The 115,343-nt window shown below is 34.7% G+C and carries 93 protein-coding genes and 1 pseudogene (1 of these 94 running past the window's edge); 48 read left to right on the top strand and 46 right to left on the bottom strand.

Annotated elements, in window-relative coordinates:
• The 5 genes from ES676_RS04780 to ES676_RS04760 form a co-directional block, all read right to left on the bottom strand.
• Nucleotides 1-5,957 carry the start of a T9SS type B sorting domain-containing protein gene (locus ES676_RS04780; protein ID WP_148368905.1) on the bottom strand. 7,906 nt of this gene lie to the left of the window's left edge, so 5,957 of the gene's 13,863 nt are visible here — the first part of the coding sequence; the start codon lies at nt 5,955-5,957; its stop codon lies off the left edge, out of view.
• Between the two features lie 73 nt (nt 5,958-6,030).
• A complete protein-coding gene (locus tag ES676_RS04775; RefSeq protein ID WP_148368904.1) occupies nt 6,031-8,826 on the bottom strand; it encodes a PorP/SprF family type IX secretion system membrane protein in 2,796 nt (931 codons plus the stop codon).
• A gap of 1 nt (nt 8,827) precedes the next feature.
• Nucleotides 8,828-10,291, bottom strand: coding sequence for a T9SS type B sorting domain-containing protein (locus tag ES676_RS04770; protein WP_148368903.1), 1,464 nt, complete (start codon nt 10,289-10,291; stop codon nt 8,828-8,830).
• Nucleotides 10,292-10,375: 84 nt separating this feature from the next.
• Nucleotides 10,376-11,680: a hypothetical protein gene (locus ES676_RS04765; RefSeq protein WP_148368901.1), complete on the bottom strand. Its 1,305-nt coding sequence runs from the start codon at nt 11,678-11,680 to the stop codon at nt 10,376-10,378.
• 228 nt (nt 11,681-11,908) lie between these two features.
• On the bottom strand, nt 11,909-12,361 hold the full coding sequence (locus ES676_RS04760; RefSeq protein WP_148368900.1) for a hypothetical protein: 453 nt from the start codon (nt 12,359-12,361) through the stop codon (nt 11,909-11,911).
• A 517-nt stretch (nt 12,362-12,878) separates the two neighbouring features.
• Between ES676_RS04760 and ES676_RS04755 the strand changes: the two genes are divergently transcribed.
• The 7 genes from ES676_RS04755 to ES676_RS04725 all read left to right on the top strand — a co-directional run bounded on the left by ES676_RS04755 (nt 12,879) and on the right by ES676_RS04725 (nt 20,011).
• Complete coding sequence (locus tag ES676_RS04755) at nt 12,879-13,505, top strand: hypothetical protein (protein WP_148368898.1); 627 nt, start codon at nt 12,879-12,881, stop codon at nt 13,503-13,505.
• Between the two features lie 354 nt (nt 13,506-13,859).
• Nucleotides 13,860-15,644, top strand: a complete 1,785-nt coding sequence (locus ES676_RS04750; RefSeq protein ID WP_148368896.1) for an aminopeptidase P family protein — start codon at nt 13,860-13,862, stop codon at nt 15,642-15,644.
• A 261-nt stretch (nt 15,645-15,905) separates the two neighbouring features.
• Complete coding sequence (locus ES676_RS04745; RefSeq protein WP_148368894.1) at nt 15,906-17,105, top strand: acyl-CoA dehydrogenase family protein; 1,200 nt, start codon at nt 15,906-15,908, stop codon at nt 17,103-17,105.
• A 219-nt stretch (nt 17,106-17,324) separates the two neighbouring features.
• On the top strand, nt 17,325-17,900 hold the full coding sequence (locus ES676_RS04740) for a Crp/Fnr family transcriptional regulator (RefSeq protein WP_148368892.1): 576 nt from the start codon (nt 17,325-17,327) through the stop codon (nt 17,898-17,900).
• Between the two features lie 126 nt (nt 17,901-18,026).
• Nucleotides 18,027-19,121, top strand: coding sequence for an alkene reductase (locus ES676_RS04735; RefSeq protein WP_148368891.1), 1,095 nt, complete (start codon nt 18,027-18,029; stop codon nt 19,119-19,121).
• A 180-nt stretch (nt 19,122-19,301) separates the two neighbouring features.
• The gene (locus ES676_RS04730) at nt 19,302-19,577 is read left to right on the top strand and encodes an OsmC family peroxiredoxin (RefSeq protein ID WP_394348787.1); all 276 of its coding nucleotides are present in this window, start codon (nt 19,302-19,304) and stop codon (nt 19,575-19,577) included.
• Nucleotides 19,578-19,819: 242 nt separating this feature from the next.
• Complete coding sequence (locus ES676_RS04725) at nt 19,820-20,011, top strand: cold-shock protein (RefSeq protein WP_148368890.1); 192 nt, start codon at nt 19,820-19,822, stop codon at nt 20,009-20,011.
• Between the two features lie 714 nt (nt 20,012-20,725).
• Here ES676_RS04725 and ES676_RS04720 read toward each other — a convergent pair.
• Nucleotides 20,726-21,700 carry a sterol desaturase family protein gene (locus tag ES676_RS04720; RefSeq protein ID WP_148368889.1) on the bottom strand — a complete coding sequence of 325 codons (975 nt, stop codon included), beginning with the start codon at nt 21,698-21,700 and terminating at the stop codon, nt 20,726-20,728.
• Between the two features lie 463 nt (nt 21,701-22,163).
• On the opposite strand from ES676_RS04720, the gene ES676_RS04715 reads away from it, so the two are divergent.
• The 3 genes from ES676_RS04715 (at nt 22,164) to hpf (ending at nt 24,646) form a co-directional block, all read left to right on the top strand.
• Nucleotides 22,164-23,099 (top strand): hypothetical protein, encoded by a 936-nt coding sequence (locus ES676_RS04715; protein ID WP_148368888.1) that lies wholly within the window; start codon nt 22,164-22,166, stop codon nt 23,097-23,099.
• 886 nt (nt 23,100-23,985) lie between these two features.
• Entirely contained in the window at nt 23,986-24,171 is a 186-nt protein-coding gene (locus ES676_RS04710; protein WP_148368887.1) for a CsbD family protein, read from the top strand.
• 175 nt (nt 24,172-24,346) lie between these two features.
• Nucleotides 24,347-24,646 carry a ribosome hibernation-promoting factor, HPF/YfiA family gene (gene hpf / locus ES676_RS04705; RefSeq protein ID WP_148368886.1) on the top strand — a complete coding sequence of 100 codons (300 nt, stop codon included), beginning with the start codon at nt 24,347-24,349 and terminating at the stop codon, nt 24,644-24,646.
• A 161-nt stretch (nt 24,647-24,807) separates the two neighbouring features.
• On the opposite strand, the gene ES676_RS04700 is transcribed toward hpf, so the two are convergent.
• From ES676_RS04700 to ES676_RS04685, 4 genes are all read right to left on the bottom strand, one after another.
• On the bottom strand, nt 24,808-26,199 hold the full coding sequence (locus ES676_RS04700; protein WP_148368885.1) for a T9SS type A sorting domain-containing protein: 1,392 nt from the start codon (nt 26,197-26,199) through the stop codon (nt 24,808-24,810).
• Entirely contained in the window at nt 26,196-26,699 is a 504-nt protein-coding gene (locus ES676_RS04695) for a hypothetical protein (protein WP_148368884.1), read from the bottom strand. The genes ES676_RS04700 and ES676_RS04695 overlap by 4 nt, the downstream gene beginning before the upstream one ends.
• A gap of 33 nt (nt 26,700-26,732) precedes the next feature.
• On the bottom strand, nt 26,733-27,851 hold the full coding sequence (locus tag ES676_RS04690; RefSeq protein ID WP_148368883.1) for a DEAD/DEAH box helicase: 1,119 nt from the start codon (nt 27,849-27,851) through the stop codon (nt 26,733-26,735).
• A 72-nt stretch (nt 27,852-27,923) separates the two neighbouring features.
• Nucleotides 27,924-29,477: a DEAD/DEAH box helicase gene (locus ES676_RS04685; RefSeq protein WP_148368882.1), complete on the bottom strand. Its 1,554-nt coding sequence runs from the start codon at nt 29,475-29,477 to the stop codon at nt 27,924-27,926.
• A gap of 103 nt (nt 29,478-29,580) precedes the next feature.
• Between ES676_RS04685 and ES676_RS04680 the strand changes: the two genes are divergently transcribed.
• The 6 genes from ES676_RS04680 (at nt 29,581) to ES676_RS04655 (ending at nt 38,490) form a co-directional block, all read left to right on the top strand.
• Nucleotides 29,581-30,390, top strand: coding sequence for a DUF1853 family protein (locus tag ES676_RS04680; protein WP_170234426.1), 810 nt, complete (start codon nt 29,581-29,583; stop codon nt 30,388-30,390).
• A 142-nt stretch (nt 30,391-30,532) separates the two neighbouring features.
• Nucleotides 30,533-32,650, top strand: a complete 2,118-nt coding sequence (gene recQ, locus ES676_RS04675) for a DNA helicase RecQ (protein WP_148368880.1) — start codon at nt 30,533-30,535, stop codon at nt 32,648-32,650.
• A gap of 5 nt (nt 32,651-32,655) precedes the next feature.
• Nucleotides 32,656-33,963, top strand: a complete 1,308-nt coding sequence (locus ES676_RS04670; RefSeq protein WP_148368879.1) for an APC family permease — start codon at nt 32,656-32,658, stop codon at nt 33,961-33,963.
• Nucleotides 33,964-34,035: 72 nt separating this feature from the next.
• Nucleotides 34,036-36,360 carry a DNA topoisomerase 3 gene (locus ES676_RS04665; RefSeq protein ID WP_148368878.1) on the top strand — a complete coding sequence of 775 codons (2,325 nt, stop codon included), beginning with the start codon at nt 34,036-34,038 and terminating at the stop codon, nt 36,358-36,360.
• Nucleotides 36,350-36,937 carry a pseudouridine synthase gene (locus ES676_RS04660; RefSeq protein WP_148368877.1) on the top strand — a complete coding sequence of 196 codons (588 nt, stop codon included), beginning with the start codon at nt 36,350-36,352 and terminating at the stop codon, nt 36,935-36,937. The genes ES676_RS04665 and ES676_RS04660 overlap by 11 nt, the downstream gene beginning before the upstream one ends.
• Before the next feature lie 146 nt (nt 36,938-37,083).
• On the top strand, nt 37,084-38,490 hold the full coding sequence (locus ES676_RS04655) for a mechanosensitive ion channel family protein (RefSeq protein WP_148368876.1): 1,407 nt from the start codon (nt 37,084-37,086) through the stop codon (nt 38,488-38,490).
• Between the two features lie 71 nt (nt 38,491-38,561).
• On the opposite strand, the gene ES676_RS04650 is transcribed toward ES676_RS04655, so the two are convergent.
• The 3 genes from ES676_RS04650 to ES676_RS04640 all read right to left on the bottom strand — a co-directional run bounded on the left by ES676_RS04650 (nt 38,562) and on the right by ES676_RS04640 (nt 41,990).
• The gene (locus ES676_RS04650) at nt 38,562-39,020 is read right to left on the bottom strand and encodes a cold-shock protein (RefSeq protein ID WP_148368875.1); all 459 of its coding nucleotides are present in this window, start codon (nt 39,018-39,020) and stop codon (nt 38,562-38,564) included.
• Between the two features lie 95 nt (nt 39,021-39,115).
• The gene (locus ES676_RS04645) at nt 39,116-39,817 is read right to left on the bottom strand and encodes a hypothetical protein (RefSeq protein ID WP_148368874.1); all 702 of its coding nucleotides are present in this window, start codon (nt 39,815-39,817) and stop codon (nt 39,116-39,118) included.
• A 166-nt stretch (nt 39,818-39,983) separates the two neighbouring features.
• Nucleotides 39,984-41,990 (bottom strand): alpha-ketoacid dehydrogenase subunit alpha/beta, encoded by a 2,007-nt coding sequence (locus ES676_RS04640; RefSeq protein WP_148368873.1) that lies wholly within the window; start codon nt 41,988-41,990, stop codon nt 39,984-39,986.
• 128 nt (nt 41,991-42,118) lie between these two features.
• Between ES676_RS04640 and ES676_RS04635 the strand changes: the two genes are divergently transcribed.
• From ES676_RS04635 to ES676_RS04610, 6 genes are read left to right on the top strand one after another with little or no spacing between them, the layout of a single operon-like run.
• The gene (locus ES676_RS04635) at nt 42,119-43,069 is read left to right on the top strand and encodes an isopenicillin N synthase family dioxygenase (RefSeq protein ID WP_148368872.1); all 951 of its coding nucleotides are present in this window, start codon (nt 42,119-42,121) and stop codon (nt 43,067-43,069) included.
• 54 nt (nt 43,070-43,123) lie between these two features.
• Nucleotides 43,124-43,456 carry a translation initiation factor gene (locus tag ES676_RS04630; protein WP_148368871.1) on the top strand — a complete coding sequence of 111 codons (333 nt, stop codon included), beginning with the start codon at nt 43,124-43,126 and terminating at the stop codon, nt 43,454-43,456.
• A gap of 3 nt (nt 43,457-43,459) precedes the next feature.
• Nucleotides 43,460-44,401 (top strand): DUF1835 domain-containing protein, encoded by a 942-nt coding sequence (locus ES676_RS04625; protein WP_148368870.1) that lies wholly within the window; start codon nt 43,460-43,462, stop codon nt 44,399-44,401.
• Complete coding sequence (locus ES676_RS04620; protein WP_148368869.1) at nt 44,391-45,260, top strand: nucleoside phosphorylase; 870 nt, start codon at nt 44,391-44,393, stop codon at nt 45,258-45,260. The genes ES676_RS04625 and ES676_RS04620 overlap by 11 nt, the downstream gene beginning before the upstream one ends.
• Before the next feature lie 43 nt (nt 45,261-45,303).
• Nucleotides 45,304-46,158, top strand: a complete 855-nt coding sequence (locus ES676_RS04615) for a substrate-binding domain-containing protein (protein ID WP_148368868.1) — start codon at nt 45,304-45,306, stop codon at nt 46,156-46,158.
• A 56-nt stretch (nt 46,159-46,214) separates the two neighbouring features.
• The gene (locus ES676_RS04610) at nt 46,215-46,805 is read left to right on the top strand and encodes a hypothetical protein (RefSeq protein ID WP_148368867.1); all 591 of its coding nucleotides are present in this window, start codon (nt 46,215-46,217) and stop codon (nt 46,803-46,805) included.
• A 19-nt stretch (nt 46,806-46,824) separates the two neighbouring features.
• On the opposite strand, the gene ung is transcribed toward ES676_RS04610, so the two are convergent.
• Nucleotides 46,825-47,490, bottom strand: coding sequence for a uracil-DNA glycosylase (gene ung / locus ES676_RS04605; RefSeq protein ID WP_148368866.1), 666 nt, complete (start codon nt 47,488-47,490; stop codon nt 46,825-46,827).
• A 147-nt stretch (nt 47,491-47,637) separates the two neighbouring features.
• Here ung and ES676_RS04600 point away from each other — a divergent pair, with 147 nt between their 5' ends.
• The 3 genes from ES676_RS04600 (at nt 47,638) to ES676_RS04590 (ending at nt 51,894) form a co-directional block, all read left to right on the top strand.
• The gene (locus tag ES676_RS04600) at nt 47,638-49,131 is read left to right on the top strand and encodes a YfcC family protein (RefSeq protein WP_148368865.1); all 1,494 of its coding nucleotides are present in this window, start codon (nt 47,638-47,640) and stop codon (nt 49,129-49,131) included.
• Between the two features lie 163 nt (nt 49,132-49,294).
• Nucleotides 49,295-51,469: an endonuclease MutS2 gene (locus ES676_RS04595; protein ID WP_148368864.1), complete on the top strand. Its 2,175-nt coding sequence runs from the start codon at nt 49,295-49,297 to the stop codon at nt 51,467-51,469.
• On the top strand, nt 51,466-51,894 hold the full coding sequence (locus tag ES676_RS04590; RefSeq protein WP_148368863.1) for a thiol-disulfide oxidoreductase DCC family protein: 429 nt from the start codon (nt 51,466-51,468) through the stop codon (nt 51,892-51,894). Before ES676_RS04595 ends, ES676_RS04590 begins: the two co-directional genes overlap by 4 nt.
• A gap of 70 nt (nt 51,895-51,964) precedes the next feature.
• Here the strand turns inward: ES676_RS04590 and ES676_RS04585 are convergent, their stop codons facing one another.
• The 5 genes from ES676_RS04585 to aroC form a co-directional block, all read right to left on the bottom strand.
• On the bottom strand, nt 51,965-52,213 hold the full coding sequence (locus tag ES676_RS04585; protein ID WP_148368862.1) for a hypothetical protein: 249 nt from the start codon (nt 52,211-52,213) through the stop codon (nt 51,965-51,967).
• A 573-nt stretch (nt 52,214-52,786) separates the two neighbouring features.
• Nucleotides 52,787-53,125, bottom strand: a complete 339-nt coding sequence (locus ES676_RS04580) for a hypothetical protein (protein ID WP_148368861.1) — start codon at nt 53,123-53,125, stop codon at nt 52,787-52,789.
• A 5-nt stretch (nt 53,126-53,130) separates the two neighbouring features.
• The gene (locus tag ES676_RS04575) at nt 53,131-53,961 is read right to left on the bottom strand and encodes a sulfurtransferase (RefSeq protein WP_148368860.1); all 831 of its coding nucleotides are present in this window, start codon (nt 53,959-53,961) and stop codon (nt 53,131-53,133) included.
• Nucleotides 53,962-54,030: 69 nt separating this feature from the next.
• Nucleotides 54,031-55,356, bottom strand: coding sequence for a dicarboxylate/amino acid:cation symporter (locus tag ES676_RS04570; RefSeq protein WP_148368859.1), 1,326 nt, complete (start codon nt 55,354-55,356; stop codon nt 54,031-54,033).
• 38 nt (nt 55,357-55,394) lie between these two features.
• The gene (gene aroC / locus ES676_RS04565) at nt 55,395-56,456 is read right to left on the bottom strand and encodes a chorismate synthase (RefSeq protein ID WP_148368858.1); all 1,062 of its coding nucleotides are present in this window, start codon (nt 56,454-56,456) and stop codon (nt 55,395-55,397) included.
• 115 nt (nt 56,457-56,571) lie between these two features.
• Between aroC and ES676_RS04560 the strand changes: the two genes are divergently transcribed.
• A complete protein-coding gene (locus ES676_RS04560) occupies nt 56,572-57,420 on the top strand; it encodes a hypothetical protein (protein ID WP_148368857.1) in 849 nt (282 codons plus the stop codon).
• 30 nt (nt 57,421-57,450) lie between these two features.
• Here ES676_RS04560 and ES676_RS04555 read toward each other — a convergent pair whose 3' ends face one another.
• The gene (locus ES676_RS04555) at nt 57,451-60,378 is read right to left on the bottom strand and encodes an FAD-binding and (Fe-S)-binding domain-containing protein (RefSeq protein WP_148368856.1); all 2,928 of its coding nucleotides are present in this window, start codon (nt 60,376-60,378) and stop codon (nt 57,451-57,453) included.
• Between the two features lie 142 nt (nt 60,379-60,520).
• Here ES676_RS04555 and ES676_RS04550 point away from each other — a divergent pair, with 142 nt between their 5' ends.
• Nucleotides 60,521-61,027, top strand: coding sequence for a hypothetical protein (locus ES676_RS04550; RefSeq protein ID WP_148368855.1), 507 nt, complete (start codon nt 60,521-60,523; stop codon nt 61,025-61,027).
• Nucleotides 61,028-61,105: 78 nt separating this feature from the next.
• On the opposite strand, the gene bshA is transcribed toward ES676_RS04550, so the two are convergent.
• From bshA to ES676_RS04500, 10 genes are all read right to left on the bottom strand, one after another.
• The gene (gene bshA / locus ES676_RS04545; protein ID WP_148368854.1) at nt 61,106-62,239 is read right to left on the bottom strand and encodes an N-acetyl-alpha-D-glucosaminyl L-malate synthase BshA; all 1,134 of its coding nucleotides are present in this window, start codon (nt 62,237-62,239) and stop codon (nt 61,106-61,108) included.
• A gap of 28 nt (nt 62,240-62,267) precedes the next feature.
• A complete protein-coding gene (locus ES676_RS04540; protein WP_148368853.1) occupies nt 62,268-65,225 on the bottom strand; it encodes a glycoside hydrolase family 3 N-terminal domain-containing protein in 2,958 nt (985 codons plus the stop codon).
• Nucleotides 65,226-65,376: 151 nt separating this feature from the next.
• Nucleotides 65,377-65,862 (bottom strand): ABC transporter ATPase, encoded by a 486-nt coding sequence (locus ES676_RS04535; protein WP_148368852.1) that lies wholly within the window; start codon nt 65,860-65,862, stop codon nt 65,377-65,379.
• 32 nt (nt 65,863-65,894) lie between these two features.
• Nucleotides 65,895-66,098, bottom strand: coding sequence for a hypothetical protein (locus ES676_RS04530; protein ID WP_148368851.1), 204 nt, complete (start codon nt 66,096-66,098; stop codon nt 65,895-65,897).
• A gap of 1 nt (nt 66,099) precedes the next feature.
• Nucleotides 66,100-66,891 carry a (Fe-S)-binding protein gene (locus ES676_RS04525; RefSeq protein ID WP_148368850.1) on the bottom strand — a complete coding sequence of 264 codons (792 nt, stop codon included), beginning with the start codon at nt 66,889-66,891 and terminating at the stop codon, nt 66,100-66,102.
• Between the two features lie 58 nt (nt 66,892-66,949).
• Entirely contained in the window at nt 66,950-67,390 is a 441-nt protein-coding gene (locus ES676_RS04520; protein WP_148369193.1) for an LNS2 domain-containing protein, read from the bottom strand.
• Nucleotides 67,390-67,743, bottom strand: coding sequence for a hypothetical protein (locus ES676_RS04515; RefSeq protein WP_246130304.1), 354 nt, complete (start codon nt 67,741-67,743; stop codon nt 67,390-67,392). The genes ES676_RS04520 and ES676_RS04515 overlap by 1 nt, the downstream gene beginning before the upstream one ends.
• 91 nt (nt 67,744-67,834) lie before the next feature.
• Nucleotides 67,835-69,142, bottom strand: coding sequence for a (Fe-S)-binding protein (locus tag ES676_RS04510; protein WP_148368849.1), 1,308 nt, complete (start codon nt 69,140-69,142; stop codon nt 67,835-67,837).
• 34 nt (nt 69,143-69,176) lie between these two features.
• Nucleotides 69,177-70,121 carry an MlaD family protein gene (locus ES676_RS04505; protein WP_246130303.1) on the bottom strand — a complete coding sequence of 315 codons (945 nt, stop codon included), beginning with the start codon at nt 70,119-70,121 and terminating at the stop codon, nt 69,177-69,179.
• 58 nt (nt 70,122-70,179) lie between these two features.
• Nucleotides 70,180-71,295, bottom strand: a complete 1,116-nt coding sequence (locus ES676_RS04500; RefSeq protein ID WP_148368848.1) for an N-acetylmuramoyl-L-alanine amidase family protein — start codon at nt 71,293-71,295, stop codon at nt 70,180-70,182.
• A gap of 87 nt (nt 71,296-71,382) precedes the next feature.
• Here ES676_RS04500 and ES676_RS04495 point away from each other — a divergent pair, with 87 nt between their 5' ends.
• The gene (locus ES676_RS04495; protein WP_148368847.1) at nt 71,383-74,157 is read left to right on the top strand and encodes a putative LPS assembly protein LptD; all 2,775 of its coding nucleotides are present in this window, start codon (nt 71,383-71,385) and stop codon (nt 74,155-74,157) included.
• Between the two features lie 68 nt (nt 74,158-74,225).
• The gene (locus ES676_RS04490) at nt 74,226-74,606 is read left to right on the top strand and encodes a Rid family detoxifying hydrolase (RefSeq protein WP_148368846.1); all 381 of its coding nucleotides are present in this window, start codon (nt 74,226-74,228) and stop codon (nt 74,604-74,606) included.
• Nucleotides 74,607-74,613: 7 nt separating this feature from the next.
• On the opposite strand, the gene ES676_RS04485 is transcribed toward ES676_RS04490, so the two are convergent.
• The 4 genes from ES676_RS04485 to ES676_RS04470 all read right to left on the bottom strand — a co-directional run bounded on the left by ES676_RS04485 (nt 74,614) and on the right by ES676_RS04470 (nt 82,115).
• On the bottom strand, nt 74,614-75,471 hold the full coding sequence (locus tag ES676_RS04485) for an N-acetylglucosamine kinase (protein WP_148368845.1): 858 nt from the start codon (nt 75,469-75,471) through the stop codon (nt 74,614-74,616).
• An 87-nt stretch (nt 75,472-75,558) separates the two neighbouring features.
• Nucleotides 75,559-76,560: a type I glyceraldehyde-3-phosphate dehydrogenase gene (gene gap / locus ES676_RS04480; RefSeq protein ID WP_148368844.1), complete on the bottom strand. Its 1,002-nt coding sequence runs from the start codon at nt 76,558-76,560 to the stop codon at nt 75,559-75,561.
• A gap of 12 nt (nt 76,561-76,572) precedes the next feature.
• Nucleotides 76,573-77,559: a 6-phosphofructokinase gene (gene pfkA, locus ES676_RS04475; protein WP_148368843.1), complete on the bottom strand. Its 987-nt coding sequence runs from the start codon at nt 77,557-77,559 to the stop codon at nt 76,573-76,575.
• A 167-nt stretch (nt 77,560-77,726) separates the two neighbouring features.
• The gene (locus ES676_RS04470) at nt 77,727-82,115 is read right to left on the bottom strand and encodes a translocation/assembly module TamB domain-containing protein (RefSeq protein ID WP_246130302.1); all 4,389 of its coding nucleotides are present in this window, start codon (nt 82,113-82,115) and stop codon (nt 77,727-77,729) included.
• Nucleotides 82,116-82,275: 160 nt separating this feature from the next.
• Between ES676_RS04470 and tsaD the strand changes: the two genes are divergently transcribed.
• The 8 genes from tsaD to ES676_RS04430 all read left to right on the top strand — a co-directional run bounded on the left by tsaD (nt 82,276) and on the right by ES676_RS04430 (nt 89,851).
• On the top strand, nt 82,276-83,298 hold the full coding sequence (gene tsaD, locus ES676_RS04465) for a tRNA (adenosine(37)-N6)-threonylcarbamoyltransferase complex transferase subunit TsaD (protein ID WP_148368842.1): 1,023 nt from the start codon (nt 82,276-82,278) through the stop codon (nt 83,296-83,298).
• A 160-nt stretch (nt 83,299-83,458) separates the two neighbouring features.
• Entirely contained in the window at nt 83,459-84,088 is a 630-nt protein-coding gene (locus tag ES676_RS04460; RefSeq protein ID WP_148368841.1) for a peptidylprolyl isomerase, read from the top strand.
• On the top strand, nt 84,088-84,795 hold the full coding sequence (locus ES676_RS04455; protein ID WP_148368840.1) for a 16S rRNA (uracil(1498)-N(3))-methyltransferase: 708 nt from the start codon (nt 84,088-84,090) through the stop codon (nt 84,793-84,795). Before ES676_RS04460 ends, ES676_RS04455 begins: the two co-directional genes overlap by 1 nt.
• Nucleotides 84,792-85,460: a DUF4159 domain-containing protein gene (locus ES676_RS04450; protein ID WP_148368839.1), complete on the top strand. Its 669-nt coding sequence runs from the start codon at nt 84,792-84,794 to the stop codon at nt 85,458-85,460. Before ES676_RS04455 ends, ES676_RS04450 begins: the two co-directional genes overlap by 4 nt.
• A gap of 18 nt (nt 85,461-85,478) precedes the next feature.
• On the top strand, nt 85,479-85,988 hold the full coding sequence (locus tag ES676_RS04445) for a TrmH family RNA methyltransferase (RefSeq protein WP_317130821.1): 510 nt from the start codon (nt 85,479-85,481) through the stop codon (nt 85,986-85,988).
• A 54-nt stretch (nt 85,989-86,042) separates the two neighbouring features.
• Nucleotides 86,043-87,131, top strand: coding sequence for an AI-2E family transporter (locus ES676_RS04440; protein WP_148368838.1), 1,089 nt, complete (start codon nt 86,043-86,045; stop codon nt 87,129-87,131).
• A gap of 7 nt (nt 87,132-87,138) precedes the next feature.
• Entirely contained in the window at nt 87,139-88,326 is a 1,188-nt protein-coding gene (locus tag ES676_RS04435; protein ID WP_148368837.1) for a THUMP-like domain-containing protein, read from the top strand.
• 136 nt (nt 88,327-88,462) lie between these two features.
• Nucleotides 88,463-89,851 carry a T9SS type A sorting domain-containing protein gene (locus ES676_RS04430; RefSeq protein WP_148368836.1) on the top strand — a complete coding sequence of 463 codons (1,389 nt, stop codon included), beginning with the start codon at nt 88,463-88,465 and terminating at the stop codon, nt 89,849-89,851.
• 67 nt (nt 89,852-89,918) lie between these two features.
• Here ES676_RS04430 and ES676_RS04425 read toward each other — a convergent pair whose 3' ends face one another.
• The 9 genes from ES676_RS04425 to ES676_RS04390 all read right to left on the bottom strand — a co-directional run bounded on the left by ES676_RS04425 (nt 89,919) and on the right by ES676_RS04390 (nt 96,518).
• On the bottom strand, nt 89,919-90,587 hold the full coding sequence (locus ES676_RS04425; protein ID WP_148368835.1) for a hypothetical protein: 669 nt from the start codon (nt 90,585-90,587) through the stop codon (nt 89,919-89,921).
• Between the two features lie 757 nt (nt 90,588-91,344).
• The gene (locus tag ES676_RS04420) at nt 91,345-91,887 is read right to left on the bottom strand and encodes a ferritin (RefSeq protein WP_148368834.1); all 543 of its coding nucleotides are present in this window, start codon (nt 91,885-91,887) and stop codon (nt 91,345-91,347) included.
• A gap of 218 nt (nt 91,888-92,105) precedes the next feature.
• Nucleotides 92,106-93,116, bottom strand: a complete 1,011-nt coding sequence (locus tag ES676_RS04415) for an NAD-dependent epimerase/dehydratase family protein (RefSeq protein ID WP_215731638.1) — start codon at nt 93,114-93,116, stop codon at nt 92,106-92,108.
• Nucleotides 93,117-93,139: 23 nt separating this feature from the next.
• Complete coding sequence (locus tag ES676_RS04410) at nt 93,140-93,952, bottom strand: META domain-containing protein (protein ID WP_148368833.1); 813 nt, start codon at nt 93,950-93,952, stop codon at nt 93,140-93,142.
• Between the two features lie 333 nt (nt 93,953-94,285).
• Nucleotides 94,286-94,432 carry a hypothetical protein gene (locus ES676_RS14665; RefSeq protein WP_170234425.1) on the bottom strand — a complete coding sequence of 49 codons (147 nt, stop codon included), beginning with the start codon at nt 94,430-94,432 and terminating at the stop codon, nt 94,286-94,288.
• Between the two features lie 90 nt (nt 94,433-94,522).
• Complete coding sequence (locus ES676_RS04405; protein ID WP_148368832.1) at nt 94,523-95,143, bottom strand: TlpA family protein disulfide reductase; 621 nt, start codon at nt 95,141-95,143, stop codon at nt 94,523-94,525.
• Between the two features lie 59 nt (nt 95,144-95,202).
• A complete protein-coding gene (locus ES676_RS04400; protein WP_148368831.1) occupies nt 95,203-95,628 on the bottom strand; it encodes a sulfur reduction protein DsrE in 426 nt (141 codons plus the stop codon).
• Nucleotides 95,629-95,635: 7 nt separating this feature from the next.
• Nucleotides 95,636-96,034, bottom strand: a complete 399-nt coding sequence (locus ES676_RS04395) for a DoxX family protein (RefSeq protein ID WP_148368830.1) — start codon at nt 96,032-96,034, stop codon at nt 95,636-95,638.
• A 121-nt stretch (nt 96,035-96,155) separates the two neighbouring features.
• The gene (locus ES676_RS04390; protein ID WP_148368829.1) at nt 96,156-96,518 is read right to left on the bottom strand and encodes a hypothetical protein; all 363 of its coding nucleotides are present in this window, start codon (nt 96,516-96,518) and stop codon (nt 96,156-96,158) included.
• A gap of 280 nt (nt 96,519-96,798) precedes the next feature.
• Here ES676_RS04390 and ES676_RS04385 point away from each other — a divergent pair, with 280 nt between their 5' ends.
• From ES676_RS04385 to ES676_RS04365, 5 genes are all read left to right on the top strand, one after another.
• Nucleotides 96,799-97,875 carry a hypothetical protein gene (locus tag ES676_RS04385; protein ID WP_148368828.1) on the top strand — a complete coding sequence of 359 codons (1,077 nt, stop codon included), beginning with the start codon at nt 96,799-96,801 and terminating at the stop codon, nt 97,873-97,875.
• Nucleotides 97,876-97,883: 8 nt separating this feature from the next.
• Nucleotides 97,884-99,602: a hypothetical protein gene (locus ES676_RS04380; RefSeq protein WP_148368827.1), complete on the top strand. Its 1,719-nt coding sequence runs from the start codon at nt 97,884-97,886 to the stop codon at nt 99,600-99,602.
• Between the two features lie 177 nt (nt 99,603-99,779).
• Nucleotides 99,780-100,337 (top strand): hypothetical protein, encoded by a 558-nt coding sequence (locus ES676_RS04375; protein WP_148368826.1) that lies wholly within the window; start codon nt 99,780-99,782, stop codon nt 100,335-100,337.
• Between the two features lie 183 nt (nt 100,338-100,520).
• Entirely contained in the window at nt 100,521-101,177 is a 657-nt protein-coding gene (locus ES676_RS04370) for an FAD/NAD(P)-binding protein (protein ID WP_148368825.1), read from the top strand.
• 16 nt (nt 101,178-101,193) lie between these two features.
• Complete coding sequence (locus ES676_RS04365) at nt 101,194-102,552, top strand: RCC1 domain-containing protein (protein WP_148368824.1); 1,359 nt, start codon at nt 101,194-101,196, stop codon at nt 102,550-102,552.
• A 242-nt stretch (nt 102,553-102,794) separates the two neighbouring features.
• Here the strand turns inward: ES676_RS04365 and ES676_RS04360 are convergent, their stop codons facing one another.
• Together ES676_RS04360 and ES676_RS04355 are read right to left on the bottom strand one after the other, a co-directional pair.
• The gene (locus tag ES676_RS04360; protein ID WP_148368823.1) at nt 102,795-104,123 is read right to left on the bottom strand and encodes an exonuclease domain-containing protein; all 1,329 of its coding nucleotides are present in this window, start codon (nt 104,121-104,123) and stop codon (nt 102,795-102,797) included.
• The gene (locus ES676_RS04355) at nt 104,123-104,896 is read right to left on the bottom strand and encodes an XRE family transcriptional regulator (RefSeq protein WP_148368822.1); all 774 of its coding nucleotides are present in this window, start codon (nt 104,894-104,896) and stop codon (nt 104,123-104,125) included. Before ES676_RS04355 ends, ES676_RS04360 begins: the two co-directional genes overlap by 1 nt.
• Nucleotides 104,897-104,948: 52 nt before the next feature.
• On the opposite strand from ES676_RS04355, the gene ES676_RS04350 reads away from it, so the two are divergent.
• Together ES676_RS04350 and ES676_RS04345 are read left to right on the top strand one after the other, a co-directional pair.
• Nucleotides 104,949-106,163 carry a DNA polymerase Y family protein gene (locus tag ES676_RS04350; RefSeq protein ID WP_148368821.1) on the top strand — a complete coding sequence of 405 codons (1,215 nt, stop codon included), beginning with the start codon at nt 104,949-104,951 and terminating at the stop codon, nt 106,161-106,163.
• Nucleotides 106,164-106,169: 6 nt separating this feature from the next.
• Nucleotides 106,170-109,127, top strand: coding sequence for a DNA polymerase III subunit alpha (locus tag ES676_RS04345; protein WP_148368820.1), 2,958 nt, complete (start codon nt 106,170-106,172; stop codon nt 109,125-109,127).
• Nucleotides 109,128-109,608: 481 nt separating this feature from the next.
• Here the strand turns inward: ES676_RS04345 and ES676_RS04340 are convergent, their stop codons facing one another.
• Complete coding sequence (locus ES676_RS04340) at nt 109,609-110,268, bottom strand: peroxiredoxin (protein ID WP_148368819.1); 660 nt, start codon at nt 110,266-110,268, stop codon at nt 109,609-109,611.
• A gap of 610 nt (nt 110,269-110,878) precedes the next feature.
• Between ES676_RS04340 and ES676_RS04335 the strand changes: the two genes are divergently transcribed.
• From ES676_RS04335 to ES676_RS04320, 4 genes and pseudogenes are all read left to right on the top strand, one after another.
• Nucleotides 110,879-111,832, top strand: a complete 954-nt coding sequence (locus ES676_RS04335) for an NAD(P)H-quinone oxidoreductase (RefSeq protein WP_148368818.1) — start codon at nt 110,879-110,881, stop codon at nt 111,830-111,832.
• A 176-nt stretch (nt 111,833-112,008) separates the two neighbouring features.
• Nucleotides 112,009-113,049, top strand: coding sequence for an AI-2E family transporter (locus ES676_RS04330; protein ID WP_148368817.1), 1,041 nt, complete (start codon nt 112,009-112,011; stop codon nt 113,047-113,049).
• Between the two features lie 171 nt (nt 113,050-113,220).
• On the top strand, nt 113,221-114,552 hold the full coding sequence (locus tag ES676_RS04325; RefSeq protein ID WP_148368816.1) for an MBL fold metallo-hydrolase: 1,332 nt from the start codon (nt 113,221-113,223) through the stop codon (nt 114,550-114,552).
• 92 nt (nt 114,553-114,644) lie between these two features.
• Nucleotides 114,645-114,971: pseudogene (locus ES676_RS04320) on the top strand (ISAon1 family transposase N-terminal region protein); the annotation flags it as partial.
• Between the last annotated feature and the right edge of the window lie 372 nt (nt 114,972-115,343).

The following is a 115,343-nucleotide window of genomic DNA, read 5'->3' as shown; positions in this document are numbered from 1 at the left end:
ACTGCAATATTTATGGCTGGAGCAATAGTATGGGAAGCACTAGTTGTACACCCGTTAGTATCCGTAATTTCGAAGATGTAATTCCCAGGTGTTAACCCAGTGAAAACACCCGTGCTTACTCCGGATACATTTGTAGTTGCTGCTGCAGGAGCAGTAATTACAAACTCAAATGGGCCTACACCTCCTGTTGGTGTTATAGTTACATCTGTTGTGGCATCATTACAAGTAATTGCATTTGAATCTGCAAATGTCATTCCCGTTGGAGGATTGTAAGGTGAAATAACTATGGTTTCTGTATCTATACACCCATTAGTATCTTTTACAGAATAGGTTATAGTTTGTGTCGTTGCAGTATTAGTTACTGTATATGTATTCGTATTTGAATAAGCACCGCCTTCAAAACTATAGGTATAACTTCCTGTACCTCCTGTTGCAGCAACTGTAATCAAAGTTGTCGCACTACACATAGTATTATTTGGTACAGAAGCTATGGCTTCTATTTCTGAAGGGTTATTTAGTGTGATTGTATAAATAGGTGATAAACACGCATTGCTATCTTGTACTTGATAAGTATACGACGTATTCGCACTTAAATTCGTGTATAATGATGGTGTTGTAAAAGCACCGCCATCAAAACTAAACGTGTAACCTCCTAAACCTCCTGATCCAAATAATTGTACTTCGCCTGCAGCGCCATTAAAACACAATGGATCGACTGAGGTTGCTGTTGCCGTTGGATTTGATAACGGTGAAATCGTAGTTATACCGGATTCTGCAGTACAACCTTGAGCATCTGTAACTTGAAACTGATAAGTTCCCGATGTCCCTGTGGTATAGGTAAAAGGAGTTCCTGTTGTACCTAAAGTTGTATACGCACCACTATTTATTGAAATCGCATAAGTATAAGGTGCATATCCACCTGAAATAGTTCCTGTAATCTCTGCATCTGGTGTAGCAGTACAATCTAAATCTTCGGTTAAAACAGTAGTAAGCGTTAATTGTGGCTCTATAATTTGAGCTGGTAACGTTACCTCACATCCATAAGCATCTCTAACGATAATGGTATACGTTCCAGGTGTTAAATTATCAAATATATTACTCGTTTGAAACGCGCCACCATTACTACTAAACTGGTAAGGTGGTTGACCTGAAGATGCCGATACTTCAAGTGTTGTAGCGTCAGTAGTATCATAACAAAAATCAGATGTAACACTTATAATCGCCTCTGGAATATCTGGCGCATCTAAGGTAACCGTAGTAGATGCTGTACAGCCAAGAGAATCCGTCGCTTCAACAGTATACGTTCCGGGAGCAACATTAGTTAACGTATCATTTCCTTGAAAATCGGTTACTGTAAAAGGAGCGACTGTATCAATTAATTGATAAGAATAGGCAGGTGTTCCACCCGTTGTAGATGCTGTAATTGTCGCACCATCTAAGCACGTTACTTCGGTATTGGTAGTAGTAACAGCTAAAGGATCTGGAGCGCTTATTGTTTCTGTAAAAGTAAAAAGACAAGTGTCAGCTGTGTCATCATAACGTATTTGAATATCGTAATTACCATCAGACAATCCTGTTATGGTATAAGGAGAAGTCATTTGTGTAAACCACGTTGTTCCATTATCTGTAGAATATTGGAAACCTAAAGTCGGATCAAAATTTTGAGCTGCAATTGTAAACGTTCCGTCCGAAGCACCTGCACAACTAACCATTGAAGTTCCTGTTACATCAGCAGTAAAAGCATTTCCTGAAGGAACTACAAAAGGAAAATCTACAATTGTAGCACAAGCAGCAGGAAGTTGATATACTTTTAAATCATCTATCGCGACGTCGTTACCACTAACTTGTTGTACGTTAGAGCGTAATATAAAGGTTAAACTGGTATTAGCTCCGGGATCTAGAGTTATAGGTGTTGTAGGATATTCAACCCAATTTTCAGTTTTAGGGATATCTCCTGTATTGTAGAAAGAAATTTCTGTACCAGAACCATCCACTAAGGCAACTCTCAAATTAGGATCGAATTGATTATTTCCTGTTTGCAATAAATTCATAGCTGCAAACTCAACTTGTATTGGTTGATTCGGAATGATATCAATAATTTGTTTTTGATATAAAATTTCGGATGCCGGTATCGAAGCTCCAATATTTACAACCATAAACCTTCCATCTGGTGTTGGTGGAGTGGTTGCAGGTGTGTGGTCTAAAGGGTTTATCCACGAACCAAAAGGGTTTTCTATATTGGAAGTAACAGAATACTCACCATCGTTAATAGCCGGACTATTACCACATTGTGTTGCTGTAACCTGTCTTTCAAAACAGTAGTAAGTTGGATTAATTCCAGGAGAAGTGGTGTCTTCACCATACCCAAAAGTCTCGTATAATAAATTACTAAATGTTGAGACCGTTAATAAGGTATACTCTACACTAATAGTATGAGAACCAGAAGGAACATTTATAAATGTTTGAGGATCTGTTGTATTTGGATTAGGCACTCCGTCTAATAAATAATCGTAACTATAAGAGGAGCCGCCATTATTAGTGACTGTTACAGTCGCGTTTCCTGAGCCATCACAATTAAAAATAGTGTCGCCTAAAGCGATTGTTGGTGCAGGAGGTTCTTGATCTAAGATAATATCTTGCATAGCAAAAACACATCCATTAGCATCACGAACATAAACAGTATAAGTCCCTGGGGTTACATAGGCGTCATTTGACGTCGTCCAAGTGGCTTGATTATCAAAACTATACTCATAGAAATTTGGTGCAGGAAATGGTGTTCCGCCCTGAGGATTTGTAATGCGAATGGTACCTTCTCCAGACGGACCGCAACCTGCCAGTTCAGAAATTCCTGCAGTAGCTGTTAAAGCTTCATCGGGTTGATTTATAGTAATTATTTGTGCTGTTGTAAAACATTCTGAACCACCAAGTGAATATTTAATTAATACGTCATAATTACCAGCAGTAAGATTCGAAAATAAAGAATTAGTGTTGTAAGTAGCTCCATTGTCTATACTAAATTCTAATGTGTATCCGTTGGCTTCCGTTACATTAATTTGAATTGTTCCCGTGTTATCATTATAGCACAAGATATCTGTTTGGCTAATGGTATATTCTGGTTCAGGTAATTCGTCTACTGTAATGGTAGTCGTTGCGCTACAATTATTAGAATCGACCACTGTGATGTCAAAAACACCTGCAGAAATAACCAGTATTTCTGGTACCGTTTGAAAATCGGTAGCGCTATTTACAAAATAAAAGTATGGTGGTGTTCCACCTTCAGGATATACTGTAATCTCTCCATTATTACAGGTTAATGGACTAGTAATAGCAGCGGTAACGGTTAGCAATGGAGGCTCTATGATAGTGATGTCTTCAGAATAGGTACAACCATCTTCAGTTTCTACTGTAGCGGTATACGTTCCGGGATTTAAATTATCGAAAGAATACGTATTTTCTAAAATAGGTCCAACACTATTTACTAAAGTTCCATTTTCATATAAGGCATATGAATATTGCGGCTCTACATCATTAGCAGCCAATTGAATACTCCCCAAATCACCGTAACAAAGCGGTTGTGTAATAGTTGAAGATACTGTAAAGTCACGTTCTCTAATTTGAATATCTGGTACTGTAAACACACAAGGGTTCGTTGTAACATCAATTTGTTTTATGTAAACTGTATAAGTTCCAGCAGTATTAACTGTAAAAACATTGCTGTTTTGGTAGGTAATATCGTCTAAGCTATATTCGTAACCAGTTGGTACATTGTTAACAGTAATACTTCCAGGGGTTGTACAGATAATATCGTTTGAAATAACTGTTGGATCTAATAAGTTTTGATAGACATTAAAATAGAACTGTACAAAACACCCTCCCGAATAATTAATCGTAAGTCTGAACTGCCCAGACGCATTCGCTAAAAAGTTAGGCCCTGTAGCTACTTCATTCCAAACGCAAGCATCGTCTTCATTAGCACAATCCGTATTAGAAACGGCAGTGCAGCTAGACTCATCTAATTGTTCCCAAATCATTGTTGACGCACCCGAAATGTTCGTTTGGATATTTCGCGTATCATTTGCACCACATAGAAAAATGTTTGGCAATAATTTACCGTCGTTGGGACAGGTAACGACTTCATCTGCATACGGTATGATAGGATTTTCTACATCGCCACCATAAAGCGTCACAACAAATTCTTGTACAATGGATTGGCAAGGCGCTATAGCAGTATTAAACACATAATAGGTTCCTGTTTCTGTAACAGTAACTGTTTGGTCTGTTCCAATTACTGGAGAACCAGTTGCGCTTGTAGACCAAGAATAAGTGTCGTAACCGTTTGCAGCAGTCATTTCTAAACTAGAACCACAAAGCACTTCGTTTTGGGTAAAAACACAATCATCAAGATTGGCTAAAAAGTTAGTTGCTTGCGGCGTTAGTAAACAACCTGTGTTACTATTAAGGCTTGGATCGTCAGAAATTTGAAATGTAGGGTTGAAAAAACCATTGTATGTTGCATACGCTTGGTTGTTAATAATATTTGAGCACGCATCTGCCAATTGTTGGCAACTTTCTACTGTTTCAACTTCTATCCTAATTTCATAAACAGGATCGTTTTCTTCAACCAAATAATCTTCAATATTTAATATTAGCTCTCGAGTAACAGGATTGTAACTTACTACTGTTACGCCAGGTGGAAGTACTAGATCGGTAGGATAATTAAATACGATATTTATAGGAAGAATATCCCTAATCTGAAAATTAGTGGCATTATCGTTCCCTATATTTTGAAAACCTATAACATAATTTAAAGGGGTAGATAAACCAACGGTTTGTCCGCCAATATCATTACCAGCATCATCTTCTACAATTTTGGTTAGTACTATAGTGGGTTCAATTATTTCTACGGCGAAAGCGAAAAAATACTGAAAATAAGTATCTCCACTTGTTTCTAGACTAATGGTCGCTGATGTTGCATCATTCGCAATTACACCATTGGAAGGATTTGGTATTTCCATAACGCCTGTATCGAAACCTAAGGTGTTGGTGCTATTAGGCACTCTGTTATTAACTGGTAGCGCATTTAATTGTGTTACAGAACTATTAAAAAAATTATTTACAGGACGATCCGTTGCAGATAAACTTACACCATTTAACAATAATCTATCACCCGTAATTGCTTTGTCTCCTTCTAGAGTTGCAAAAGCAAAATTTGCGCGTACTGGAGCAGGAGCAGGAACGGTTCTAAAACCATTAATAGGAATATCTAAGCTTGCATTACCAGAGACATTAATGGAACTAAAACCATCAAAACTTGTAATGGATTTACCCGGTAGAGTAGGATCTTCATAAACTACAAAAAGAGACCATCCAGCAGATTGACCTGTACCGTTGTACGGATTAAAAGTTGAAGTTTCACCTTCGCCGGAAGAGACATTAGCGACCGTATAAGTACCCAAATCGGTACCTAGAGTTGTAACTATATCTGTAACATCTGCATAACACGCATAAGAAAAGCTATTCCCCCCGTCTACAGATGTACCATTAGCGTTGTAAATAATGGTTCCTTGTATATCATTATAGGCACCTGTTGGTCCTTTTAATTTTACGTCTGTTATAGGTTCGTTACCAGGATTAACCGCCCCCCAATACAAACCAGCATATATTATACCATAGCAATTCGGATTCGGGATATCCAAATCGGCACTTGAAGAACTAAACGTTGTATTATCACCGTCAATGTCAATATAACGCATATCCACATTGTGGTTATATTCATCATCGTCATTAAAGGCATTATTATCTGGGCCAAGAATATTGTTACCAATAAGTATGATGTCTCCTTTTAAATCCTCGTTGAATCTAGGGGCAAATGGTTCATAATTTTGAGCATAGGATGCGAAACCTATGAAGAATAGTAGTACAGCAATGGTTAATTTAGAAATAGTAGGACTTTCCATAATTTTAATTTTACGCTCATTCTGTTATCAACTTTAGGGGGAATTGATAACAAAACGAAGATTATTTAGTTTATTAATTTTCTATTTTCACTACAGACATATTAATGTTATAGGGCTTATTTTCTTTAGATTCTAGCGCTCTGTTTACCGCCTGGATATTGTCATATTTATTTATATATATATAGTATGTACTTGAATTTAAATCGTAAAAGAAATCTACATCTGAACTTCCAGATTTAATCACTTTTTTTACAAAGTCATCTCTTTTATTGGTATCACTATGTACCGCTAATACTAAATAATATCCATCATCTATATTTTTAATATCCTTAAGAATTTGAATGTTTTTATTTTGTATTTCTCCAAAATCAAAATCATCAGAGGTCAGTAAAGTAGTACTTACAGTAGTCGTTTTCTTTAGATTTTGTAGTGTTGTTCTATCTTGTAAATAGCGTTGTTCGTCATTGTCGTATGCAGCACGTTTAATTCTTCTTTTTCGTTCGAATTCAGTCGCTATATTAATGTCTTTTAATCGTGCATTTAATTCGTTTTTAGTAATCTCAGCTTCTTTTTGTTCCAATTCTAAGCGTTCGATAGCTTTTCTATAATAAAGATTAACGCCTTCTAATTTTACAAAATCATTGTCTGAATTATCATCATATAATTTTTTTAGAGCTTCAATTTCTTCATTTCGTGTTTCAATAATCGCTTCTAAATCAGATTTAATAGCGTTTAAAGTATTGTTTTCTTCTGCTATACTTTTAAAAGGTTTTGGTTTAGCGACAATACCCTTTAGACTTAGTTCATATTCTTCTTTTAAATCTTGAAGATCTTGGTTTTTAATTTCAACGATGTTATCAAATTTTTGTAATAATTCATTTTGGGTCGTTTTCAATTCTTCTGTTTCTTTTGTAATAGTAAGCATAGCTTTTCCCACTTGGTCGGTAGGATTTAAAACAGCGTCTTCTTTATCTTGTACTTCTGCTAATAATTTAGCATCAGCAGCAGCTTTATCATTAGCTTGTTGTTCGGCTAATCGTTTAGCATCATCAGCAGCTTGCTCTTTAGCTTGTTGTTCCGCTAATCGTTTGGCGTCAGCAGCAGCTTTATCTTTAGCTTGTTGTTCTGCTAATCGTTTGGCATCAGCAGCAGTTTTATCTTTAGCTTGTTGTTCTGCTAATCGTTTGGCAGCAGCAGCAGCTTGCTCTTTAGCTTGTTGTTCGGCTAATCGTTTAGCATCAGTAGCAGTTTTATCTTTAGCTTGTTGTTCTGCTAATCGTTTGGCATCAGCAGCAGTTTTATCTTTAGCTTGTTGTTCTGCTAATAATTTAGCATCAGCAGCAGCTTTATCATTAGCTTGTTGTTCGGCTAATCGTTTAGCATCATCAGCAGCTTGCTCTTTAGCTTGTTGTTCGGCTAATCGTTTAGCATCAGTAGCAGTTTTATCTTTAGCTTGTTGTTCTGCTAATCGTTTGGCATCAGCAGCAGCTTGCTCTTTAGCTTGTTGTTCGGCTAATCGTTTGGCATCAGCAGCAGCTTTATCATTAGCTTGTTGTTCGGCTAATCGTTTGGCATCGGCGGCAGCCTGTTCTTGAGCTTTTTGTTCGGCTAATCGTTTGGCGTCAGCAGCAGCTTTATCGTTATCTTTCTGTTCGGCTAATCGTTTGGCATCGGCGGCAGCCTGTTCTTGAGCTTTTTGTTCTGCTAATCGTTTGGCGTCAGCAGCAGCCTGTTCTTGAGCTTTTTGTTCTGCTAATCGTTTGGCGTCAGCAGCAGCCTGTTCTTGAGCTTTTTGTTCGGCTAATCGTTTGGCATCGGCGGCAGCTTGTTCTTGAGCTTTTTGTTCTGCAATCGCTTTTCTATCAATTTGTGGTTTTGTAGCCTTTTTCTTTTTACGGTTTTTATTATTTCCAGAAATTAAACCAGCGACTTCATCACCACTGCTATATTCATAATTTTCTGTGCTTTTAAACCTATAAGCAAGAGAAATCTCATGAGAAGGACCAAACTCTGTTAAATCACCGAGTGCTTTTTCAAAATTATATTCAATAGCAATTTGTGGAGAAATATTAAGACCGAGACCTCCGGAAGCACCGTAAATAGTATTATAACCCACTTGCGCCCAAATTCCTTTAGGAACAGTAATCATAAGCAAACCAGAGATAATGGTTTCCTCTGTTCTAAATTCAGATTTTAGCAAACCTGTAAATTTACTTTCGTCAAAAAAATCTCGCGTATCTAAATATCCTGTATACATTATATGTCCTTGTATACCTTGTTCAGGATTTTCTTCAATTAGCATTGAGGATTCTAAATTGTAGGCAACTATATTTTTAAGGGATATGCCGAAATCGAAAAAACCGGTGCCGTAATTAATACCTGGGTTAACGGTGATTAAAAAATTTTCTGGAACGTTTTCTAATGAAGGATCATCGAAATTAGTGACTACTTTTCCTGTATTTAAACCACTCTTATAAGCGCCAATATTAAGGCCAAAAGTTAGATTACTGTCTCTATCTAGTCTCGCATTGTACGCAAAATTTAGAAGCCCTCCAAACGTTGTTAAAACACCATAGTTTTGTTGAAATACGGCAATTCCGGCACCCATATTTTCGCCAAAACGCCCTGAATAGCTTGCTAAATAGGTGAGTGGTGCATCTTCAAACTCTACCCATTCTCGTTTATTAGAAAGACTAATGTATTTATCCTGTTCACGCACAAAACTAAATGTTGGGTTTATAGTAAAACGGTTAAAAGTTAGTGAATTCCTTAAGGGAATATTAAGTGCAACTACGCCGTTATCTTCTTGAGAATAATACACCTGAATAGAGCAGATGCATAAAACTAAAACCAGAAGATGTTGTTTCATATTATTTAATTAATGTTATTGATCCTTTTTTAATTTCATTATCGGACGTTGTTATTATGTAATAAAACACCTGATTAATACTTGTAAGATTCAAATCGTTTTCTGGCCAATTATTAAGATAATTGGTGGTTTGTAAAACTATTTCTCCTCTGTTAGACATAATTACTATATGGGTATCTGTCCCAGTTACATATTTTGCCGGTAACATCCATGTATCGTTAATGCTATCGCCGTTTGGACTTATTAAATTAGGAATATTTTCGACCTCTGGAAAAGGATCGTAAGGTTTAGTGATCTCAAATGAGAATTCGCGAGATCCTAAACAGCCCATAGTTTCGGTAACTACCACTTTGTAATTACCATAAGCGGTAGCTTCAAAATTATCTTCGGTGGCATCAGGAATTAAAACGGTATCTAAATACCATTCAAATTCTGGATTGTTAGCAGTAGAAGAAATGAGTACTAATAGAGATTCATCTTCTTCAATGCTATTCGTTTCATCAACATTAATAGTGCTTTCAAAAAGCTCACTCATTATTGCAATAGCACCCGATGCAAAACAACTTCCTAAGTCTACTTGCACGGCATAAGTACCCGATTCTATAGTATCGTACATTTGATTTGTAGCCCCAGAAATACTTTCACCATCTTTATACCATTGATAACTGTTACCTTGAATGGTACTTAAAGTTGTAGCCCCTTGATCTGGACAAAACTGATTTCCTAAACTAGAAGCAATACCTGCGTCGGTCTCTCCCGAAGCCACCGAACTAACAGTTACGCGATTAGAGAATGAATTGGAAGTACACGTGCCATAATTTGTTTCTACAAAATAGGTGCCTTCTTGATTTACTGATAATGATGCACCATTAGAAACAAAAATTGAAGTTGTCGGTCCCGTTTCTTTATACCATTTAAAGGTAAGTTGAGAATAGTTTAAGGGAGAATTGTTATTACCAGACCCCGGATTGTCTATCGACAATAAGTAACTACCACCTAAACAGTAAACACCTGTGGACACTAAATTATTAATAGTGAATGGTGCATCCTGAATTTTGTAATAAGCGGCAAAAGAGTTAGAACTAGAACTAGTAGCCATAGGTGCGCTACTTTTTATCCGGATTTTATAATTTTCACCGGCTGTTGTAGTTGGTAAAGAGAAGTTTATGGTTGCTGGAGACGTTGTAATCGTTCCTGCGTTAGACGTATATAGGGTAGTTTCATTAGAAAAATCACCATTAGCATCAGACAATTCAATTGAAAATTGATTTGATGCACTTAATCCATTTTCTGGAGAAAACACGAAAGTAGTAGAGTAGGTATTAAAATCCGCATTAGCACATGCTTGAGTAAAGCCTAAATTCGGAGTTCCTATTACTATTTGCGAATTAACTTTTTGTTGTGAAACAAAAATTAAAAAGCATAGTAGGAGGTATGATTTGTAGTTTAATTTGTTGGTGTACATTTGGATGGCTTGTAGTTTTCTATTCTATAACTAATATTTTAAATTTATATTCAGAGTTTATACACTCTCATCATTTATTATTTATTATTCGTTATTGGTAGCAATTATACGGTTAATTCGTAATCTGTAATCTGGGCTATCTACGTTTTTAGCATCTATAAAAGTTTCCGTATCTGTGCCTTTTGAATACACATTATTGAAAGCCCTGCTTCCGTACCAGTTTTCTAAATCGTCATTACTTCTTCTATCCTTGACAAAAATATTTCCATTACAACTGTTAAAATAATTTCTAGTAAACACTAATTTCTCAAGGCTTTCATTATTTATTTCAATCTTCTTACCTAATATAACAGCAGGATTAAATCCCGAAATTACACTTTTATCAATTTTGAAGGTAACGGCGTCTCCTATAAAGATAGCTTCGTTTACTAAACCAATTTTGATATCATTCTCTAAGTCATTACTTATATTAATTAAAGTAAGGTTTTCTGCCTCGACTACGGTTTGCGTTTTCGATAAGTCGGGAGTTGTATCTGGATCATGATTTAATATATTTAAACATCTAGAAGCTCCTGCCTTAGAAACATAAGGAGATTTTACTGCCAAAGAGTTCGTTATTGTACATTGAGCACCATAATTTATTTGATAATCATTACTACTCGATCTATAAGATACTAGTTTGTCTAAAGTTACATTGCCACCTAAAATACTGAATGAGTTTCCTTCGCAATAACTTATCATTAAGTTATCTAGTGTTGTGTCTTTACCAACGCCAGCGAGAGTAAGTGCGTTAAAATAGCCATAGTCTTTAGTTCTTTTACCAGCGTATTCTATCCTAACATACCTTAAAATTCCAGAATTACTATTTGGATTATCGCCACCATAGCTAATACTTCTAGAATCTGTTGGATTTAAACCAAAATTTAAAACTGCGGTACCACCATTTTTATTAATTGGTGCATCACCAAGAATGAAAAGACCTCCCCAATCTCCTGGTTTTTTTACGCTACGGCTTGATGTGAAAATAATGGGATCTGTATTTTTACCATTAGCAATTAAGGTAGAGCCATTACTAATAGTAAGTGATCCCTTAGTCTTGAAATCCCCGATTATTACTGTTCCGGGCTCAATAACTAACGTTGTACTGTCTTTAACAAATACGTCACCAAGTAGGAGGTAGACATCTTTTTTATATAATTTTGTGTCTTTAATAATATTACCACTCAGTATTTGAGTAGGCTCTCCATACACAACCTTATTGGCTTTAAACTGTGTCCAATTATTTAACCAGTTCTCAAAACCAGTAATTCCCTTTTCTTGTTGCGCATAAATACAGGTACAACTAAGTGTAACTATTAAAAGCAGGATGTTGATAGTGATTTTTCTCATAGCGGTTAAATCAATTTATAAATTATTGGGAATAATATCTTGGACGAATATAAAAATTTATATGAATAAATACACGTTAAATGCAAATAATGACGCTAAAACGCATAAATAATTTAAAAATATAATACTTTTCTTACAAATTTAACAATAACGAAGGTTGTTAATTAAATAGTGAATGGATTTAGGTTTTAGGTAATTATTAAAGATTTTGAATACACCTGAATAGAACTAATTTGATTTAAAATCGTTGTAAGTATGAAGAGATTTTAATATTTCTTCATAAAATAATATAGCAGATATAAGATCTCTGGAATCTGAATACGGCAATATTGATCTCTGAAATTCTACGGTACTATCAAAATAATTTGTAGTAGCATCAAGGTTTGCTTGCAACGCTTTAATATTTTCTTTAGTCTCAGGAATCCCTAAAGTTTCCATAGTAACATTTGGGGTAGTTGCAAAGGCTATATTAGGTAATATTTTTACAATAACCTCTATACGACGTATATATAGAGTTAATATAGCTCCTTTTGATAATCTACTTAATTCATCTTGACTGTGGTATTTAGCAATACCGACTTTACCATTGATCAATTGAAGAGATTGTTTATTTTTCTGTGCTGAACTAATACTCACTATCATAAAAAAAATAATGGTAAAAAAAGTAGTTTTTGCTTTCATTTGAGGGGCTTTAAGTTTTATTTAACAAATCTATATAAATTATTGAAAAAAACAACTCTATTCTTAAATATTTTAAGATAATTTTATCGAGCAACTATTCTTTTTATCAGTTAAACTGTATAAACATTAGGTAAAGGGCATATTTATACGACAAATAGCTGTACAGTTAAAATACCAAATAGGTCTTCAGTTTAATAGAAATTATTTCTATTAAAGAGATCATTCTTTAGTGCACATTTATCCTTATAAAATTTATTTGTAAGAAAATTAATACTTTATTTTTATTTGTACTCCATTCATTTACTTGTTATTAAGCACGAAATATGGTGACCGTTTAAATTTAAAATTTATTTATTTTAACCTAAAATACATAATTACATTTCTTCTTTATCGACTGCATTTCATCGAGGTAATTGACTTTAAATAACATTTCAACGTAAATTTTAAGCGTTCGTGCGATTTTTAGTGAAATTAAAAATAAAACCCCCTATTTTAATAGTAATCAAACGCTATTATTATGAAAATTCTAACCACTTTTTTACTATTTGTATCCTTTTTGAGCTCTAATTTTTTAAGCTACTCACAAGATTACCAAGAAGTTTCGCACGAAACCACTTTAAATTATTTAAAACGCAGCTCTATCTACGTTTATACAGAACTTAATTTAAATAATATCGATACTATTCCAGGTTACGATTCAAAGCGTGATAAGCTTAAAATTTCAGGAACCATTTATAACAGCGATGGTATAACTCCTGCAGTAAATGTTTTACTATATATAGAACAGCCTAATGAATTTGGTGATTTTGAATTAAAAAAACAGAACGGTAAGCGCTACGTAAAGCATAACGCTTGGATAAAAACGGATGCTGATGGACGCTACACTTTTTTCACCTTTATACCCGGAAACGACCGACGTTACAAAATTCTAAAACAATTGTTTCCTATTATCAAAGTACCATTACATAAAGAATATGCTTTAGAAAGTTTCTTATTTAATGATGACTATTTACTTACAAAATTATGCCGTAAACGTTTAGCAAAAAAAGGAGATATCACCAGAATTTTAAATCCTAAACTAGATAATGGATTATTGGTAGTAGAAAAAAACATTATTTTAAAGCGTTTTAATTCTGACTTATAAAGTAGTTTTACTTTTATATACCGTAAAAACTGATGTTTTAGGGTCTATTATCCCTCTCGTTCTGTGATTTGGCTATCATGAAATGGTACAGCGAAACTTTTCCCTTTTTCTGAGAATTTTATACGACGCTACACGCCTAAACTTAACTTGGGTAACGAATGCAGGAGCTATAAGGTGTACTATTTTAAAATAGCACCGATCTATTGCTTTCACTTTCTCATAAATTATGATATACAATCAAATATATAGTGTTATTTTTAAATTTCGAACCCTGTTACATTATTAATAGGTAACAGGGAACTTGAAGAAAATAGTTTAAACTTCGATTTATCTAAACATAATAATTTACTACAAATGATTAATAAAAGGCTAGAAAAACTTCGCCAAACACTATCTAAATACAATTTAGACGCCGTAATTATTCCATCAACAGATCCCCACCAATCAGAATATGTCGCAGAACACTGGAAAGTAAGGGAATATTTTACTGGATTCACAGGATCTGCTGGGGTGTTAGTCGTTAACCACAATGAAACTGCCTTATGGACAGATTCTCGTTATTTTATACAATTTGAAGATGAATGCGCTGCTTATAACATCAACTTACATAAACAGTCGGTTCCTCATGCACCCGAACACGTACAATGGATATGTGATAGTTTAAAAGAAAAGGCGGTTATAGGAATAGATTTTTTGCAGTTTTCGAAAGCTCAACTTGATTATATAGAGAGCATAGCGAAAACGAAACATATTAAACTGCAAAATATCCCAAATTTAGTAGATGATATTTGGTCTGATAGACCTGGACTACCTAATTTTTCAGTCAATTTACATCCCTTGGAATATAGCGGTGAAACAACAGCCTCAAAAATAGAAAAAGTTCAAAGTAAAATTACCGATGCCAAAGCCGATTACTATTTGTTTTCAAGTCTAGATGAAATAGCTTGGTTGTTTAATATCCGTTCTCAAGATATCGATTTCACACCCTTAGTTACCGCTTACGCCATGGTAGGGTTGGAAAACACAGTCCTATTCTGCAATAGGAATCGATTTACGTCTCAAGCTATCGAGACCTTTTCAAAATTGAATATTAACATCGTTAATTATGATGTAGCAATTGATGAATTAGGAGAAATAGAAGCGAATAAAAAAATAATTGCGGATGTATCCTCTTTAAATTATGCCGTTTATAATGCTGTAAAAAGTCAATTTATAGTTCAGAATTCAGTAGCTAAAGAATGGAAAGCTATTAAAAACGCAACCGAAATCCAGGGTGCAAAAAACTGTATGATTAAGGATGGTATCGCGCTTACCAAATTTTTTATATGGTTGGAAAAAGAACTTAAAACAAAATCTCTTTCAGAGTACGAGATTGGTAAAAAGTTAGAGAGTTTCCGGAAAGAACAAGCCTTGTATATGGGCGAATCTTTTGCTGCTATTGTAGGCTATAAAGGCAATGGAGCGGTTATTCATTATACAGCACCAAAAAATGGCTCTGCACGAGTAAAAAACGAAGATATTCTTTTAGTCGATAGCGGTGCACAATACAAGGACGGTACCACAGATATTACCCGCACCGTTTGGCTAGGCGGGACACCAACAGACGAATTGAAAACGGCGTATACCGCTGTGTTAAAAGGCTATATAGAACTCGAGCAATTACAATTCCCTAAAGGCACAGTCGGTATGCAAATGGATGCTTTTGCGAGAGTCCATTTATGGAAACAAGGGCTAGATTATGCGCACGGTACTGGTCACGGTATAGGAAGTTTTGGGATGGTGCATGAACCGGCGCAAGGGTTTACAACCAATCCAGCAACGAGTAGTGGTAGTTCAGTACATGCTGCACATCAATTAACAACAATAGAGCCTGGGTGTTATAAAAAAGATGTTTATGGTATTCGTATTGAAAATGTAGTGCTTTCGGTAGGTAAACAACAAACCGAATTTGGAGACTTTTTAGGCTTTACACCAATTACGTTATTCCCTATAGACAGACAACTCATAAACACAACGCTATTGTTAGATTCTGAAAAGGAATGGTTTAATGCGTATCATAAAATGGTTTTTGAGCACTTATCGCCATTATTGAATACCGATGAAAAGGCTTGGTTAAAAGATATCTGTAAAATATTGTAACAACCTTTGCAAACAAGAAATTTTATGAGTCTATTTTTTTATATATTTATGAAAACGGTTATTACGGTTTAAAGTCGTGCGGCATTAATAAAAAGATAAAGCATCGCTGAGGATTGCGTATTTAAAAATTTAACGACATTGGGCAGAATACTTAACGCATAAGAACTGCCAATGTCAATAAATAGTCGGCTTTATTTCAAGTATAAAAACGAGAACGAGTGATACAGTTTACAATAATCAATACTTAAAAGCTCCACATATATGTTACACACTGTTTTATTAGAACGCGAAATATACGCCTCAGAAGAGCATAAAATGATGCAAGGTATGATTCAGGATTTCATTAACAACGAAATTATTGAGCACACTGAAGAATGGGAAAAAAACGGAATGGTTAGTCGGGATATCTGGGAACGCGCCGGAAAATTGGGATTGCTTTGCATTGATATGCCAGAGAACTATGGTGGTAGTGGTTTAGATTTCAGCTTTAGTGCTTTATTTATTGAAGAATTGGGTAAAAAAGGAGTCAGTGGGCCAGGTTTCTCTTTACATTCAGATATTGTGGCGCCCTATCTTTTAAAGTATGGTACCGAAGCCCAAAAACAAAAATATCTACCTCAAATGGCGACCGGAAAACTCATTACATCCATTGGAATGACCGAGCCCAATTGTGGTAGTGATCTTAAAGCTATTAAAACAAATGCGGTAGATAAAGGAGACCATTATTTGGTTAACGGACAAAAAACTTTTATCACCAATGGGTATATGTGCGATATGGCTATCGTTGCTGTAAAAACTAATATTGGAACAGAGAAAGAAGGCGTGTCTTTATTAATTATAGAAAGCGCCTATGACGGTTTCGAAAAAGGAATTCCTTTCAAAAAAATTGGGATGAAAGCCCAAGATACGTGCGAGTTATTTTTTGATAATGTCAAAGTGCCAAAAGAAAATTTATTAGGAGAAGAAGGGAGTGGTTTCAAAATTATGATGACAGAATTGGCTAGAGAGCGTTTAACAGTAGCACTAAATGCTATTGGTGGTGCAGAAGGCGCTATTGAAAATACTATTGACTATACCTCTACAAGAACCGCTTTTAAGCAGCCTATTGCCGCATTTCAAAACACACAATTTAAATTGGCCGAATGTGCTACACAACTACAAGTGCATCAAACGTTTGTAGATCGCTGTACACAGTTATTAACAAAGCATCAACTTACGGCGGAAAGCGCTTCAATGGCGAAGTATTCTGCAACCGAAATGCACAGTAAAATAGTGGACGAATGCCTACAGTTATTTGGAGGTTATGGTTATATCTGGGATTACCCAATTGCCCGAATGTATGCAGATAATAGGGTAGCTAGAATTTATGCCGGCACTAATGAGATTATGAAACTATTAATAGCCCGCGGGCTATTTAGAGAATTGTTTCAACATTTGAAGGCCATAAAAAAACAAGTGTAATTACTAGGTAAAGCCAGAGATCACTGCGTAGAAATAAGAAAGAACAAAGACTTTAAATTAGCAAATGAACACACTATAAAAATATTTAAAGAGTAATTACCGTAAAACTCAATACTATGTGGTGTTAAGAAGTAGAGTCTTAGATAGTATCTAATTACAACGAAATCATTCCTAAAAAAGAGTATTGCAAAAAGCTATTGATTTTCGCATCTTTGTCTAATGTATCAGTCTATTATTAAACACATAAATAATCATATTAGTCCAACAGAAACCGACAAACAATTATTTAATTCTTATTTAAATGAAATTAATGTCGATAAAGGTCAGTTTTTACTCAAGCCTGGCACACATATAAAGCACGAATATTTTGTTATAAAAGGGTGTTTAAAGGCTTATTATATAGGAGACAAAGGCAATAAGCATATTATTCAATTTGCCGTCGAAAATTGGTGGGTTGGAGATTTTGATGCCTTCTATAATCATGTCCCTTCAAAATTATATATTGAAGCTATTGATGATTCACAGCTATTATCCATTAATTATAACAATCTTCAAAAGATTTATGAGGAAGCTCCCATTTTTGAGCGCTACTTTAGAATTTTAACTACTCAAGCTTTTATTTCTCAACGTAAACGCATTTTATCGACACTAGAAAAGAATACAAAAGACCGCTATGCTGAGTTCTGTGCGTCGTATCCAAATATTGAAAACAGAGTGCCTAATTACGACATTGCAAATTACCTGGGTGTTTCGGCAGAAAACTTAAGTCGCGTTAGGCGCCAAGTAAAAAGTTAAAACAGTCTTAATTGATATGCGTCAATTTTATTAGCATTTTGTAATTGTAACTTTGTACGTCTCGAAATTATAAAAGAACGGACACATTGGCTAGATTTTAGTACTAACAAATCAAAAGAAAAACAGATGAGCAAACAACATTTATTAACACCATATAACAACAATATTAACTTAAACAACAGAGTTGTTGTGGCACCTATGACGCGTAGTAGAGCCGATAATGAAGGCAACGTGCCAACTAAGAATCTACACGCCTTGTATTACGAGCAACGCGCATCGGCAGGTTTAATTATTACAGAGGGCTCTCAAGTGTCTAAAGAAGCCGTTGGTTATATACATACTGCGGGTATTTATTCTGATGAGCAAGTAGAAGGTTGGAAAGAAGTAACCCAGCGTGTGCATAATAAAGGGGGAAAAATATTTATTCAGTTATGGCATGTGGGTAGAATGTCGCATCCCGATTTTCATAATGGTGAATTGCCATTGTCGGCGTCTGCTATAAACCCGAATGCGCAATCATTTACTGCAGAAGGTTTTAAAGACACGGTTACGCCAAAAGAAATGACCATTGAAGACATTAAAAAGACGGTTAATGATTTTAAAAATGCGGCAGCAAATGCGGTAAAAGCAGGTTTTGATGGTGTTGAAATACATTCTTCAAACGGCTATTTATTTCATCAATTCTTCAATAATGCTTCTAATGAAAGAACCGATGAATATGGTGGAAGTATAGAGAACAAAACGCGTTTCTTTTTTGAAGTGCTCGATGCGATTAAAGAGGTAATTCCGCAGGAAAAAATTGGTACCCGTTTTAATCCGTCGTTAAATGGTTTATTCGGAATGACGCTGGATGCGGAGACGATTCCGACTTTTGAATATATTATTAAAAAATTAAACGCTTATAATTTAGCTTACGTTCACCTTTCTGAACCCTTTACAGATGTTTCAGAAATCCCTTATGCTGTAACAGAAATCGCTAAACATTTCCGTCCACTATATAACGGAACTTTAATGATTAATACAGCATTCACTCAAGACAAAGGAAATAAAGTAATTGAAGAAGGCTACGCCGATTTAGTCGCTTATGGTAAACCCTATATTTCTAATCCGGATTTGGTAGAACGATTTACAAACCACCTAGATCTGGCAGCTTGGAATGAAGATACATTTTACACCACAGGAGCAAAAGGATATACAGATTATCCTAAAGCTTCAGAATAAAGAGTGTAACTAAAAACAGACCCTATGAAATTTACACGAAAAGGAAGTGCAGTATGAAATGGCATTGGAAAAGACGGACAAGGTCAGGTTACTACAAAAAGTAACGTTTTAGATACGGCACGCTATTCGTTTCACACCCGTTTTGAAGATGGAAAAGAAGGAACTAACCCTGAGTAGTTAATAGGCGCCGCACACGCAAGCTGTTTTGCAATGCAATTAAGCGTGTTATTAAGTAGCGCTAATTTTACAGCAACAACGCTAGACGTAAGCGCTACCGTGACTTTCGATGATGGGGCGATTACAAACATTATGTTAAACTTAGAAGGAGAGGTGCCAGAAATTGATGCCGAGAGATTTCAGCAGATAGCGCATAAAGCGAAAGAGGTTTGTCCTATTTCAAAAGTGATAAATACAGAAATCGAATTAAAAGTCACTTTAAAAAACGGCTTATTATAGCGCCGATTACGACCAAAGCCTAAAGTAGGGCAGGATGGAAGCGGTATTAATAATAGTTTTACAGGTCGAAAAGTAAATACTATTTAGGAAGACTTAAATGTGAGCCGCAAAGCATTGGGAGATAATATTTTGACTTCCACTAAAAATAAATTTATTTTTTATGAAAACGATGAGGCTTTATAAATATTTTGGCACTATATTTGTATTATTATTATCAAATTATTAATTACAATATTATTATTATGAGTAAAGGAACAGTAAAATTTTTCAACGACGCCAAAGGATTTGGATTTATCACTGAAGAAGGAGTAGACAAAGATCATTTTGTACACATTTCAGGATTAATTGATGAAATTCGTGAAGGTGACGAAGTTGAATTTGATTTAGAAGAAGGAAACAAAGGATTAAATGCAGTAAACGTAAAAGTTATCTAATTATATATTTCAAGTTTTTTAAAAGCCTATCAATTTATTGATGGGCTTTTTTGGTTTTATATGTTAGCAAGATGTAACTAATAAAATATAGAGCAATTACAGAAGCAACCTAAAGCGTGAAATTGTTTATAAAAACAGCCTTTAAAAGTATTAAATTTGTCCCCGCAAGCGCAATCGAAAGGTTCCTTATCAAGTCATAAATAGAAAAGAATTGCTTATACCACCACACCGCGGCTTTTGTTTATCCTGAGCGCAGTTGGAGGGATTTATCGGTTAATAAGAATGACATCAAATTCCCTATTCCAGATGTTTAAAAACTCGGACGTCTACAACACACACACAACACTTGCGAAAATGATCCACAACAGTTATGAGGTTGTATTAGTTGGAAGAAAGAATTAAAACCCTAAGATACAATTCAGCACTAAAAGAAAATATTCTTAAAGAATACGGGGTGCGTTAAAGCGTAAAATGCTATATAAATAGAACCTTTAAAAAACACTCAACAGTTCCCACGGCGTGCAGTCTAGCGGTCTCTTAAAAATGATAAAAAGGAATCCCAAGAAGTCTATACTTTAGTGTTATTCTTCTAAACGTCGTAAATGGGCGCAAACGGACAATAAGTACAGATAGCATAGATAGTTTATAAGCAAATCTCTTAAATACTATTTTAGGCGTTGCTTCACTATTTTGTAAAGGGATCTTAGATATAGCTTACATTTGGGGCTCGGCAATCTCTACAACGCTATTTTTATCTACAACGCTACTATCAGAGGTCTTTGCCATTTCGCTTCTTATTTGCTTAATAGTAAGCGTACTGCCATCATGGCTCCATCCGGGTGGTCCAAAAACATATTTAAATTTGTGGTACCAGTTGTTTGATTTTTTCATATCCTCCCAAATGTTTTTGTATTCGTGAGTTAAAACAACAAATAGATTGTAAGAATCTGGAGGTACAGACACCCCGTATTCTATAGCGATAGACTCATCGAGTTGTTTCCAAGTTCCAAAAACCCTATCAAAAACATTGAGGATTCCCCCGTGGTTTTTGTCCATATATTCAATATTCCGAGCGTGGTGGACTTGGTGCATAGTATGAGTATTCAGAAATTTTTCTATAAACCCCAATTTTTTTACATATTGTGTGTGCAGTTGAAATTGCCATAGCGCTTCAATACCCATACAAACCACAAGCATTTCTGGTGGGAATCCAATTACTACGATCCAAACATAAAAAAAAGGTTTATAAAAAATAGTAAACCAACCGTTACGCACAGCCGTTCCCAAATTAAAATTGTCTGACGAATGATGCACAATATGTGCTGCCCATAAAAAGCGGATCATATGATTTTGACGGTGGAACCAATAATAGGAGTAATCATCTAAAAGCATACAAATTATCCAAATATACCACACATACCCAAAGGACTCCCAGCCCATAATATTCGTTCTAACCCCATCTATTATTGGATTGAAGAATTCGTAAGCTAAGTTAAACACCAATATTACGGCCACTGTTTTTATTAGTGCAGCGACTACTGCAGATCCTAACCCAAGTGATAAGCTTGTTAATAAATCCTTCCATTTATATAGTTGTTTGTCATCCAAAGTTTTGCTGTAGATAAGCTCTATTGCGATAAAGCCTAAAAAACAAGGAACTCCATAAACTAACGGGTTTGTAAAATCCATTTAGTAATAGTTTTAATAAGAGTTTGTGTAACGGTAATTCCGTTCTAAAATTTATTTTCGGCAATATACTTTAATTTAATGCAACACTACTCCTGTACAAAATCTTTCATCTTTAGAATACGTTAAAATTTTATATAAAAAAGGGTTGTGGCGCCGGTTAGTGTTAACAATTATGGTTTTAGGAGACTTAAAGACACTTCTTAACAAACACATCTATTCTTAACACAAGAACGACAAAGATGGTAACCAAATTTAGAGGGTTGCGTGTCTCTATTTTCAAAAAATAGAAGTTATGAGAAAGCGTTTAGGTCATTTCAAATTTTATTTAACTAAGAATATATACGAGATCACGTTATAAAGAAATGCTTAAATCAGTGGTATTATGTACACACTTGGAACCTAAATTCATCAAAATTCATGTATCTTTAACATTCAAATTTTAAGCTAAAATTCTATTAGATTTATGAAGTATCTTTCACTTATGTCCTGCCTGCTTGTTCTACTATTCTCTAGTTGCAATGAGGTCAATCCCAAAAGTGAACAAGAGGTGCGTGAGTTTTTAAAACAATGGAACGCATCACATACAGCATTAAAGGCACCGTATTTAGAACGCGATTATATGCCCGTTGTAACGTATTACGGAGAAGAGCGTACTAGAACTCAGGTGCAACAAGATAAGAAACTGTTATTTCAGCAATTTCCGAATTATACACAACGTATTCTAAATGACCCACTTACTATTACCAAAGAGGCTGGAGTTTATTTAGTTACGTTTACAAAACGCGTTAGTTACAATGGAATAGAAGCCGATTACACCTCTTATCTTTCCATGATGATAAGAAATGGTGATTTTCAAATACTAAGAGAAGGTGTTGCTGAAAACTCTAAAGATCTAGATGCTCCTATTTTTCCGAGTGCTCGCGCAGATATCGCTTTCTTTACTAATAACAGACAATTGTTCGGCGATTTTAATGGCGATGGTCTATCGGACTATGCAACTGTGATCTCTCCAACGACAACGATGGCGCAAAGTGGCGATACGGTGGTATGTAAAGGAGAATGCAACAGCGTAATCACCTTTAGTAATAAAGACCTTAAGGCTATAACCATTAAAGGGGCATACAAATCGCAGTTAGAAAACCTTAAAGACCTTAATAGTGATGGTGCAGACGAGATTGGTTTCTGGGATATAAAACCCACAACCAAGAGTTTCTATGTATTTGATGCTACCAATGGCGCTTTACTTAGTGGGCCTGTTGTAATTAACACCACCGTCCATAAAAACCTTAATCTTATCGACGTTTTTAAAAATGCCGGCCCTAATAAAATTACGGTAACACGCAGTGCGCAAGTTAATGGAAAGTGGATTTTAGAAAACGAAACAATTGCTCTGGATTAACCGGATAATTATATTTAATCAGTTTCTTATAAACAGAGCTAAAAGGAGAGCTTTTATTTTGGCGATGTAATAGTAGTGCATATATTTAATTCTGAAAGTAATATTACTGCAATACTTACGATGGGGGATAAATTATGATTACATATAACAAGTGCTAAAACTTTATTTTCACTCACATCTTTACTTATTTTTTTTATTTTTTATAAGGTGATCATAAAACTCCTGAAAAACCCATAAAACTAAAAATAAAATGAAACATTGTATTCTAAATAGCTTCTGTTTTTTTATTTAAATACATCTATAAAATGAAAAAATATTTTTAGTACTAGTTGTCGTTATGCAGTCTTTCTACGCTTGCGGACAAGCAAAGTATAAAACAATTTAACTGATAATCCACTAGAGAATATTAATGCTTTAAAGACTGTAGACGGTGTTTTTTTTAATAACAATTATTTAAATAAAGATGCATTAGATAAATTATCTCAATCAATACTTCCAAATGAATATTCTAAATGAAAAAAAAGAAATCTCATCTGGAATAGTAATATCTAGAGCTTGACAGTAAAATTGAAAGCGTTTCTCTAATTCCGAAAAAAGACTGTATCTCTAAGGCTATTTATACGTTTGCGGCAGTCTATGACAATCGTGTAATTGAAAAAACTTGAACCACAGGATAAACCTATTTATAAAATGTACTATAATTAATATTATGTAAAATAGCATTATTATAGTAATTGATCCTTTTGGTATGTCCACGCTTTCCTTTAATAAAAATTTAACGCTATTGTTTCATTTAAGCAAATCAAGAAATGGATTGAGCGCACCGCGCATTCTTAAATAGTATAAATTTGATAAGAACAAATTATTAATCTTAAAATCTAAAATTATGAATAATGATCAATTAGAAGGAAAATGGAAACAAGTTAAGGGTAAATTCAAACAAAAATACGGAGATCTTACCGATGACGATGTAACTTATTCTGAAGGAAAATTTGACCAAATGATGGGGAAACTTCAGGAAAAAACAGGAAAAACAAAGGAACAAATCTCTGATGAAATTAAAAATATGTAATTTAACAATTATTCAATTAGCGTAAAACACTAATTATTAAAGAGAGCGATCCTACGGGGTTGCTCTCTTTTTTTTGCCTTGGTAATACTTAATTTTTTCCTAAATTAGATTCTAATTGCGAAGTGTTTTAGTATCTTTAGTTAATAACATCATTAACTATTAAACATCAAATAATATGGACATAAATTTTGAATACCATGAAGTAAACCCTAGTGAGTCACTAGAAACTTTTGTCACAGAGAAATTAAACAAACTATTTAATAAATATGAGTTTATAGTACGCGCCGATGTCTTTTTTAAAATTCAAAACTTTTCTGATAATACAGGAAAAATAGCTGGGATACGTTTAAGTGCTCCTGGCCCTCGCCTATTTGCCGAAGATAATAGTGAGTCTTACCATAAGAGTGTTACTGAAGCCGTTAGCCAATTAGAACGCCAGTTAGAAAAGCGAAAAGGAAAAATGAAAACACATTAAGTCGTAATTAAACGTAATAAAACAAAAAAACTACTTTTAAAAAAGTAGTTTTTTTTTGATCTATAGCGAACGTCCACTGTTTTATAAGAGTCTCCCTTTTATCTCCTCTGTGTTTATATTATAAACACACTCAAAGGCTTCTCGTTTATAATAATTATCCGTTAATCAATAACAACACGTTTATCAATACGTGTTCCGTTCTCGGTAGTTAGTGTAAACACGTAAGTACCGCTAGATAGTGTATTTACCGGAAACACAAATGCTGTATTAGACGTAAAATTGGTTTTGTTTATTAGTCTACCCTCTAAAGCATAAATAGCGAGTGCAACGGACTCATCTTGAGGAGTTTCTAAAGAAATGGTAATTGCTTTAGAGGCCGGATTTGGATATAATTTTAGTGTTGTCGTCGCCGAAAAAGCAGCAACAAGATCTATACCTAAAGTGTTATTATCTATCGTCCACGTTACTGTATTTACGTGTATCGTAGTATGGTCATTAATGGCTTGCAAATTAGAATCATCTATTACATTTGCTGTCAGCGTATTGGAACCCATAACGAAATCATTTTCGTCTAGCTGTAAACTATCAGTATTTCCTGCAATAGTGGTTGCATTCAAGTGCCAACTAATCGCTAACGTATTTGGCATTGGATAAATTACATTTAAATTGAAAGGTATCGGATAGGTATCGGGTTCTAAAGTGATTGAATTATCTGGTAAAAATGACTCTATGGTCGCAACATAGTCGTGAATCTTTTCGATAATACCATCGCTACATACCGAACAGAAAGCATTTCCTAAAACTTCCATTTTACACGTTGTGTGTGGTTTATACCAAGTACCAGAGGTTTCACCGCAGCAATGCTGATACGTTCCAATACCGTTTACACCCATCCAATTACTCCATTTTACGGTGGTCGGATCGTTATTTTGCGTTAAGTTAATCCCTTCTTCTGCGTAATAATCTCCCGCCCAATATTCATCCTTTAATTCCGAAAACGAATGTCCGATTTCGTGCAAAGCAATTTCAGAACCGCTGGAATGCGTTGTTCCTATTGCAATAGCACCTCCACTCCCACCGTAATGTGGCGAATTTGTTAACACCACAATTTGATCGTACGACGGAATATTTGCAAATACCACTTGACTTACCAATAGGTTGTTACAGGTTAACAAGCGGTGTACATTATAACTATCAAAAGTCGAATCGAAGTAGGTGTCTACCATTTGAATAGGATGATAAGGCTCGGTAACGTCTGTTGCCGTTCCGGGATGATCTGCGCCACTTTCGTTTGAAGCCACTTTTATCGCATACACATTAAAGAAATTTTTATATTCTTTAAAGGGGGTTTGATTAAAAATTCCGGTGGTAAAGGCTTGAGCATCGCTTATAAATAAACCCTCTTCGGCAGCTGTATAGCCGTCGCCAATGAGTACTAAATTAATATGGTTATCGACCGCACCATTAACCAAAATATTTTCGACAGGAAACACTTGGGCCTGCACAGTAAAGCAACTAAAAACAATCAGTAAGGTTATAAAAATGGTTTTCATAGTTTTATTTTTTTAAGATGAAGGGCATCTAAATTCTCTAATACGTAGTGAATACTTATAAATTTCGAAGCTTTTTTAAGGGGGAAACGCGCAGTAAACGTTGCGCTATCTAATGCTATCGTACGCTTTATAAAATGATTGGTATCGTTTACATATTCTACCTCTCGCAATAGAGGATCTGGCAGCGTAAACGATTGTAAAACGGTATCGTTTTTATCTAAAATAGAACACACTAAATGCTTTTTAGACGGTGTTACTGTAGCGGTATGAGGTGTCTTTAAACGGCCTTTTTGTTTTTGAAGATCTACTAAATCAACCACATAATTGGAGTTGATTTTTTTAATACTAAAACTGGCGTTTACAATATAATTATCTGGTACTTGAGGTACTTCTTTTAAAATGTTCTTGTTTGTTCTTGTGGAACCATCAGTCGCTGTTACAATAGGTTTACAACCCAATTGAAGACTAAAAATAATACAAATAAGATTTTTTACCTTCATAACCTCTCTGTGGCAATTAATAACAGCTAACGTTTATAAAGTTAGTGTTTTAAATGAGATCATTAACTTTTTTTCTAGAGCTTTTAATTGCGACATTTCATTTGAAAGTACTAAAGCAATCGACTCGCCTTTTTTGCCCGCTCGTGCAGTTCTACCACTTCTGTGCGTGTAATATTCTAAATGCTCAGGTAATTGATGGTGAATAACAAAACCTAAATTATCAACGTCAATACCACGTGCCGAAACATCGGTAGAAATTAAAATCTGAAGATTAGTATTCTTAAACGCACGCATCACTTTATCGCGGTCTTTTTGTGTCATATCGCCTTCTAATGCATCTACATTAAATCCTTCTTTTTGAAGTAATTGTTTTAATCCTTGTGCGCCAGCTTTAGTTTTACAAAACACAATACCGCGTTTCTCTTCCCTATCTTCTAGTAATCTAATTAAAGTTTCAGGTTTGTTAGCAATAGTGGTTTCTACAACATAATGAGAGATATTCGCGTTCACCAGACTATCTCTGTCTATTTCAATACGCATCGCATCTTTAGACACGTAACGTTTTACGATGTCTTTTAAATCTTCGGGCATAGTGGCCGAAAATAACCAGACATTTCTGGTTCCAGAAGTCGCCTTAAGAATGGTGTTTAAATCTTGCTTAAAGCCCATACTTAGCATTTCGTCTGCTTCATCTAAAACAATGGTTTTTATCTGTTTTAAATCAATGCAGTCTTTATCTAACAAATCGACTAATCGCCCAGGTGTTGCTACCACTATGTGTGTGGTACGCTTTAGGTTTTTAATCTGAATATCTATTTTTTCACCGCCATAAACACCTTCAACAAAGACTTGTGCATCATTGTATTTCGTGAATTTAAAGAGTTGTTTTTTAATTTGCTGAACCAATTCGCGTGTTGGCGATAAAATTAATACCTGAATAGCGTCCAAACTCGGGTTTACTTTATGCAATGCCGGTATACCGTAGGCAGCTGTTTTTCCCGTTCCTGTTTGGGCTAAACCTATAAAATCTTTAGCAGACGCCAATAACATAGGTATGGCTTGCTCTTGGATAGCGGTAGGTGTTTTAATTCCTAATTCTTTTAACGATTTGACGTAGTTTTTATGAACTCCTAAATCTTTAAATGTACTCATAATATATAATGTAATTAGAAATAATAATTGGTAACGATTAGAATAAAAAACGGTAAAATAGCGTAATTAACACTAATCTTCAGGCGGAAATCCGTTGATTTCTTCAAAAACTTCATCAAAATTAGTACGTAAATACGAGTTTAATTTCTTGCGGTAATCGTCTTTTAACCATTCCACAAAATTAAAGGTACTTTTACTAATACATTTGGTATAACGGTGAATTCTAAAATCGATATCGTCTACTAATAATTTTGCAAGAGCCAAAGCATCCCACAAGTCTTCACTGTTTTCAATACAAATTTTTGCATGATGTTGTATAGAGCGTTCTAAAATAACTTTAGAGGATTCTCCGTTTCTAATCGATGCAATATAATTTTTCTTTACATCGAAATAAACATCTTCAGATTTTGCAAATTCAGCACGAACGGCTTCAGGCATTTCATATCTAAAGTTTTCTTCTAAATCTTCATCATTTAAAATACCATCCAAGTAGAAATTTGGCGATCTAAATATTTTTTGCCAATCTAAATCATTTCCCCAAGGTCCAAAACGATGTAAATTGTTACCTAAATCAATAACCGTAAATTTAGATTTATTCTTTAAAATACGCGATCCACGCCCAATCATTTGGTAGTATAATGTCAGTGATTTTGTGGCTCTATTTAGTACAATACAATCTACCGTAGGCTCATCGAATCCTGTGGTTAAAATACTCACCGATGTAAGGATCGCATCTGGTGTTTCTTTAAACCATTTTAAAATGGCTTTACGTTCTTTTTTACTGTTATTATTATCAAGGTGAGCTACTGGGTATCCTGCACGTCTAAAGGTGTCGTAAACGTGTAGCGAGGTGTTAATACCGTTGTTAAATATTAACGTTTTTCGTCCTTTACAGCGTTCTTCGTAAGCTTGAATAAGCTTCGTTAACATGTCTGTATTGGTGTATAAATCTTCAGAAGATTTTACCGTATAATCACCGTTAGCTCCAACAACCAAAGAGGTTAATCCTACGTTATAAGAAAAGACTTCGGCACGTGCCAGAAATTCATTTTCTATTAACGAATGAATCGTTTCTCCTACAATTAATTCGTTGTAGTTATCCTTCATTGGTAGATTAATATTACTACTTAAAGGTGTTGCTGTTACTCCTAAAATAAAGGATTTTTCGAAAAACTTAAATAATTTAGTAAAGGAGTTATAATGCGCCTCATCAATAATAACCAAACCAATGTCCGAAATATCTAGTTTATCATCCGTTAACCTATTGTTTAAGGTTTCTACCATCGCCACAAAACAATTGTAATTACCTTGATCAGATAAATCGGCTTTACTATCAATTACTTTATTAGACACCCCAAACTCAGAAAGCATGTTCGAGGTTTGTTTGCACAATTCTATTCGGTGCGTCATCACCAAAACTTGCTTTTTATGATTTTTTAAGTATTGTCTTACAATCTCAGAAAATATTACTGTTTTACCACCACCAGTAGGTAATTGATACAAGAGGTGATAATCTTCTGGCGCGTCTTCAAAACATTTGAAAATCTTATTTATAGCCCCTTCTTGGTAACTATATAAATTCTTCCCTTCCGTGCGTTCTTCTAATTCTAAAGCTGTTACTGACATCTAATAAATTCCGATTTTACAATGGGCAAAAATACAACGTTTTGTAGCCTTTTTACGAATAAATCCCATAAAAATTTTAAAATTTGTATTTTTGATTGTACATATGACTTACAAAACAAACGATTATCAGGAACAATTTAGTGGTTTTTTTAATACACCACATCTATTTAAATCAGCCGTTTTTGGCTTAGAGCCTTATGTTAAAAGCCCCGTAAACACCTTTGTTTTCGATGCGCCAATAAACCCGAAAGTGCGTTTAGGACATCGTGTGGAGCGTTTTGTTTCTGCGGAGTTGTTACAGATTTCAAATCTTAATATTTTAGCTGAAAATTGTCAAATTAAAAATGAAGAACGTACTATTGGCGAGCTCGATTGCTTGTTTTTAGAGGAAGGCACTCCGATTCATTTAGAAATTCAATTTAAATATTATTTGTACGACCCGTCTTTGGGTACCACAGAAATAGACCATTGCATTGGCCCTATGCGCCGCGATACGTTAACTAAAAAACTACACAAGCTAAAAACACACCAGCTACCACTACTCTATTCTCCTGAAACCAAGCCATTGCTGGATAGTTTAGGGTTACAAGTGGAAACTATTGAACAAAAAATATACTTTAAAGCACAATTATTTTTACCGCTTGGCGCCTCTATTACGCTCACTAATTTAAACCCAGATTGCGTTTATGGCTTTTATTTTAAATACCAAGATTTGCCGTTATTTGAAGACTGTAAATTTTATTGTCCTAAAAAAACCGACTGGCTGCTAGACCTCACAGCCGCCGTGAACTGGCAAACCTACGCACAGATACTTCCAAAATTAAATACTTATAAAGATGAAAACTATGCGCCATTATTATGGTTAAAACAGCCCAATGGGGAAATGACCAAATGTTTTGTAGTGGCGTGGTAAAGGAATTGAATTTACCTTAATTTATAACAGAGTGCATCAGTATAAATCCTGTGTATTTCTAAATATTTAAGTAAAATCAAAGCCTGAAAACTTAACTATTCTTCTTTACTTTGCAGTATTACTTTTTGATTAATTCTTGACTATGACAGAAACAGCTTCACAATACCAATTACATTCTGCTTTAAAAACCTATTTTGGGTACGATACTTTCCGCGGTCAGCAGCAGGAAATTATCCAAAACGTATTACAAAAAAAGGACACGCTTGTAATTATGCCAACGGGTGGAGGTAAATCGATATGTTTCCAAATACCAGCTGTTGTTTTAGAAGGATTAACGCTCGTTATTTCACCGTTAATTGCGTTAATGAAAGACCAAGTGGATGGCCTAAATGCCAACGGTATTAAAGCGTCTTTCTATAATAGTAGCCAGTCGTCGCAAGAGCAACAAAGCATTATTGAAAAAGTAATAACTAAAGAAATAAAACTATTATATGTCGCTCCTGAAAGTCTTTCGGGACTTGAAAATTTAGTGAATGAAAAATACATTAGTTGTGTCGCCATAGATGAAGCACATTGTATTTCTAGTTGGGGTCACGATTTTAGACCGTCGTACCAGCAATTAGGATTTTTGAAGAAAAAATTACCGAATACGCCAATTATTGCGTTAACTGCAACAGCCGATAAAGCTACGCGACAAGATATTGTAGAGCAACTTGAAATGCCACAAGCAGAGCAATTTATTTCGTCTTTCGATAGAAAAAATATAGAGTTAGAAGTCCGCCCAGCAGATGCTCGTGCAAAACAAATAGTCACTTTTATTAAAAAACATCCCGGGCAATCGGGTATTGTGTATTGCCTAAGTAGAAAAAACACAGAGCAAATCGCAAAAAAATTAAACGATAACGGTATTAATAGTGATTGCTACCACGCCGGATTGAGTTTTGAGGATAGAACCCGAGTACAAGAAGATTTTATTTTCGATAAAACGCAAGTCGTTTGCGCTACTGTTGCTTTTGGGATGGGAATTGATAAATCGAACGTGCGCTGGGTAATTCACCATAATATGCCAAAAAATATTGAAGGCTATTATCAGGAAATTGGACGTTCGGGACGAGATGGGCTAAAAGCAAAAGCCGTCTTGTTTCATAGTTATGCCGATGTTATTCAATTACGGAAATTTGCTACTGGAGCTTCTAATGAAGACGTTCAAATTGCAAAATTAGAACGTATGAAGCAGTTTAGTGAAGCCACTACCTGCCGACGAAAAATTTTATTAAGCTATTTCGGTGAATTGTTAGCTGATAATTGTGGTAACTGCGATGTCTGTAAAAACCCCCCAACGTTTTTTGATGGTAGCGTAATTGCTCAAAAAATTCTATCTACCATTACACGCGTGGATCAAAAAGAAGCAACAGGAACCATAATAGATGTGCTTCGTGGTGCCAACAATGCCAATATTTTAGACAAAGGTTTAAATGGTGTAAAAACTTTTGGAATTGGTCACGAAATCTCTTGGAAAGACTGGCAACAATACATAATACAATTGATAAATCAAGGGATTTGTGAAATCGCTTTTCATAGAAATAACGCATTACAACTGACCGATTTTTCAGAGAAAGTACTCTTTAAAGGATTAAAAGTACACTTAACGCATCCTGTTTATAGTAATGAGAAATCGAAAACTCCAACAGCAGCCGTTGCCTCGAAAAAAGTAAATAGCAATAGCTTATTCGAACGTTTACGAAAGTTACGATACCGTATTTCTCTAGAAGAAAACCTGCCAGCTTATCTTATTTTTAACGATGCGACGTTGAAAGAAATGGAACGTGTTCGCCCAATGTCTGAGAGTGAATTTTTAGCCATTTCTGGTGTCGGACAGCGAAAAATGGAAGTCTATGGTGATGAGTTTATAGCCGAAATACTTGATTTTATAGGCTCTAAAATTAAGAAACCTAAAAAAACGGACACACATTTAGTGACCTACGAATTGTATAAAACAGGATTATCTATTGAAGAAATATCACTTCAGCGAAAACTAAAAGCACCCACAGTGTATTCTCATATCGCCAAGTTATATTCCGACGGAAAAGATATTAATATTTACGATTTTGTATCAAAAAGTGATGTTGAAGCCGTTCATCAAGCAAAAATAGAATTAGAATCACCTAACGCTTTAAAAGATTATTTCGACTATTTTAATGAGCAAATGGACTATTTTAAAATCCGTTTAGCATTAAGTGTTATTGATAAGGATGAGTAATAGTAATGAAAAACACCAAAAATAAAAATAACGAAAAGATTCAATTACGAGAAGCAATAGCTATTGGAATTGGAGGAATGGTTGGCGGTGGTATTTTTGCTGTTCTAGGTCTTGCTGTTTCGCTCGCTAAAGGAGGCACGCCAATCGCGTTTTTAATTGCTGGTGTGTTGGCATTGTTTACAGCATATAGTTATTCTAAATTGTCTCAGGCATTTCCTGATAAAGGCGGCACCGTACGCTTTGTTAATGAAGGTTTTGGGAAAACTATATTTAGTGGTAGTATAAATAACTTGCTTTGGGTGAGTTATGTTATTATGTTGGGTTTGTATGCCTCTGCTTTTGGGTCTTACGCACCAAATCTTTTAGAAATTACCGGTCGTTATTCTTTAGACACACATCTTTATTCGAGTGCGATTATCATTCTCGCAACCGCCATAAATTATTATAGTGTTAAGGTGGTTAGCAAAATAGAATCGTATGCGGTAGTTATAAAACTTATTATTTTAATTGCTTTTATTTTTATTGGAGGTTATGGTTTATTTGAAAACCCTAACGTAACGCAATTGGCTTTTTCAAATTGGGAAACTCCCGTAAATTTATTAACGGGAGGAATGGTTATTTTTGTGGCTTATGAAGGTTTTGAGCTTATTGCCAATGCCGCTCCAGATATTAAAGATCCTAAAAAAAACATTTCGAAAGCCTACCTATACTCGGTAGTATTTGTAATTGTATTATACATAATAATTGCCATAGTAACGGTAGGATCGTTACCTTTTAGTGAGATTGCGAAAGCGGAAGACTACGTTTTAGCCGAAGCTGCCAAACCATTATTGGGGAAAATAGGTTTTACAATTATAACAGTAGCTGCGCTTATTTCTACATTTTCAGCAATAAATGCATCGTTGTATGGAGGAAGTCGTGTTAGTTTCGAAATTGCTGAAGACGACGAGCTTCCATCAGAATTTACTAGACAATTATGGAACCAACCTATCGGGTTGTTTATAACGGCTATTTTAACGTTAATATTAACCAATACGATGCATTTAGAAAGTATTTCGACCGCAGGAAGCGTGGGCTTTTTACTTATTTTCGCAATCGTTAATTATATAGCCTTTAGATTTTCAAAACAAATAAAAGCGAATAAAATGATCCCTTTATTAGGATGTCTTTTTTGTTCCATTGCATTAGTTACGCTTATTTTACAACAATTTACCGCTAATAAAACGGGTGTAATTGTCTCCCTTTCGGTTATTGTAATGTGCTTTTTAATAGAATATATTTACAAAACTTTAGAACGAAAAAATATTCGTTAATAACTCCTCACCTTTCGGCTTTAAAAAAACCTTAAAAACACTTACTTTGCGTCTTCAAAAATTATACTATAAGTGAAAGTTTGTATCGCCGAAAAACCTAGTGTAGCAAGAGAAATTGCTTCTGTTTTAGGAGCCAACACCAAGCGTGATGGTTACTACGAAGGCAATGGGTATGCAGTTACCTATACTTTTGGTCACTTATGCACTTTAAAAGAACCCAACGATTATAAACCGCACTGGAAAAGTTGGGATATAAACAACTTACCAATGTTGCCCGATAAATTTGAGACGAAAGTCACCAAAGATTCTGGAATACAAAAACAGTTTAAAATTGTAAAAAGCTTGTTTGATAAAGCCGATGTGGTAATAAACTGCGGCGATGCGGGACAGGAAGGAGAACTCATACAGCGCTGGGTTTTAGACCAAGCAAATTATAAAGGCGAAGTGCAACGTCTATGGATTTCGTCCTTAACCACTGAAGCTATTAAAGAAGGATTTAAGAATCTACAACCGTCTTCAAAATATGACAATTTATATTATGCAGGATTTTCGCGTGCTATTGGCGACTGGTTATTAGGAATGAATGCCACGCGTTTATACACGGTAAAACATGGTGGTTATAAGCAAGTATTGTCTGTTGGTCGTGTGCAAACCCCCACTCTAGCCATGGTTGTAAACCGGTTTAAAGAGATTGAAGACTTTAAACCACAACCGTATTGGGAATTACAAACCTTATACCGCGACACTTTATTTAGTTACGAAGAAGGGCGTTTTACCAATGTCGAAGCGGGTCAAGTTCTTGCCGACAAGGTAAAAGCTCACGATTTTGAAATTGTTTCTATTAGCAAAAAAAATGGTAACGAATACGCCCCTAAGCTGTTCGATTTAACCGGTTTACAAGTATTTTGTAATACGAAATTTGGTTTTTCGGCCGATGAGACCCTTAAAATCGTTCAGAAATTATACGAGCAGAAAGTGGTAACCTACCCGAGAGTTGATACTACATTTTTACCTAATGATGTGTACCCAAAAGTTGAAAGCACATTGCGAAACATTACAAAATACAGTGCGTTAACTGCTCCGCTTTTAGGAAAAAAAATAAAGAAATCGAAAAGGGTTTTTGACGATTCTAAAGTTACCGATCACCACGCAATAATTCCTACAGGAGTTCAGATTAATTTGCAATACAACCAACAACAGGTTTACGATATCATTACGCGCCGTTTTATTGCTGTGTTTTATGACGATTGTAAAGTAGCAAATACAACGGTAATAGGTAAAGCAGATACGGTTAACTTTAAAACCACTGGAAAAGAAATATTGAGTAAAGGCTGGCGTGTTGTTTTTGAATCTGCCGATTCTAAAACCAAAGAAGCGGGACTGTTACCGAGTTTTACTAAAGGTGAAAAAGGGCCGCACGAACCGTCGTTTTTACAAAAGGAAACCAAGCCACCAAAACAGTTTACCGAGGCCACATTATTGAGAGCAATGGAAACTGCAGGTAAGCAAGTAGATGACGATGAGCTCAGGGATTTAATGAAAGAAAACGGTATTGGCCGGCCGTCTACACGTGCCAATATTATAGAAACACTCTTTAGACGCAAATACATAAAGCGCAATAAAAAACAAGTCCTACCTACGCTTACGGGTATCCAGTTAATTGATATTATTCAAAATGATATGCTTAAATCGGCTCAATTAACCGGTTTATGGGAAAAACAATTAAAAGATATTGAAAAAGGGGCCTACAGTGCTGGAGCGTTCATTAAAAATATGAAGCAAATGGTAGACCGCCTGGTGTACGATGTGCGCAGTGAAACCGTTAAAGCCAATATTTCTTATACCAATAATGCGATAACGAAACTGGGTATAAAAACAAAGTCAGAATCAAAAACAACGGCAAAACCTTCGCAAAAAGGAATTGTTGGTTATGAATGTCCGAAATGTAAAAACGGACAATTAGTAAAAGGAAAAAGTGCTTACGGCTGTAATTTATATGGTAAAAGTTGCGATTTTGTATTGCCTTTTAGTTTTGGTGAAAAGAAAATTTCTTCCAATCAATATTTAAGATTATTAAGCAAGGGATCGACGGTAAATTTGAAAGGTTTTAAGGTAAATGAGGCTTTAGTTGAAGGTTTGTTGCGCTTTGATGAGGCATTCAAATTAAAACTAGAACCGAAAAAAAGTGTTTCAAAAACCACTTCAAAAGAATCGTTAGAAGTAAATAGTTGTCCGAAATGTAAAACAGGGATCATTATAAAAGGGAAAACAGCGTATGGGTGTAGTGCCTACAAAGCGGGATGTGATTTTAGATTTTCGTACGCTGCTATTCGCGAAAAAGCAAACGGACAGACATTAACAAAAGCATTAGTTTACAGTATTTTAAATGGCGCGTAAACATCAGCATTTTAAAATGTATAAACCTTACGGAATGCTTAGTCAGTTTGCTAGTAATTCTACGCAACAAAAGCGCAAACGATTTTTAGGTGAGCTCAGTGATTTTCCAGAAAATACTATGCCTATTGGGCGATTAGACGAGAAAAGCGAAGGCCTACTATTGCTTACAACCAATGGTAAATTAAGTAATTTTATAAATAGTTCGTCCATCGAAAAAGAATATTATGCGTTAGTAGATGGCGCAATTTCTGAGGAAGACATACTCCAATTATGCAACGGTGTCGAAATAGGTTTTAATGGTAAAAAATACCAAACAAAACCGTGCAACGTATTTAAACTAGACCACGCTCCCAACCTTCCTGAGAGACAAAAGAAAATTCGTGACGAGCGACACGGTCCGACCACTTGGATATCAGTAACTTTAACCGAAGGTAAATTTAGACAAGTACGAAAAATGACGAGTGCTGTTGGTTGTTCTACTTTGCGTTTGGTGCGCATACGTGTTGGCAATATTCATTTAAAAACACTCCCTATAGGTGCCGTGGAAGATTTAGATCTTACTAATTTCATAACATAAAACAACGATAAAATGCCTAACTATTTATTAAAATAATAAAAGCTTGAAGTTAGGGTGTTTACACAGTGTTTTAACTAATCTTTAAGGTGTAAAACACTATAATCTCTATAAAACGCAGTATTTTTACGTTTAAAGAATAATTTTCAATGAAAGAAACACTAGCTACTTTTTTTTACGATTACTTTATAAAATTTCATATTCCAGAAACACTGGCGTTGTATTTAAACTTATTAGCAATGATAGTTATTTTACTTTTGCTATTGTATGTGATCGATAGAATAACGCGACGCGTTTTAATTTCATTGTTTTCGCGCTTTTCTTCATCAACAAAAACCAATTTTGATGATATTTTGTTGAGTCACCACGTGCCAAGAAATTTAGCACATATTATTCCCTTTATTGTTGCCTTAAAATTTGTTCCGGTTGTTTTTTATCATTTTGACGATGCTAATCATTTCTTTTTAAGAGCTCTGTTAGTATTAGGGATTATAATGGTTTTATGGATTGTGAGGAGTATTTTGCAATCGTTAAATAGCTATTTTAAAACCTTACCACGATTAAGAGATAAGCCCATAGATAGTTACATTCAGGTATTTATGATTTTCGCTTGGTTTAGCGGAATCATTTTTGCTTTGGCCGTTGTAAGCGGTATAGATGTATGGAGGTTTTTAACGGGGTTGGGAGCTATTTCGGCTGTTATTTTATTAATTTTTAAAGACACTATCTTAGGTTTCGTAGCGAGTATTCAAGTGGCTATTAATGATATGGTCCGCATTGGTGACTGGATTACCTTCGAAAAGTTTGAAGCTGATGGGGATGTAATAGAGATAAATCTATCGACGGTAAAGGTCCAGAATTTCGATAAAACTATCACTACAATACCCACTTATGCTTTAATTTCTGATTCGTTTAAAAACTGGAGAGGAATGACAACTTCTGGTGGTCGACGTATTAAAAGGCATATGTTAATTAAGCAAAGTAGTATTAAGTATTTAACAGATGCTGATATAGAACGCTTAAAGGAAATTCAGTTAATTTCTGATTATGTTGCACAACGTCAAGATAAAATAAAATCGTATAACACCGATAACAATATTAATAAAGAGTTATTGCTAAACGGAAGAAACTTAACGAATATTGGTGTGTTTAGAAAGTACATACAAACATCGCTCGAAAATCATCCAGCTTTAAATAAAGAGATGATTGCAATGGCGCGACAGTTACAACCTACAACGCAAGGTATTCCACTGGAGATTTATGCCTTTAGTAGTGATAAACGTTGGAAAAATTACGAATATATTATGTCGGATTTATTCGATCACTTTTTAGCAGCTGTACCATATTTCGATTTAGAATTGTTTGAATTACCGAGCTCTCATGGAAGTAAAAAAATGGGACCAAGAACTGATGATGCAAAGGACGATTTTAGCGAAGACAAGACAAACGCTGAAGCCGTTGATAAAGAAAATACTAGAGATAATAAAAAAGAGAGAAAGAACACAAAAAAAGAAACGGATAAGGGCTTAGATTATAATAATTTAAATCCTCAATAATAACTATCATTCAAAACCAAAAAACCTCGATTTATATAAAATCGAGGTTTTTTAATTTATGGTTGTTATTGTTATATTTTCTTAACACGAACGGCATTTAGGCCCTTCATTCCTTTCTCTAGTTCAAATTGTACTTTATCGTTTTCAGCAATCTCATCGATTAATCCGCTAACGTGACAAAAGTATTTTTCACTATCTAGTGCATCAATAATAAAACCAAATCCTTTAGAAGAGTCGTAAAACGACACTTTTCCTTTGTGGATTGGATCTACTTCTTCCTCATCTCCTTCTTCTCTTCTAGGCACTCCTAAAACGATGTTTTTCGCTTTCACCTTTACTTTGTCCTCTGGATTTGGTGGTGTATCCGTTAGGTTACCATTAAAATCTACATAGGCCATAGGTATTCCCGAAGTTCCATTTTCAGTAGATTCAGCTTTACGAGCATCCATCTTCTTTCTTTTCTCCTCTCTCTTCTTGAGGCGTTTTTTTTCTTTTTCTAATTTGTTAAATGTCTGTTGCGACTTTGCCATTATTTTTTTTGAATATTTGTTACTTAAAATTAAAAATTGATAATCTATTATTTACAAAAGTACGAATTTGTTGCGTTAAAACGAAAAAAAATATTTTATTCGTTTTTTACGCTATCTTCTTCTTTTACAAGCGTTATAGTTGCTTTTACTCCTGTGGCTAAATTCCATTGATTTGAAGAGATCACAATTCCTTTGTCATCCAACACTTCAAACTGTGCTGTATTTGGCCCGCTAGAGCCTTGGTTTAGAGCTTCAAAATCAATAACATTTAATCCTGGTTCTAAGGTTAAAAACAATCCTTTAAAGTGTGTTTCTAATAACACGCGTTCTCTAACCATTTCTCCATTTACATATACCCGAATTAAATCGCCATCAGGGTATTGATGATCGCGATATACAATGTTAACACGCGCTGCACTGGTACTAAATTCGCCTAAATACTGCGTAACTGTGCTTCCGTTTTGACGGCGCTCATCGTCTGGTCGCAATTTTAGCGCATTCTTTAATTGGTCTTGGTATAACTCGGCAGGGTTTCTAAATTTAGTTTCATTTGTAATCGAAAAATTACGACGTCTTGCCACTGGTAGTTCTTCTTTCTTAGGGATTTTTACCTCAGTATTAGACGCGGCTGGTGTCGCCCCAAAAACAGGTTCAGGATTTATAATAAGCTCGTTGTCTTCCTTTGGGTCTTCAACCGCTTCAGCTGGAATAATAATAGAGGTGTTTTCACGATCCACCTGCGCACTCAAACGGAACGCACACACTACTATAAATAAAAAAGCAAATCTAAATTTCATTAATTAATTACATCTTTGAAACTAAAATAAACCAAAAACCATACCTAACTGTAAATAAAAACATAAAATTGGTTTCTGGCTCGTATTTTTAGGATTTATGAAAAGTAAAACAGCCTATAAATCTATATTTAAAGGCTGTTTAAAAAATTGTTTTATGTCTCGCTTTTTAATAATCTAAAAGTGCTAGTAATTCAGCTTCGAATTTATCGCGTGATAAATATTGATCTTCTAATTGATTAATAAAAGGAATTGGCGTGTCTAAACTAGCCACTCGTTTTACCGGAGCGTCTAAATACTCGAAGCAATGTTCCATTAGTAATGCTGAAATATCACTAGCGATACCACCAAAAAGCGAGTCTTCTTGTAAAATAATAGCGCGACCTGTTTTCTTAACCGATCTATAAATAGAATCGGTATCTAAAGGCTGAAGCGTTCGTAAATCGAGAACATCGGCCTTTATATTTGGGTGTTTTTCTAGCGTGTTTAATGCCCAATGTATTGCGGCGCCATAAGCAATAACGGTGACCTCGTCTCCTTCACTTAACAACGCAGCTTTACCAAATGGAATTGTAAAATAATCGGTGGGTACTTCCTGACGAATACTTCTGTACAAGGCTTTATGCTCGAAGAATAATACGGGGTTTGGGTCGTTAATAGCGGTAGCAAGTAATCCTTTAGCATCTCTGGGGAATGCTGGGTAAACAACCTTTAAACCCGGTGTTTTTGTAAACCAGGCCTCATTGGTTTGCGAATGAAACGGTCCGGCCGCAACTCCTGCGCCACAAGGCATACGTAAAACAACGTCCGCATTTTGGTTCCAGCGGTAATGCGATTTTGCCAAATAATTAACCACCGGATTGAATCCTGAGGTTACAAAGTCACTAAATTGCAGTTCGACTACACTTTTAATTCCGGCGATAGATAAGCCCATTCCCGTTTCAATAATTGCCGACTCACAAATGGGCGTGTTACGCACTCTGTCTTTTCCAAACTGTTCGACAAAACCATCGGTAATTTTAAAAACACCACCATATTCGGCAACATCTTGACCCATAATCACTAAATCTTCATGGCGTTCCATAGATTGCTTCAGACCTTGAGAGATGGCATCAATTAAGCGTAATTCTTCAGTGATTGAATTTTCTTTAAACTCCTGGTATTCAAATTTTTTATAAACATCATTTAACTCATTAGTTTCAGAAGCTTCAATTTCTTCTTCGGCTCCTGCACGCTTTAAAGCGGTATCAATTTCCGCTTTAAACTCAGCTTTTAAACGCAAGTCTACCGCTTCTGTTAAAATTTGCTCTTCAATTAAAAAATGCTTAAAATTATTTATTGGATCTTTTTCTGCCCATATATCTATAAGATCTTGTGGGACATATTTTGTACCGCTCGCCTCTTCGTGACCACGCATTCTAAAAGTTTTAAATTCAATTAAAATTGGTCGTGGATTACTTCTAATGCTTTTTGCTAATTCTGAAACCTTAGTATAGACTTCAATAATATTATTTCCATCAATAATATGAGATTCTATACCATACCCAATAGCTCTATCAGCTAAATCCTTACAATTATATTGCTCACTTGTTGGTGTAGACAAACCATAACCGTTATTTTCGATACAAAACAAAACGGGTAATTGCCATACTGAAGCGACGTTTAAAGCCTCGTGGAAATCGCCTTCGCTGGTTCCGCCTTCTCCTGTAAATACAGCTGTGGCTTGATTTTTATTTTTTAGTTTACTCGCTAATGCAATCCCATCGGCAACCCCTAATTGTGGCCCTAAGTGAGATATCATACCTACGATTTTAAATTCTTGGGTTCCAAAATGGAAACTACGGTCGCGACCTTTTGTAAACCCCGAGGCCTTACCTTGCCATTGTGAGAATAAACGGTGCAACGGAATGTTACGCGCGGTAAACACACCTAAATTACGGTGCATTGGTAAAATATATTCGTCGTCGTTCATAGCCAACGTGACTCCTATAGAAATGGCTTCTTGGCCAATACCACTAAACCATTTGCTAATTTTACCTTGCCGTAATAAAATTAACATTTTCTCCTCGATCACGCGAGGTTTTAACATTGCTTTGTATAATTCTAAAAGTGTAGCGTTGCTTAGAGACGCCCTTTTATATTCTATTTTGCTTTTCATTTCTGAAATTGTGTTCATACTAATCGTTTTTCAAATATAGCATATTTGCCGTAATACTATTAAAAGGGCGTTAAAAATATGGATTATAAACTTTGCTATGTTTTCTTTACATTTGTATTAATAATTGACATTAAAAACGAGCATAAATGAATAGTATACCTAGCGTTAATTTAGAAGATTTTATTTCGGGAGATCCTGAAAGAAAGCAGCAGTTTATAAATGAAATTGGTATTGCGTATCAAGACATTGGTTTTGTGGCTCTAAAAGGACATTTTTTAGATGAAACTCTTGTAGAGAGACTTTATGGAGAGATAAAAAACTTTTTCGAATTACCGTTAGAAGTAAAACACAATTATGAAATTGAAGGTATTGGTGGGCAACGTGGCTATGTGTCGTTTGGGAAAGAAAGTGCTAAAGGTAAAAAAGAAGGCGATTTAAAGGAGTTTTGGCATTTCGGACAATACGTGGAGGATAACCCAGAACTCGCGAATGCCTACCCCGATAACGTTTACGTAAAGGAGCTGGAAGACTTTAATGACGTGGGAAAAGAAGCCTACGGAAGGTTAGAAAAAACCGCAAAATATGTGCTTAGGGCTTTGGCTTTATATTTAGAGCTAGAAGAAACCTATTTTGACCAATATATACACAACGGAAACTCTATTTTAAGACCTATACATTATCCACCAATTACTGAAGAGCCTAAGGCAGCCGAACGTGCAGCAGCACACGGAGATATTAATTTAATTACCCTTTTAATGGGAGCCCAAGGTCGCGGTTTACAAGTAAAAAATAACGATGGCGAATGGATAGATGCTATTGCAGGGCCCGATGAAATAATGATTAATGTGGGAGATATGTTATCGCGACTCACTAATAATAAATTAAAATCGACCATTCATAGAGTCATTAATCCGCCACAAGATCAATGGGGAACATCGCGTTATTCGATTCCGTTTTTTATGCATCCTATTAGTGAAATGAAATTGGATGTTTTAGACGGTTGTATCGATGACAAACATCCGAAGCAATTTGAGAATATTACTGCTGGCGATTTTTTGAATGAACGCCTTATTGAATTAGGATTGATTAAAAAATAATTAAAACCGAAATGTAATCGCTTTTAGCAATTACAATTCACTATTGAAAATACAATGGATTTACAAGACCAATTGAAATCACTTTTTCCAGAGCACGAGGCTTCTATAACTGAAGATAAATCAGTTGAAGAATCTTCTAATATTTGGATTCAAGAGGATCCTATTTTATGTAAATACGAAAAGCGTAAAGGAAAACCCACCACGATTATAGATGGGTATACCGGAGCTACTGAGGATTTTAAAATGTTAGCCAAAGAATTAAAACAAACGCTAAGTGTTGGTGGGAGTTTTAAAGATGATAAGATAATTATTCAGGGTGATTATCGCGATAAGATAATGTCTATACTAAAAGATAAAGGATTTAATGTAAAACGCGTTGGCGGTTAATAAATGTCAGAGAACACATTACATATCACAAATGGCGAAATCTTAACTAAATATCTTCAAAAACTTAATTTTGAAGGTGATATGTTATCGTGGGACGAAATGTTATGTGAAGGTCCAACGGTAAAAGATGTTACCTCTGCTAAGTTTTTAGACTTACGTAAAGCGTTTTTTAAAAACACGTATGGTTTCGATTATAAGGAAGACGAATTTATTTCTGAAATACACCGGTTAGACCATATTAACACTTATAAACGTGTCGTTCTTTGGTTTGAATACGATTTATTTTGCCATATAAATTTAATAGCCATTATCAGTCTGATAATGCAAAAAAAAGCGATTATTCCCTTATATCTGGTTTGTAGCGGGCGCATTGATAACGAAAAAGGCTTGAAAGGATTGTCGCAATTAACGCCACAGCTACTTAAAGAACATTATACTAATAAAATAAGACTAACGGTAGACGACATTTCACTTGCCGAAAAGGCGTGGTCAATATATTGTGGGAACAATCATAATTTGTTAATTCCTTTAATTGTTAGACCGTCTAATTTTATATATTTAAGTAACTGTCTAAAAGCACATTTAAGGCGTTTTGCAGATACACGAAGTGGCTTAAATACTTTGGAGTATAACATTCTTAAATTAATTAATACCCATACTATCAATTCAAGGCATCACCTCTCTGGTTATGTACTGCATTATCAAGGCTTTTATGGCTATAGTGATTTGCAAATAGAACGTATTGTTAATAGCTTAGAGTCGTTTTATACAGAAACGAAAGATGAATTAATACTAAACAGAGATGGTTATTTGCTTTTAGAGCATCAAAAAAATGTCTTTAATACTATCGATACAGATATGGAATACGGCGGCGTTAGAAAATGCGAATTTACCTATTTTAAAGATCAGAATAAACTTATAAAAACAACCTTAAATGCCCATTAAAGAATCAGAATTAATTTTAAATCCAGATGGTAGCGTTTACCACTTAAATATTCGTCCGGAACATTTGGCTAAAACGGTGATTACTGTTGGCGACCCCGATCGTGTCGATGACGTGACAAAGTATTTCGATAGTGTGCGTTTTAAAACACGTAAACGTGAATTTCATACGCAAACGGGGGTGTATAAAAATAAACCGATAACTGTAATTTCTACAGGTATTGGCACAGATAATATTGATATTGTTTTAAATGAATTAGACGCTTTAGTTAACATAGATTTTGAAACGCGTAAAATTAAAAAAGAATTAACGACGTTAGATATTATTAGAATAGGTACTTCGGGCTCTATTCAAAATAACATTCCTATCGATTCGTTTTTAATAAGTGAGTATGCTGTAGGGTTCGACAGCTTACTTCATTTCTATAAAAGTGATGCGGTACAGTATAAAAATATTTCTGAAGCTTTAATAGAACACACCCAATGGTGCGATCAAAAATCGAGTCCGTATGTCGTAAAATGCGATGATATATTATTTAAACAGTTAAATTCAGATAAAACACATTCAGGATTTACCGCAACCAACTCTGGTTTTTATGGTCCGCAGGGCCGAGTATTACGATTAGCCTTGCAAGATGATACTTTAAACGATAAATTAGCTAACTTTAATTTTGAAGGACAAGCCATTACAAATTTAGAAATGGAAACTGCCGGTATTTATGGATTATCGAAGCTTTTAGGGCATCGTGCCGTGTCTATGAACGCTATAATTGCCAATCGCGCCAATGGAGAGTTTACAAAAAATGCTAAAAGCACCATTGATAGTTTAATACACTATACTTTAGATAAATTAGTAGACTAATATTTAATACAGAATTCCGTAGAAAAGGAATAGACACATTATAATGAAAAAAGTAAAAATTGGAGGGGTTCCGGAACATTTTAACTTGCCTTGGTATTTAGGTTTAAAAAATGGAGAGTACAAGGACGCGGATATTAACTTGCGCTGGCATAACTATTTTGGTGGCACAGGTGAAATGAATAATGCGCTTAGAAATGGAGACATTGATATGGCGGTTATTTTAACCGAAGGTATTATCGCCGATATTATTGCAGGAAATAGAAGTAAAATTGTACAAACGTTTATTCAAACACCTCTAATTTGGGGAATTCACGTTGCCGATCAATCACGTTTTAAATCCATAAAAGACTTAAGAGGTACTAAAGCAGCAATAAGTAGATATGGTTCTGGCTCACATTTAATGACTTACGTTAATGCGAAAAACAACGATTGGAATTTAGAAGAAGATCTAGATTTTGAAGTTATAAAAAATCTGGATGGTGCTGTAGAAGGTTTAACAGAAGGTACCGCCGATTATTTTATGTGGGAGAAATTTACCACGAAACCATTAGTAGATAACGGTACATTTAAGCGCATCGGTAACTGCCCTACTCCTTGGCCTTGTTTCGTAATTGCCGTACGCGAAGAATTTTTAGAAACCAATCGCGACGTCGTTAAAACTATTTTAGATATTATTAATAACACAACTGTAGATTTTAAAAATATCCCGAATATTGATAAAATGATTGCTCAGCGTTATAAACAAGAGATTGAAGATGTACAGCAATGGTTGTCGCTTACCGAATGGTCACAAACGCTTATCGATGAGCCTACAATTAATAAAGTTCAAGATCAATTATTAGCTTTAGATATTATTCCTAAAAAATTAGATTACAAAGATTTAGTAGAGAAATTATAATACATTTATACTAAAAAAAGCGAGCTGCATAGTGCGCTAACAACACATAAATGGCTATGAAAATAACATCTGCAATCCTACTAACGACTATCGCACTTTGCGCGGGCCTTTGTTGCCCGGAAGAAGACGATTACAACGGTCATAATTACACCGTAGAAAATGATGCTTTACTTTCTGTGGAAGGCAACGTGAGTACTTTAAATCTAGGAGACACTTTATATTTTGAAACTGCAATTAGCGATACGCAAAGTAAGACCACTAATGAAAACATTTCGATTAGCGATTTCACACAATCCGGTGAACCTATAACTTACAGCCTTTTGGTTTATAAACTAAATAGTTACGGGAATTTTGATAGGATAACCTTAAATGATGATAGCATAACAACAATTGAAGGTTCTGTCTTTGTTGTTGAAGACCCGAACAACCCCTATCTACAATTAAAAACTGTGCTTACAGAAAACACGTATAAAAATAAATTCGGTGTAACAGTGTTGGAGGCAGGAACGTATTATATTGGAGGTGATTATAACACTTATAACGGAAAAATTGGAATCTACACAACTAACGAATTTGGAACACTAAATATCACCACTAAAATTGTGAATTCAAATACTGAAGGGCGCTATATATTTACCATCAATTAAGGAGTGAACTAGTCGCAAATTACCAGTCAATCGTTGTCTTACCTTGATCTTCTAAGAGTGTATTCACTTGACTAAAATGTGAATTTCCAAACCAATAGCCACGGTTGGCGCTAAGTGGAGACGGATGACCAGACGTTAAAATAGTATGTTTGCTAGCGTCAATTAATTTAGCCTTTTTCTTTGCAAATCCACCCCAAAGTAAAAAAATCACCTTTTTATTATGTGTACTTATTGTTTTAATCACAGCATCGGTAAATGGTTCCCATCCTTTTTTTTGGTGACTTGCTGCTTCGTGAGCACGAACTGTTAACGTTGCATTTAACAAAAATACGCCCTGTTGCGCCCAACGTTCTAAATTTCCTGATACGGGGTACGCCTTTCCTAAATCGGTGTTAATTTCTTTAAAAATATTAATTAGAGACGGTGGGTGCGATACCCCATCATTTACGCTAAAACACAATCCATTCGCTTGATTAAAATTATGGTAAGGATCTTGACCAATTATAACTACTTTAACCGCGCTAAACGTACATATTTCGAACGCTTTAAAAACGTCTTCTTCCGCAGGGAAACAATCTGTTGTTGCATATTGTTCCTTAATAAACGCTATTAAATTAAGAAAATATGGCTTTTGCAGTTCATCTTTTAGAAAAAAACTCCAACTCTCTGGTAGTGTTAATTGCATAAGGTCTTCGGGTTGTAAATTATAAAACTCTAAAATAGTACTATCTTTAAAATTATAAAATAATTATTGCTTTTTATAGGGCTTTACTTTTTTAGAATTTTAAATTTGTAGATTAATTAACGACGTCGTTCTATCAGTATTTTGAATATGAAAAATATAAAATTTCCTACAGCACAAACTATTTTATTAATTATTGCTGCTTTGGTAACCTTACTAACATGGTTAATTCCTGCCGGAAAATACAATACATTAGCTTACGATTCCGCTTCAAGTACATTTATTGAAGTCGCTAAAGATGAAACGAAGACCTTACCTGCAACCCAAGCAACTTTAGACGGATTATCGATAAAAATTCCATTAGAAAAATTTACGAGTGGCGACATTTACAAAGCCATTAATATACCCAATACTTACCGAGAATTAGAAGCGAAACCACAAGGAATAACCGATTTTATTAAATCGCCTATTAGAGGAATTATTGAAGCTGCCGATATTATTTTCCTTGTTTTAATTATTGGAGGTTTAATTGGTATTATTAATAGTACCGGGGCTTTCGATGCTGGAATTTCTTGGTTAGCGCGTATTTTAAAAGGTAGAGAATTCATTTTAATCATTTTGGTAACCACTTTGGTGGCTGCAGGAGGAACTACTTTTGGGCTTGCCGAAGAAACCATTGCCTTCTTCCCTATTTTAATTCCTGTTTTTCTCGCCGCTAAATACGACGCTTTAGTAGGAATTGCTTGCATTTTTATAGGTTCTTCAATTGGTACAATGTGCTCGACGATAAACCCTTTTAGCACAATTATTGCGAGCGATTCTGCTGGAATAAGTTGGACAACTGGGTTGCCTGGTCGTGTGTTTATGTTAGTAAGTTGCTTGTCGATTTGCATTTTTTACATTATGCGTTATGCCAAACGTGTAAAAAACGATCCTACAAAATCTATAATTTACGATCAAAAGGAGCAAATTGAAGCTCTTTTTGGAGAGAAAAAAGACCACACAGTAACTTTTACATTACGTTTACGTTTAGCGCTATTAGTATTCGCGCTTTGCTTTTTAGTAATGATTATTGGTGTATCGTTGTTAGACTGGTGGTTTTTAGAAATGACATCTACCTTTTTAGTTGGTGCTATTTTAATTGGTATTATAACTCAAATTAGCGAATCTGATTTTGTTGAAACATTTGTTAAAGGAGCTGCCGATTTATTGGGAGTTGCCTTAATAATTGGTATTGCACGTGGCGTAACAGTCATTATGGCCGATGGTTTAATTAGTGACACGATGTTATATTATGCCAGCGGTATAACCGAAGGAATGTCTAAAGGTTTGTTTGCCAGTGTTATTACTATTATTTACGCGGGGCTTTCATTTTTTATCCCGAGTTCCTCTGGGATGGCGGTATTAACTATGCCTATTATGTCACCTCTTGCCGATACCGTAAATGTTGGTCGTGAAATCGTTGTTAACGCTTACCAATATGGATTGGGTTTATTCTATTTAATTAATCCGACAGGATTAATTTTAGCATCTCTAGCGGTTGTAAAAGTGGGCTTTAATAAATGGTTAAAGTTTATTATGCCGTTATTTATTGTTTTAATTGTATTCACTTTAGTAGTAATGACGATATCGGTGTATCTATAAAACATAACATTTAAGAAATCTAATAAAACGGAGAATATGGAGACTAAAACTAAGTAAAGCAAACTGTTCTAAAAGTGTATCATTTAAATAGGAATACGTAACTTTGTTATTATTTAAAAAAAGAAATTAACAAAGCGAATGTACCGCATATGCGGAGAAACTAATGATAAGTATTCACGAAAAAACATTACAAGATTTAGAGTTTTCAACGGTTTTAGAACAAGTGAGCGAGCACTGTGTTACGCATCTGGGTCATTTAAAGACCTTAGATATTGCGCCGCTTAAGAACAAAGAACAGCTTCTTAAAGAGTTACAAGTCACCAACGAATACCTCTCTTCTTTTTATAACGATAATCGCATCCCAAATCACGGTTTCGATACCATTTCTAAGGAATTACAATTACTTAAAATTGAAAACACATTTTTAGAACCTCACAGTCTTAAAAAAATAGTTTCCATTTCGCTTACGTGTAACGAGATTGTAAAATTCTTAAAGAAGTTTGAAATTTACTATCCGGGGTTAAAAGCCTTTTCCTCTCAAATAGAAATCACCAAAGCGCTTATTGAATCTATAGACGCTGTCATTGATCGATTTAATGATGTTAAAGATAATGCGTCGCCATTATTAAACGCTATTCGTCAAAATATAAATAAGCTTAAAGGTAAAATAAATTCAAGTTTTACATCGGCTTTAAATATCTATCATAATCTTGAGTATTTAGACGATATTCGAGAATCTGTAGTCGATAATAAGCGTGTTTTAGCTGTAAAAGCAATGCACCGCCGCAAGGTGAAAGGCGCTATTATGGGTGGAAGCAAAACGGGTAGTATTGTTTATATAGAACCTGAAACGACTTTACTTCATACGCGAGAATTAAACAATTTAGAATATGAAGAAAGCGAAGAAATCGTCAGAATTTTAAAGCAATTAACGAACTTTTTACGCGATTATTTACCCTTAATTGAAAATTATCAATTGTTTCTAACTGAGATGGATGTTATTTCAGCCAAAGCGAGATATGCAAGGTCTATAGATGGGATTTTACCCGAAATTACCGAAGAAAAAAACGTCTATCTTCGAGATGCTTATCACCCACTACTCTATTTAAACAATTTAAAGAAGAAACAGAAAACGTACCCGCAAACTATAGAATTAGACCAAGAGAGTCGTATTATCGTAATCTCTGGCCCAAATGCAGGCGGAAAAAGTATCACGCTTAAAACGGTGGGATTATTACAGTTAATGTTTCAAAGCGGACTCTTAATTCCGGTTCATGAACGTAGTAAAGTGAGTGTTTTTGATCGTATTTTAACCGATATTGGCGATAATCAATCCATAGAAAATCAATTAAGTACCTATAGCTATCGATTAAAACAGATGAATTTCTTTTTAAAGAAATGTAATAAAAACACTTTGTTTTTAATTGATGAATTTGGAACCGGATCCGATCCTGAACTCGGAGGGGCTTTAGCTGAAACGTTTTTAGAAGAGTTTTATGCTAGAAATGCTTTCGGTATAATTACTACCCATTACGCTAATTTAAAAATTCTAGCCAGTGAAAAGCCAGAAATGATTAATGCAAATATGATGTTTAACGAGCGTACTTTAGAACCTATGTACCGTTTAGCTTTAGGGCAACCCGGTAGTTCTTTTACCTTTGAAGTCGCACAAAAAAATGGTATTCCTTATGGCTTAATTAATAGGGCGAAAAAGAAAATTGAACGGAGTAAAGTACGTTTTGATGCCACCATTGCAAAGCTTCAAAAGGAACGTTCGCGTTTAGAGAAAACCTCGGAATCCTTAAAAATTAACGAAAAGAAAAAACAAACAGAAGCTGATAAACTAGAAGGGATTAATGAGAAGATTCAGAAAAAGTTAGAAAGCTATCAAGAATTATACGACGATAATCAGCGTTTAATTTATTTAGGTCAGAAAGTAAATGATATTGCTGAAAGCTTCTTCGAAAACAATCGTAAGAAAGAACTAATGGGTGAGCTATTTAAATTAGTTCAAATAGAAAATTCTAAACGCAAGAAAGTAACAGCCAAAGAGAAAAAAATTACTAAAGAAAAAGTAACACAAGTAAAAAAGGAAGCAGAAAAGAAAGTTGACGTTATTCGTGAAAAGAAAAAGAAAGCTAAAGAAAAAGCCATTGTTGTAGAGAAACCAAAACCCATTTTAAAAGTAGGCTATCGTGTAAGAATGCAAGACGGCCGATCGGTGGGTAGTATCGATAGGATTGAGAAAAATAAAGCCACTGTTAATTACGGTTTATTTACTACGATTGTTAGTATGGATTTATTAGAATTAGTTGAAGCTGTAACACTTAAAAAATGATATCAATTCCTAAACACAAACAACTTATCTTATTTGATGGTGTTTGTAATTTGTGCAATACTTCTATTCAATATGTAATTCGTCATGATAAAAAAAACACCTTTCTATTCGCAGCGCTACAGAGCGATGTTGGTAGAGAGATGATTACGAAATTTAATATAGACCCTTTAAAAACCGACTCCATATTACTATATAGTCCAGTAAAGGGAATGTACACAAAATCTACAGCCGCTTTACGAATTGCAAAACATCTTGGTTTCCCCGTAAATGTGTTACCTGTCTTTTTAATTTTCCCCACTTGTATTCGCAATATGGTTTATGATTTTGTTGCAAAAAACAGATACAAATGGTACGGTAAAAAAGAGCAATGTATGATACCTTCTCCCGAATTGCAATCGAAATTCATTGGAAAAACTAACGCATAAAAAAAGCCTGAATTATTAAAATTTAGGCTTTTCTTATTATAGTTTACCTAGATTGGCACTATTTTATAAACTAACTTATCTTACTTTTTCTTTTTTGAGTGGAAATCATTTTTATGTATGTAGACTTGTTGTAGTTCTCAATATCGATCTCTTCCATAGTCTTAATACCTCTAACACTAATTACAACTGTATTACTTTTAGCGTCGCTAGCTTTTTCAGTTTCAATAGAACTATTACTACTATTCAAATCATTTGGTGCATCTTGAGCTGAAGCGAAAGAAACAAATAATAAGAAAAATACTGTCGATAATAATTTCATAAATACAAGTGTTATTGTTGTTTAATACTGCAAAGATATGGGCGTTCTACAAGAGGATACAATTTAATCGTTGAAACACAAAACTATTTGATTAACCCCTAAAAAATGCAGATTTAATCGATGAGTTACATTCTGATAAACAGATTATCTCATCCTACAAAAAACTGTTCGTTCGTTAAAAAAAAGCATAAAATAGTAGTCTGAAACAAGAGGTGTAGACGGTTTTAAAAAGTATTTACTTAAAACCTTCTACACCTTACGTATTAACTGATATAGTTTACGAAGTATAACTTTGTAATACTTATATTTACCATTATATTAACCCTATCTTAAAGTATTAAAGTCTCAAAACACCACTAATTAGCTTAACCCTAATTTCTATTAATTAGGAATGAATTAAGTTCTTATAAAGATTGTAGTCTACTCTTTATAAGGTTCAAATCATTTTTATTTGAAAAAATTATGTGATGTTTTGAGACTTTTTACTTTACAGCAAAAAAGACGTTTACTGTAGACTGTAGAAATAGCTGTAGCTACAGCTTTGAAATGATATTGCCTTTAGTAGATAATTAACTATTCAGCTTTAATAATTTTTTTAAGCGTATTAAATATCGTTGTTTCAATACTATGTTCGTCACCATCTGCAAAAATCATCAGTTTAATATCAACGAACAAATCGCGATAATCCGCTCTAAAATAATCGTGCGATTTGATACTTTTTAATATTTTCTGAATGCACTGATAATCGTTATCCGCTTCAAACTCTTTATGGATATTTTTAAAAGTTTGTACGTCAATTTTATTCAGAATAAATTCACGTTCGTTGCTAGATTCTTCTAAATCGATATTTGCGATATATAATAGAATATAAGCTAGCAGTTCTTTTTTTGACCAATTGTTAGGTGTTATCATAGTCTTTATTGTGTTAAAGTGCCATATTCGGTCCACGAACCGTCGTACACTGTTGTGTCTTTATAATTTGCAACATTTGCTGCTAAATCTAAGATGCAAGCAGTTAAGCCGGATCCACAACTAAAAACGACTGTGTTTTCTTTTGTAGACAACGCTTTAAAGACTTCTTGGAGCTCTGCTTTAGGCTTTAATTTACCATTCTCTAAACATACCTCGAACGGCATATTTTTAGAATTTGGAATAGTACCGCTTCTTAGGCCCGCTCTAGGTTCTGGTATCTGGCTATAAAACCTAGCCGCACTTCTTGCATCTACAATCGTGTGTTTCTCACTATGCGATAGCTTTTCTAAATCCTTAAAATAAGTGACATTATCTGGGTTAAAATGTGTTTCAAAATCACCTATTGGTTTTGCATTGCTATTCGACGTTTCCGTAGGATAATTTTGTGCTAACCATTCTGGCAGGCCGCCGTCTAAAACAGCAATATTATTATGTCCAAAAGTTTTAAATAACCACCAGACGCGAGCACTAGAATAAATACCTTTATCATCGTATACTACAATCGCGCTGTCCGCATTAACGCCTAGTTTCCTAGCTTCAGTTTGAAATTGTTCTGCTGAAGGAATCGTGTTAGGAAACGCACTAGAAACATCACTGAAACACTCTTTTAAATTGAGAAATTGAGCATTGGGTAATTGAATGTCTTTAGAGACAGTATTATTAGTCTCCGTAATTTTAGGAATGCTGGCATCAAAAATAATGAGGTTTTCAGCCTTTAACTGCCGGTAAAGCCAATCTACTGAAACGACAGGTTCGGAAAGTGTTACTTTAAACATAGATACTCTGTGTGATTTTATATTAAAAACAAGCTTATGCCCTACTCTAAAATACTAAATAAATGGGAATTAGTTGGCCTTCTTAGTTTTTGGATAATGGTCATCCCATTCTTTAGGTTTAGGATCTTTTAATTTCCCTAAAGACTTAGCAACTAGCATCGATACGGTTGCATCTCCTGTAACATTCACTACTGTTCTACACATATCTAAAGGTCTATCGACAGCGAAAATTAAGGCTAATCCTATAGGTAATAATTCCTTAGGGAACCCTATAGATTCTAGTACAATAACAAGCATTACCATTCCTGCACTAGGTATCGCAGCGCTACCAATAGAGGCTAATAATGCTGTAGCAACAATAACCAGCTGGTTGGTAAATGTTAAGCCTTCGGGCCAAATAACCTGCATTATAAAAACAGCGGCAATACCTTGGTATAAACTGGTACCGTCCATATTAACCGTCGCTCCAACCGGTAAAACAAATCCAGAAACCTCTTTATCGACGCCTAAATGCTCTTCCACGCGCTCCATTGTAACGGGTAAAGTCGCGGCACTACTACTTGTAGAAAAGGCTAGTAATTGCGCAGGACTAAAACGACTTAAAAACCACATTGGTGATTTTTTTGTGTAGATGTATATTAATAAAAGGTAAAAACCAATCATTAAAAGCAATCCTAATAGTACACATCCTGCATAGAACAATAATTTTACTAAAATTTCTATATCGTCGAACGCTATAATAACATTGGCTAATAAAGCAAAAACGGCATACGGAGCAAAAAGCATTATTAAATCTACCATCTTCATAATAACCTCATTTAGGGAGTCGAAGAATTTAATTAATGGTTTTGCTTTTTTCTCAGGGATTAACAGAAGGCATATTCCCATAAACATTGCGAAAAAGATAACTTGTAGCATTTCTGGTTTAGAAAATGCATTAAAAATATTACTAGGAAAAACATCTACCAAAGGTTGCAATGGTCCCGCTTCTTTTTGCAAATTAGCCTTGCTAATCATAATATCTGCGGAACCTTGATAGCTCGTTTTAATTTTCTCTATCGTATCCTGTGGCATTCCTACACCAGGTTTTAAAGTATTAACAATAGTTAACCCGATAACAATTGCGATAATGGTTGTTCCCATATAAATACCTATGGTTCGCAGTCCCATTTTTTTAATTTTAGAAATATCTTTTAAATCTGAAATCCCTTTAGTTAACGACGCTAAAATTAAAGGAACAGCAATAAGTTTTAGTAGATTAATAAATATGGTACCAAACGGTTTTATCCAATCAGTAACAAAATCTTTTCCCCCATCGATGGTATTCATAAAAAACCCAAAGAGGACTCCTAAAACCATTCCAATAATTATTTTCCAGTGTAATGCTAATTTCATATGTGTTTTTAGTGTTTCTTTGTAGTAGTTGTAATCTTCTATTTATACATTTTGTTAAGTAGGAAGTAGTCTGCTAAAACGAGGGCTGCCATTGCTTCTACAATAGGAACAGCTCTAGGAACCACACAAGGATCATGTCTGCCTTTACCTTGAATGGTAACGTTCTCACCTTCAGCATTAATAGACTCTTGTGGTTGCATAATGGTGGCTACAGGTTTAAACGCTACACGAAAGTAAATATCCATTCCATTACTTATACCACCTTGTATACCACCAGATAAATTGGTTTTGGTGCTGCCATCGGGATTAAAAATATCGTTATGTTCGCTGCCTTTCATTTTTGCACCACAAAAGCCGCTACCATATTCAAAGCCTTTTACCGCATTTATAGATAGCATTGCTTTGCCTAATTCGGCATGTAATTTATCGAATGCAGGTTCTCCTAATCCAACAGGGACATTTTTTAATACGCAAGTAATTGTACCGCCAATGGTATCGCCTTCTTTTCTAATCTCTTTTATGCGGGTAATCATTTTCTCTGCAATGGCCACATCTGGACACCGCACATCGTTAGACTCTATTTTTGAAAAATCTAAGTCTTGATACGGCTTATCTATAAAAATATCACCGACTGAAGAGGTAAAGGCATTAATTTGAATACTCCCTAGCATTTGCTTTGCTATAGCACCTGCTACAACGCGACAAGCCGTTTCTCGTGCCGAACTACGACCACCACCGCGATAATCGCGATGACCATATTTTTTATCGTAAACATAATCGGCGTGACTTGGGCGATAGGCGTCTTTTAAATGCGAATAATCTTTAGATTTCTGGTTGGCATTTTTAATACTAAAACCAATAGGGGTTCCCGTTGTTTTACCTTCGAAAACACCAGATAGAAACTGAACCGTGTCGGGTTCTTTTCGCTGGGTTACGATGGAAGACTGCCCAGGTTTTCTTCGATTCATTTCATTTTGAATCGCTTCAAGATCTAATATAATGCCCGGCAAACAACCGTCTATTACTCCGCCAATTGCTTCACCATGAGATTCGCCAAAAGTCGTAATATTAAATAGTTTTCCAAAGGAATTTCCAGCCATAGTTTATTTTTGTGCTAATGTAATTGTAAAATCACAGAAACAAAAATAGTAGTTTAATTTTATGAGATTCTTATTTTTTATTATAAATTTAACAAATTCTAAAAAATAGACTGATATGCCTACAAAAACACATTATTTTATACTTTTTATTGCACTATTCTTGGCTACATCCTGTTCCGACGATGATAATACGACTGTTGATACTACTGAGAATTCGTCCATATATGGCAATTATTTTCCGACATTTTTAGATAGTTATTGGAATTATACTGTAGAAGCACAAAGTTCTATAACGACAGATCCTATCATTTCAACCGACGAACTTACTGTTGAGAGTATAAATAATAACAATTTTACGCTTACTGCAAACGATGGCTTACCTGCAAACGGTACAATGAGTGGCATTTTAGTTAGTGGTACTTTAACAAGTTCTAATACCACATTAAGCTTAAACGGAACCTTAGAGTTACCCGCTGGAATAACTGATTTAATAGATTTTGATATCGCTTTAAACTCTGCTATTTTATATGATATCAATGCTTCAAATAATACTAATTTATTTTCTGTAAGTGAGCAAGTTACCCAAGATATTCAGGGTTTTCCGGTAACCATTAATTATGACGTCAATACAAAATCTTTAGGTTTTTATAATTCGGTAACAGTTAATGATGAAACCTATACTAATGTCGTAGCGACTGAAATTGTTTTAAGTCTTGGTGCTGCAACGTCTATCGATTTTGGAGGCATCCCAATTAACGTTGCTATTTTAGCACCGCAAGACCTGTTCGTTGTAACGAGTTATTATGCTGAAAACGTTGGGTTAATAAAAGCAGAATCTTACTTTAACTACGAAATTAATGCCACGGCTATTGCTGCTTTGGCTAATTCAGGAATAGATTTAGGCATTCCTGCTACTGGATCTTCTAACAACATACAAGAATTAATAGGATTCGGTTTACAATAATTAAGAAGTTTCTATTATTTAGCGCATTTATTAAAGAAGCGCTTCTTTTAAAATAGTAATGGGATGTTTAGCTATGCGCTGTGTTCCATCTTTTATTTGATGTCTACAACTGGTACCATTTGCTGCTATTTCAGTAGTTTTTGGTGCTTTTCGAACGGCTGGAAATAGCGTTAGCTCTCCTATTGCCATACTCACATCGTAATGTTCCTTTTCATAACCAAAACTACCTGCCATACCACAGCAACCACTAGGAATTAAAGTGACTTTATAATTCTCAGGAAAATTTAAAACATTAAAACTGTGAATTTGATTGCTCATAGCCTTTTGGTGACAATGGCCGTGAAACTTAATAGTTTTAGGTTGTGAGGTGAATTGATCTGCTGAAATATTACCTAAAGTGATTTCCTGACTTAAAAACTCTTCAATTAAAAAGGTTTTATCGGCGATTTTTTTTGCTAAAACACGATCGTCAGCAAGCTTTAAATATTCATCTTTAAAGGTTAAAATCGCCGATGGCTCGATACCAATAAGCGGCGTTTCTGCAGTAATAATATCCTTATATAAAGCAATGTTTTTATTAGCAATTACTTTGGCTTCTTCAAGAAACCCTTTCGATAAAAAAGTCCGACCAGACTCTTCATTTTTAATAAGCTTTACGTCGTAATGCAACGCTCTTAAAAGTGTTACTGTGTCGCGACCAATTTCGGTGTCTAAGTAATTAGTGAATTCATCATTAAATAGATAAACGGTTTTAATACATTTAATAGCAACACTCTTATTTACAAGAGATTGATACTCTTTATATAAACTCTTTTTTGATAGTAATGGCAGAGACCTTTTTTGAGCAATACCTAAAGCGCTTTTAATAATTGAAGACGTTATATAATTTGAGAACATAAAATTTGTGACGCGATAAAACTGTTGCCCTATTGCATTATATTTTGTGTTATAAGCAAATAATTTTGTCCTTAAATCTACGGGATTGTCTTTATTATATTGGTATAAAAATTCAGCTTTTAAACTAGCAACATCCACACTACTTGGGCATTCGCTAGCACAGGCTTTGCAGCTTATACATAAATCGAAAACTTCTTTTAGTTCCTTGTGATTAAATTTATTTGGTTTTGTAGATGTGGTTAAAAACTCACGTAATGCATTTGCTCGTGCTCTTGTGGTGTCTTTTTCATTTGAAGTCGCACGAAAACTAGGGCACATTGTACCACCAAACTCAGACGTTTTTCTACAATCGCCAGAACCATTACATTTTTCAGCTTCACGTAAAATGCCTTGCGATGCAGAAAAATCTAAAAAAGTCTCAATCTCAGGTTCTTCCCTATTGGTTTCATAACGTAAATTATCATCCATTGTAAAGGCATCTACTATTTTCCCGGGATTGAAAATATTATGAGGATCGAAAGCGGTTTTAAGACCTTTTAATATGGCGTAATTCGCCGCTCCAATCATAATAGGGATAAACTCAGCTCTTACAATGCCATCGCCGTGCTCACCACTAAAAGACCCTTGATATTTCTTTACTAAATTAGCAACACGCGTTGTAATTTCTCGAAATAGAACAACATCATCCGATTGCTTTAAATCTAAAATTGGACGTAAATGTAATTCGCCGGCACCGGCATGTGCATAATACACAGCGTTTTGGTTAAAGTGCTTCATTAACGCTGTAAAATCTGCTATATAATCTGCTAAATCGGTTATAGCCACCGCAGTGTCTTCAATACAAGCAACAGCTTTTTTATCACCTATAATATTTCCTAGCAAACCTAAACCAGCGCTTCTTAAATTAGCGGCTTTGTTTATAGAATCACCGTATAAAACACTATTGGCGTAACTTAATTGTGATTCTTCTATGGTTTTAATGAGTGCGTCCGCTTTTATTTGTGCGGCTTCAGGCGTTTCGGCTTTTATTTCACAGAGTAAAATAGCGATTGGGTCTCCTTGTATAAAAGTTCTATTTTCTGTTTGCGTTTTATTTTGTTTAGTACACTCTAAAATGGTTTTATCCATCATTTCACAGGTATACAATTGGTGTTTCATAACAGGAACCACAGCGTTTAAACACTTTTCAATACTGTCAAAATGTGCCGCGATGACAATAGATTCTTGTGGGGGTAAATCATTTAATTGTAACGTAATTTCTGTTGTAAAGGCCAACGTGCCCTCACTTCCAGTTAATAATTTGCAGATATTAAAAGGGATATCAGATTCTGAAAACACTTCCGTTTTAATTAACTCATCAAGAGCATAACCGGTATTTCTTCGGTGTATTTCAGGTTTTGGAAACTGAGATAGTATGTCATTTTGTACCGTTTCAGAGTGTAATTCATTATAAATTGATAGATAAATAGCGCCTTCTAACGTTTGTAACTTACATTTAGTTTCAAATTCTTCCGCAGTCATATTAAAAAACTCAACAGCACTTCCATCACTTAATAGTGTTTTTAACGCTATCACTTTATCTCGGGTCACTCCGTATTGAATAGACGTAGTGCCAGAGGAATTGTTTCCTACCATTCCGCCAATCATACACCTATTAGACGTCGATGTATTCGGGCCAAAAAACAAATTGAAAGGTTTTAAGTAATTATTCAGCGTATCGCGAACTACGCCGGGCTGCACGGTAATTGTTTTTTCAGTCTCATTAAAACTGATGATTTTTGTAAAATATTTAGAGACATCAACCACGATGCCTTTACCCACGCACTGCCCTGCGAGCGACGTACCAGCTGTTCTTGGTATTAACGAGGTGTTATGAGTTTTAGCAAAATAAATGAGTGACCTAATATCATCTTCCGTTTTAGGAAAAGCAACAGCTAAGGGTAACATTCTATAAACAGAAGCATCTGTAGCGTACAAAACGCGCATTAACTTATCGTAATGTAAATCGCCTTTTAATTGCTGTTGTAATGTATCGAGAGCTTTGTGTATCGTTCCTTCCATAATTAATTTACCACTACGAATATCGTAGTTTTTCTTCAGTAATTACCTAACTATTGTTAACAAAAAATTAGTAGTAATTTCATAACAACCAATTACTTTAAAGGTTAAATTTGATAGACTAATTTTAAAATCAACTTATAATATGAAAAAATTAATTTTATTAACTGTTGCTGTTTTAGGGTTTGGTTTTGCTGCTTCTGCACAGACCATTTCAAAAAATGCAATAGGTTTACGTTTAGGTGATAGTGATGGGTTTGGGGCTGAAGTTTCTTATCAGCGTGCGTTATCAGACAATAATAGATTAGAACTTGATTTAGGTTGGCGAGACGGAAACTACTACGACGGTTTTAAACTGGCTGGTATTTACCAATGGGTTTGGAATATTGACGGTGGTTTTAACTGGTACGCAGGTCCTGGCGCTGGTTTTGGTGCTTATAGTATTGACGATGATTACAAAAAATACGATAAGTACGATGACGATAGTGACACTTTTGTTTTCTTAGCAGGTGATATAGGTATCGAGTATAATTTCGATTTCCCATTATTAGTGTCATTAGACTTTAGACCAGAACTTGGGTTTGGAGATGACCGTTTTGATAATAACGACCTCGATTTTGATATTGCGCTGGGTGTGAGATACCAATTCTAAAAACAGAAAATACAGATAATTAAAAAGCACTTCAATTGAAGTGCTTTTTTTGTGTCTTAAACGTAATAATTGATAGCTTTACTCTTTACAATTCCTAAGTGTTTCTTCGTAAATCGCTTCATATTGAGGAACGATATTAGCAATATCAAATTTCCGTGCTTGTTCTTTAGCATTATTTTTGAATTGTTTTAGCGTAGTTTCATCTTGAAGAATTTTAATGGCATTTTTACTCATTTCTTCCACATTCCCCACCTCACTTAAGAACCCTGAAAAACCTTGTTCATTAACTTCCGGAATACCTCCCGTGTTACTTGATATTACGGGAACGCCCGAAGCCATAGCTTCTAAAGCCGATAACCCGAAACTTTCGGTCTCACTTAATAATAAGAACAAATCTGAAAAACATAAAATACGATCGATTTCATTACTATTCCCGAAAAACACGACCTTATCTGTAATACCTAATTTTCTGCATAAACGTTCGGCAGGTTCGCGCTCCGGCCCTTCTCCAACCATCATTAATTTAGCTGGAATGGTTTTTTGAATATTATAAAAGGTTTTTATAATATCTAATATGCGTTTAACCGGTCTGAAATTACTAATATGGGTGATGATTTTTTCATCTTCGGTGGCCATCATACCACGCTGACAGTCGGTAAAAGTATGATCGAATTTATTTAAATCTATAAAATTTGTTATCACTTTAATATCATTCTTAATATCAAATAACCGCAAAGTATCTTCTCTTAAGCTTTCTGAAACTGCCGTTACAGCATTCGATTTATTGATACTAAAGGTGACCGCTGGTTTATAAAACGGATGACTCCCAACCAAGGTGATATCGGTACCGTGAAGGGTGGTAACAAAAGGTATATAAATACCGTCTTCTTGCAACATTTTTTGCGCCATATATGCTGCATAAGCGTGAGGAATAGCATAATGTACATGAAGTATTTCAATTTTATGTAGTTTCACCATATCTACCAATTTGCTTGATAAAGCTAACTCGTAGGGCTGGTAATGAAACAATGGATATTCTGGCACATTCACTTCATGATAATGTACATTATTACCTAAGAGCTCTAAACGAACTGGCTGATTGTACGTTATAAAATGAATATTATGGCCCCGCTTAGAAAGCTCTAAACCTAACTCTGTAGCAACTACGCCACTACCTCCAAACGTTGGATAACATACTATTCCTATTTTCACCTTTTTTAATGTTTTTTATGTCTAGTATCTAGTTAATCGCCTCGTAAATAGCTTTTTGAATGTCTGTTCTAATATCTTCTCTTAACAACATATTTTTTGCTTTCGAACTTGGGTACGTTCTATTGGCTAAAAACACATAAACTATTTCTTCATCTGGATCTGCCCAAGCGTAAGTTCCTGTAAATCCTGAATGCCCAAAGCTTGTCATAGATACACAGCCACACGTTGGCCCTTCTTCTCCTAATTGGGGTTTGTCGAAACCAACGCCTCTCCTTACATTTTTCTCACAGAAATAACAGGTATTAAACTTATCGATAGTTTCTGGTTTTAAATAACGCACACCGCCGTAGTATCCTTTTTGTAAATACATTTGCATAATTTTAGCAATATCATTGGCGTTACTAAACACACCCGCGTGTCCGCCAACACCGCCTTGCATTGCCGCTCCCATATCGTGAACATAACCTTGTACCTTTTGAAATCTGTAATAATCGTCTACTTCCGTTGGCGCTATTTTGGTGTTCGAAATGGTTTTATAAGGATTATATAAAGTATGATTTGCGCCTAACGACTTATAAAAGTGATCTTGAGCAACCTCATTTAACGGTCGGTCGTAATGTTTTTCTATGTATTGCTTAATAATATAATACGCTAAATCGCTGTAACGGTAGCGTAAGTGACTTAATAACTCGGTGTCTTTAATAATTTTAGGAATAGAATCTTGGTAACTGTCACGCATAAATAAATTTGGTGCAATTTCCGTAGTAAATCCTGGCTTTCTGGATGTTCTGTAGTATTTGCTTGATGGTTTATTAGTGACCGAATCTAAAGTCGCATAATAAAAAGGTATCCAAGGTTTTAGTTGGGCATAATGGGAGAGCATTTTTTTAATAGTCATATTCTTCTTATTCGAATGCTTATAATAAGGTAGAATATCAGATAACTTGCTATCTAAAGACACAATTCCTTGGTCTTCCAACTCCATTAACAAAGGTAAAGTAGCTACAATTTTAGTAAGTGAAGCGATATCATAAATATCGTCTGATTCTACAACTTTGGTACCATCGTAAGTGTGTTTTCCAAAATTTTTATTATAAATTACTTTTCCTTTTCTAGCCACTAGAAGTTGAATTCCAGGCGTCATTTTTTGATCTATGGCATATTGTGCGATAGCATCTATTTTATTAAGTTTTTCTGAATTCATACCCACCCGTTCCGGAATAGTATAGGCTAAACGATTCAAACTATTTTTCTGAATCCCATCGCCTACTGTAAAATACGGCCCTGCTGATACAGGTAAAGTCCCTTTTGCCGGAAAGGCACCAAAAATAAGTTGTGCTGATTTCTCTTGCGCCACTTTACTGTTTTGGTAACTCACCACAACGCTCTCTATATTCGTTATAGATTCCAAATCTAATAAGGCATAAGGACGCGTAAAAATGTTTAAAATTACAGTGTTTGTTCGTGCTATTTCATAGAGCCACGTTAGTTCTTTATTGGTGAACTCGTAGCCTTTCCAAGGATTGTCATTAGATTTATGAAATCCTACAATCACCGTGTTATAATTTTGAAGTTTTTCAATTAAAACATCTAAATTGTTATCTTCTATTTTATGTACTTTCCCATATTTTTTTAATTCCTCGTAAAATGGAGTGCCATCATCATCGCCTAAAGAAACATACGCTATATTTTTAGTTTCTAGATGTCTTAGAGGTAATAGTTTTTTATCGTCGTGAGCCACTGTTATAGCTTGCTCCATCAACGTTTCGTAAAGGGCGTAATCTTTAATACGATTTAAGTCTTCTACTAAATTAGCTGTACCAATAGGTTCGTACTTATTTAATCCTACTTTATATTTTGCAAGCAATATTTTTTTTACAGAAAGTTGTAATCGTTCATCTGTTATCGCACCGCGTTCGTAAGCTTCAGCAATTTTATTAATGCCTTTTTCAACATCTTCAGACATTAGCATTACATCATTTCCTGCTAAAAAAGCTGCTAAATCAATTTCACCACCAACATTCACTGATCCAGAATTTACGCCGTCAAACGTAGGTTTTACAAAATCGGCAACACCTTTCATAGTCAGCGCATCGGTAAAAATCAACCCTTTAAACCCTAATCTTTCTTTTAAAATATCTGTGACAATAGTTTTTGACAATGATGAAGGATATCCGTCACGAGCCTCTAAACTAGGCACGCTTAAATGCGCAACCATAACACTCGATAGCCCTTCTTTTATTAATTTTCTATAGGGATATAATTCAATAGAATCTATTCGTTTTTTATTGAAGGTAATTGTAGGTAATGTTTTATGAGAGTCGCTTGCCGTATCGCCGTGACCAGGAAAATGTTTTGCACTAGACAATACACCTACACTTTGCATTCCTTTCATTAAGGCCATCGCTTTTTCGGTAACGTTATCTCTATCTTCTCCAAACGAACGATTTCCAATAATAGGATTTTTAGGATTGGTATTAATATCTACCACAGGAGCGAAATTAAAATGAACACCTAAACGTTTACTGTGTTCTCCTAATTGGCGACCGGTTTGTTCTATAAGTTTGGGATCCTTAATGGCTCCTAAAGTCATATTCCAAGGAAATGAAAATGTAGAATCCAATCGCATACTTAATCCCCATTCGGCATCCATACCAATAAGTAAAGGGGTTTGTGAAGCTGCTTGTAGTACGTTGTTTAATTTAGCTTGACGTACAGGGCCTCCCTTAGAGTATATAATGCCTCCTATTTTTTGGTCTTTTATAAGTCCGATTATTTTATTTTTATTAGCTTCTGACTGATCAGAAAACACTTGAACCATATATAATTGCCCAATCTTTTCTTTTAAAGTCAAGGCATTGTACACACTATCGACCCATTGTTTTTGACCATTTACATCTTTTGCCAAAAGCGGATTACCTGACTGTTGAGCAGATAAAGAGATAGAAAAAATAAAGAATATGAGGGAATATAATACGTTTCGCATAAAATAATAATCTATAAAGCTGTTACAGAAGCGCAACATTTTAGACAACGACAAATTAGTGTATTTCTTATTATTAAATAAAGACTTTAAGACAGTTTTATTAGTAAGTAGAGAAAAAAATTACTGCCAATAAAAATTAGCAGTAATTATATTATTTTAAAAAGCGATTATGCCAGCTTTCGCTCGCCGGAACTTCCCAGTTCTCGTTAAATTCGGCAATATTGGTTACCAAGTTATTAAAAACAATCGTTTTTTTAGAGACGGCTTTATCTTTCGCCATTTTTCTAAAATCGGTTAATGTTTTATAAGCAACGTATTCACCTTGTTTATAGGATACGTTCATTTTATCCATTAAATCAACATTGTATTCTTTTTCTAGTTGCTGAATAAAATGCACCGAACTATCCACACTACAACCTGTTGCTGCTTGCACTCCTTGGTCTACCGCTAAAATGATAAAGCGTTTATACTTTATCTCGAAACCCGCTTGTAAATCGGTACCGTGCGCAGCCCAATTAGAAATAAAAATTTTTAATTTCTCTTTTATTTCTTCTAGTTCTACATCAGAAAAAGAACGATTTGCTTGGTATATCCAAATTTTTGAGGTCTCTGGTAATGTATTAAAATCTACTAACATTGTTGTGTTTACGTTTTTTTTTAAGTGAAAGATTACTTTTTGTTTTTACGCGCTTTTCGTAATGAAAAGTAATTTATAGCTGCCATAAAACCGCCAAAAAGGATGAAGTTCATTAAAAATTTACTAATTGAAAATAAAATATCATCGTTATAATCGAAAGCCGCCATAACACCTGCAAAAACTAAACCAGCAAATGCTCCGGGATACAAATACTTCTTCTTATCGATTGGTTCCATCTTATAAATCTTGAGCATTAGCGATAAGTTCGGCAATATCCATTACTTCAACATCACCTTCTTTATCTTTACCTTTTACGCCATCCGTCATCATAGTATTACAAAACGGACAACCAGCTGCAATAATTTCCGGTTTCGTTTCCAGAGCTTGTTCGGTACGTTCGATATTTATTTCTTTATCGCCTTTTTCAGCGTCTTTAAACATTTGCGCACCACCGGCTCCGCAACATAACCCACGAGATTTGCAGCTTTTCATTTCTACAAGTTCGGCGTCTAACTTTCTAATTAACTCTCTAGGTGCTTCATAAACATTATTGGCACGACCTAAGTAACACGGATCGTGAAAAGTAATGCGCTTTCCTTTAAATTGTCCACCTTCAATGGTTAAACGTCCGTCGTCCAAAAGTCCTTTTAAAAACTGGGTATGGTGCACCACTTCGTAGTTACCACCTAATCCCGGATATTCGTTTTTAATAGTATTAAAGCAATGCGGACAAGCGGTTACTATTTTTTTAATTTCGTAAGCATTCATTACTTCTATATTAGTAACAGCCTGCATTTGAAATAAAAATTCGTTCCCCGAACGCTTTGCAGGATCTCCTGTGCAACTTTCTTCGGTTCCTAAAACTGCGAATTCTACATTGGCCTTATTTAATATTCTAACAAACGCTTTTGTTATTTTTTTTGCTCTATCGTCAAAGCTTCCAGCGCATCCTACCCAAAATAAAACCTCTGGGTGCTTACCTTCTGCCATGTATTCTGCCATTGTTGGCACTTTAAGTTGTTCGCTCATATCTATGAGGTTTAAGTTTTATAAATGTTAAGCCGTAAAAACGGATATAATTAATTGTTTACTTCTTATCGTTAAAGACTTGAATTCTTACTTTTTTCTCTATTAAATCTGTAAACTGTCCTTTATATTGTGTCGCTTTCACCAAATGATTATCTATCCAATGGTAATTGCCACCACGGGGTTTCCCCATTAATAAACTATGAAATTTAAAACCGTGTGTATTTAACCATTGGGTTGTTACCGCTCTGTGATCTTCAAGTCTAGAGGTAAAAAAACAAATCATATGGCCTTGTTCGTACCATTTGTTGCATGTTTTCAAGGCATCCAGGTAGGGTAAGCACGTTTCCATTCGCTCTGGTTCTTCATTTGGGATATCGTCTGTAATGGTACCGTCTATATCTATTAAATAGTTTTTTACACCTTCAGGTAATACAGGGCTTATTTTTTCTCCAGCTGCGACTTTCTCGTGTAAAAACTGATCTGCATCTTCTCTTTTCATCATTTATCGGTTTCTGTCTCTGGTACAATTGAAGCGAAATCGTCTTTCGAAATCCTTATATAAACAGCTAATTTTTTATAGCCATTTTTTAATCTGTTTTGGGAATCGTATTTTTCGAGGTCTGCACGTCGTAATGCCTCTTCCCCTATTTTCTGTGTCTGAAATTCTGAACAGTAATCGCAAAACACTTTTTTTAAAGTGATATGCTCTGCAACACTTTCTATAAACTTTATTTCGGTATACGCTTTTATTTGTAATGAATCTTCAGTGTACGATTGTGCTTGACTTTTGCCTAATCCAAAGAATATGAATAGTATAATTAGAGGTGCTATGTTCTTCTTAAATATATTCATTTTCTATTTTGAAATTAAGAGTTATTCATTCTGCATATTATTATCTACTCATTTTTAAAACGGATTTTAATCCTTCACTCAGATTGAAATACTATTCGTCTTTCCAGTTTAATCGATCCATTTGATTGTAAGGCCAAGGTGCACCGTTATTTTCAACATTGGTCATCATATTATTAAGCTCCATAGGTGCCGCCGATTCTTCCATTACTAAATAACGACGCATTTCCATAATAATATTTAAGGGATCGATACTTACAGGGCAAGCCTCTGTACAAGCGTTACAACTAGTACACGCCCATAATTCTTCGGGCGTAATATAGTCGTTTAATAATTGCTTTCCATCATCTACGAAAACACCTTTATTAGCATCGATATTTTTCCCTACTTCTTCCAGACGATCTCTGGTATCCATCATAATTTTACGCGGTGATAACTTTTTACCCGTAATATTTGCAGGACATTCGCTTGTACAACGACCGCATTCGGTACACGTGTATGCGTTTAGTAAATTCACCCAACTTAAATCCTGCACATCGCTCGCTCCAAATTTTGCAGGCGTTTCATCTTGCGCGTCTTCGGCTGGAGCTGCAAACGGATCGGCATCTGGATCCATCATTAACATCACCTCTTTAGTTACGGCAGCATCATTTTCGAACTGTCCTTTTGGATTAATATTACCGTAATAGGTGTTTGGGAATGCTAATAAAATATGTAAATGCTTAGAGAAATAGAGGTAGTTTAAGAATATTAATATACCAACAATATGCAGCCACCACGCAGAACGCTCCACGATATGTAACGCACTCTCTGAAAAATTACTGAAAAATGGTGCAATGTATTGACTAATTACATTACCAGATTCCGTTTGTTGAAAGGTGAGGTCGGTAGCATTCATAATTAAAAACAATGCCATTAAAACCATTTCGAAATACAGAATAATATTTCCATCGCTTTTTGGCCAACCTTTCATTTCGGCGCTCATAAAACGTTTAATCTTAATCACATTTCGGCGTATCCAAAACACTACAACAGCTATAAAAACTAGCGCTGCTAATACTTCAAAACTTCCTATAAGAACACCATAAACGCTTCCTAAACTAGAGAATATACGATGCGTGCCAAATAGTCCGTCGATAATAATTTCTAAAACCTCAATATTAATAATTACAAAGCCGACGTAAACAATAACGTGGAAGAAACCAGATACTGGTCGTTTTACCATTTTACTCTGCCCAAGAGCAATCATTATTACGTTTTTCCAACGTGCAGGTTTATTATCGTTAACCTCTTTAGCTTTTCCTAAATTAATGTTACGAATCAGTTTTCTTACATTAAACGCAAAATAACCGAGACCTGCTATTAGTACGAATGCAAATAAAATATTTGGTATATAATCCATAGTTATGATTAGTTAGTTGTAATTGGTCTTTTAGTTATTCTCTAGGATCTTCTGGCTCTGTGTACTCTTTGGCTTTTTTACCAAAGACAGACACATGAATATAACGTTTAGGATTGAGTTTAAAATCTTGCAATAACTCTCTTAATTGCTCTGAAGCGATCTCAAGATTGTTATATAAATCTTCATCTTTAAGAAGTTTTCCCATTGAGCCGTTTCCGTTTTCTAAACCGACTAGTAAGCCATTCACCTTATTTAAAGTTTGATCTAAATTACCTACTGTTTGAGCGATATCAACTTCTTTTAAACCTCCAGAAAGCACCGATAAATCCTCACTAATTTTATTAAAATTTGTAATTGCTCCGTCTAAATTCTTTTCGTTGGTCGTTATTAATCTATTAAAAGATGCTGATAGCGTTTGAAAAGATTTTAATGTGCTATTAAATTCTCCTAAGGCATTTTTAAGACCTTTATCTGTATCGTCGTTTACAATAGTATTTAAGCTAACTAATAAAGAATCGGCAGATTTTAGAGCGCCATCCAAGCCGGTACTAATATCTGAAAAGTTTTTTGTTAAACTTGTAATTAGTCCTTCCTCAACTTCAGAAGCAATAAAATCGCCAGACTCTGCAATTTCACTTCCTTTACCTTCTACAAGGGCCAATGCGTTTCCACCCATTAAACCCGTTTCATATAAACGAATTTTACTATCTTTTGAAAACCTTAGATCGTTGTCTATAGAAATTTCAACACGTGTTTTTCCTGTTTCAAAATCATATTTAATGGCGTCGATTTTACCTATTTTATTCCCTCTAATAGTTATAGGGGAAGATAAGGTTAAGGCATTGTATTCGAAATTGGTGTAGTAAGAATTTTTAGTTTTAAAAATATTTTCTCCTTTAAGATAATTAAATCCAAAAATGAAAAATAAAATTCCTAAAATAACTAAAAGGGCTGTTTTAACTTCTCTTGATATTTTCAAAGTAAATTTAGTTTAATTTGTAAGAAACAAAAATAAAATAAATTTAGAAAGAATACTCTTAATTATTGTCTTGTTTTAAGGCTTTTTCTAAACTAATACGTTTTCCATCTCTGTAAGCCACGACAAAACCAGATTTGTAGCCTTTTTTCTTTGCTTCAGTTTCCAAGAGCCTTATTTTATTATAGTCGGATGTATAGCCGTAGAAATATTTATAAAGGTTATTCTCCTTTTCTCTTGCAACATCTTGAAGTCCTTTAAAATTATACGGTTTAAGTTCTAAAATTTTAGAACTCGCGGCTATTTGCACTTTAAAAACAGTATTGTTAATTATTTTTTCTGGAATGGCTAACGACACCTCGTCCACTTCTTTTATAAAATAGGTATCTACAAAATTCTTTTCGATGGCATTTTTATAATCTGCAATAGCATTACTCATTGCGGTAGCTAACTCTATTTGACCTTTTAACGAGTTTAAGTAGCGCCCTTCGCTTGTATTCGTAATAAAACCAGTTTCAACCAATACACTAGGCATGATCGTTTGGTGTAATACAATAAATCCAGCCTGTTTTACGCCTCTATTTTTTCTTTTTAACGAATAGGTGAAATTATCCTGAATACGTTTTGCTAACTGAATACTTTGGTCTAAATATTCCTCTTGCATAAGGGTTAAGCCTATAAAAGATTCTGGTGAATTAGGATCGAAACCTTCATAGTTCTCTTCATAATCATCCTCTAAAAAAATTACTTCGTTCTCGGCTTTCGCTACATTAAAATTAGTGTCATTTCTATGTGTACCTAAAACGTACGTCTCAGAACCGTAAGCTTGAGAAGTATGCGCATTACAGTGTACCGATACAAATAAATCGGCGTGCGCTTTATTGGCTATTTTACCCCGTTTAAATAAATCGACAAAAATGTCTGTTTTTCTGGTATAAACGACCTTAATATCTTTATTCTTTTCTAGTTCTTTACCTACCGCTAAAACAATTTTTAACGCGATGTCTTTTTCCTTAAAACCGTGTTTAGAAGGTTTACCAGGATCTTTTCCCCCGTGGCCAGCATCTAACACGACAACAAATGTGTCATTATTATGCTGTGCATTAGCAGTAGAGAACACAAAAAGTGTTAATATTGTTATAAGAGATACGAAAAATGTTTTACTGTTCGTTTGCATATAAATTGTAACCTATTTTTAAAGCTTTTAGTATAGTTTCTTAAATTTTATTGAATAATAAACAATTCATAAAAAATATATGTAGTTTTGGGAATTCAAAAACCGAGCCATACTTTAGCAAAAATACATTTAAAAGCATTGCATACAAATAGATTTCATATACTTTTTGCCTTAAGTTTTACAGTGTTTATTAACACGTTAAGCTTTGCACAAGATAGACCCGGTTCGGGAATACCTATTACCCCTAAACCTGAAACTGCAGCACAGCAAGCCGATAACGATTCGATTCCTGATTCTGAGGAAGTGCTTATTATAGACGAAAAAGTTTTAGACTCTACTATAACCGATTCCACAAAACAGAAAAAAGGCCTTCTCGAAGGCATTGTAAGCTATAAAGCGAAAGACTATACTTCTTTTAACCAAAAAGATGAAAAGCTATACCTCTATAATGAAGCAGAGATTATCTATCAAGATATGCAGATTAATGCCGGAACAATTGTTATAGATTATAGTAAAAATGAAGTTTATGCCGGACGCATAAAGGATTCGTTAGGAGAATATACGCAGCGACCCATTTTTAAACAAGGGGAAAGTATTGTCGAACCCGACTCTATTCGGTTTAATCTGGACTCAGAAAAAGCATTGATTTGGAATTCGAGAACCGAACAAAACGGCGGAACAATTATTGCCGAATTAACAAAAAAAGAAAATGATTCGGTCTTTTTTATTCGTAATGGGAAGTTTACAACCTCCAAGAACTTAGACGATCCCGAATACTATTTTTTATTGCGTAAAGCAAAAATAGTGCCCGATAAAAAGGTTGTCACTGGTTTAACAAACCTTTTTATTTACGATGTTCCAACGCCTATAGGTATGCCTTTTGCCTATTTTCCGTTAACCAAAAAACAAACCTCAGGAGTTATTTTTCCAAGTTTTGGAGAACAAAATGAGCGAGGGTATTTTTTACAAAATGGGGGCTACTATTTTGCTATTAGCGATTATTTTGACCTCGCTACTTTAGGAGATTATTATACCAATGGTAGTTATGGTTTGCGTTTGGAATCTAAATACAATAAACGTTATAATTTTAGTGGTAATTTTGGGTTTCGATACGAAAATATTATCAATAGTGAACGTGGGTTTCCTGACTATTCTAAGAATACAATTTATAACTTACGGTGGTCGCATGTACAAGATGCCAAGGCGAACCCAAGTTCTCGTTTTTCGGCCTCTGTAAACTTAGGGAGTAGTCAATATTATCAAGAATCGGTTAACCAAGTAAATGCAGCTAGTTATTTAAACAACACGTTGTCATCTTCCGTTTCTTACTCTAAAACGTTTAAAGGTGAGCCGCAAGTAAATACAAGTGTCACTGCAACACATTCTCAAAATACGCAAACTCAAGAAATCAATATGACACTTCCAACCTTTCAAGGAAGTGTAGGAAGAATTTATCCCTTTGCGCCTTCCGATGGCACTAAAAAAGGAATTATAAAAAACATTAACTTTCAATATAATCTAAGAGGGGAAAACAGAATTAGAACAACAGACACTTTATTCTTTAAAAAGGAGATGTTTGATGAGGCTAAAATAGGATTGAAACACTCGATTCCGTTAAGTACCAACTTTAAGGTTTTTAAACATTTTAGCGTTACCGCAGGAAGCAACTTTGAAGAAAACTGGACCTTTAAAAGCTTCGAGCGTAGCTACGACCCCTTAGAAGAAGAGGTGGTTATTACCGAAAATAATGGTTTTGATGCCTACCGTACTTATAATTTTAATACAAGTGTTGGTACCACTATTTACGGTTTATTTAATTTTGATAAGAATAACGAAGGAAAATCAATACAAGCTATTCGCCATGTTATGAGACCCTCTGTTAGTTATAACATCAACCCATCTTTCGATAAGTATTATGACACCTATGAAGTAATTGATGCGGACGGTACCACGCTAGATGAAGTAGAATATTCTCGTTTTCAAAACACCTTATATGGCGCTCCTAATAAAACGTATAGAAGTAGCGTCGGTTTCGATTTATCCAATAATCTTGAAGCAAAAGTGCGCGATAGAGATACCACACAAGTAGAGGCTAAAAAGATAATTATATTAAATAATTTAAATTTTTCTACATCTTACAATTTAGCCGGTGATTCTTTAAGGTGGGATCCTGTAAGAGTAACCGGAGGAACTCAAATATTCAATAATAAAATGAATATTAATTTTGGTGCCATTTTAGATCCTTATGCTTTAGATAATAACAACAAAAAAATAGATAAATTTAACGTTAATAACGGTGGGAGTCTATTTAGAATGACTAGCGCTAACTTAACTATGGGATATAGTTTTAGTAGCGATGGTAAAGGAGATGACACCAGCGATAGTAGCCGTAATGAAACCCTACAAAGTGGTGGTCGTGACGATGATTTATTTGGACGTTCCCAAGATTTTGCAGACGACCAATTTAATGCCTACGATGAGGACGATGACGAAGAGGAAGAAGAAACACCGGGTAAATTATATAATTTTTCAATTCCGTGGAATGTACGCTTAGCCTACGCCGTTAACTACAGTAATAATGCAAGACAAAACGAAATCTCGTCTCATTCATTAATGTTTTCTGGGGATCTAGAAATAGCACCACGTTGGACGATTGGAGCCTCTTCTGGATACGATTTTAAAAACCAGGGGTTCTCTTACACACAGTTACGTTTTCAAAGAGATTTATTGAGTTGGAAAATGAATTTTAGTTGGATACCCTTTAGTGCAAGAACCTCTTGGAACTTCTTTATAGGTATAAAATCTAATATTTTGCAGGATATTAAATATGAAAAAAGAAGACAACCAGACGACCGTTTGTAGTCGTATTTATCCTTTTACTGACCTGCTCTTTTTATAATTATTAATTTAATCTGAAACTCTTTATTACAATGAAAAAAATAATTAATACAACGGATGCGCCTGCTCCAATTGGACCGTATAATCAAGCTATTTTAACCGGAAACACTTTATATACTTCCGGACAAATAGCACTCGATCCTAAAACCGGCGCGCTTATTATTAGTGATATTGTAGCGGAAACAGAACAAGTAATGCAAAATATGAAAGCTGTCTTAGCTGCTGCCGATATGACTTTCGAAAACGTTATTAAAGCTTCGATCTTTGTTAGCGATATGGGCAATTTCTCTAAAATAAACGACGTTTACGGTGCTTATTTTAATGAAGAAACGGCTCCTGCGCGTGAAACTGTAGAAGTTGCAAATTTACCAAAATATGTAAATGTTGAAATTAGTATGATTGCCGTGAAATAATATGTAATTATTTCTTAGTATGATACGCCACCAACCCTTCGATAGGTCGCTTTACAAAGCGGCCTGTTTTAAAACCAAATTCTTTGGCGACTATTTGTATTTCATCTTGGCAATAATAAGCTAACGAGCCCGCAAAATGTACAGGATATATTTTTAGTTCTTCCTTGTATTGTAAAACCATAGTTTCAGCGAACAAACGCATTCCTTTTATAATAAGGTTATTGCAGTAGTCAGTGCTTTTATTATTAACCATAAACTCCGCAAAATCTGCCAAATAAGCATTTGGATTTGGTTGTTTATAAAGATTAAATTTAATTGTATCTGGTGTGATATCGTAGGTGTTTTTAAACACCTCTTTTAATTCTTCGGGCATACTATTAAAATAGTAATCGCGCAATAATTGCTTACCATAATAATTACCAGACGCATCGTCCATTAGGGTATAACCCAACGACGCTATTTTTTGGTGCACACTATTGCCATCAAAAAAACTACAATTGGATCCCGTTCCTAAAATACAAACGATACCCGCTTCATTTTTAGTTGTAATTGTAGCGTAAACAGCAGCCATTGTGTCTTCATTAACACTAACAGTCGCTTTTATATATACCGCTTCTAAAACAGCTTTTAATAGCGCTTTAGGAATGGCTGTACCGCAACCTGCACCGTAAAAATAGATTTCTGTAACAGTGCGCTGTAAAGCCTTTAAAGCTTCGGAGTTATTAAGTATTCCTTGAAGATTTTCCGCATTTAAAATCGCTGGATTTAGCCCTTTGGTTCTTATTTTTTGCACTGGTAAAACTCCTGTTTTATCTACGGCAATCCAGTCACATTTAGTCGATCCGCTATCGGCAATTAAAATCATAAGCGTTATAAAATATTAAAAATAAAAATGATCTAGATGGTATGCCTAGATCATTTTAAAATGGTATTCAAAAATAACTGAAATCTTTTATAAACTGTGAACCTTTACAGCTAAATCTACTAATTTGTTAGAATATCCAAACTCATTATCGTACCACGCCACTAATTTAAAGAAATTGGGATTTAATTCGATAGCAGAATCGGCATCAAAAACAGAGGTTCTAGCTTCTCCCACAAAATCTTGTGACACTACGGCATCTTCAGTATAGCCCACAATTCCTTTTAAGGACCCCTCGGCCGCTTTTTTAAAGACCGCTTTAATTTCTTTAAGCGACGTTGCTTTTTTTGTTCGCAAAGTTAAATCTACAACAGAAACATCTACTGTTGGTACGCGAAACGCCATTCCTGTTAATTTTCCATCTAACGTCGGGATTACTTTACCAACAGCCACCGCTGCCCCCGTTGATGTAGGGATAATATTATTTAAAGCGGAGCGACCCAATCTGTAATTTTTCTTTGATGGTGAATCGACGGTGAATTGTGTAGAGGTTGCGGAGTGTATAGTCGTCATTAAACCTTCTTCAATCCCGAAATTATCTTCCATCACTTTTGCTAGTGGCGCTAGGCAATTTGTAGTACACGACGCATTAGAAATAATAGTATCTGTTGCTTTTATATCTTGATCATTAACGCCCATTACAAACATTGGCACATCGCTACTAGGTGCAGAAACCACTACTTTTTTTGCCCCTGCTATAATATGATAATTTGCCTTTTCGTGTGATTTAAATAGACCGGTACATTCAGCAACAACATCGACATTTACCTCATTCCATTTTAAGTTTTTAGGATCTCTTTCAGCGGTTGTTCTTATTGTTTTTCCGTCTACAATTAAATGACCGTCTTTCACTTCGATAGTCCCGTCAAAACGACCGTGAACCGAGTCGTACTTTAATAAATACGCTAAATGATTAACATCTAATAAATCGTTGATAGCAACGACTTCCACATCTTCTCGTTTCATAGTCGCTCTAAATACCACACGACCTATTCTTCCAAAACCGTTAATTCCTAATTTTAATTTCGACATATATAATTTCTTTTAAGTGGTCATAATATCTGACACACGCATTAATTCTTTATTTATTTCAGACTTTCCTTTTACCGCATTCTCCAAAGGCGTTAATTGAATTTTATCATTTAGTAAGCCCACCATAAAATTCGTTTGCCCTTCTAAAAGGGTTTCTACCGCCTTCACTCCCATTCTACTCGCCAAAACGCGATCGAAACAAGATGGCGAACCACCACGCTGCATATGTCCTAAAACAGACACTCGCACTTCGTACTCTTCCATATGTTCTTCAACGTAGTCTTTAAGTTCGAAAACGGTTTTTCCTATTTTATCACCTTCAGCAACGACTACAATACTAGACGATTTCCCAGATTTCTTACTGCGTATTAAGGAGTCTAATAAGCGGTCTAAACCTATATTTTCTTCAGGAATTAAAATCTCTTCTGCTCCTGCTCCAACCCCCGCGTTTAAAGCGAGATGCCCCACATCTCTCCCCATTACTTCAACAAAAAACAAGCGATTATGAGAACTTGCCGTATCACGAATTTTATCGATCGCTTCCACCACTGTATTTAGTGCTGTATCGTAACCCAATGTATGCGTAGTACCAAAAATATCATTATCTATAGTTCCAGGAATACCCATTACTGGGAAGTTAAACTCTTTATTAAATTGAAGTGCTCCCGTAAAGCTACCGTCTCCACCAATAATCACCAATGCATCAATATGAGCTTCCTTAAGTGCGTTATAGGCTTTTTGTCGTCCTTCAGGAGTCCTAAATTCTTTAGAGCGCGCTGTTTTTAAAATTGTACCGCCCTTGTTGATGATATCTTTTACACTTCGAGCATTAAACGCCTTAAAATCGCCCTCAATTAATCCTTGAAAACCACGGTAAATGCCAGCGCATTCCACATTATAAAAAGCACAGGTTCTTACTACAGAACGAATAGCCGCATTCATTCCAGGAGCATCTCCACCAGAAGTAAGCACCGCGATTTTCTTTATTTTATTAGTCATCTATGTCGTATTGTGAATAGTAAATCTAATAAAGAAAATCTATATAGCGTAGTGTTTAAGTGAAATTTATGAAAGGTTTTTATAAAAATCGAACACTTTAAAAAAGAAAGTATAAAAGTATGAATAGTAGTAAGACCCTGTTTGTATTCTATAGAAACTAAAGGCAGTTATTCTTTCTTTTTCATTCCCATTCCTTCGGGAAGTGGCGCCGTTTTAGCTTCCAAGTTTTCTTCATCCTCTTCAATTATAGCCTCTTCTTCTTTTTTAGCGAAGACTTTTCGAATAAGCTCGCCAAAAGTATCAAAATCCACAGAGTAAGAGACTCCTAAACCTTGCGTATAGCCTATTTCTTCACCAAAGTTACGAATACTATTTTCTCTATTAAATACGGTAGCAGTAAGCGTTCCATCGGCATTTAAAAGGAAATCGATTTGCACATCTCCAGCAATAACCGATTCTGAAGCGCCACCAACTGGCACCCCCACTTTACCGTTAATAAGTACGCGATCGGTGATTTTAGTTTGTAGCGTTACCCCCAGACGATCATCCGACTGATAATCGGGGCTGGTTTGGCCTGCTTCGTAATTTAAACCAATGTTTATTTTACTATCACTATCTGAGAAAAAGCCATTAACCAATCCGTTTAAACGCTCGGTTAAGGTTCCGGTGACATTAAAATCTTTAAATTGTCTGTTAAAACTACCCGTTGCCAACAAATATAACGCCTGATTGTCTTTATCTTCTTTAGACTCTAATCGGTAACTTAATTCTGACTTTAAAGTTGAGCTCACGTTAGGAAACTCAAACTCAAAATTGGGTTCTGGCTTTTCTAATTCTCCGGTTAAATTAATCTCTAAATCGACTGGAATAGTTTGAGAAATAGGATTATCTAATAACGCCGAAGGATTCGTTCTTGTTTTATAAATCGCTTTAATATTTATCTGCGCGTTTAGCGGGTCGCCATTCCATTGTAACGAACTTTCGTAGGGTTTTACAGTGAACTCTTTTTGTACAAATCCGCCAAATAAGAAGTTGTAAGATCCTTCCCAAACCACGAAATCGCCATACATATTAAATTTTCCGTTGGTATTAATATTAAACAGTAAACTCCCTACGCCTCGACCTCTAATAGAACTCCCCGTTTGTCTGTCCATTACAATTTCTATTAAGGCATCATTAGTAACATCGAGCTCAAAATCTAACTCTAAACCCGTTACTTTTTTAGCTTTAACGACATTCCCTTTTTGTTTTTCAATCTTTTCTTCGGGCGTTAAAAAATGAATAAACGAGTTATCTCCAAAAGACTCTAAATCGTTAAGCGGGATATAAAACTCTGTTCCTTTTTTAGTTTCTGCGACCGCGCTAATACGAAGTGCTTCGGTAGGGCCTTTAATTTCAGCATAACCACCAATAAAACCAGTACCGTAATACAACGATTCTTCGGTGTATTTGGTATTAAGAATTAAAAGTCGGTCGGTACTTAAGGTTAAGTCTAATTTCCATTTCGAAAAATTTGTATGGCTCAACGTACCATCTATAATCCCTTTTGTTTGGTATTCTGTATCAGAAATTTTTACCGTATTAAATACAAAACTTTGATCTTTTAAGGTAACAGACGCTGTGTTTTTAAAATCGAAATCTACATTCAATTCTGAAATCCCTAAACCACCATTACTAACGGTGACATCACCATTAAAACTAGGCTGTTTTAAATTTCCAGTCACGGTAGCTTTACCAGACATATCTCCTCTTACATTATACAATACAGGCTCTAAAAGTGGGGATAAAAGATTTAAACTGAATTTATTAAAAAGCAACTCTAAATTGATTTGCGAATTCTCGCCCGAAAAATCGATATCTCCAATGGCTTCAAAAGAGTTAGAAACATCGTCTTTAATTTTCGCGTTTACTTTATAATTGGTTAATGAGTTATTTCCGGTGATTTTAGCATCAAAAGAGCCTAAATACTGTCTGTTTATTTCTAAATCGCCTATAGTAATTGTAGAATTCGGCAAATAGACACCATCCTTTTGAAGCAAATCTAACTTCCCATTTACGGTACCTGCCAGTGATAAACTATCTATTCGTGGGGTGATTTTTTGTAAATCGACGTCTTTAAAATTCAATTTTAAATCCTTATAGGTCGAATCTCTTAAAACACCCGAAAGTTTAATTTCTTCATTGAAATGGTTCATCACCAATTCTTCGATTTTAATGTTTTTAAACCCGTTATTAAATTCTATTTTATTAAGGCTATTACCTTTTTCATTTATGTTCCAACTATTGTTTTTAAATACAACAGCACTCTTTTTAAAACCAACTACCGAGTTATCCTTCTCATTAATAGTATGGTAAAAACTTAAATCGAATTTGTCATCATTTCTCGTCCCTCCCTTAAACTCGGTTCTCATAAAAAGCGTGTCGTTGAGCGTCACGTTAATTAAATTAAACTTTGAAACATTATAGAATTTGGTGTTTAAACTATCTATTTCTATATAGGTATTAAATAGGGGGTTTTTATTATCGACTTGCACTTCAATATCGCTGGCAAAATAATCTAATATTGATATTTTAGGCGATTTAAAAGTAAATTTAAACTCTTTCTCATCATTTTCTACCCGACCTTTTATAAAGGTATTTGTCCCCAAGTTTAACTCTGGATAAAACACTTCTACAATTTTATTATAGATTTTAAAATTAAAATCTATGTATTGTTTTGTTTTAATAATATTTGGAGGTGTACTTGTATAAATACTTTTAATAGAATTTTCGAATAAGTTATCGATATCACTTAATTTAAAAACACCGCTCAATGATCCTTCAATAATATCTGGAGAATTTACACGGATGTAACGTTTTTCGTCTACAAAACGAGAACTGATGGCAAAATCTTCAAAGTAATAATCTTCAACTTCATTTTTATAGGTGGTTTTGTTAAATAAAATATCTCCCACGGCATCGTCTAAGGTGGTGCCTTTCATTTTTATATCTACAGTACCAGAAAATATAGATTTTTCGTCTTTAGTATACAGATTTAGGGCACTTAAATTGGCATAATCTACCATTGCCACAAAGTCGAATGTTTTAATTTTTTTAGACAAATTTGCCAATCCGTTAAACTCTAACTTTAGGTTTTTATCTTTCGAAATTAATTTACCATTAAATACATTCTTTTCATATTTACCATCGACCGCAATGTTTTGATAGGTGTATTTATTGTAGTCTAAAGCATAGATATCTCCCTTTAAACGCGACTTAAGGTTATCTTTTTTAAACCCAACACCGTCAACATCCAAATTAGAGGAGATATTACCTAAATTTTTATCATCTAAAAACGCACCTATTTTAAATTCATCAAAAATAATGTTTCCTTTATATTTTGCAGCATCAATATTATTTACATTAGCAATTTTTAAATTCGATTTTATAAAACCTAAATCGGTCGTAATATTTAATTGGGCGTTAATAATAGTAGGTGTAATATTCGTTTTACCAGTAATAACAAATACACCTAACTTATCGAAAATAGTGGGAAGAGAAGCGCCTAAAACATTAGGCAACAAAGCTTTTAAATCTCTATAGGTAGATGTAAGATTGGTAAAATCGCCCGTCATAGAAAAATTGTTTTCATCGCTATTAAACAAGTTCTTAAAGTTTAAATCGCCATAAATTTTACTGCTTCTACTTGTTTTTAAACGCAAATCGGTAGCCGTTAAATCGTTTAAAGTTCCAGAAAATTTGGTGCTAAATACCGCGTGTTGGTTATCTCCAAATTCATTGTAAAACGTGTTTAACTCATTTAAAGCAATATCCGAATCTTTAAAATTTGCGGTAATCTTTACTTTATCGGCAAACGAGGAAAAATCCGAGCGATCATAATCGAAGCGTAAATCGCCATTTAAAATAGAATGTTGGGTTTCAATTTCTAAATCATCAAAAACCATTTCGGTTAACGTGTATTTAAAATTGGTCGACATATTTTTCATCACCAAACCACGACTATCTACAAAACCTAAAGTGTTTATTCGCGCACTAACATCACTTCCGTTTATTAAAAAATTAGTTGCATTAATATCTAGGTTATTAAATTCTAATATTTTTTCGGTGTCTTTATTCTCATCTAAAAACCGAAATGTACCGTTATAGATAGACACATCGCTGGAAGACATTAAAAAACTGCTTTTGGTTCTCGGGTTGTCATCGTCAAAACGTGCAACAAAAACATCTAAATTTGTTTTCTCTTCTCCTTTATAGGTTTTAATATTAAAAATTAAATTTTCTAAACCAATATCTCCAAAATTAAGTCGACCATTAATAAGATTTCTAAAACTTAAAATGGAAGTATTAATTTCTGAAGTACTAATTAAAGTATCTTTTTTATAATCGCGAATTAAAATTTCTTTAAGTTCTACATCGCCATTAAACTGAAGTCCAATTTTACCAATGTTTATGTTGGTTTTAAAATCGTCGTTAAGGCGTTTGGTAGCATAACTTCCTAATTGGGTTTGAATAGCAGGAATAGACAGAAACAGCACCAAAATGATGAATAATAGCACTAGAGTTGCTATTAGTTTTCCTACTATTTTTAGAAATTTTTTGATACTAATTTTAAATTATAAAATTCTATAGAATAAATTACCTTTGTATTACGCTAAAGCATCTTGTTTGGATGATTTAGTTTTCAAAATTAACAATAATTATGCCTAATCTTTTATAATGTCTTCACAAAATATTTTTATCCTTGGAATAGAATCTTCTTGCGACGATACGGCGGCTTCGGTAATATGCAACGGTCGTGTTTTAAGTAATGTGGTGGCGAGCCAAAAAATACACGAAGAATTTGGTGGTGTTGTCCCGGAACTCGCGTCTAGAGCGCACCAACAAAATATTGTACCTGTTGTGGACCAGGCTTTAAGCCAAGCTAATATTAAAAAATCTGATTTAAATGCGATTGCTTTTACACGTGGCCCTGGCTTAATGGGATCGCTTTTAGTAGGTACCTCGTTTGCTAAATCTATGGCGTTTGGTTTAAATATTCCTTTATTGGATGTAAACCATATGCAAGGCCATATTTTAGCGCATTTTATTGAAGAAGATGGTTTTAAAAAACCTCCCTTTCCCTTTTTGGCGATGACTATTTCTGGCGGACATACGCAAATTGTGAAAGTCTCTCATTATTTTGATATGGAAGTAATTGGCGAATCTATAGACGACGCCGTTGGTGAAGCTTACGATAAAAGCGGAAAAATTTTAGGTTTAGGCTACCCTGCCGGCCCAGAAATAGATCGCCGTGCAAAATTAGGCGACCCAAAAGCGTTTCCGTTTACAAAACCTAAAGTCGCAGGTTTAAATTTTAGCTTTTCAGGGTTTAAAACGGCGGTATTATATTTTATTCAGCGGGAAGTAAAAAAGAACCCGAATTTTATTACCGAACGTTTAAACGATATTTGTGCCGCGATACAATATACTATAATTGGTATTTTAATAGATAAATTAAAACTAGCCACTACACAAACCGGTATTACTCATATTGCTATTGGTGGTGGAGTATCTGCAAATTCTGGTATTCGTGAAGCACTTAAAAATGGCGAACAAAAATTTGGATGGACAACGTATGTTCCTAAAATTGAATACACCACAGATAACGCTGCTATGATTGCGATTGTTGGCTATTTAAAATATTTGGAAAAGGATTTCGCTGAAGATAATGTTATGGCCTCAGCCCGATTAAAAATTTAATAGACTGCTGCGTTTTACTTACTAAACTCAATATAGTTCCAAAATAATCCGAAACTTTATAACAACGAAATGAGCTCGAGCGTTAATAACTGTCTTAAATAATTTTTTAACAGTACTTTTTTTCGTTTTTTTGTTCCAATCTAATCATCTTACACTTATAATGAAGAACGCTTTACTCCTATTGTATCTTTTTAGCTCTTTGTCGATTTTTGCTCAAGAAGCGGATAAAGACATCAAAAACATAGTAAATATTGAAGATGCCGAACTCTATATCGAAAAAAGCACTTCAAAGAGAAATAAGTTAATGGCTTTTAACGAAGAGAAACACAAATCTACTTTAGCGCAAACCTTATTGGCAATGCCTATAGGGACTACTAAAACGGTACCGTCTCAGTTTAAGAAAACCGTTTATAAAATCATTGAAAAATCTAACGAACCACACTACAGAATTAGTTATATTTATTTCGATGAAAGCAAAGTAGATATTAGTGCTATTTATAATATGCGTAAAACCATTTTATATAAGTACGAAAACGATGTCCCCTTTGAGGATTTAGCAAATCGCTATTCTATGGATGATAATGCGCTACGTGGTGGTGATTCTGGTTGGTTTAAGGATAATGAAATGCCTATAGAAATTGAAAACGAAGCCGCTAACTTGCAACATAGTGTAGGCGATATTTATACCGTTTCTGTGGAGAAAGACCGCGGTTATTATATTATTTTAAAAACACACCGAATTAAAACCATTAAAGAAGTTTACGTTTTAAAAATTGAAGAGAATTTATAATGCAATTATTCTACAACCCAGAACTCACCGAAACTACAAAACATTTTCTTTTTAATAAAGAAGAGAGTAAGCATATTGTAAAAGTTTTACGTAAGAAAACTGGAGATACTATGCATATTACTAATGGCAAAGGATGGCTTTTTACGGCAGAAATTACGATACCCAACCTTAAAAATTGTGAAGCTGTCATTATTGCTAAAGCGCTAAAGGCAAAACCAAATTATAATTTACACTTAGCGGTGGCACCCACGAAAATGAACGATCGGTACGAGTGGTTTTTAGAAAAAGCGACCGAAATTGGTATACAAAGCATTACCCCTGTTATTTGCGCCCATAGCGAGCGGAAAGTAATAAAAGCAGAACGTTTTGAAAAAATAGTACAATCGGCTATGAAACAGTCTTTACAGTGTTATTTACCGACTTTACACCCCGCGGAATCCTTTAAATCGTTTGTTGGCAAACAACATAGCGACACTTTGTTTATTGCCCATTGTGAAGAAACGGACAAAAAATCTTTAAAAAACGAACTCAAGCCGAATACCGATATTACTATTTTAATTGGCCCTGAAGGTGATTTTAGTCCAGAGGAAATTAAATTGGCAGTAGATAATGGCTTTCAATCTGTAGCTTTGGGGAATACTAGATTACGCACCGAAACTGCTGCAATAGTAGCCTGCCATTCAGTGGCATATAGTAACGAATTATGAAACATCACGCTTTGAAATCTTTATACGTTATAGCAGTAATTAGTTTTGCTTTGTTGTGGTCTACAACAAGTTTTGCGCAGGAAATTGCAGTGCTCAAATATAAAGGTGGTGGTGACTGGTACAGTAACCCAACGTCGTTACCCAATTTAATTTCATTTTGCAATGCAAATATCGGTACAAAAATTACGAACAAACCAGAAGTGGTAGAAACGGGTAGCACAGACATTTTTCAATATCCTTTTTTACACATGACGGGGCACGGAAATGTCTTTTTTAGTGATGAAGACGCCATAAACCTTAAAAACTATTTAATTTCTGGTGGTTTTTTACATATTGATGACAATTATGGAATGGAACCCTACATTACTAAAGAATTGAAAAAGGTGTTTCCTAATCACGAATTAATTGAGCTTCCGGCGCATCACCCTATTTTTAATACCCCATATAATTTCCCCGAGGGATTACCTAAAATCCACGAACACGACGGAAAACGCCCACAAGCTTTTGGACTTTTTTATAACTCACGACTAGTAGTATTATTTACGTACGAATCTGATTTAGGTAACGGTTGGGAAAATGCAGAAGTACATAACGATCCCGAATCGGTGAGAGAAAAAGCGCTTAAAATGGGCGCTAACATTTTAAAATACGTATTCGAAAATTAAACTTATTTCATTTTAATTATGTCTAGTGTGCAACTTAACCACGATACCACCCCATTTAAACCTAAAACATTTCCTATTACTGTTGTGTGCGAAAATGTAACAAATGCTCCAAATATTGGCAGTTTATTTAGAATTGCAGATGCTTTTGGTGTTACGGAGCTTATCTTTTGTGGCTCAAATATTCCTTTAGGTCGTAAAATGATGAAAACATCGCGATCGACAGAAAAAGTAGTGCGTTACCAATTGTGCGATAACGCTTCAGAAGTTGTTAAGCAGCTAAAAGCACAACAGTATTGTATCATTTCATTGGAAATCACCAATGAAAGCACACCCATTCATCACTATAAATTTCCAACAAATCAGCCCATTGCCTTAATTATAGGTGACGAGAATTTTGGAGTTTCAGAGACGAGTTTAAAAGAAAGTACGGCGGCAGTTCATATTACTATGTTTGGCCAAAATAGTAGTATGAATGTCGTGCAAGCCACTAATATTGCACTATACGAAATTACGAAACAATTATTATAAGTGCCATTTACATTATAATTAAAAAATGTCTAACGCAATCTGTATATTTACGCTATGAATTCTAAAACGATCTCTAACGGTATTTTAAGGTCACTAGCTGTAATTGCAGGAGTAATTATAGGACTTTGGTTTATTTATAAAATTCAAGCCGTAATAGTATATGTTGTTATTGCCGGAGTTATTTCATTATTAGGACGACCTATTGTTAAGGTTTTAAGGAATCGTTTTAAGTTTCATAATCTGGTAGCCGTTATTATTACCATGCTGTTTTTCTTCGCGACGATAGTGGGCTTAGTCAGTTTATTTATACCTTTAATTATTGAACAGGGTCATAATCTTTCTCTTTTAGATATTAATGAGCTACAAATTACTGTAGAAAGTTTGTACTTAGAAGGTATTAATCACTTCGGATTAAATACTGAGGATGTAGAAGCGTCTTTAAAAGATTCGAAGTTAATATCGCGACTTAATTTTAGTGTTATCCCCGACTTCCTAAACTCCATTATTACTGGATTTGGAAGCTTTAGTTTAGGTCTTTTTTCAGTGTTATTTATCTCGTTTTTCTTTTTGAAAGACAGTATGATGTTCTCTGATAATTTAGTCACTCTATTTCCTAAATCTCAAGAAAAACGATTAAAAAAATCGTTTGCGGAAATTCGCGATTTATTATCTCGTTATTTTGGTGGTTTACTTTTGCAACTCATTATACTATTTACTATTTATACCATAGTTCTATTAATATTTGGTATAGATAACGCCATTGTAATAGCATCTTTATGTGCCTTATTAAACGTCATCCCATATGTAGGGCCCATTATCAGTGCGTTTTTAATTGTTCTTTTAACGATGTCTAGCAACGTTGGAGAAGATTTTAGTACTGTTATTTTACCGAAAACTATTTATGTGATGATTGGCTTTATAATCGCGCAATTAGTCGATAATTTTTTCAGCCAGCCTTTTATCTTTTCAAAAAGTGTTAAGTCTCATCCTTTAGAAATTTTCATTGTAATTATTATAGCGGGATTACTTTCTGGAGTGGTAGGATTAATTATTGCTATTCCTGCTTACACGGCATTAAAAGTTGTTGCCAAAGAGTTTTTATCTGAATATAGGATTGTTAAAAGACTAACAAAAGGATTATAATATTGCTTTGAATATATCTATTTTAAATACTAAAAACCAAGAGTTTATAAATAATAACTTAAATTCTAATATTACGTCCTTACTTTTAAAAGAAGTTAAAAACACCTCCTTTGAAATTAAAGAGCTCATCGCCCAGATTGAAGCTAAGAAGAAAGCAGAAAAAAAATTACCAACCTGGTTTTTGGCTGAAAATATATACTATCCGAATAAATTAAATATAGAACAAACCTCTTCTGAAGCTACGGCTTTATTTAAATCTCATTTATTGTCTGGCCATTCATTAATCGATGTAACCGGGGGTTTTGGTGTGGACTGCTATTATTTTTCAAAACGATTTAAACATGTTACGCATTGCGAAATTAATACAAGTTTATCTCACATCGTAAAACATAATTACAATGTTTTAAAAGCCGATAATATAAACTGCGAACAAACCGATGGTATTGCTTATTTAAAAAATAACACGACAAAGTATACTGCAATTTATGTCGATCCTTCCCGCCGAAACGACAGTAAAGGAAAAGTATTTATGCTAAGTGATTGCTTGCCAAATATTCCAGAGCATTTAGCGCTGCTTTTTAATCGCACTGAAAATATACTTATAAAAACCTCTCCTTTATTAGATTTATCTATCGGAATCAACGAATTAAGACACGTTAAAACGATCTATTGCGTGGCTTTAAATAATGAAGTTAAGGAGCTGTTATGGGTGCTTGAAAAAGACTATGAAGGAACAATTGAGATAGAAACAATTAATATAATGAAAGCTAAACCTCACACTTTTAATTTTATTTTACAAGACGAAGCGCTTATTACTGTAGAATATAGCGCGCCACTCACCTACTTATACGAGCCTAATGCTGCTATTTTAAAATCTGGAGCATTTAATAGTGTGGCTAACCAATTGCAGTTAAAGAAACTTCATAAACATTCCCATTTATATACTAGCGCGCATTTAATAGATTTTCCTGGTCGTTCGTTTAAGATTGAAACCGTTTTAGACTACAACTTAAAACAATTTAAAAGAGTTTTCAAAGAAAAGAAAGCGAATGTTACAACACGTAATTTTCCAGATTCGGTGAGTACTATTCGTAATAAATTAAAATTAAGCGATGGCGGCGAAGATTACTTGTTTTTCACCACCAATGATAACAACAAAAAAATAATTATTTTGTGCAAAAAAATCACTGCTTAGATATAAAAGCGAATAATATCTAAAAAATTTAAACATAAATTTCATTTCAAAAAATTTGACAACATAGTTTAAATTTAATTACATATATCAACATCAAAGCGATATATTTACACTTAATTATAAAAAATATACAACTATGAGTAAACTTTACATGTCTTTAATGTTAATTTTAACATTATCTTTTGGGGCCGAGGCCCAAGTATATCCTACCACTTCTTGGTCGGATAACACAGATGTCACTTGGTACGATGCCACGCAAAATCAATTTACAATTAGTACTGAACAGGCACTTGCTGGACTTTCAATGTTAGTAGAACAAGGTACTACTTTCGATGGAAAGACTTTAAACATAACGGCAGATATCGATCTGGATGCGCATTTATGGACACCAATAGGCACTGGAGTAGACTTTCCTTTTTCTGGAACTGTAGATGGAGGCAATTTTACTATCAGTAACCTTTGGATTAATTTACCTAATGATGACTTCGTTGGGTTATTCGGACAAACAACTGGAGCTTCTTTTTTAAACATTATTATTGAGAATTCTAATATTCTTGCTGAAGATACCGCAGGTACTTTAGTGGGAAATTTATCACTAAGTTCTAATATGGATAACTGCCACGCTAGAAATATTTCTATAACAGCGTCCAGTTACAATATTGGTGGTTTAGTGGGTGGTGTTTTATCTGATTCGCATATGACAAAATGTTCGATAACGGGAGATGTTATTGGCGTAAATCAAGTGGGTGGCTTAGCAGGAACTGCTTGGAATAATACGACTATTTCTGAATGCTACAGCGAAGGAACGGTGTCTGGTGGTTTTTTAATTGGTGGACTGGTAGGTTATTGTACGTTTGCGTTTACACCTAACACACAAAATAGTATTAATAATAGTTATTCTAGGTCTATTGTTTCTGCCAATTCCGGTCGTGCAGGTGGTATTTATGGTGGTTCGGACGACACTTTAATATTAAACAATTCGTATTCTACAGGAACGGTTACTTCTCCAGAATATGCAGGAGCTACAATTGGTGCGTATGGTACAGGAAGTATTACAATTGGAAATACGTATTTCGATTTAGATTCATCGCAAATGACTAATGGTGTTGGTGGATATTTAGGAAATACTGCTTCTCCAGATATTAGCGGTAGAACAACTCCAAATATGAAAAACTCTGCAATCGTAGATCTTTTAAATGCCGGTTCTTCAAATAACCCTTGGACGAGGGATGCTACTATTAACGATGGGTACCCTATTTTAGAAAGTCTTTTATCGGTGGATCAAAATACAGTTACAGTGTCTGAAACTGTGGTTTACCCTACAGTTTTTACAGATCGTATTACCGTGTCTTCAACGGCACAACTGAAATCATTTTCTATGTACTCTATAACGGGTGCTTTAGTTTTAGAAGGTGACTTGTCTCAGAATAATACAATACAACCACAAACGCTTTCTGCTGGTGTTTACATTTTAAACATTACAACAGACAAGGGAATGATTACTAAAAAAGTGATCAAGCAATAAGCGCTATTAAAAGCACTAAAAAAGCCATCGACAGTTTCTGTTGATGGCTTTTTTTTATACTAAATTTCTACTGTTTAGTTTTAAACTGCTTCGCTATTATTTTAGAGAATCCTTTTAAAACTTCTTCCACGTTTTCGGGGTCGGTAACATCGGCCTGAATAACACCAACTAATTGCTTGTTTTCTGCTAAAGACAAATCGTAAACAACAGCTTCCAAGAAATAAGTTTTAGACCTCTGCACAATGGTCGTTTCCGGAGTTTCTAAAGCACCTAGTGTTGGTACCCCTTTATAAAAATCAGCATTGTAAGCTCTAAAAGAGAGAAAAGACTTGTTACTTTCATCGGTATAAGGAGTATAACCACCCTCCGTTATAACTTTAGTCTTCGTTTTTACATCTTTCAACGCGACCACGATAATTCCGCTTATACCATCTGCTTTAAATCTATTTTCAACAGCCTTAATATCCTCTCGTTTTTTTAATTTATGATCGCCTATAGCCGGGTATTTAATGTAAAGTTCAACAGCATTGATCCCTTTATCTCGTAAATGATTTGCGATTTCTCTCTCGTAAGATTCGCTTATTGTTCCCTCTTGAGATTTAGATACGACTATAATTTGTTTATTAATAACTGTGCTAAAATCATCCGATTTCCATACATCTCCCACCTTAACTGAGGCGCAACTGGTAAAGAGAGTTATAATTGAGAGTAATAAAAATTGATTGGCTTTTTTCATTGTAATTTTCGATTTAGTTTAATATTTAGTTAGTTAATAATGAAGTAGTCACTACATTTTTAGTCGCTATTGGATTCAATCCGTTGTTTATATAATACCATTGCCGCTACTGATAGCATTCAAAAATTAATACCATCTTCAACATATATTATTTTTAAGGAATCAAGTTATAGCCTTTGTTCTTAACAATGTACTAAGGTCGTTGTGGCACGTAATGACATTTCAAAATAGCTATTCATTGCTGTTTCGAGAGTGTTACCGTTTTGCGCTAACAACTATCCACAAATACAAAAAGTTCTGCACCATTCTTTTAAAGATTTTAATAAGTCCACATTTTTATTGGAATTCTCAAATCGCAATTTATAGGTCTCATTGGTTGATACAAAGGGAGTCGATTTTTCAAAGAGCCGCGTTCACGCCTTTTCCTTCGAAGTTAGAATTAATAACAAAAATTAATTTATACTCTATATTTTTATCAGACTGCAATTCAGCTACTTGGTAACATTTTATTTTCCGTAGTCTTTACTTACAGGATTAGTCCATTCTTGAGCTTCCAGGAGTGTGCTATATCACAGAAGTAAAAAAAACATATAAATAATTTCATTAGTTCTGGTTTTGAGCTCTTAGTAAATATAAGGCATTTTAAAATTAAAAACTGTAATCTATTAAAAAGAACTAAAACATATTTTAACAAAAAAAAGGTGTCTATCCATTAAGACAAACACCTTTCAAATTTTTATAAATTTCAGTAAAACCCTTAAATCGTTTCTTCACGAGGTAGATCTCCTTCTTGCGAAGCAGTGGTTAAATCCCTATCCATTTCATATAAACTTGTGTTACCTTCAATCTCAGTAGATGCCAAATTATACTTATCTATAATACTATTAAACAACGTTTCTTCTTCAATTTGCTCCTCTACGAACCACTGTCCGAAATTAAAGGTCGCCCAATCTTTTTCTTCGTGGGCCAAATTTACTATGTCATTAATAGCCTTAGAATTATCTATTTCATGTTGTAATAATTTCTTTAAACAATCACCAATATCTTTTGGGTTTGCTGGTGCTTCTTTAATAGCTTCTATCTTGGCTGTTCCACCTCGATCGTTAATATATTTTAAAAGTTTAAACATGTGCTCGCGTTCTTCGTGCATATGCTTGTATAAAAACGCCCCTATTCCAGCAAAACTATTAACTTCTGCCCACGATCCATAAGCCAAATACACTTGCGCCTGATAAGCTTCTCGCGTCATTTGTTTATTTAATAGCTTCTCCATTTGATCTGAAATCCTTTTACTTGCCATAGTTGAATTAATTTTAATTATTGGTTAAATTTAAGTCTGAGTTTTCACAAAAAACAGTCATAAAACTGACGTTAACTTGCTTAATTACTTAATACCTTAAAGTACTACATTTTAATCTCTAATAAAAATATAGGCGTGGTATTAGCATTTCATTAAGAGTTTATAGGCGTACAGTTATTAAAAAAGTGAGAGTAATAATAAAAAGCGTTTAGACGACTTTAATTAAAGAATAATTCTTTAAGATCCTTATCGTCATTTTTTATAGATTCGTAAGGTTCTGATTGTTTTAATAAATACCACTTTACGGGCCTTTTAAAAACAGAAGCCGCTGCTTTTTTTAAAGGAGAAATTTTAGCGTTTTCTAATGCGAAATAATCGTTTAGTGTATGTTGTCTAAAATTAAGAATAGCTTCTAAAGTGTCTCCATCCTCATAGAAACCACAATGGAAATTCTTTTCTGCGAATGCTTTATCGGGAAAATTTAAGGCTCCCAATCCAAACATTTTAAATGAGCGCTTTAAAAAACCTTCATAAGAAATACGACAACTCTCCCCGCCACCCAAATTAAAAATGCGTTTAGAGACTGCCGCTTGTTTATTAATTGCTTTCACAAAAGCCCGTGCCGTATCTTGTGGAGTTGCTATTTCTAAAGATGTATCTAAAGGTTGGTGAAACATTAATTTAGACATTTTATGTCCCCCCATAATGGCGGCCAATCTAAATATCGTCCAATCTAAATTACTATTTTGAATAATTTTTTCCGCCAAAATCTTTGTTACAGCGTATGCGTCGCCCTTACTAGGGAGTAATCGGTCTCCTACGTTTATGTATGGTGTTTTTAGTCGGTCGCCATACACAGAAATTGATGAACTGTAAATAAAAAAGGTATTTGGAGACTGGAGTTCAAGTTGTTCAATTAAAATACGCGTGCCTTCTGTATTTACTTTTTTTGCTAACTCTGGATGCTCATCGGCGATAGGCGGTATAATCGCTGCTAAATGAATTACGGCATCTTTATTTGCTGCTATTTTTTCAACATCGACGGTATTTGTAATATCACCGTAAACTATTTCTATCCTATCCGAAAAAGGCGATAATCGTTTAACGGACATTTCATTTTTTTTATCGAAAACAGTTATAGTATACGTCTCTCTCTCTAAAAGCTGCAAAAGTGTTTGGTAACCAACTGTACCAGAAGCTCCTGTTAAAAGTATTGCCCTTTTTATCATTTAAAAGATGTGCGAATTTATTATTATTTTACGGCTTCAAATACTGCTAAAGGAGCACGTCTTCCAACGTTAAGACTTAATTCGTCTCCATTAATGGTGTAATTGTCTGCAATTTCAAAAATCTTTAAAAATTCAGCCTCATTGACTTTTACATCGGGACACGCCATCATCGTGGTAGCCACGTTTGTAAACGTAATTCTGTTGCCTTGCTCTAAAGTGTAACTTCCTGTTATAGAATTGCAACCTGCAAAACCTTCTACTCTATTTTCAGTCGACTGCAACATAAAATAGATGTCTTTGTCTTGGTTCTCAACCCTAGTAACCTCTTTTCCTTGTAAAGTCTTTAGTTTCCAGTGTTTTTGAGTAATTGGTTGACTGTTTAAATCCGATTTAGAAAACACTGCTAAAGGTGCTCTTTTCGCTTTATTCAGCATTAGTTTATCTCCTGATACCGTATAATTATCCGTCATTTCAAAGACACTTAAAACATTTTTTTCGTCAATTTTAGCATCGGGGCACGCCATACGCGTTGTTGCCAAGGCATTAAAAGAAATACGATTACCCTCCTCTATAGTATAGTTTCCTGTAAACGTATTACATCCTGCAAATCCGCTAACGCGATTCCCTTCCGAAACTAGTGTAAAATGTATCACTTGCCCGTTCTGTTCAGCGTTTTCTAAGTCAGTACCTTCCAAGGTCATTAAGGTCCATTGTGTATCGGTAATATCAACCATTGAAGTGTCTGTTGATGACATTTCAGTAGCGTTTTTTTTATCAGATTTACAACCCATAATCACTGTGGCAATGAGCAATACTGTAAAGATTTTAGTTTTCATATGTGATGGTTTTATTTAAATAATGTGTAACGTAAAGCTAATATTTCTACGGAATAAAATAAAGTAAAAAATAGTAAAGTATTGTTAAATTTAATAGTTTCAATTCCTTTTTTATGGGTGGCTAAAACCATAGTATTCGAGTGTTTTTTAAGTGTAGATAAAACACACAGTCTTTTTAAATCTCACTATTTTAAAAGGCTTTATACACCGTTATTTTCCTGATGAGATAAAAAAAAAGACCTATTATTATAGCAATAGAAAACTCAAGGCTTATGCCAAAACCTCGAATAAATAGGAAAGGGACTCCGTTTAGTAAAGTGTATTAGTATAGAATTACTCCTCCTTAGATTTAGATATAATCTCTTTTAATCGCTCCTTACGCAGCTCTTTTGAAGATTTTAGCTTGTTCTTTTTCTGGGTCATTAGCTTGGTGTGCTTAGACTTATTTTTTGTATTCTTAGGGTGTCCTTTTTTAGACATTATATACTGTTTTTTTCGGACGCAAGATACACAAAAAAAAGCGCCCCTAGTAAAAGTGAAGGGCGCTTGAAACAGTTTAATATACTCTTTTTACTTTAGTGAATACAAGAATTCTATAAATTCAGGATCGCTATAGTCGGCCATACCGCGGTGTGTTAATGCTAAATTACCTTTAGCATCTATAACATAAGTAGACGGTATAGAGTTGGTGTTATACATTTCCGGAATAGCATCTGCCGGCGCATATATAGGGAAACCGTACCCTTTGCGTTCGTTAAAAGCTTTTGCCGTTTCAAACCTTCTATCTAAGGACAACATTACAAAAGCAACATCGTCTCCCACAGTATCGTAGAGTGTATTGATACTTGGCATCTCGGCAATACATGGCGGACACCACGTGGCCCATAAATTTATAAAAATTACCTTTCCTTTTAATTCCTTTAAAGAGGTCACGTTGCGGTCGCTATCCAATAAATTGAAATTCATATCAGCTTTTGTAAGGTTTGGTGCATCGGTTGTGTTTGCAGATTCTTGAGCCATAACCAACTCTTTAACATCTGGATTCATTAGTCCCGTTGCCAATAAACCACGTTGTGCAAAACCAATCACTTCGGTGTGCAGGCCAGTAGCGTAAAGCGTAATGGCAATAAGGGCAAAAACACCATATTGAATCCACGTTTTCTTAGTTGTATTCTTATTATTAGTTTTCATTTGAATTGTTTTTTTAGTTGTTCTGAATTAATTTTAATACCCTGAATAAAGCACGGTCACTATAAGCTAATACTTTTATAACCGTGCTTCTGAAGCTGAAAGTTATAAAGGATACCATTTTCTACTATTTTCATCGCTTTCGGCACTTTTGCAGTATCGATTTTAAATTTCTGTAACGAGAATCCGCAAGCTATCAGTTCTACACCGGCAGCTTCTGCCCTTTTAATATAGTCTCCCATATCTTTATTAGTAGTAATCTCACCAATATCTTTACCGCAGATAATAACCTTAAAACTACCAAAATCACGTCCGTCTTCTACTTTTAGTGCTTCGGCAGTTAAAATAATAGGTGTTAGTTGTGGTATTTTCTTGGTAAGCACCACATAATTATGGGTGTTTGTAAGTGGTGCGTTTTGAGCGTTTACAGTGGCACTTCCAAAAAGGACTGTAAATAGTAATACTGTGTTTAATACGTATGTTTTCATATCTAGTTTATTTTAAGAGTGTGATGGTGTCGTTCAGTATAAAAAAAAGAAGTCCGCCAAAAATTGCTATGTTTTTAAATAAAGGGCCCAGCGTGGTTATCTGTCCCACTTGAACCGTTAGTGTAATGGGGATTAAAACCGCCATCAAAATAAGTGCCGCCCATTTTGTTTTATACCCCATTAAGAATATAAAACCAGCCGTTAGCATTACAATACCCGATAGAATAACTAGCCATTTGGGGTCGCCAAAAAAATAAGCGAGACCTTTAAAACTAGCGCTTTCTACACGCTGTACTGTTTTGTCGATGTGTAATAAATGATTCGTTCCTGCAACCAAAAAAATACCACTAACAAAAACACGTAATAACTGAATAGAGCGACGACTAATGGATAGTGTTGCCGTCATTAGTAAATAATAAATGATTAAAAATTAAATGTGTGTGGTTTAAGCGCGCGCTAGACTGCGTAATAGTGTAGAAAAAAAAGGGACTCCCTATAATTAAAGGCACGGCTTAAATGTAAAACGTTTAGGCAACCCGCGGAGGCGGAGAATCGCTATCTAAATACACAAAGCGGAGTTTTGAAGTAAGGTAATCGTTATGCACCATAATAGAAGCCAAGTGTTTTACCTCCCAAGTGCATAGTTCCAATTGAAATTGCATAGTGCAATCGCTATTTAAAGCAATCACCTCCAGAATAGAGACTTGGGTTTTAACCACCGGCTGTTGCTCGGTTTTTTTATATAACCCATTCTCTTTTTTACAATGGAAATTTACAAAAGCAATACCACTATCATTAAATAGATAGTTAAGGCCATTAGCGTTTACAGCGGTAAATTTCGCCATAAACACGGTGACCATAAATAATGCTATGTAACCTTTAATACTCATAAGTAGCAAACATAACAAAAAGGAATAACCCCGACTGTAACCTTTGTTACAGTTTTAACAGTATTGCCCAGAAAATGCTGCTGTTATTTTAATTTTTATATACTTTGTTTCTTTATATTAGCCTCGCTAACTAATTAATAAGCGCACCACACTAAAAAGGTGCTAAACCAATAGCTTAATATTACTTTATGACCTGAATTAGGATTGTGGGTGAGTAATATTGTTTTATGTTGTGAGGCAAATTAAAAAAGAACCCTGTAAATAAGACAAACAATGAATAATGATAGATAAATCTATTAATGCCGGTGTCGACGCTCAGACAGGATTTGCTTTACAAAGAAATTCCGCATTGTACCTTTTACTTGAAGAGTACCATATCAAATTCAAAGAAAAGAAATATTTCATATGTTTAGAACATCATGATGATTTTCTCTTTTGTTTTCTTAATGATAATGATGAAGCCGAAGTTATTGAAGCATATCAATCAAAAAAAAAGGCGCCAAGCTCATGGGAATTAGACATTAATCTAATAACTATTATAAAAAAGCTTCTTAAAACAGGTAAATCACTTCTTGACGATAAAATAGTAAAATCTAAAGATTATAAACATGTTTTGTTTTTTTCAACAAATCAAACAATTAATTTGAAAGTTTATGAAAAGCAAAAAATAAAGGCTTCAGAATCTATTAAAGCCAATAATATTTTGGTTAAATTCAAAGAACTTGACGACTCTATAAAACAGAAAATCACTGAAGGTGTTGATGACATTGATTTAACAACACAACTAGAACACTTGAAATTTATTTGGCTAGATATAAATAATACTGTTGAGAAACAAGAAAATGAACTCGTAGGTCAAATAGATAAAGTTTTTAATTCACAGATTTATAATCCAAGAGCTGCATTAAACACTATAATAAAGCTTTTTAATGATGTTGAATATATTTATAATCAAAAGGACAAAGCAGATTTACTTGATGAAAAAAAACGAATTTCCTCTGTGAAAATTGAGGAAACATTTGATTTGTTGACAAGTAAATCTAAATGTTTTGACTATTGGCGTTCGCAAAAAAGGGAAGTTTCAAAAGTTCTTAAAATAAAACCTGCAGAACGTGAAACATTTGAGTTTGCTTTTGATAGTGCATTTGACTTTTTTAAATCCTATAGTGAGGCTCAGCATAGAAAAATTTTAGAATTTGTTAAATTAAATGTCTCTAGTTGTATTACATATTCAGATGAAGAAAACGTAGCTGAATTAGTATCTATGTTTTCAAAAATAGATTCTACACATTTGGGAGAAATAGAATTTAAAGCTATTGTCTTTGCTGCTTTTTATGAAGTCAATTATAAACATTAAAAAAATAAATGAAAACACACATAAAATATAATCGTTTTTTTGCCTATTCAGAAGAGCATAATAAATATTTCCACACTGAGTTTAATGATAATATTAATATTATCTATGGAAAAAACACATCAGGTAAAAGTACTTTAATACAAGCAATCAACTATACATTTGGCATCAATGATGAAAACCATAAACTAAGTGAAGTTCTTTCTGAAAATGTTGTTTTTAGACTTGATTTTCAAATAAAAAAAACATCAATAGAAAATATTACAATTATACGTGATACTGATTTTATTTTCATAATCCGAAAAGGAATTCCTATTAAAAAATTTTTAGGTATAAATGGAAATAAGTCAGAAGAACATAAGCAATTAAAAAAATATCTTGCGGAATTATTCGGTTTTAACTTATTCCTTGAAAGTAAAGGAGATTATAAACTTGGTTCTATAGAATCAATGTTTTTACCATATTATGTTGCTCAGGATTATGGCTGGGTATTAACACTTAAATCCTTCAGAGGATTGGATTATTTTCGAAATTTCAAATTTGATTACTATGATTATTATTTAGGTATTAATAACAAGTATGATAGAGAGGAAAAACAAAGACTTGAAGCTGAAAAACAAAAACTTGAAAATGATATAAAATTTCTATCTAAAACGGAAAAAGGAAAAGACGAATTATACCTATCTAAACTTAAAGATGAAGCTTTTTTAAATAAGTCTGCTGAATATATAGAGCAGTATAAAAATGAAAAAAACACTTTAATTCAAAACGAAAAAGAATATTTAGTATTATGTAATAAAATTAAACTTTTAGAAGAACACCGTAAAGTACTTCTAGCGGTAAATAGAAATATCACCGAAGAAAAGCCACTTAAAGACAATTGTCCTACATGCAAACAATCTCTGCCAAACTCTATTGAAAAAGTATATGAGTATTATCAAGATGTTGATGATACTAAAGAACAGCTTAAAGCTAATAAAAAAGAAATAAGTAAAAAGATTGGGCTCTTAAATTCATTGAAAAAAGACATTAATGATTTAAGAACTCTCATTAATGAAAAATATTCGATTTTAAAAGATTATCAAATTGACAACTTAAGCGTAAGTACATGGCTAGATAATAAAGTTAATGTACGTCTATCAAATAAAATAATAAGTCAAATCGGTGAAATCGAAATAGAATTAATAGGGATAAATGAAGAATTAGCAAAATTTAAAACTAATGAAGAGATAAAGAGCGAACGTAATAAAATTGAGCTTAGTTTTTCTAACCTTTTCCGTTCGAATTTAAAAGAACTTAAAGTGAAAATATTTAAAGATGATTACAGTCTTTATAGTAATAAATTATTTCCACAACAAGGTGTTGAATTATTAAAGACTTTGTTAGCTTATTATTTTTCATTTAATACCATTATTAAACGAACTGCATATGTTCACAGATTACCATTCGTAATGGACGCAATATTTAAGGAAGATGTTGACGAAGACAACAAAAAATTAATTCTTAAATTTATTTATGAACATTACCCTAAAGACACACAGCTTATTTTTTCTCTTGCTGAATCAAAAGAAAATAAAAAAACAGCTATTGATTATAATATAGAACACTTTAATTCTAAAGCTAAATTAATTAAAATAAACACGCTTAAAAAAAGAGCTTTTCTTTCTGATTTTAAGAAAGAGTTTGAAGAAATTAAAAAAGAAACACTGGAATTAATAGAAATGTATTAAAAAAACCAAAACCTACTTTTTTTTCTTTTTACGTCCTATTATTTTTAACAGTAAAATTCTTATATTTTAAGCTTAAACCCTAATATCAATACTGTGGCTTCAATATCAGTAGTACAAAACCCTGACTCAAAAAAACACTTATCTAAACATTAGTTTATAAATTTTATATCAAACTTTATGAAAAAAATAGTATTAACACTAGCGCTTTGCGCAATCACTTTTATTGGTCACTCTCAAAATGCGAGCGTGGAGAAATCTGTTTATGGAATACAAACAGGTTTATTAGGCATTTGGGTGCATAATGAGGCGAAATTATCTAACCAAATCGCTTTAAGAAGTGAGATTGGACTTGATACTGGTATTTATGGTAGTGATGTTATAGAGGGGTTTCTACTAAGTCCAACCATTACACTAGAACCGCGTTGGTATTATAATTTAAACAAAAGAGAAAATAAATCGAGAAGAACAGATGGTAATAGCGGGAATTTTATTGCGATAAAGACGACATATCACCCGGATTGGTTTGTAATTTCTAACGAGCAGAATATTAACTTTATTAGTGATATTTCGATTGTGCCAACCTGGGGAATAAGACGAAATATTGGTGATCATTTTAATTATGAAACTGGAATTGGTGTTGGTTACTTACATTACTTTAACAAGGATAATGTTGTTTTAGTAAGTGAGCCTGATGTGGCAGTGAATTTACATTTAAGAATTGGGTATCGCTTTTAATCTAATAAAAATCTAGACTCTAGTACCACTATAAACAACTAAAAAATGGTGTCTACCCTATTACCAAACACACTTGCCGATTTTATATTTCATATTTATTTGCTAACTTTCGTTCTTAACCAATTGGAAACACCCCAGACACAAAACTGTTGGTTACATTAAAAAAACGAATGATATAACACTATGAGGAACGTCGGAATTATTGGTATGGGGCCCAGAGGCGGCTATGCTTTAGAACGGTTAATTATTGAATTGGCTAAAGAGAACGCGCTTACCGATATTCAGATAGCCCTTTTTGAAACGACTGGTAATTTTGGCAATGGTGCTATCTATGATTTAGAGCAAAACCCATCAAACTGGATAAATATTACAGAGCGGATTTTAGAATTAGACCAGCGCAAAGCTATTAATACTAAAACCTTATACATTAAGTCTTTCCTCTCCTATAACTTCGACGATATAATAAGTCTTAGAATGGATAAAGACGGAAATTTAAAATGGGCTAGAAACATAAATAAAAGACAAACAGGTTTAAGTAATAGCTTTTACACCTCTATACCTGTTGGTGAAGATTTTTATTTCTTCATTAATTGCTCAGATAAAATCAAAAAATTAAGTGCCAATAGAATTGCATTTAGACAGACTAACGCTAAAAAATCCAATTTATTTATGGTTAAAATTAACAAGGATGGAGATTTTGACTATAAGAAATTAATTGATAATAAAGAATCAAAGGTTTACTACAAAGTGACTAATGGAAATGGAAACGTTAACAATCAAACTGTAATTTTAATAGGAAAAAGAAAAAACAAAACAAGGATTTTAAAACTGAAAATTTAAATCAAAAAAGCCTCCAATGAAGAAAATCTCTCTAATAATTTTACTATTTCTTATTTCGAATCAGTTCCTTAACGCACAATGTTGGCAATTAATTTCAGCAGGACAGTATCATACGGTTGCCATTAAATCTGATGGAACATTGTGGAGCTGGGGAGGAAACGCTATTGGTCAATTAGGTAATGGAACTACCAATAATGAATCAAGTCCTATACAGGTTGGAACCGATACCGATTGGTTAAAAGTGACTGCGGGCGACTATCATAGTTTAGCCATAAAAAGGAACGGAACTTTATGGAGCTGGGGAGGTAATTATTATGGTCAACTAGGTAACGGAACATATAGTAATGGTACAGTACCTATACAAATTGGAGACTCAACAAATTGGTCTATAATTATTGGTGGAGATTTTCATAGCTTTGCTATAAATACTTCTGGTAAATTATGGGCATGGGGTAGAAATAATTATGGACAACTTGGAAACGGTAACACAACTAACAGTAATATTCCTATTCAAGTTGGTACAGACACTAATTGGCAATCTATTGGCGCGGGTTACGCTCATAGCACAGCATTAAAATTAAACGGCACCTTGTGGACTTGGGGCGCTAATTATTTCGGCCAACTTGGTAATGGAACTACAACAAGTTTAAATTTACCTATGCAAATTGGAATTGATAATGATTGGCAAAGTATTGATGTTAATAATGAACATTCTTTAGCCATAAAAGCAAACGGAACTTTATGGTCTTGGGGCTTAAACACTCCTTCATTTTTAGTAAACAATGGAGAGGATTACTTATATATCCCTACGCAAATAGGGAGCGATACAGAATGGAAAACAATTAAATCTGGTGATTTTTTTGCAGTAGCATTAAAAAAGAATAATACAATATGGTCTTGGGGAAGTGGTTCTTACGGACAATTAGGAAGCGGCGCATATAGTCACATATATCCTCCAACTCAAATAAACACTTTTACTAATTGGCAAACCATAGCATGTGGAGACTCATCTACTTTCGCCATAAATATGGATGGCAATCTATGGTCTTCTGGAAGTAATATTAGTGGCCATTTAGGTGACGGAACGACTATCAATAAAACTGTTTTTACGTCAATTAGTTGTATGTCTTTAGGGATAGAAGAAGTAGCAATAGAGCCATTTACAATCTATCCGAATCCTGCCAATAATTACATTTATATCTCTAATAAAATTGAAATTTCAAAAATGGTAGTAACTGATATATCGGGTAAAGTAGTTTATAAAACTTCCACAAATTTCTCAAAAATAAATATCGAATGTTTTCAATCAGGCGTTTATATCTTACAAATATTTAGCGGTAATGGTAAACGTAATTTTAAATTTGTAAAAACTTAAATTCCTATTTCTTCCAAAGAGACTAAATATTTACAGCTTATCTTCTAAACTCCATTTCTTGTATTTCATATCTCAAAAGTATTATTTGAAATTTAAAATAGCACTCCGAACTTTTAATGGGCTAAACTACCTTCAATTCCAGGCGTATCCAAAATTATTCAAGGAGTCGCTATTAAAGAGATTAAAGTATTCAATAGCTAAAAACTATAACAATCCCACCCAAAACACCAATCAATAAACAACTACAAAAACCCGCGTAATATTTTCTGAATATCCAAATTATCCTTTTGTTGGATTAAAAACGACTCTAAGGCGTCTTCAGAGTGTATGGTTTCGTCTTTATCTATAAAACCATATCCTAGATACGTTCCGTTTTTAATAAGCACAAAAGCCTCTTCATTTAGCGTGCGCCCTTGTTCTTTTATCACTTTAGATTCGGCAGTCGTTTTAATAGCGTCTATTGCCACTGCTACCCTAGCGTTATAATCGGTGGCGGTTTCCTCGCCTTTGCAAACACCTTTACACGTTTTTATACTGTAATGCGAACACTGCGTAACACCTTCTTGCAAGTGACAATATTTAGGACACAGATTATAGTGCAGGCAGATAGATTCTAAAAACGCGCGACATTCTCTAATACTCTGAAACACTTGTATTGCATTTGGCGCCCCTTTAATGGTATTATAAGCCAGATGAAGAATGCCGTTGCGGTCTTCGAAACTAAAAATACCATACTGCTTTGTTTGGCGTTTTGCAACTTGGTTAAATTTTGGGTAATGGTGTTTTATGGCGGCATCTTCCATTAAAAGGGCAATGAGTTCGCTGCCCGATAATTCGAAATCAATGTCTTTAGTCTCGCGACACATCTCTAAGGCTTTCTTAGTTTTACTATAAAAATGACTCAGCACCCGTTTTTTTAAATCCTTGGCTTTCCCTATATAAATAATCTTTCCCTTTTTGTCTTTAAAATAATAAACGCCAGCAGCGTTTGGGATGGCATTAAAGACAGCCGTTGGTAAATGTGATGGCAATGTGGCTTCCTTTGAAGATTTCTTCATAAAATCGCTAAAAACAGTATCGGCATCGTCTTGTTGTAAAAGGATTTCGAATAACACCACAGTAGCTTCAGCATCGCCTTTTGCACGGTGCCTGTCGGTAATATTAATATTCAACTCTTTACACAGCTTACCTAAACTGTAAGACCGGTAGCCTGGCAACAGCTTTCGGGAAAGCCTAACGGTACACAGTTTTTTTCTTCGGAAGTCGGTATCAATCGCCTTAAACTCATTTCTAATCACATTATAATCGAAATTAACGTTATGCGCCACAAAAATGGTGTCTTGCGTTATGTCTAAAATAGCTTGTGCGACTTCGCTAAACGTAGGCGCATTGGCAACCATCCCATTATCAATTCCCGTTAAAGCAGTAATATAATCGGGAATTTCTGTCTGCGGATTCACCAAAGTGGTAAACTCGTCTACAATTTGGCGCCCATCGTATTTAAAAATAGAAATTTCGGTAATCTGATTACTCCTACCCGTGGTTTCAACATCTATAATAGTGTACATCATTATTTTAAATGATTTTCTAAAGCTTTCAATTCTATGCCTAACTCGTTAAATAAACCGAGAATACTGCTTATTTTTAATTCTTCAACCGAATATTCCTGGGTATTAATACTACACGTAAATTCCCATAACTCTAAAACTTCGTCAATAGGAATACTATAGTCGTTGTACGTTTTATTATCCGACATTAAAAGTAGCGATCCGTTATACTCAATATTATTCATAACACGTTTATAAACCATCCCTTCGTTAAGCGTAACCAGCACATAGGTTCGTCCTGTTTTTATATCACTCCGATCCTCAATAAAACGCCCTATTACAAACGAACCATCTTTCATTGGCAACATCGAATCCCCTTTTATAGGAAATGCGCGGTGCTTGCCGGTAGGTAAAAAAGGCAATTTTATTTTTTGAAGCTGCTCGATATATTCCGGATCGTCGTAACCGGCTAAATACCCAGCCGATGCTTTTATAGGTACAATTTCAATTAAATTCTCATTATCGCTATCTACCATAATCGGGAATAACACCCGCTGATTTCCTAGCTCGATAAACGCGGTGCCGTTCGACTTACTTAAATCGTGACGTAGCAAAATATCTACGGGCACTTTAAAGAAATCGGACAAGCCTAAAATCATCTCCACATTGGGTTCTGTTCTATTGGCTTCGTGCGATGTAATTCGCGATCTGTGTACGCCCAACTCTTCAGCTAAAGCCTCCTGAGATAACTTTTTTAAGTTTCTGAGGTATTTTATGTTTTTTGATAAATTATTCATAATGTTACAAAATTAAACAATCAATGTTCGATATACAAACTATTTTTGCATTATGCAGAAGAATATTTTACATCTGGATTTAGACACCTTTTTTGTCTCTTGCGAACGCCTTATCGATAGCCGTTTGCAACAGCTACCATTACTCGTTGGTGGCGTTGGCGATCGTGGTGTTGTAGCGGCCTGCAGTTACGAAACGCGCGTTTTTGGGGTGCATTCTGGGATGTCGATGAAAGTGGCCAGGCGCCTCTGCCCCGAAGCAGTGGTTATAAAAGGAGATTCTAGTATTTATACTAAATATTCGCATCTGGTAACAGAAATTATAAAAGAAAAAGTGCCGCTTTTTGAAAAAGCAAGTGTCGATGAGTTTTATGCCGATTTAACCGGAATGGATAAGTTTTATGGTTGCTATAAATATGCTTCGGAATTACGACAACAAATAATGAAAGATAGCGGTTTGCCCATATCTTTTGGATTATCAGTAAATAAAATAGTCTCTAAAGTAGCTACTGGCGAGGCAAAACCCAACAATCAGTTAAAAATTGATTCTGGTTTCGAAAAATCGTTTTTAGCGCCTTTATCGATTCGGAAAATACCATCGGTTGGCGAAAAAACGTATCAAACATTGCGTAATTTGGGTGTTGATAAAGTGGCGGTTGTACAACAAATGCCGGTTGAAATGATGATTAGCGCTTTGGGTGCCAACGGCCGCACCATTTGGAAACGTGCTAACGGTATCGATAATCCGCCAATAATTCCTTTTCACGAACGAAAATCCATTTCTACAGAGCGCACCTTTACCAAAGATACTATTGATGTGTTGCAACTGCGCACCACCATTTTTGCAATGGCAGAAAGTTTGGCCTACCAACTACGGAGAGGCGAAAAACTAGCCGGTACGATAAGCGTAAAAATCAGGTATTCAGATTTTAATACGTATAGCAAACAGATAAAAATCCCGTATTCTAGTGCCGACCATACTATTATCCCGAAAGTATTAGAGCTGTTTGATAAACTGTACCAACGCCGACTATTAATCCGTTTAGTGGGTGTGAAAATTAGCGATATCGTGACTGGTAATTATCAAATTAATTTGTTCGACGACACCGAAGAAATGTTAAACTTGTATAATGCTATGGATAATATTCGCGGGCGTTATGGCGAGTTGAGCGTAATGAGAGCCTCCTCGATGGGCGCAAAAACGATTGGCAGATTTCAAAATCCGTTTAGCGGAGAACCACCCATTTTATTAGCACATAGAAAACACTAATCTATAATGTATTGTAATTGCCACTCTTATTATTCTTTGCGTTTTGGAACGTTCTCTGAGGTTGACTTGCTAAAGTTAGCCCAAGAAAATGGGATCCATACCTTGGCATTAACCGATATTAATAATACCTCTGCGTGTTTAAATTTTATACGAAAAGCTAAAGATTTTAATATTAAGCCCGTTATAGGCATCGATTTTAGACATGGTGCACAGCAGCACTTTGTAGGGATCGCGAAAAATAATGAGGGTTTTAAAGAACTGAATAGTTTTTTATCACAGCATTCTGAGCAGAAACTAAAGCTTCCCGAAACTGCTCCTCTTTTTAAAGACAGTTTTGTTATTTATCCATTTGAAAAAGTGCTCCAACTGAATAAAACAACATTCTTAGATTCTGAATTTATTGGCGTTTCTGTTGAGGAATTACGAAAATTACGTTTTTCTAAACTGAAGACCTATACCGATAAGCTCGTCGTGCTTCAGCCGGTAACCGTGCGATCTCAAAAAGATTTTAATGCCCATCGTTTATTACGCGCCATCGATAATAACACGCTTTTAAGCAAATTAAGCACGTCCGAAGAATGTAAAATTACAGACAAAATGCTTTCCGCGGAAGCGTTAAAAACCGCTTTTGAAGATTTCCCACATATTATAGAAAACACCAATCGACTGCTAGAAACCTGCACTGTGCATTTTAATTTTGGTACCGACCGCGTGTCACAGAATTTAAAATTATATACTCATTCGGCTGAAGAAGATTACACCCTTTTAGAAAGCTTATGCCAGCAAGGCTTAAAAAAACGCTATCAAAATCCCGACGACAAAGTGTTTGCCCGTTTAAAAACAGAGTTAGATACCATTAAATCTTTGGATTTCGTATCCTTTTTTCTTATCAATCACGACATTGTTTCCTATGCTAAAAGTCAGGGTTATTTTCACGTGGGGCGTGGTAGTGGCGCCAATAGTATTGTGGCCTATATTATTGGTATTACCGATGTCGACCCTATTGAATTAGATCTGTATTTCGAGCGGTTTATAAATCCGTTTCGCGCGTCGCCACCAGATTTCGATATCGATTTCTCGTGGAAAGATCGCGAGGATGTTACCGCCTATATTTTTAAACGTTTCGAGCATACCGCACTATTAGCGACTTACAACACCTTTAAATACCGCGCCGTGGTTAGAGAATTGGGTAAAGTGTTTGGGCTGCCAAAAGAAGACATCGATAAATTAAGCAAAGGGGGCATTCCCGAAGCTAAGCTCGACGACGTATCGAAACTCGTGTTGCGTTATGGCAAATTAATTGAAGGCTTCCCAAATCATTTGAGTGTGCATTCGGCAGGGATTTTAATTTTAGATGCTCCCGTTCATTGTTATTCGGCAACCGATTTACCGCCAAAAGGATTCCCAACCGTTCAGTTTGATATGATTATCGCTGAAGACGTTGGCGTTTTTAAATTTGATATTTTAGGACAACGCGGCTTAGCAAAAATTAAAGAAGCTTTAGAGATTATAAAAGAAAACAGGCCCGATCTTCCCCCCATAGACATCACAAATGTGGAAGCGTTTAAAAAGGACAAAAACATAAATAAACTCTTAAAATCTGGCGGTGCTATTGGTGCATATTATGTGGAGTCGCCAGCAATGCGCGGTTTAATGCAGAAATTGCAAACGCAAGATTATTTGGGTTTGGTGGCCGCTAGTTCTATAATAAGACCAGGCGTTTCGGGGTCTGGAATGAAAGAGGAATTTATAAAACGCCACCGTTACCCAGAACAGCGGAAAAACGCGCACCCCATTTTACTTGAAATTATGCCAGAGACCTATGGCGTTATGGTGTATCAAGAAGATGTTTTAAAAGTTGCCAATCGGTTTGCGGGACTCTCACTTGGGGAAGCCGATGTGTTACGACGTGGAATGAGTGGTAAGTTTAGATCGCGAGCAGAATTTACTGCCGTAGAAGATAAATTTCTCGCTAATTGTAGGGCCAAAGGCTATAAAGACGCGCTTACTTTCGAGGTTTGGAACCAAATTAAAAGTTTTGCCGGCTATGCTTTTGCCAAAGGACACTCGGCGTCTTATGCCGTAGAAAGTTACCAGAGTTTATATTTAAAATGTTATTTTCCGATAGAATTTATGACCGCCGTTTTAAATAATGGTGGCGGATTTTATAGCGTAGAGCATTATCTTCACGAAGCCAAGCAGCAAGGTGCAACCATTTGTTTGCCGTGTATTAATACCAGCGATCACCCTAATCGCTTAGTTGGTACCTCTATTTATCTGGGCTTTGGATATTTAAAAAATGTAGAATCGTACACCGTGCAGCGGTTGTTAACCGATCGCCAACTTAATGGCGAGTACAAATCGTTAGACGATTTTATAGACCGCGTAACTATTAGTATTGAGCAATTAACCATACTTATAAGAATTGATGCGTTCCGGTTTACCACGCACACTAAAACCGAATTATTATGGCACGCCACCTTTAAACTAAATGCCGACGGTGTGAAATCTAGCCAATCTAAACTCTTTAAAATTCAGCATAAAGCGTTTACAATCCCTAAACTAAATTCTAACTGGGTGGAAGATGCTTACGATGAAATGGAGCTGTTAAGCTTTCCGTTGTGCGATTATTTTAAACTTGCCAGTCAGGAATTAAGCGGTGGTGTTTTAGCTAAGAATATGAAGGATTTTATAAACAAAGAGATTTTAATTTACGGAAGTTTAGTTACCACCCGATACAATAAAACGGCGCAAGGCAAATTAATGCGACTAAGTACTTTTATAGACCAAAACGGCGATTATTTTGATGCCGTTCACTTTACAAATGTGGTAGACCACTACCCTATTAACGGACTAGGTATTTACGCGTGCTACGGAAAAATTACCGATAGATTCGATTTTTACAGTATGAATATTGTTTGGAGTAAGAAGCTAGGAATTCTCCCCGATCCTAGAGAATGCTAACTCTATTGTAGACCTCTTTTAATAGTATTATACGTTGTTTCTAAATTGGCTGCTGCTTTCTGGCTGCATTTGCAAGAACGATGATAAAGATATACGGATTGACCTTTGTTAGGCTTTTCAAAACCTATTTTGAAATTTTATTGTTGGAAAAAATCAATATTTAAAACAGTTTTAACAGCTTATTGGTTGAATTCTTTTGACGATCTTACTATAACCAATTAACCATCATTATGCTCTATTGTTTTTTAATGCCGAAATTGTTAAGATTTTATAGCGTCCTATTTTGTGCAATGGCACCAAATAGTGAACTGAAAAGTATGTTGGTTAAAATTATATTTTCATTGATTGAATTTATTTCTTCTTGTAAAATCAATAAGCAATTTGCTGAATTAGCGTAAACTATGCTATCAGAACTAAAAAAAGCGACGATTACTCGCCGCCTTACTACTAATTAGCCTTAACTAAAAACCAACGTCATTGATTACAATGATTTTTTTGCAAGATAGAAATCCACTTTTTCTAAACTTTTATCAGCGATACGAGCATTCATCTCGTCTAATGTTTTTGGTGGTGGCACAATTACTAAGTCGCCTTTTTTCCAATCCAAAGGCATTGCTACCCCGTGTTCGTCTGAAATTTGTAAGGCTTCTAAAGCTCTTAAAATTTCATCCATATTTCTACCTACATTGAGTGGGTAGTACATTATTAAACGGATTTTTTTTGATGGGTCGATAAAGAATACGGCACGCACGGCAGCGGTCTCACTTTCATTAGGTTGTAACATTCCGTATAGTTTTGATACTTTCATATCTATATCGGCTATGATAGGGAAATCAAAATACACTCCTGTTTTTTCACGAACATTATTAACCCATCCTAGATGTGAGTGAATACTATCAATACTTAAACCCAAAAGCTCTGTATTTAATGCGGTAAATTCATCTTTACGTTCAGCAAAACCACTCATTTCAGTTGTACAAACGGGTGTGAAATCTGCGGGATGCGAGAACATCAAAATCCATTTATCCTTGGCAAAATTCGCCATCTGTATATCGCCTTTGGTTGTTTTGGCTTTAAAGTCTGGTGCCTCGTCGCCTATTCTTGGCATTGAATAAACAGTATTTAATTCTGAATTTTCCATAATAATTATTTTAATTTTATCTTATATAAAGATACTGAATGTTATTTATAAACACAGTAACAAATGTTACTGAAAAGGTAAAAGGTAGAAAATTATAAAAACGGACAATTGTATTCTAATATTTTTTAAAAATATGGTCTATTAGAAAGTTTAAGTGTTCTTTTTCAATAGAATAGCATTACATCTTCAATTAGCAAATTTAAAAAAAACTATAGAATTGGATAATTGAAAAGATCCCAAAAAAATGAAGAAATTGAGGTTATAGAGCTTTTCTTCTAAACTCCATTTCTTATATTTCATATCTCAAAGGTATTAATTGAAATTTAAAATAGCACTCCAAACTTATTAGGGGCTAAACTAACTTGGAGGCTTCAGTTATTACATTCTAAAATTGTTAAAGAGTAACGATACTTAAATTAATACAAAATTTCAAAAACTTTGATGTGGTTAATATTCTAATTTAGAATTTCAATAAAAAATATCAAAATTAGATAAATAAAACGTATTCCTATTTAGCAAACTGCCTTTTGGCGCGCATAAACCTTATGTTTTTTTTATAATAGAGCTACAAAATATGTTGTTTATTAGTGCTAACCGAAAACAGACAAAAATGAAAGCAATTTATATCACAAAATCTGGAGGGCCGGAAGTATTACAACTAAAAGAAACGTCAAAGCCGAAACCAGGAAAAAATCAAGTCTTAATAAAAGTGAAAGCTGCGGGCGTAAATCGTAGCGATGTTATAACTCGTAAAACTACTACTGAGTCTTTAATACCGGGTTTGGAAGTTTCTGGAGAAATTACAGAAATTGGTGATAACGTCACCGATAAAAAAATTGGCGATAATGTCTGCGCACTTATTGCCAGCGGTGGTTATGCAGAATATGTAAATGTAGAAAGCTCTCATTGCCTTACCACGCCTGAGGGCTTAAGTCTCACAAATGCTGCTGCCATTCCTGAAACGGTATTTACTGTGTGGTTTAATGTATTTCAATTAGCAAAACTTCAACCTAATGAAAAGTTGCTAATTCACGGCGGCACTAGCGGTATTGGTACTATGGGTTTACAAATGGCTAAAGCGTTGGGCTCTGAAATATACACCACTGCAGGAAACGATAAGAAGATTGAGTTTCTTAATAAAATGGATCTCGGCAAGGCGATAAATTACAAGAAAGAAGCCTTTGAAGACGTTTTTAAAGATAAAAAAATAGATGTTATTTTAGATATGGTTGGTGGCGATTATACACAGAAGAATCTCGATATTCTCAATAATAAAGGACGTCTAGTTAATATTAATGGTATGAAAAGTAGTGAGGTCTCTATTAATCTGCGAACCATTATGAGCAAAAATCTAATTTTAACCGGTAGCTTTCTAAAACCCCAATCGGCTGCCGTAAAAACACAAATTGCTAAGGAGGTAGAAAAAAATATTTGGCCATTATTCCATTCAAAAAAAATACAGCCTGTAATTTATAAAACGTTTCCACTAAAAGGTGCTGCCGAGGCACATAAACTTATGGAAAGTAGCACACACATTGGGAAAATTTTACTTACGATGGATTAATAGCATAATTACAAACTTCATTCTAAAGAAAGTCACAACATCTTAAATTGACATGCCTATTTTCAAAAACTATCATTGAGACACTTGGCTAAAATTAAATAATCTATACGCGCTTTTAATACTTTGGTAAAAGATTTTAAAAATGTAAATTTATGTCTTACTAAAACCACGTGACTATGAAACAAAATAATGACCCTCAAATAAAATCAGAAGATCATCCCTCCTTTCAAAAGAAAGTGTTTATTGTTACCAAAACTTTAATTCTCACGCTCATTCTTTTGTTAATTTTCGAAGCTACTTTCCGCATTTTTTTATTGGTTTTAGCAGGGTCACTTATAGCTATATTTTTTAGAGGTTTTAGTGCTTTAATACAACGTAAAACAAATTGGAAAGAATGGGTTTCTGTAACGATTTCTGTTTTAAGTACTTTGTTAATTGGTGCAGGATTATTTTGGTTAATTGGTGCTAAAGTACAAGACCAAATGGCTCAGTTAGTGCAAACATTACCCGAAACTATTGAAAATGCACAGGCGAGATTAAATAACAGTACTATTGGTGAGATTATTGTTGATAGAGTGTCTTCAAAAAGTTCTATGGATAAAGCGCAAGTGTTTGCGGGACAATTTTTTCAATCTTCATTCGGAGTATTTGGTGATATTTATGTGGTATTATTTATTGGTATTTTCTTTACCATTTCGCCGAAAACGTACACGAACGGTATAGTACAACTAATACCAGTAAGAGGACAACAAAAAGCAAAGGACGTATTAGATAAGTTAGGAGAGCAATTACGCAAATGGCTTAAAGGAAAGTTGTTTTCTATGTTTGTTGTCTTTATTCTAACCGCCATAGGTTTAGCTATTCTAGGAATGCCTCTTTGGCTTGTTTTGGCGCTATTGGCTGGGTTAATAAGTTTTATTCCCAATTTTGGCCCCATACTAGCATTAATACCAGCGGTGTTAGTGGCGCTCTTGCAAAGTCCTACAATGGCGGCTTTGGTGGTTGGTCTTTATATTTTAATTCAATTTATTGAGAGCAATTTTATTACCACACTCGTTCAGAAAAAATTGCTTAATATGCCTCCCGCCCTAATAATAATTGCGCAATTATTAATGGGCGTACTCACTGGCGGATGGGGATTAATTTTGGCAACACCACTAACGGTTATTGTCATTGTACTTGTTCAGAAACTATACCTTAAAGACAGACAGTCTTAAGTACTGCGATACCCCTCGAAACAGCGCGATTTAAGTTAGAGTAACATCACCTAAAAAAAGATCAAAAAAGACCTCTGGAACAATCAATTTAATCACGCTATGTAACCTAAGTTGCTATATTTACTTATATTATATCATAATTTTAATTAATATTACACTAAAGTATCAATTATGAAAATCAAACAATTTGAATACAAACCGCTAGCCCATTATTCTTACGCCATCGTTAGTAATGGAAAAATGGCAATAATAGATCCCGAACGAAATCCGCAACAGTATTATGCTTTTGCAAAAGCTAACAGCGCCATAATAGAGGCGGTTATAGAAACCCACCCGCACGCAGATTTTGTGAGTTCGCACTTAGAAATTCACAAAGAAACAGGCGCGATCATTTACAATAGTGAAAAGTTAGGTGCCGGTTATCCGCACCAATACTTTGATGATGGCGATAGTATAACTTTAGGAAACGTTATACTTAAGGCTATTAATACACCAGGCCATTCACCAGACAGCATCACTATTGTGGCTTCGCACCGTAAAGAAACCGTTCTTTTTACTGGAGACACTTTATTTATAGGAGATGTCGGTAGACCCGATTTGCGTGAAAAGGCAGGTAATATGAAAGCCAAACGTGAAGAATTGGCTGAAATGATGTACGATACCATCACCACTAAATTTAATAATTTACCAGACGATGCCATTATCTATCCAGCACACGGAGCAGGTTCGCTGTGTGGTAAAAATATTAGCGATGCTAGTAGCAGCACGCTAGGTAATGAACGTATAGGAAATTGGGCATTTAAAAAACAGTCGAAAAAGGAATTTATAAATACCTTACTCGCTGGTCAACCATTTATCCCCTCTTACTTTGGATTCGATGTGGACTTGAATAAAGTTGGAGCTCCTAATTTAGAGTCAAGTATTAAGGATATTCCGTTTAAAGGTAATACAAGTGCTGAAGGCACAATTGTAGATATTCGTGATGAAAGTATTTATAAAAAAGGACATTTAAAGGGGAGTTATAATATTCAAGCGGTTTCTGAAAATGCCAAATTTGAAACCTGGTTAGGCACCATTATAGAACCAGAAGAAGCATTTACTATTGTTATTGACACTAAAGAAAATAAGGATAACATACTACAACGTGTGGCAAAAATAGGCTACGAAAGTCAGCTGAAACAAATCATTACTCTATCTAGTGAATATCTTGAGGAAACCAAAAAACTAGACCTAACAGATTTTAAAAATAATCCTCAGAAATATACTATTGTAGATATACGCAATACAAGCGAAGTTGAAGAAGGTCAGATTTTTAATGACGCCATTTCTCACCCTTTAAATGCACTAAGAAATACAGCCAACACTATACCTACAGATAAACCAATAGTGGTGCATTGCGCTGGGGGCTACCGTAGCGCAGCCGGAAGTAGCATCCTTCAGAATAAACTAGAAAACGTTATTATTTATGATTTAAGCGATGATGTAACGGCATTTCAAGAGTAAAAAAGGATCATTCTCAAAAGTTGTGTGTGAATTGAAATAAAACTCCGTTTTTTGTAAAAAAAAACGTCGACAATTATCTTGAATTACTCAAACTTATTCTTCCTGAATTTTTAATTAATCATTTCGATCTAATAAAAAATACTAAAAATGGTGATGTAATGCATCTTTATTTTGAAGAGCGCAATGTGGTTCCTAAAGAAGAGAAATCCAAAATCCTTATTGCCCACGGTTTTCACAAAGAAGTTACTATTCAAGACTTCCCTCTACGAGGTAATACTGTATACCTCCATGTAAAACGGCGTAGGTGGCTAGATAATAACAGTAAGGAACTTGTTCAACGCGATTGGAATTTAGTAGCACAGGGAACACGTATGACCAACGAGCTTGCTCATTTTTTAAAAGAAATTAGTCAATACTAAGGCCTCGGACTGCCATACCATAGGCGGTTTTTATAACGTTAAAAGTAAAAAACTTAGTAGACAATACAGAGATTACTTAAGTGATTTTAAAGATTGGAAGCAAAAAAAACACGCTAAACAGTGGCTTATTTATCCTGAAAACATTGGGCCTTACTTGGATCAAACGTAAACTTGGGGAGAAACTTTATCTTTGACAAAAACAGATTAGATCTTGGATATAAAATTAGCACAGTATTTGTTACCGGAAGGCGTTATGGATTATTTTGAAATTGTAGACCATAAATCATCAGAAGGTAAGGTTCATTTTTACCTAGAAGAAAAGAACGTGCTGCCCAAGGAGTACCAATCAGAATTAGCGCAATCCAAAGGCTT

Source organism: Bizionia saleffrena, from assembly GCF_008086175.1.
Classification (GTDB): Bacteria; Bacteroidota; Bacteroidia; order Flavobacteriales; family Flavobacteriaceae; genus Bizionia; species Bizionia saleffrena.
The sequence above is the reverse complement of the archived record's forward strand: the minus strand, read 5'-3'. Positions and strand labels throughout refer to the sequence as shown.

Coding starts and splice junctions, on each gene's coding strand:
- ES676_RS04775 (WP_148368904.1), bottom strand. CDS start 8,826: ATGAAACAACATCTTCTGGTTTTAGTTTTATGCATCTGCTCTATTCAG.
- ES676_RS04770 (WP_148368903.1), bottom strand. CDS start 10,291: ATGTACACCAACAAATTAAACTACAAATCATACCTCCTACTATGCTTT.
- ES676_RS04765 (WP_148368901.1), bottom strand. CDS start 11,680: ATGAGAAAAATCACTATCAACATCCTGCTTTTAATAGTTACACTTAGT.
- ES676_RS04760 (WP_148368900.1), bottom strand. CDS start 12,361: ATGAAAGCAAAAACTACTTTTTTTACCATTATTTTTTTTATGATAGTG.
- ES676_RS04755 (WP_148368898.1), top strand. CDS start 12,879: ATGAAAATTCTAACCACTTTTTTACTATTTGTATCCTTTTTGAGCTCT.
- ES676_RS04750 (WP_148368896.1), top strand. CDS start 13,860: ATGATTAATAAAAGGCTAGAAAAACTTCGCCAAACACTATCTAAATAC.
- ES676_RS04745 (WP_148368894.1), top strand. CDS start 15,906: ATGTTACACACTGTTTTATTAGAACGCGAAATATACGCCTCAGAAGAG.
- ES676_RS04740 (WP_148368892.1), top strand. CDS start 17,325: ATGTATCAGTCTATTATTAAACACATAAATAATCATATTAGTCCAACA.
- ES676_RS04735 (WP_148368891.1), top strand. CDS start 18,027: ATGAGCAAACAACATTTATTAACACCATATAACAACAATATTAACTTA.
- ES676_RS04725 (WP_148368890.1), top strand. CDS start 19,820: ATGAGTAAAGGAACAGTAAAATTTTTCAACGACGCCAAAGGATTTGGA.
- ES676_RS04720 (WP_148368889.1), bottom strand. CDS start 21,700: ATGGATTTTACAAACCCGTTAGTTTATGGAGTTCCTTGTTTTTTAGGC.
- ES676_RS04715 (WP_148368888.1), top strand. CDS start 22,164: ATGAAGTATCTTTCACTTATGTCCTGCCTGCTTGTTCTACTATTCTCT.
- ES676_RS04710 (WP_148368887.1), top strand. CDS start 23,986: ATGAATAATGATCAATTAGAAGGAAAATGGAAACAAGTTAAGGGTAAA.
- hpf (WP_148368886.1), top strand. CDS start 24,347: ATGGACATAAATTTTGAATACCATGAAGTAAACCCTAGTGAGTCACTA.
- ES676_RS04700 (WP_148368885.1), bottom strand. CDS start 26,199: ATGAAAACCATTTTTATAACCTTACTGATTGTTTTTAGTTGCTTTACT.
- ES676_RS04695 (WP_148368884.1), bottom strand. CDS start 26,699: ATGAAGGTAAAAAATCTTATTTGTATTATTTTTAGTCTTCAATTGGGT.
- ES676_RS04690 (WP_148368883.1), bottom strand. CDS start 27,851: ATGAGTACATTTAAAGATTTAGGAGTTCATAAAAACTACGTCAAATCG.
- ES676_RS04685 (WP_148368882.1), bottom strand. CDS start 29,477: ATGTCAGTAACAGCTTTAGAATTAGAAGAACGCACGGAAGGGAAGAAT.
- ES676_RS04680 (WP_170234426.1), top strand. CDS start 29,581: ATGACTTACAAAACAAACGATTATCAGGAACAATTTAGTGGTTTTTTT.
- recQ (WP_148368880.1), top strand. CDS start 30,533: ATGACAGAAACAGCTTCACAATACCAATTACATTCTGCTTTAAAAACC.
- ES676_RS04670 (WP_148368879.1), top strand. CDS start 32,656: ATGAAAAACACCAAAAATAAAAATAACGAAAAGATTCAATTACGAGAA.
- ES676_RS04660 (WP_148368877.1), top strand. CDS start 36,350: ATGGCGCGTAAACATCAGCATTTTAAAATGTATAAACCTTACGGAATG.
- ES676_RS04655 (WP_148368876.1), top strand. CDS start 37,084: ATGAAAGAAACACTAGCTACTTTTTTTTACGATTACTTTATAAAATTT.
- ES676_RS04650 (WP_148368875.1), bottom strand. CDS start 39,020: ATGGCAAAGTCGCAACAGACATTTAACAAATTAGAAAAAGAAAAAAAA.
- ES676_RS04645 (WP_148368874.1), bottom strand. CDS start 39,817: ATGAAATTTAGATTTGCTTTTTTATTTATAGTAGTGTGTGCGTTCCGT.
- ES676_RS04640 (WP_148368873.1), bottom strand. CDS start 41,990: ATGAACACAATTTCAGAAATGAAAAGCAAAATAGAATATAAAAGGGCG.
- ES676_RS04635 (WP_148368872.1), top strand. CDS start 42,119: ATGAATAGTATACCTAGCGTTAATTTAGAAGATTTTATTTCGGGAGAT.
- ES676_RS04630 (WP_148368871.1), top strand. CDS start 43,124: ATGGATTTACAAGACCAATTGAAATCACTTTTTCCAGAGCACGAGGCT.
- ES676_RS04625 (WP_148368870.1), top strand. CDS start 43,460: ATGTCAGAGAACACATTACATATCACAAATGGCGAAATCTTAACTAAA.
- ES676_RS04620 (WP_148368869.1), top strand. CDS start 44,391: ATGCCCATTAAAGAATCAGAATTAATTTTAAATCCAGATGGTAGCGTT.
- ES676_RS04615 (WP_148368868.1), top strand. CDS start 45,304: ATGAAAAAAGTAAAAATTGGAGGGGTTCCGGAACATTTTAACTTGCCT.
- ES676_RS04610 (WP_148368867.1), top strand. CDS start 46,215: ATGAAAATAACATCTGCAATCCTACTAACGACTATCGCACTTTGCGCG.
- ung (WP_148368866.1), bottom strand. CDS start 47,490: ATGCAATTAACACTACCAGAGAGTTGGAGTTTTTTTCTAAAAGATGAA.
- ES676_RS04600 (WP_148368865.1), top strand. CDS start 47,638: ATGAAAAATATAAAATTTCCTACAGCACAAACTATTTTATTAATTATT.
- ES676_RS04595 (WP_148368864.1), top strand. CDS start 49,295: ATGATAAGTATTCACGAAAAAACATTACAAGATTTAGAGTTTTCAACG.
- ES676_RS04590 (WP_148368863.1), top strand. CDS start 51,466: ATGATATCAATTCCTAAACACAAACAACTTATCTTATTTGATGGTGTT.
- ES676_RS04585 (WP_148368862.1), bottom strand. CDS start 52,213: ATGAAATTATTATCGACAGTATTTTTCTTATTATTTGTTTCTTTCGCT.
- ES676_RS04580 (WP_148368861.1), bottom strand. CDS start 53,125: ATGATAACACCTAACAATTGGTCAAAAAAAGAACTGCTAGCTTATATT.
- ES676_RS04575 (WP_148368860.1), bottom strand. CDS start 53,961: ATGTTTAAAGTAACACTTTCCGAACCTGTCGTTTCAGTAGATTGGCTT.
- ES676_RS04570 (WP_148368859.1), bottom strand. CDS start 55,356: ATGAAATTAGCATTACACTGGAAAATAATTATTGGAATGGTTTTAGGA.
- aroC (WP_148368858.1), bottom strand. CDS start 56,456: ATGGCTGGAAATTCCTTTGGAAAACTATTTAATATTACGACTTTTGGC.
- ES676_RS04560 (WP_148368857.1), top strand. CDS start 56,572: ATGCCTACAAAAACACATTATTTTATACTTTTTATTGCACTATTCTTG.
- ES676_RS04555 (WP_148368856.1), bottom strand. CDS start 60,378: ATGGAAGGAACGATACACAAAGCTCTCGATACATTACAACAGCAATTA.
- ES676_RS04550 (WP_148368855.1), top strand. CDS start 60,521: ATGAAAAAATTAATTTTATTAACTGTTGCTGTTTTAGGGTTTGGTTTT.
- ES676_RS04540 (WP_148368853.1), bottom strand. CDS start 65,225: ATGCGAAACGTATTATATTCCCTCATATTCTTTATTTTTTCTATCTCT.
- ES676_RS04535 (WP_148368852.1), bottom strand. CDS start 65,862: ATGTTAGTAGATTTTAATACATTACCAGAGACCTCAAAAATTTGGATA.
- ES676_RS04530 (WP_148368851.1), bottom strand. CDS start 66,098: ATGGAACCAATCGATAAGAAGAAGTATTTGTATCCCGGAGCATTTGCT.
- ES676_RS04525 (WP_148368850.1), bottom strand. CDS start 66,891: ATGAGCGAACAACTTAAAGTGCCAACAATGGCAGAATACATGGCAGAA.
- ES676_RS04520 (WP_148369193.1), bottom strand. CDS start 67,390: ATGAAAAGAGAAGATGCAGATCAGTTTTTACACGAGAAAGTCGCAGCT.
- ES676_RS04515 (WP_246130304.1), bottom strand. CDS start 67,743: ATGAATATATTTAAGAAGAACATAGCACCTCTAATTATACTATTCATA.
- ES676_RS04510 (WP_148368849.1), bottom strand. CDS start 69,142: ATGGATTATATACCAAATATTTTATTTGCATTCGTACTAATAGCAGGT.
- ES676_RS04500 (WP_148368848.1), bottom strand. CDS start 71,295: ATGCAAACGAACAGTAAAACATTTTTCGTATCTCTTATAACAATATTA.
- ES676_RS04490 (WP_148368846.1), top strand. CDS start 74,226: ATGAAAAAAATAATTAATACAACGGATGCGCCTGCTCCAATTGGACCG.
- ES676_RS04485 (WP_148368845.1), bottom strand. CDS start 75,471: ATGATTTTAATTGCCGATAGCGGATCGACTAAATGTGACTGGATTGCC.
- gap (WP_148368844.1), bottom strand. CDS start 76,560: ATGTCGAAATTAAAATTAGGAATTAACGGTTTTGGAAGAATAGGTCGT.
- pfkA (WP_148368843.1), bottom strand. CDS start 77,559: ATGACTAATAAAATAAAGAAAATCGCGGTGCTTACTTCTGGTGGAGAT.
- tsaD (WP_148368842.1), top strand. CDS start 82,276: ATGTCTTCACAAAATATTTTTATCCTTGGAATAGAATCTTCTTGCGAC.
- ES676_RS04460 (WP_148368841.1), top strand. CDS start 83,459: ATGAAGAACGCTTTACTCCTATTGTATCTTTTTAGCTCTTTGTCGATT.
- ES676_RS04455 (WP_148368840.1), top strand. CDS start 84,088: ATGCAATTATTCTACAACCCAGAACTCACCGAAACTACAAAACATTTT.
- ES676_RS04450 (WP_148368839.1), top strand. CDS start 84,792: ATGAAACATCACGCTTTGAAATCTTTATACGTTATAGCAGTAATTAGT.
- ES676_RS04445 (WP_317130821.1), top strand. CDS start 85,479: ATGTCTAGTGTGCAACTTAACCACGATACCACCCCATTTAAACCTAAA.
- ES676_RS04440 (WP_148368838.1), top strand. CDS start 86,043: ATGAATTCTAAAACGATCTCTAACGGTATTTTAAGGTCACTAGCTGTA.
- ES676_RS04430 (WP_148368836.1), top strand. CDS start 88,463: ATGAGTAAACTTTACATGTCTTTAATGTTAATTTTAACATTATCTTTT.
- ES676_RS04425 (WP_148368835.1), bottom strand. CDS start 90,587: ATGAAAAAAGCCAATCAATTTTTATTACTCTCAATTATAACTCTCTTT.
- ES676_RS04420 (WP_148368834.1), bottom strand. CDS start 91,887: ATGGCAAGTAAAAGGATTTCAGATCAAATGGAGAAGCTATTAAATAAA.
- ES676_RS04415 (WP_215731638.1), bottom strand. CDS start 93,116: ATGATAAAAAGGGCAATACTTTTAACAGGAGCTTCTGGTACAGTTGGT.
- ES676_RS04410 (WP_148368833.1), bottom strand. CDS start 93,952: ATGAAAACTAAAATCTTTACAGTATTGCTCATTGCCACAGTGATTATG.
- ES676_RS14665 (WP_170234425.1), bottom strand. CDS start 94,432: ATGTCTAAAAAAGGACACCCTAAGAATACAAAAAATAAGTCTAAGCAC.
- ES676_RS04405 (WP_148368832.1), bottom strand. CDS start 95,143: ATGAAAACTAATAATAAGAATACAACTAAGAAAACGTGGATTCAATAT.
- ES676_RS04400 (WP_148368831.1), bottom strand. CDS start 95,628: ATGAAAACATACGTATTAAACACAGTATTACTATTTACAGTCCTTTTT.
- ES676_RS04395 (WP_148368830.1), bottom strand. CDS start 96,034: ATGACGGCAACACTATCCATTAGTCGTCGCTCTATTCAGTTATTACGT.
- ES676_RS04390 (WP_148368829.1), bottom strand. CDS start 96,518: ATGAGTATTAAAGGTTACATAGCATTATTTATGGTCACCGTGTTTATG.
- ES676_RS04385 (WP_148368828.1), top strand. CDS start 96,799: ATGATAGATAAATCTATTAATGCCGGTGTCGACGCTCAGACAGGATTT.
- ES676_RS04380 (WP_148368827.1), top strand. CDS start 97,884: ATGAAAACACACATAAAATATAATCGTTTTTTTGCCTATTCAGAAGAG.
- ES676_RS04375 (WP_148368826.1), top strand. CDS start 99,780: ATGAAAAAAATAGTATTAACACTAGCGCTTTGCGCAATCACTTTTATT.
- ES676_RS04370 (WP_148368825.1), top strand. CDS start 100,521: ATGAGGAACGTCGGAATTATTGGTATGGGGCCCAGAGGCGGCTATGCT.
- ES676_RS04365 (WP_148368824.1), top strand. CDS start 101,194: ATGAAGAAAATCTCTCTAATAATTTTACTATTTCTTATTTCGAATCAG.
- ES676_RS04360 (WP_148368823.1), bottom strand. CDS start 104,123: ATGATGTACACTATTATAGATGTTGAAACCACGGGTAGGAGTAATCAG.
- ES676_RS04355 (WP_148368822.1), bottom strand. CDS start 104,896: ATGAATAATTTATCAAAAAACATAAAATACCTCAGAAACTTAAAAAAG.
- ES676_RS04350 (WP_148368821.1), top strand. CDS start 104,949: ATGCAGAAGAATATTTTACATCTGGATTTAGACACCTTTTTTGTCTCT.
- ES676_RS04345 (WP_148368820.1), top strand. CDS start 106,170: ATGTATTGTAATTGCCACTCTTATTATTCTTTGCGTTTTGGAACGTTC.
- ES676_RS04340 (WP_148368819.1), bottom strand. CDS start 110,268: ATGGAAAATTCAGAATTAAATACTGTTTATTCAATGCCAAGAATAGGC.
- ES676_RS04335 (WP_148368818.1), top strand. CDS start 110,879: ATGAAAGCAATTTATATCACAAAATCTGGAGGGCCGGAAGTATTACAA.
- ES676_RS04330 (WP_148368817.1), top strand. CDS start 112,009: ATGAAACAAAATAATGACCCTCAAATAAAATCAGAAGATCATCCCTCC.
- ES676_RS04325 (WP_148368816.1), top strand. CDS start 113,221: ATGAAAATCAAACAATTTGAATACAAACCGCTAGCCCATTATTCTTAC.